The organism is Paenibacillus sp. FSL K6-2859, from assembly GCF_038008265.1.
GTDB lineage: Bacteria > Bacillota > Bacilli > Paenibacillales > Paenibacillaceae > Paenibacillus_AQ > Paenibacillus_AQ nitricinens.
In genome coordinates this window covers 6,742,681-6,851,204 of the sequence record NZ_JBBOYU010000001.1, presented here as the reverse complement: position 1 = coordinate 6,851,204, position 108,524 = coordinate 6,742,681, and the positions used below count along the sequence as shown (strand labels likewise).

The following is a 108,524-nucleotide window of genomic DNA, read 5'->3' as shown; positions in this document are numbered from 1 at the left end:
AGACTGTCACTCCTTTAAATCTTCCAAATGTGGCATCAGCCATGAAGTGGAAATGTCGAAGAAAATAGGTTGATGCTGATATTTATCCCCAGTAGGCAATATGAAGAGACAAAAAAATATGGATAAATTTGATTTGTTCACAACTTTATCCACAGCTTGTTGATAATTAAGAGAACAAACAAATCTATTCACATTCAAAAGTAATACCATCATAGCAAAACGCCCCTTATTTTTCAATGAGCAGGGCTATTTTATCCACAAATTCAAGCACTTGTGTACAATTATTAAGAACACCACTACATATTGTTGATAATTTGTTTACGGTTCGACAACTTACGCCAAAGCTTCGATAATTTTATACACAGGTTGTGCTCATCTGTGAGTAGTCGACTTTATTTTTTGATCACAGGTGGATAACTGTCATATCTTGTGGATTACTTTTTTTTCTAATGGGAGTTGTGGACAAGCAGCTTAAATTAGAGGGAGGCTCTGGAGCCAGCAGTAGGTTGACTTTTGCGCATAAAATATGTTTAAATATATAAAGGTGTTTTCTGTAAGGATATGTCTCGATAATTAATTGATGATTCATGTAGATACTGTCCCTACTATAAGGACGGCTTAGACCGTTTCTGCTTATATGACAGTAATTAAGTTCCTGTAAGGGAGGTGCAATTATGAGACCGACATTTAGACCAAATGTGAGCAAACGTAAGAAGGTTCACGGTTTCCGTAAAAGAATGAGCACGAAAAACGGCCGTAAAGTGCTGGCAGCTCGCCGCTTGAAAGGCAGAAAAGTTTTGAGTGCGTAAGTTAGGCCACTAAGGGACCACTCCGGTGGTCTTTTTTTACTGCTTTTTATTATTTTTTGCTCTGCAAACGACTAGGATCTCGCTTAATGCGCTAGCTACACTTTGCGGGGCTATTTAACGTATATACAGAATTATTTTGTGAGAAGTTGAGAATATTATTCTTTCTATAATATAGAAGGGAAATTTCAGCGTTGTAGTCGCGGTCGTTTATAGCGACATCCAAATGACTATACTATTAGAAGAAAAAAATTCGGAAGGATTCTTTTAACCGGATTTATGAAGGAGATTCCCGTGCACAAAAAGTTACGATTACGAAACCGTGCCGACTTCAGTCGTGTATACCGCCATGGGAAGTCTTTTGCGAATCATCAATTTGTAGTGTATTGGTTTAGCAAAAAAGAGGTAGAGCGTTTTAGAGTTGGGGTATCGGTCAGTAAAAAGGTTGGAAATGCGGTTGTCCGTAACCGAATGAGAAGATTGGTGAAGGAAATCGTTCGTCATCATGAACCTGAAATTGCAGGTGGGCTCGATATGGTGTTTATCGTAAGAAAAGGAGCACTTTCCATGGAATACGCAGAGCTCGAAAAAAGCGTGCTGCATGTACTGCGCAAAGCCAAGCTACTCAAGGCTTCCCGCAAATAAAGGACGCATAAGAGGCTTGTTTATTTGTATTCATAATTATGGTATGATTTACGGTGGAATGGAATGTTCAAGAGAGGGGTTTTGAAGTGTCTCTAATGAAGACTAGACGGGGAAAATGGTTTCTCCTCATCACAGTGATGGTGTTGTCGTTAGCTGTTCTGTCGGGATGCGCTCCGTCAGCTGCTGTTACGCACACTACGGAGGATTTAAAGAATGGAGGCTTCTGGCAAAGTAATGTAGTGTATTATTTCGCCATTGCCTTGGACAAGTTTGCTGATTGGTTTAACGGAGAATATGGTTTAGCCGTACTTGTGATGGTTATTATTGTCCGCACGTTGATTCTTCCGCTTACGATTAAACAGGTGAAGAGCTCGCGGGCAATGCAAGCCATTCAACCGGAACTCCAAAAGATCCAGAAAAAATATAAAGACACACCTGAAAAGGTGCAGCAAGAAACGATGCGTTTGTTCCAAGAGAATAAGGTTAATCCAATGGCGGGTTGTTTACCGCTGATCGTACAAATGCCTATCTTTATCGCTCTCTACAACTCGATCTACTATAATCCACATCTACGGGAGCACTCCTTCTTATGGCTGGAGCTAGGTAAGCCGGATCATCTGTTTATCTTACCGGTGCTAGCAGCATTAACAACATTTATACAAACCAGAATGATGACTAAAATGAACCCGATGCAACAACAAGGGCCAATGCAGTTCATGATGATGATTTATCCAGTTCTGATTTTCGTTATGTCCTACAACTTCCCAGCAGCATTGCCGCTGTACTGGGTATACAGTAACATTTACACTATTGTTCAGAACTATTTCTTATATCGCAACAATGATAAACACAAATTGGCAATCGCAAGTGCTGTGAAAAGTACAGATGACTCAAGCCCTGCTCCGAAGAGCAAAAGCGGCAATAAGTCATCGAAGGGAGCCAAAAAGTCAAAATGAGCAAAGTCGTCGCAACAGGGAAAACCATTGAAGAAGCTGTAGAACGGGGACTAACCCAGCTTGGAGTTCAAAAGGACCGGGTAACGGTCAACGTACTTGAGCAGCCATCAAGAGGATTCCTGGGATTGATCGGTGCGAAAGGTGCCAAGGTTGAGTTAACCTTGATAGCCGAAGCCGCACCGGCATCAGCGGCGAGTGCTCCGTCACTGCCTCAGCAGTCAACCAGAGAGAGCAAACAGGAGGCTAACGGCGGTGTGCCACGCCAAGATTCCGGACAACCGGTGGAGGAAGCTTACCAAGAAGCCGTTCATTTCATTGTGGATGTCGCTAAGAGCATGGGGCTCGAAGTGGAAGTAGAAATCGTCCACACCAAGGAATCCACGATTCTGCAGATATCAGGTCCAGATTTGGGACTGTTGATTGGTAGAAGAGGACAAACTCTCGATGCTCTGCAGTATTTGGCTAATATCGTAGCTAATCGTTACTCCGACAGTTTTATACGGCTTGTGCTAGATGCGGAGAACTTCCGTGAGCGGCGTAAAAAAACTCTCGAAGAGCTGGCTGATCGTTTAGCCAGTCGTGTCATTCGGACTCGTAAAGAGGTAGTACTGGAACCGATGTCACCTCAGGAGCGGAAAATTATTCACTCCAGATTACAGGATCATCGGCAAGTGAATACCCTTAGTAAGGGCGAAGAGCCAAATCGCCGCGTCGTTATAACTTTGAAGTAAAGACTATATGATGCAATGACTCCTTGACCAATGTAAGGGGTCATTGCTTTTTTAAAAATATAAGACCGTTTATAATCAAAAAATACAGGTTTTGGGGTGAAAAACAGCATGCTTAGTGACACCATTGCTGCCGTATCAACGGCATTAGGCGAGGGAGGAATTGCTATTATTCGGGTAAGTGGCCCACAGGCTATTTCCCAAGTGGCTCCTTTGTTTCGTAGCCGAGTTCCGTTAACTGAAGCGGAATCGCATACCGTTCATTATGGGCATATCGTTAGTCCGGATAACGGGGAGAAGCTGGAAGAAGTACTTGTAACCGTAATGAAGGGCCCACGTTCTTTTACTACTGAGGATGTAGTAGAGATCAGTGCTCATGGTGGTGTAATTTCTGTAAGAAGGGTGATGGATTTACTTCTTCAGCAGGAGATAAGGTTAGCCGAGCCGGGTGAGTTCACCAAGCGTGCTTTCTTGGGTGGACGTATAGATTTATCACAGGCTGAGGCGGTTATTGATCTCATTCGCTCGAAGTCGGATCGCGCGTTTTCGGTGGCTTTAAAGCAGGTCAGTGGATCCTTGTCGGATCGAATTCATGCTTTGCGTCATACACTTATTGAGATGCTGGCTCATATCGAAGTGAATATAGATTATCCAGAGCACGATGTAGAATCCATGACAGCTGAATTTATTAAAGATAAAAGCAGTGAAGTGATGGAAGGAATCACAAAGCTTCTTAAGACTTCTAATGAAGGAAAAATTCTTCGTGAGGGGATAACGACAGCTATAGTTGGTCGTCCCAATGTTGGTAAATCTTCATTATTAAACGCGTTAGCACGTGATAACAAAGCGATTGTAACAGATATTCCTGGAACAACACGTGATGTCATCGAAGAATATATAACGATAAACAACATTCCGCTTAAGTTGCTTGATACGGCGGGAATTCGTGAAACGATGGATGTAGTCGAGAAGATTGGCGTAGAACGTTCCAAGGCGGCAGTTAGTGATGCGGATCTGATTCTACTTGTGTTAAATGCTAACGAAGAGCTGCATGAGGACGAATTGGCATTGATGGAACAAATCCACGGTAGACAATGCCTAGTGATCATGAATAAAATGGACTTACCACCCAAACTGGATAAGGATAAGTTGCTCTCGTACTTTGAGGAGTCCAACATCGTACCGATGTCCGTTCTGGAAGAGGAAGGTCTAGACAAACTTGAAGATGCCATTTCGACACTCTTTTTTGGTGGAAAGCTGGAATCGGGTGACTTGACATATGTAAGTAATGTGAGACATATTGCCTTGCTCAAAAAAGCTTATAAATCGCTACAAGATGCATACGATGCGGCGGAACAGTATATACCGATTGATATGATTCAAATCGATGTACGGCTAGCATGGGAACAGCTGGGTGAAATTATTGGTGATACAGCAGCGGACTCGTTGTTAGACCAAATATTCTCGCAATTTTGTTTAGGAAAATAAGCTTTACATTTTAATATAACAATTAGGGGGAAACAGGACATGAGTTATGATGGAGGCAACTATGACGTAATCGTCATTGGCGCCGGTCATGCCGGTTGTGAAGCGGCTTTAGCATCAGCACGGATGGGCTGCAGCACATTGATGATCACAATTAACCTGGATATGGTTGCATTCATGCCCTGCAATCCGTCCATAGGCGGACCAGCCAAAGGACATGTAGTGCGTGAGATTGATGCGCTAGGCGGAGAAATGGGCCGTAATATAGATAAGACATTTATTCAGCTTCGTATGCTTAACACAGGGAAGGGACCTGCGGTGCATGCATTGCGTGCACAAGCGGATAAGTTTCTGTACCAACATGCAATGAAAGAAACCATGGAAAAAACGCCTAACCTAACGCTTCGTCAAGGCATGGTTGAGCGTCTAATCGTTGAGGATGGACGTTGTGTGGGTGTAGTTACGAAGACAGGAACGGAATACCATAGTAAGACCGTTATTTTGACCACAGGTACTTACCTGCGGGGTAAAGTGATTATGGGTGAATTGACGTATGAGAGCGGACCTAACAATCAGCAGCCATCAGTGAAGCTATCTGAGAATTTGCGGGAGCTTGGTTTTGAATTGGTGCGTTTTAAGACAGGTACACCACCACGTGTACATCGTGATACGATCGATTTCTCGAAGACAGAAATTCAACCGGGCGACGATGAGCCTAAATTCTTTTCGTTTGAGACGAAATCATCCAACAATGAACAGCTACCTTGTTGGTTGACCTATACCTCTGAGGTTACTCATCAGATTATTAATGACAACCTTCATCGTGCGCCGATGTTTACGGGTATTATTGAAGGAACAGGTCCACGTTATTGCCCATCAATTGAAGATAAAGTAGTAAGATTTAGTGATAAATCTAAGCATCAGATCTTTTTAGAGCCAGAAGGAAAAAATACATCGGAATACTATGTACAAGGTCTGTCGACTAGTCTTCCTGAGGATGTACAGCTAGCGATTCTGCGTTCCATCCCTGGTATGGAAAAGGTAGAGATGATGCGTAACGGCTATGCTATTGAATATGATGCAATGGTTCCTACACAGCTATGGCCATCTCTTGAAACTAAACGTCTACCAGGTTTGTTCACTGCTGGACAAATCAATGGTACTTCCGGTTATGAGGAAGCGGCTGGCCAAGGTGTAATGGCTGGAATTAATGCAGCGCGCAAAGTGCAAGACAAAGAACCCGTAATCTTAGATCGTTCACAGGGATACATTGGTGTACTCATTGATGATCTGGTGACTAAGGGGACTAATGAACCGTATCGTCTGCTAACCTCACGTGCGGAATATCGTTTGCTGCTCCGTCATGACAATGCAGATCTAAGACTTACGCCTATCGGTTATGATATTGGTTTGATCGCTCAAGAGCGTTTCGATAACTTTGTAGACAAGAAGGAACGGGTGGAACGTGAAATTGTCCGCCTACAAGAGAAAAAGGTTAAACCTGTTGAGGTAAATGATATTCTAGCACAATATGAATCAGCGCCTATAGTAGATGGCAGCAATTTGCTTGTTCTAATGCGTCGTCCGGAGCTTGATTATAGCTTTGTAGATCAAGTTTCACCATCACCCGAAATGCTAGACGCAGAGATGAAGGAACAAGTGGAAATTCAAATTAAATATGCCGGATATATCGAAAAACAGCTTCAACATGTGGAGCGCCTGCAAAAGATGGAAAAGAAGAAAATTCCGGATGACATTAACTATAATGAGATTCATGGATTAGCGATGGAAGCGCGGCAAAAGATGACTAAGATTCGCCCGATCTCTATCGGTCAGGCTTCTCGGATAGCAGGGGTTACACCTGCAGATATTTCTATTCTTCTCGTATATCTTGAGCATTACAACCGGGTAACCGCGGCGAAAGGATAATCTATGGATAATACGGAACTACAATTCACACAGCTTTTACAGGAACGAGGGATTACACTTACAGCGGAACAATTGAAGCAATTTGATCTCTACTATAAAGAACTCGTATCCTGGAATGAAAAAATGAATCTTACCGGAATAACAGAGCGTGAGCAGGTTTACACGAAACATTTTTATGATTCGATTTCGCTAGCTTTTTTCATTAATATCAATGAGATAAACAATTTGGCAGACATTGGATCGGGAGCTGGATTTCCAGGGATTCCGCTTAAAATTTGTTTTCCACATTTGAAGCTTACGATTGTTGATTCATTGAGTAAACGAATCTCTTTTCTGCAGCATGTCTGTACGACGTTAAAATTAACGGATGTGCAATTGATTCATGGTCGTGCGGAGGATATTGCCCGGCAATTTAAGCATCGTGATGCTTATGATTTGGTGACCGCACGTGCAGTGGCAAGATTATCCTTGTTGAATGAATTCTGCCTTCCTTTTACACGTAAGGATGGATTTTTCGCTGCCATGAAGGGGAGCGATCCATCAGAAGAATTAAGTGAGGCGAAGTACAGTTTAAAAGAGCTTCGTGCTCAACTTAGTAAAGTGGAGTCTTTCAGCTTGCCTGTGGAAGAGTCGGCGCGACATATTGTCATTATTCGTAAGACAGGTGCTACTCCTGCTAAGTACCCACGAAAAGCGGGAATTCCTGCCAAAACACCACTTATCAAATAATGTTTCACGTGAAACATTGGCATAGGTAAATATATTTAAGGTCATCCTCTATCTTAAAAGGGGATGACCTTTTTTTGTGGGGAATTGCGATAGCGATCTCTAATGAACATTAATTAAAAGATAAACTAAATTGATATGTTTATAAGGCTGTTATCATTATGAAAATGCAGGAAAAATAGGTCTTTACGGAGAATATGATTATGTAGAGAAAAGTGATAGAATAGCATAGTAGACTTTTAATTTTGTATATAACTCCTTCTCTGTACTCTTGTTCGAAAGAAGGAGAGATTATGATGCCTGATAGTAGCAGGTGATTTCATAATATCAGAATGTTTTTTATTGCTGTACGATACGCTTTCCGAAAAGAAGGTCAAGAAGATCGTACTATAACGAAATTAGGTGGTTATGAACGGAATGAAAGAACAATTTACCAAGCTATTTGGATTTAACGAGCGGAGCAGCGGAGAAGAAATCAAACAAATACCAGTTCATGAGGTCATTAGCAGTCCTTACCAACCACGGACTATATTCGATGACGAAAAAATCGATGAGTTATGCCAGACGATTAAAACTCATGGTGTCATTCAACCCATAGTTGTACGCATGCGCGATTCCGTGTACGAAATCATCGCAGGTGAACGACGCTGGCGAGCGGTTAAAAAACTTGGTTTAGAGACGATTCCAGCCATTGTTCGTGAATTCAATGATTCACAGGCCGCATCCATTGCGCTTATAGAAAACTTACAGCGTGAAGGTTTGACCTCCATTGAAGAAGCTGTAGCTTATCAAAAGTTAATTGATCTTCATCAATTGACGCAAGAAAGCTTGGCGCAACGATTAGGTAAAAGTCAGTCTACCATAGCTAATAAAATTCGCTTACTCAATTTGCCTGAAGAGGTTAAGATGGCATTGATGGAGCGCAAGATTTCCGAAAGACATGCACGTTCATTATTATCGCTAGATAGTGTGGAGATGCAGCTGAAAGTGTTAGCAGAGATCATTGCAAAAGGATTAAATGTTAAACAAACAGAAGCTCGTATTGCTTTCTACAAACAAGTCTCACAAACTAAAAAGTCAAAACGGGTTTCCTATACCAAGGATGTTCGTCTAGCTCTTAATACAATTCGTCAATCTATTGATATGGTGACAGGCTCAGGAATGGAAATCAAAACGTCAGAAAATGACCGCGGTGACCATTACGAGATTGTAATCCAAATCCCCAAAAGATAAATTGTTTCAAAAGCTGAAGGCGGCCCTGAGGTGATTGGCCGCCTTTTGTGTGGCTATAACCGGGATGTTGGCAAAACTTATAATTTAGAGTTTCAGTATTCAAAAGTTGTCTATATTCTTCATAAAGTGTGACGCTACATCAGCGTCAGGAACATTTGTACTTGCGATCTACGAGAAGATTCTTCCTAACTATTCGAGGTGAAATAAGTGTCCAAGATTATTGCCATAGCAAATCAAAAAGGCGGTGTCGGTAAAACAACAACCTCCGTGAACCTAGGTGCCGGTATGGCTACATTAGGAAAAAGAGTGCTTCTAGTTGATATCGATCCTCAAGGTAACACTACTAGCGGCGTTGGCATCAACAAGGCTGACGTGGCGAATTGTATATATGACATTCTTATAAATGAGGTAAATCCTCTAGAAACCATACTGGAAACTCAAAATGAAGGGCTGCATATCATTCCGGCGACGATTCAATTGGCAGGCGCGGAGATTGAGTTGGTATCAACGATTTCCAGAGAGCTAAAGCTAAAGAAGGCGCTAAATGCGGTTAAAAATAATTATGATTATATTATCATCGATTGTCCGCCTTCCCTGGGAATTTTGACGATCAATTCCCTTACTGCAGCGGATTCGGTAATCATCCCGATACAGTGTGAATATTATGCGCTTGAGGGCTTGAGTCAGCTATTAAACACCGTTCGTCTGGTGCAAAAAAATCTCAACCCGCATCTGAAGATAGAGGGAGTATTATTGACTATGCTTGATGCCCGTACCAATCTGGGAATTCAAGTAATAGAAGAGGTTAAGAAGTATTTCCAAGAAAAAGTATATAGAACGATTATTCCTCGGAATGTCCGGTTAAGTGAGGCGCCGTCTCATGGGCAATCCATTATTACTTATGATCCTCGCTCTAAAGGAGCAGAAGTGTATTTAGAGTTGGCAAAGGAAGTGATTTCTTATGAGTAAACGTTTAGGAAAAGGTCTGGATGCGCTAATCCCTTCTTTATCAATTAATGAAGATGATAAGGTAGTTGAGATCCCTTTAGCTCAACTCCGGGCTAATCCATATCAACCGCGCAAAGATTTTAATGAAGAGGCCATTCAAGAACTAGCAGAATCGATCAGACAACATGGCGTGATCCAGCCGATCATTGTTCGTAGCGTATTGAAGGGGTATGAGATCATTGCCGGCGAACGCAGATTCCGGGCCTCGCAATATTGTGGCAAAGCTACAATTCCAGCAGTCGTTAGAAATCTTAGTGATCAACAGGTCATGGAGATTGCATTAATCGAGAACTTACAACGTGAGAACTTAAATGCAATGGAAATTGCTGTGGCTTACCAAGGCCTAATGGATCAATTTTCACTTACGCAGGAAGAACTCTCGCTTAAGGTGGGAAAGTCCAGATCACATATCGCCAACTTCCTGAGATTGCTTTCTTTACCTGAAGAAGTAAAAGAATATGTTTCACGTGGAACAATGTCAATGGGGCATGCACGGGCGATTGTTGCTTTAAAGGATCCAGAAGTGATTAAACAACTGGCCGAACAATGCGTGGAACAACAGTGGAGCGTCAGAGAATTAGAAGAAACAGTGAAGAACTTAGACCATAAACCTGCAAATGGAGTTAAAGTGAAAGTTGTTAAACGTGATCCCTATATTGATAATGTAGAGGAAGTATTGCGTGAACGTTTTAAAACAACGGTGAAAATAAAACAGGGTAAGGAAAAAGGGAAGATTGAACTGAATTACTACAGTACTCAGGATTTAGAAAGATTGTTGGAATTATTGGGTAACTAAATGGGTATCTATGCTAAGAACATATCCTGAGATATCCTTAATCGGATAATTAGGGGTATGTTTTTTTGAATAAGTTGATTAAAAAAGGGTAATAGACGAGGAGCGAGGTTATGGAAGACTTCGTATATCTGGATCATGCCGCTACCTCATGGCCTAAACCACCAGAGGTTGCAGCTGCGATGATGAATGCTCTGCAGTCAGGAGCGAATGCTGGTAGAGGGAATTACTCGCTAGCGATAGGAAGCGGCCGAGTGTTAGTAAGAACACGGAGTGCGCTGGCTAAGTTGTTCGGTGTATCTAATGCGCAAGATATAGCTTTTACCCATAATACTACGATGAGTTTAAATATGGCGATCAGAGGGACGCTTAAAGCGGGAGATCACGTGATTTCAACCATGACAGAACACAATTCTGTGAGACGGCCGCTGGAATACTTGCGTAAGACTCTAGGGATAAAAGTGGACTATCTAAAAGTAGATCGTGAAGGACAATTGGATTTACTAGAACTCGAAAATGCTTTTCGCTTAAACACCAAACTGGTCATTTGCAATCATAGCTCCAATTTACTTGGAAGCATACTGCCTATTAACGATATTGGCGATATCGTTAAATCTCATGGCGCCGTATTTCTGGTAGATGCAGCTCAAAGCGCGGGTTCACTTGATATTGATGTTAAAAAAATGAATATAGACTTATTGGCATTTCCGGGACATAAAGGACTACTTGGACCACAAGGAACCGGCGGACTTTATATATCACCTGAATTGGATCTTGAACCCTTAATGTATGGAGGGACAGGTAGTCAATCGGAAAATAGCGAACAGCCCAATGTTCGTCCAGATCGGTATGAAGCAGGGACGCAAAATACGGTAGGGATTGCCGGTTTACTAGCAGGTGTTCAAAAGGTACAATCTTTAGGGATGAGCGTTATTCATGAGAGAGAGTGGGCGTTAACTCAAAGGCTAATGGAGGGTTTGTCTCACATCCCGAGCATTAGACTATTAGGACCCTCACTAGGCGCTCCAAGAACGGGTATTGTATCGTTTGTGGTGGATGGAGAAGAGTCAGCGAATATCGCTCACCGTCTAGATCGTGATTATAAAATAGCGGTTAGAGCAGGTATGCATTGTACCCCTTTGGCACATAAGGCAGTTGATACGCTAGAGAGTGGTGCTGTTCGGGCGAGTGTAGGTGTAGATACGACAGAGCATAATATAAGCAGAATGCTGGCTGCTATGGATGAGTTATATGGCAATGCCCGCAGCAGATGAATAAAAAGGATGGTCCATTCATGTCTGAATTAAATCAATTAATTAGTGAGCAGTTGCAGTGGTTTGTGTTTGGTTTTACAGTAATTATGTTGGTGCTGGTAATCACTGTGATCGCCCAGGGGGCTAAGCTACGTGCTATGCGGCGTAAATATGAGGCCATGATGGCTGGGAACGGTGTGGAGGATCTGGAAGGCCTTCTAATTGATCTGAAGAACCAAAGCGACATGCTGGAAGAAGAACAACGTGAGCAAAAAGCCGTATTAGAAGCAACTCAAACTAGAATGCGTGGCATGAAGTCCAATATTGCGCTGAAGCGTTATAATGCCTTTGGTGAACGTGGCAATGATCTGAGTTTCTCAGTCGCTATACTGGATGACAACAGCAGTGGCATTGTATTAACCAGTCTCCATAATCGTGAGAATTCTTACATTTACTCTAAACCTATGCAGAATGGTGAATCACAATATGTGCTATCACCAGAAGAAAAAGAAGTCGTTACTCTCGCGTTGCAGCGGACCTAGCATGAAGATTCCATTGCTTTAAGGCAGAATATAGACTTGTCGCTATAATATCAGATAATCGCATCACTAAACTTAATCGCGTGTTCTGTAATACGAAATACTCCATAAAGCCGCCGACATTAACGATTCCTGTCAAATGGATATCACCTACCGGCGGCAATTGTTTATTTACGCCAGCGCCCGGTCGTAGAGGTCCTTCAACAACTTGGATACAGCCCACGCTAGTAGAGTGACCTAAACAAGCATCTATACCGATGACAAAAGGGTTGCTATATTTTTCATTGATTAGGGTCAAAGTTTCCTCAAGATTAACGGCATGGACAGGATTTTCAAGGGTTCCATATAAATGAAACAGCGGACTATGAAAACGTGACAATGCAGTACCAACTAAAGGACCAAGAGAGTCTCCTGTGGATCGGTCTGTACCCACACAAATGACGACAATCTGTGTCTCAGGGCGTGTACGTGCAAAATGGAAAAGTAGTCGGTGTGTAATAGCAGAATAGATATCGGGATCGGTATGTGATATTTTTAAACAGGATGTTTCTTGCGCTGATGTAGCTTTGGATGGAAAATTCATACTATCTTCCTTTCTGAGGCTGATTCTATTTGATGGTATCTAGTATATGGATAGAAGAGGGGTTTTATACTACAACGGCAAGAGATAGGACGATAAACCTATGGGAGGCGTAACGTAAATGCAAGAAGAGATGTTGATCGCGTTTGACTCTACCCAGCAGGCGCTTCGTGCTGAAATGTTGCTTGAATATGCAGAAATTGAGATTGATATATTCCCGACCCCGAAAGAGATCACGGCAGGGTGCGCGATATCGATTCAGTTTTATCAAAGTGCGCTGGTAGAGGTGCAGAAGATTGTAACTGAGCAGAATATCGAGATTCGCGGTATCTACGGAAAACACAACGAGAACTACATACTGATTGAGAGGTAGGGAGGAATACACGATATGAATAGGTGGATATTGGAGGCTGCTACTCCCGGTGATGCTGTAAAAGATGCTTTACGTTTTAAAGATAAGGTGTGGAATTGGTTTACCGATGCTGATATGTGGGCTAATGTCTTATTCGCAAGTTTGCGAATTCTTATTATTTTCCTCTTAACGAGGGTTATCATTAAGATTGTTTCTAATATTATTGATCGTTCGCTTGAGCGTAAAACTGGGGGCAGAATTCTCTCTAACACGCGAAGATTTACTACGGTAGGCGAATTGATGAAAAATGTAGTAACGGTTATCTGTAATTTTGTGATGATCATGCTCGTTCTTTCAGAGTTCCACTTCGACTTAGCACCCTTGTTGGCCGGAGCGGGTGTGCTCGGTCTCGCAATAGGTTTTGGAGCACAAAGTCTGGTGAAGGATGTTATTACCGGCTTCTTTATTATTTTGGAAGACCAATTTGCAGTGGGTGATGTGATTCAGACAGGTACTTATAAAGGAACTGTTGAATTAATCGGATTACGAACAACAAGACTTCTTAGTGCTACCGGAGAAGTATTTATTATCCCTAATGGACTAATTACGAATGTGACGAACTATTCTCTTTCCAATGCATTGGCTGTAGTTGATGTTCCTGTTAAAATGGAGCGAAGCTTGGAAGCTACGTTAGGATTAATTGGCGAGGCGCTAAAAGGAATAGAAGAGCGCAACTCCAATGTGCTTGCTTACCCTAATGTGCTCGGTATACAGTCCATGAGTACCTCGGAATATGTGATTCGTATAGCAGCCAGTTGTGCTCCTAATGCAAGAGATGCAGCGGAAAGACAAATTCAAAACGACATCAAACAGGCACTAGAGAAACAGAACACACTGGAACAGGCTCAAGCGGAAGAGGAAGCACGTAAGAAAGCAGAAGCAGAGGCGAAGGCTGAAATAGATCTTGCAAAAACTGAACATGCACTAGAAGTTACAGGGTCGGCAAACACTGGATCAAGACGGCAAATCGCAGCTGCACAAGAAGGAGAAGAGGGGGAAGAATAGTGGAACGTAAAGTTTTTCAGCTTGGGGATATAGTACAAATGAAGAAGCAGCATCCTTGTGGATCTAATGAAATGGAAATTATTCGCATGGGGATGGATATCCGAATAAAATGTACAGGCTGTCAGCATAGTGTCCTGATTCCCCGTGCCAAATTCGAGAAGAATATGAAGAAGGTACTGCGTTCTTTGGAGGAAAATACAGACAATAATTAAGCTTGCAAATGGCATGTCTGCATGATACAATTATTTTTGCTGCGGAGAGGTACCCAAGAGGCCCAAGGGGGCTGACTCGAAATCAGTTAGGCGTGTCAAAGCGTGCGTGGGTTCGAATCCCACCCTCTCCGCCACTTCAGCATAATATAACCTTTAATGAATCCTTCGTTCCTGCAACGGAGGTTTTTTTGTGTCTATAATAGCCTAAAAACGAATTCTATACAACACAAAAAGAAGGCCCCTTTCGGGTCCTTCTTCAGGAGGCAGTACATCAATGATGTTTGGAATTTCTCTGTTTATAGCGACTAAAGTGAATTAGGCGTTGCTGAGGCTAATGCTTTTTTAAGGCAATAACCCACTACTCTTCCCAGCTTACAATAGATGCTGAATCAGATCTCCTGTGATTGTGTTCGTCTACGACGGCCAACGGAACCACACCTCTCTTTTGTACTGCCTGAGTATAGTATGTGTATTATCGATTTTTTTATACACATTTATTTTTCAATTAATGTACCCGTGCCTTTTCAACCTTTTTCCACTTCCGATTTTTGTTGGTGGTCTCAGGGAAGGTGTCCCCTTTTTCCATCTTGATGTGCTGTGGATTTGAAATCTCAGTATGGAAGCTTCGCGCTTCTCCTACCTCTGTATACATGCCTGGATTGGGGGCTTTGTCGCCTTCTTCATATTCCGTCTTCTCACCCATTATTATTCCTCCTTTTTAATGTAGATGAATTCGTAATTATTGTGCGCAGGTAGTGTTTTTTTCATGTAAAAAGAGGGTGATGGATTGTCCTGTATTAATATTGCTTGCACTCTGCTGTTCATTTTGGTATATTAATCAGGTGCGAGTCTATGTTTGTGCTCGTTCCTTGCTCCTGACGTGATTAGGGGCCTCAGACCATAAGGAGGTGAAAATTATGCGCAAATATGAAGTGATGTACATTATTCGTCCTGACATTGAACAAGAAGCCGTTCAAGCAGCAGTCGATAAATTCCAAGGCATCATCTCCAATGGCGGGGAAATTACAAAGCACGAAGTGCAAGGTAAACGCCGTCTTGCGTATGAGATCAAGAAATTCCGTGATGGCGTTTATGTTTTGGTTAACTTCAATGCAGAACCTGCAGTAGTTACTGAATTAGAACGTCTTATGAAGATTTCTGACGAAGTTATTCGTTATCTCATTACGAACGACGTTGCTTAAGATCTTGACAAGCTTTGTAATGAATCGCTCTAAAGGAGGGGACCAGAATTGTTGAACCGTATCATTTTGATCGGACGGTTGACCCGTGACCCGGAACTTCGTTATACTCCCGCTGGTGTTGCCGTAACGCAATTTACGCTAGCCGTAGATCGTAACTTTACGGGCCAGAACGGTGAACGTGAGGCAGACTTCATCCCGGTTGTAACCTGGAGACAGCTAGCAGAAACCTGTGCCAATTACTTGCGCAAAGGTCGTCTGACAGCAGTGGAAGGACGCATCCAAGTGCGGAATTATGAGAATAACGAAGGCAAACGTGTATACGTAACTGAAGTTATTGCTGATAATGTTCGTTTCCTGGAATCTTCACAGAGCCGTGAAGGTGGAAATACTTCAAGTGGTGCAAGTAGTATGCCTGAAGAGCCAGCATATGGTGGCGGTGGTAACGCTGGACGCGGAAATAACAACAATAATTTCTCGCGTAACAACAATACTCAAGATCCTTTTTCGGGCGATGGTAAACCGATTGATATATCGGATGATGATTTGCCATTTTAATTAGGAAGGACTGAAAAGAATATGGCTTTTAAACCAAGAGAAGGCGCCGACAACGACAAAAGACCGGCACGTCGTGGTGGACGCAACAAGCGTAAAAAAGTTTGCTTTTTCACTGTGAACAAGATTACTCACATTGATTATAAAGATACCGAACTTCTTAAGAAGTTCATCAGCGAACGTGGAAAGATTTTGCCACGTCGTGTAACAGGTACTAGTGCAAAATACCAACGCGCTCTTACCATTGCTGTAAAACGCTCGCGTCAAATCGCGTTGCTTCCTTACACAACGGAATAGGACGTTTTATAAAAGCAGTCGGGAAACCGGCTGCTTTTTTTGTATGCAGAAAAGGAAGCATTATTAGTGCGGTAAGCATGAAATTAAATCATTTGGGTGTGGAATCGTTTGACGTTGGCACTGTTATGTGTTAAATTACAGCTATCCTATAACTAAAGGGGAAATTTTGATGTCGGTGAACGTTCTTAACTAGCAATTTCATAACACTTGATTAGGAAGACTTTAGCAGGCTCGTCATGAGGCGATTACGTGCTTTATTTGCGTTCGTATTACGCAGCAGTCTGTTGTTCCTTACGGGTGGATGATTTAGTTAAGAACACACGAAGCGTCAAATGGCCTCTTTACGGCTGTTGTTCTCTTTGTAATTAACCGTGCTCTTATGCACGGTTTTTTTGTTTTTCGGCACCTGTTTTCAATTTCGGGAGCCTTAGAACCATAGGGGGCATCAGCATAAAAAGAAGGGCAAGGACTGCCATAGTGGCATTCTTTGCCCTTCTTTGCGTTAGGGAGAATTAGGTCTAAGCCAATAATAGAGATTTGAAGGAGGATTTGCTGTGAACTTACAAAGCTTAAGCACATTGGAATACGAAATTATTAAAACTGAACTTGGTCGTCATGCAGTATCTTATGTAGGGAAAAAAGCTGTAGGAGAGCTTATGCCAATGACCTCTCTGCCGACGATTCAAAGAGCAATGGAGGAAACTTCTGAAGCTAAAGAACTGCTGGAACGAGGATCGAGTGTACCCATTCCTTCATTAGAAGGCATTGAGTGGATTATGTCCTTAATGGGGACTGGATATTTGTATAGTGAGCAAGATTTCACTGCGGTTGCTACATTTCTTAAGAGCTGTAGTCAACTGCGCAAATATATGGCCTCTAAAGAACAGAGTGCTCCACGGATTGCAGCATATGCATCCTCGCTGATGGAGTTAAATGACGTGAGGGAGGCTATTGATCGCTGTATCCGTTTTGGTGCGATTGACGATGGGGCAAGTAAGGGGTTAGAGCGAGTTCGTAAACGGATTGTAGTGGCTAAAGAACGTCTTCATAAAAAAATTGACGGAATTATGTCACGCCATCAATCGATTTTACAGGAGAATATCTACAGCCAGCGGGGTGGGCGTTATGTTATCCCCGTAAAACGAGAATATCATAAGCAAATAAAAGGATCTGTTCTTGATCAATCCACAAGTGGACAGACGGTGTTTATCGAACCAGACGAGATCGCTGCCCTCCAGATAGAGCTTGATTTATTATTAGGGGAAGAGGCGCGAGAAGAAGCTGTAATCCTCAGCATGCTAACTAGCTTGGTAGAACAGGAACAGACCGCACTGCAGCTTAATATTGAGGTTACGGGCACCTATGATTTTATTTTTGCCAAAGCTAAATATGCGCGAACGCTGGGGGCATCTGCTGTTACTCTGAACGCGAGAGGATTTCTTAAGATGAACGGAGGCAGACACCCCATGCTGAAGGGGATGATTCCGATCAATTTGGAGGTGGGTAAGGGCTATAAATCCCTCATTATTACAGGTCCGAATACAGGCGGCAAAACTGTAGTCCTCAAGACACTGGGGCTACTGACGATCATGGCTCAATCAGGGCTGTTAATTCCGGTCGAGGAGGGCAGCGAATTTACTATTTTTACAGATGTGATCAGTGTAATCGGCGACGGACAAAGTTTGGCACAATCACTTAGTACATTTTCGGCGCAAATGAAGAGTATTGAGGGGATGCTGAGAGATGCATCTAAAGGTGTGCTGCTGCTCATTGACGAGCTGGCGGCTGGTACGGATCCCGGGGAAGGCATTGCGCTCTCTATCGCGATTCTGGAAGAGCTGAGCCGTAAAGGGGCAAATATTATTGTTACCACACATTTTAATGAGTTAAAAGCCTTTGCTGCTGCAACGACTGGCTTTCAAAACGCAAGAATGGAATTCGACAAAGAAACACTACAGCCGTTGTATCGATTAACGATTGGAGAAGCGGGGGAGAGTTACGCGCTGCAAATTGCAAAGAAGCTGGGGATACAGGATAACGTTATCAAGCGATCATGGGAAATCGTAGAGGCGCAGCAACAAAGGTTGCAGAAAGGCGGCGGTGAGGCTTGGGGAAGTCTTTTTAGCAAAGAGGGAGAGAAGGGGCATGTTAAGCACGCCGTAGAGGCAAATGACAACACAGAAGAGGAGGTTACTCCATCCGTCAGCAGCAAGGAGAAGCTGGTCGTCCAATTTGAAATTGGAGATGCAGTTGTGGTAACTTCACTCGGCCGGACAGGGATCGTGTATGAGAAGAGAGATCATTTAGGAATGGTTGGCGTGATGATCCAGAAGCAAAAGCTGAGAATTAACCATAAGCGGTTGAAGCCATACCTTTCAAAAGAGGAGTTATATCCGGAGGAGTATGACTTTGATGTTATTTTTGAGAGTAAAGATACTCGTAAAAAGCGCAAATTGATGCAGCGTAAACATGTTGAGGGTCTAAGGATTACGCATAGAGAGGAAGAATAAAGGAAGAATAAATGCAATGAAGATCTGTCCAAAAGACAGGTCTTTTTTTTAGATATAACGAAATATGTGAAATTCAAGCAGGAGTAAAGGCCTAGGGCTTAGAAGTTATTGTAACGCCAGAAAAACTTTGTTACAGTGAAACTATTTATATTCCATAGCTTATATGTAGATATATGTTCAACTAGAGAAGGGAAGAAACACATGAATAATAAGAAAATATGCAGGTTGTTGTTAACGCTGCTCGTGATGGCAACTTTATTGTCAGCATGTAGTAGGGCAACTTCCAGCAGTAATCCATTATCTTCGCGCCATAATTTAGTAGACGATAAGCCACAGGCTGGTGGAGTAGTTACCTACGGATTCTCCTCACCATTTACGGGTTTGTTTGAGCCTGCTTTTTATGAAGGGGAAGATGATTTTCATGTGCTGGAGTTTATTACTGAGCCGATGTTTCAGGTTAATGATGAACTAGTGACGGTTCCTAATATCGCCTCTTGGCAGGAATCTGATGATCATAAAGTATTTACCTTTAAAATTAAACCGGGCATCCGTTGGCATAATGGTGATGAATTAACGGTAGAGGATTGGAAATTCGCAATTGAAACGATTGCTAGTCCAGATTATACGGGCTCGCATTATTATAGTGTTGAAATGATTCAGGGTGCAGAAGCCTATCATGAGGGAGAAGCGAAGAGCATATCGGGATTGAAGGTCATAGATCCTTATACTTTGAAAATAACTGTAACGGCTGCACGGGTAAACACAATCGATAGTCTGTGGCCCTATCCGATGAATAAAAAATACTATACTGGAATTGCTGTTAAAGATATGCCTGAAAGTGACCAGATGCGAAAATCTCCTATAGGCATTGGTGCTTTTGAGGTTGAACATATTCAGCCTGGCCAGAGGGTAGAAATGAAACGTTTTGATCAATATTATAAGGGCAAAGCCCTATTGGATGGGATAGTGTATAAGGCATTTGACGATAAGGAAGTGACTAAACGCTTTCAAACAGGAGAAATCGATATAGAGTCAGCCCCTCGTGATGCTTATGATGATCTAAATAAACTGGAGAATGTAAACATCCTGCAAACTGCTGAGCTGGGCTATGAATATATAGGTTTTAAGTTCGGGCATTGGGATACGAAAACCGAAAAAATTGTAATGGATAACCCTAAATTTAAAGATAAAAGATTACGGCAAGCTATGTATTATGCTTTAGATCGTGAAGGAATCATTAAAGCATATTCCCACGGTCTAGCTGAGCCTATAGAGACTCCAATATCTAGCACTAGCTGGGCGAAGATTCCTGATACTGAGATTAATACTTATCTTTATAATCCTACTAAGGCTAAAGAACTGCTGGATGCTGCCGGGTTCTTGGATCTAGACGGTGATGGATTACGGGAAGACCCAAAGGGTCAGAAGCTGAAGATCCATTTTGATTCTATGCTAGGCAGTCAAACAGCAGAGCTACGTGCCAAAGCTATTTTAAGAAATTGGCGTGATGTTGGACTAGATGTACAGCTAAACGGTGGAGCATTAAAGGAATTCCACAACTTTTACGACGCAGTGGAAGCCGACGATCCGTCAATTGAACTCTTTTACGGAGTATGGGGGCTTGCGAGTGATCCCGATCCAACAGGTCTATGGAGAGAAAATGATCTATGGAACTATCCACGCTGGTCTTCAGAGCGGAATGAAGAGCTGATTCGTGAAGGCGTAAGTATGAAGGCATACGACATGGATTATCGTAAAGAAATATATTATGAGTGGCAGAAGCTGGTTAATGAAGAGGTACCTATGATCTTTTTTGCCGAACGAAAAGCCATTGTTCCAGTAAATAAGCGCCTACAGGCCGTTCGTGTGAATTCTATCAGTACGATTATAGACCCTTATAAATGGTGGATTAAGGAAGATGACGAAAAATAAAATAATAATTTTTTGTGAAAAGTGAAATCAAATTGTAGTTTCATTCGTCATATATAGTATGGAGGATGACGACGATGAAGAGACGGATAGTAGTGGGGGCAATCGCAGCTGTATTAGTCGTTGTCTTGATTGCGGTATGGAGGCCAACAGGGCTTGGTTTTAAACCGAATATTGACGCGGAATCAGCAGTGCTTCTAGATATGGATACCGGAGATATATGGGTGGATATTAATGGTGATGTACCCATGCCACCGGCCAGTGTATCTAAATTAATGACAGAAATGATTGTGCTGGATCAAATCTCCTCTGGAATGATTAGATGGGAGGATAGAGTCCCAATTAGTGCCTATGCAAGTAAAATGGGCGGCACAAGTCTCTCATTGAAGCGGGGAGAATTCTATACTATAAGGGAATTATTTGAAGGAGTCACTATATATTCTGCGAACGATGCTACTGTTGCATTGGCAGAGTATATGGCTGGTTCAGAAGTCTCTTTTGTGCTCATGATGAACGACAAGGCACGTAGTCTAGGTTTATCTACTCGCACAATATTTACTAATGCAACGGGACTATCAGGTAAGGATCTTGGTTTCACTGATCCGAATATGCATGTCAGCGGTGAGACAATGATGACAGCTCGTGATACCGCTAAACTGGCTGCCGCACTAATCTATCATCATCCGGATATTCTCAATATTTCCAGCCGTACACAAATGCATTTGAAGGATAAGGGGTTATATGTAAGTAATAGCAATTTCATGTTGCCAGCTATGGGTGGCATTTACGCTTATGAGGGTACAGATGGTTTAAAGACTGGACACAATACCCGGGCAGGATACTGCATTGCAGGCTCGGCTCAGCGGGACGGGCATAGGCTTATTGCAGTTGTTATGGGGGCAAAGACATATGAGAGCCGATTTGAAGGTGCAGCAAAATTATTTGATTACGGATTTTTTCGTGGTTTACAATCCGGAGATCGGGTTAAACATATGATGAATCCGCTCACAATTAGGAACTAAAGTCGGAGCGCCATACCAGTATTTATTACTTGGTTTGGTGCTTTTTCCCTATTCATGTCGTTATTTGTGGTTTCTTTTTATCCATTTAGTGATTACAATAGAAATATTGTTTTAGTCCTCATTATTTTAGAGCCGCCAAAAACTTTTTTTCTATAATTTTGAATGACCTGAATTTCCTGAAAGGGGGGACAATAAGATAATGGAATAAGGGACAGTTGATCGCCGTGAGAAATAAAGTCATGACTGCCTGATAAAGATTCAGGAAGCATTATATATATGGCAAGCAATTATTCTACAATAAAGAAGGAATCAAAAATGAAGCAATCAAAGATGAAAAAAATAAAGAAAAGATATATCGCCCTCATTGTTCTCGTTGTTATTATAGCGGGAGGCTTTCTGTTTCGGAATTCCCTGGCTGTATTAGCCTTCGACCTCTTTTTGTCTGATCGGGTTGAAACTAAGCTAAAGGAAGAATCTTACCAGCCACTCAAGGATGATAACAAGGTTAAGCCAGAACCGGTTGTGTACAAGAGCGATCCGTTCTCAATCATGCTCTTAGGTACCGATCAACGTGATAATGAAACGGCACGTTCAGATACCATGATGTACGCTGTTGTTCGTCCTGAGGACTATAAGATCCTGCTTATTTCTATTCCGCGTGATACGTATACGGAAATTATAGGTCATAAGGATAATAAAAAGGATAAGATTACACATGCCTATGCTTTTGGGGGGCAACAGATGGCCAAGGATTCCCTAGAAGCACTGCTTGGTCATGATATTCAATATTATGCGACAATAAATTTCCAAGGACTCAAGGATGCTGTAGATGCTATTGGAGGCGTTCCGCTGCCGATTAAGAAAGACATTGTGAACAAAGGTAAGGATCATGAAAAGTTTACAATTGAAGCTAACAAGTCGCTTTATAACGGACAAGAAGCACTGAACTATACGCGTTATCGTGAGGATAGTGACTTTAACCGTACCAAACGTCAACAGGTTTTTATTGATGTCGTAGCAAATAAAATGTTATCCATCAGTCAAATTGGCAACATTCCGAAGTTGTTGGATATTATGGGAGATAATTTCAAAACTGATATAGAGCCTTCGATGATCATCAGTCTAGCCAAAAAATTCATGGGCGGAAAAGGCATGGATATCTCAAGCTTCACAGTCATGGGCGAAGGTAAACGTATGGATGGTGTTTATTATGATATCGTTGATGAAGAGGATTTGAGTGAAGCTAAGGCGATGATCGACAACTGGATGAGTGCGGCAACACCTGTAGATCAGCTAATTGAGCCGGGAAAAGCAAGTAATGCACTGGAGCCTAAATCAACAGCAGTTACGCAATAATTCTAAAGTGGAGTTCAAACTCATATAATTAATTGCAGCAGCCATTCACATTCTTATGGCTGCTGCTTACTGTCTTCATGCTATAATGTATTGGAACTATTATTAAGCTGCCACGTATTAATAATTTTGCATGGCAGTAAAAGGAAGTTAAAGAACCGTAATTCCTTCGGAACTCTTTGAGGAGGATCAAGAGATGAATATTGCATTTTTTTTACTTCCGAAACAGGAAGTCGCTTGCGTAACGATCGATTCAACGCTACGCCAAACGTTGGAGAGGATGGAGTATCACCGTTATACTGCTGTCCCTATTCTTAACCGAAATGGAGAATATGCTGGTACGGTTACAGAGGGTGATCTGCTCTGGTATATGAAGGAATCCGAGGGCAAGGTTACTTTCGAGAACGCTTCAAAATTCTTGCTTAAAGATTTGCCGTTAAGAATGAATAACAGACCTGTCTCGATTGATGCGGATATGGAAGATCTGATTAATTTGGCTAAGGTACAGAACTTTGTTCCTGTAGTCGATGATATGAACCGGTTTATTGGCATCGTTCGCCGGAGTCAAGTCATAGAATATTGTGAGAAATTTGTATCAAAACAATCACAAGAGTCATTATAGCCCAATTTATTCGCGGTAATAGAAGCAATCGGAACAAGGCCTGTATTTCCGGCGATAACGGAAAGCAGGTCTTTTTTAAAAATGTAAGAAGTACTAGTTCATCCCTTGTTGAAGCATACTTAAGGTGCGCGGGGCGCCCTTGTGTGACACGGAATTTTTTATGCTATAATTGAGAATAAAGCTTTTTGCCGGAGGTAGAGAGACGTGTCCAATGTGCCGAAGGATCTGGATGTAGCTAAACGCGCCAAGGTGATTGAATGGTTAAAAACAGAAGTGATTGACCAAGTTTCTCGGTTATTTAAAGCGTTATGGGAAGGCAGTACTACCCGTGTGGGGGACAGCCTGGCTAGTTTGATTATGAGCTCTTATATTTTGGGCCGCAGACTAGGGATTCCTTATCGGCAATTAGATGACTTGCTACTCGAGAAGCTCAGAAAGCATAAGCAGGAAGGGCATCAACTGGAAGAATGGTATCAAGATATATCTGCTTTAGAAGAACATATGCGTAAGAGGTGAATACTGTTGAAATTTCGCTGGTCATCTGTGGCTTGGAGCGTAGCGTACTTACTTTTGCTGCTAAGTTTAACGACTCCATTGCTCATCATCACTACCCTATTTATGATTGTTCCGGCAGTAGTGTTATTCACTACGCTGAACACCAAACAATTCGTTCTACATGTATTACCGGTGTTGCTGATTGTTGGTCTGATTACACCTATTTATGTGCTGATCGCGGCGTATTTCTTAATACCTGCTCTGGTTATGGGACGTTGGTATAAAAGACATGCTTCAGCAGTATCTACCGTGATTGCAGGTACAGTTACGATTCTTGGAGAATTCCTGGTACTCTTATTACTCGGTACGGCGTTATTTAATTTTGATTTGTCTACCTATGTGAACGATGTGCTGCAGATGGTTAACTCGCCTCTGTCTGATCTGGGTACCGCTAATCCACTGTTTACGGACCTTGGTTTTACGACTGAGGATGTAAACAAGCTAAGTCATATGACGGTTCAAATGATCCCAATGACTCTAATCGTAAGCTCTTTCATGATAGCTGTCATTACGCATTCTATTGTTCGTCCGATTCTGAACAGCATGAATTATGCAGTGCCTAAGATGAAGCCTGCTCGTGAATGGAGACTTTCGAGATCGTTTATTTGGTATTATTTGATTGGTGTGGTTCTTCAGCTCTTCTTCTCAGGATCAGAGAATAATTACATCCTCATGATTTCTGCCAATCTACTGCCGTTGCTGCGAATTGGCTTTATGATTCAGGCGATTGGATTTTTCTTCTTCCTGGCGCATGAACGCAAATGGAACAAGATGGTTGCCATTTTGCTAGCAATACCGGTCATTTTGCTGCCGCCGCTACGCATTATCGGTATTATTGATCTTGCTTTCCCGCTGCGGGAGTATGTGACGAAATCGAAACGATAGGGTGAGAGTTCATGCCTAAATTTCTGCAAAGACGCTGGCACGGCTATCATACCGTATGGGCGTTCATGCTGCTGTTGGCCCTTATTATAATTGTTAGTATTTATAACTGGGCTCTTGGGGTCGTCAGCCTGTTTCTGGCAGGTACATTATGCTTCTATATGCTAAAGACGGAGATTTCGTTCCGCCGCAATCTGGTGGAATATATTAATGGATTAACTTTTCGTATTAAGCGAGTGGAGGGAGAAGCAGTGAGTATGCTGCCCCTCGGTATCATTCTGTTTAGCGAAGATCGAACGGTAGAATGGAATAACCGCTACGCGGGTGATATTTTTGCGCGCAAGTCTTTAGTGGGAGAACCGCTACTGGAATTGCTGCCGGATATGCAGTCTTTTTTTACGACAAATGTCTCGGGAAAACGGGATGTCCACAAAGAAGGCGTACTGCATGACACTCGCCTTGAGCTCACTGTGGATGAACGATTTTATCAAGCCGTCATTATTCCAAGTGAACGTATTCTTTACATGTATGACATCACTGAGCTTGTGGTGCTACGGGAACGTTATGAGGATGAGAAGCTGGCGATTGGCATAGTGATGATGGATAATCTAGATGAATCTGCTCAAGGAATGGATGATCAACAGCGCACTTCTCTGATCGCTAAGGTAGCAAGTGAGATCACCGAATGGAGTAAACAGTTTGAAGTTTACCTGCGGCGTCTGTCGTCTGAGCGGTATCTAATGCTACTTAATCATCGCAGTCTGCAAGCTCTGGAAGAAAGTCGTTTCGTTATTCTTGATGAGATTAGGGAAATGACGGCCGACCTTAAAGTGCCAATGACACTGAGTATTGGTATGGCTTTTGGAGCGGACTCTGCAAGCGAGCTAGGTGCCTTAGCACAATCCAGTTTGGACATGGCGCTCGGCCGAGGTGGAGATCAGGCTGCGGTAAAAGCAGGTCAGAGGTTGTCTTTTTACGGTGGAAAGAGTAATGCAGCGGAGAAGCGTACACGAGTGCGGGCACGAGTCATTGCGCATGCGCTGCGTGATTTAATGCAGGAGAGCGACCGTGTGCTGATCCTCGGTCACCGGACACCAGATATCGATGCTGTTGGTGCTGCGATAGGCCTTCTGAGAGCCGCACAGATGTATAATGTAGAGGCTAGCATTGTGATGGAGACGCCTAATCCTTCCATAACGAACATGATGGAGCAGATTCGGAAAGATGATGAATTGTATAAGTCATTCATCACAACGGAGCAGTCTTTACAAGTGATGACGGAGCATACACTGCTTATTGTTGTGGACACCCATAAGGCGTCTATGACAATGGAACCGCGGCTTGTGCAATATGCGAGTAGAATCGTGGTGGTGGATCATCACCGTAGAGGTGAAGAGTTCATCAACGATGCTGTACTTGTCTATTTAGAGCCTTATGCTTCATCAACCTGTGAGCTGGTGACAGAGTTGCTTCAATATATCCATGAGAAGGTAAAGATTAGTCCATTGGATGCTACAATGCTTTTAGCGGGAATTACTGTAGATACGAAGCACTTTGCACTGCATACAGGCTCACGTACATTTGAAGCTGCAGGGTTTCTGCGCCGAAATGGTGCGGATACCGTTCTTATTCAGCGTATGCTGAAGGAGGATTTACAGGAGTATATTTCAAAAGCCGAGATTATCAAACATGCGCGTATGATTTATGATCAAATCGCATTAGTCGTTACGGCACCAGGTATGAAGATTCCACAGCTACTTATCGCTCAGACTGCGGATACATTACTTGGGATGACAAACGTAGTTGCTTCATTTGTCATTAGCGAGCGACCAGACGGCCTGATAAGCATTAGTGCTCGATCACTTGGGCGTATGAACGTACAGGTCGTGATGGAAAAAATGGGTGGCGGTGGGCATCTATCGAACGCCGCCGTACAGCTAGAAGGAACATGTAAAGAAGCAGAAGCCAGACTGCTGCAGGTGCTGGCTGAAATCGAATCGAAAGAGGGTTTATTCGAATGAAGGTCATTTTCATAAAAGATGTTAAGGGTCAAGGTAAAAAAGGTCAGGTTAAAGAGGTATCCGAAGGTTATGCTTCGAACTTCCTATTACCACGTGGATTAGTTCGTCCGGCAACGGAAGGTAATGTGAAGACGCTTGAGAATCAAGCAGCTGCTGAACAACGCCGTAAAGATAACGAAAAAGAAGAAGCTCAGCAACTGGGCAAGAAGATAGATGAGCTTACCTTGACTATGAAAGCAAAAGCAGGTGAAGGCGGCCGTCTATTCGGCGCAATCACGAGCAAACAAATTGCTGAAACGCTAGCTGCCACGCAAAGCATTTCCATTGATAAGCGCAAGATTGAGCTAGGAGAGCCGATTCGTCATTTGGGAGTATTTCAAGTAAGTATAAAACTACACACTGAAGTAAAGGCTACCCTTAAGGTTCAGGTAACGGAGGAGTAACATGGGTGGAGATCTCTTTTTCGATCGGGTTCCCCCGCAGAATCTTGAGGCGGAGCAAGCGGTAATTGGTGCTGTTCTGTTGCAGGATGAAGCGCTCATTACTGCAATGGAACGGGTGAATACCGAAGACTTCTACGATAAAGCGCATCAAATGATTTTTGAGGCGATGGTGCAGCTCGGAGAAGAGAGCCAGCCGATTGATCTTGTTACGCTTACTTCTAGACTGCAGGACAAGGGAGAACTCGAAGATATTGGTGGTGTTAGCTATCTAGCTAAGCTGGCGCATGCTGTGCCTACTGCGGCTAACGTAGAATACTACGCGCAGATTATTGAAGAAAAGGCTATGCTACGGCGTTTGATTCGTACAGCGACGCAGATCGTAAGCGAGGGTTACACCGGTGGCGAAGATGTAGCCGATATGCTGAGTGATGCAGAACGGCGAATTCTTGAAATCTCAAACCGGCGTAGCGGCAGTGGATTTATCGCAATCCGCGATGTATTGATGGAGGTATTTGATAAGGTTGAACTCCTTCATCAGAATAAAGATAAGGGTGGCATGTCAGGTATTCCAACGGGATTTGTGGATTTAGACCATATGACTAATGGATTCCAGCGCAATGATTTGATCATTGTTGCAGCCCGTCCTTCTGTAGGTAAGACAGCATTCGCGCTAAATATTGCTCAGAATGTGGCCGTACGTGCCAAAGAGACGGTTGCCATATTTAGTCTGGAAATGTCTGCGCCGCAGCTAGTTCAACGGATGATTTGTGCCGAAGCTAATCTGGATGCGAATACTATGCGTACCGGTGACTTCAAGAGTGATGATGATTGGTCGAAGCTGACTATGGGCATTCAGTCCCTATCGGAGGCGGAGATTTATATCGATGATACAGCAGGGATTACTGTAACGGATATTCGTGCAAAATGCCGGAGGCTCAAGAAGGAAAAGGGCCTGGGGATGATTGTCATTGACTACTTGCAGCTCATTCAGGGCCGCGGTAAAGGCGGGGAAAACCGTCAGCAGGAAGTATCGGATATATCCCGTACACTGAAGCAGATTGCCCGCGAATTGGACGTGCCGGTTATCGCCCTGTCGCAGCTTAGCCGGGGTGTGGAGCAGCGTCAGGATAAACGACCGATGATGAGTGACTTGCGTGAATCCGGTTCTATCGAGCAGGATGCCGACATTGTTGCGTTCCTGTATCGTGACGACTATTACAATCAGGACACTGAGAAGAAAAATATTATTGAAATTATTATAGCTAAACAGCGTAATGGTCCCGTTGGGACAGTAGAGCTTGTCTTCCTCAAAAATTTCAACAAGTTCGTTAACTACGAGCGAGCACATGCAGAACCATTTGCTGGGTAACCTGTCATGTATGATATCCGAACGATTGCACATTTCTTTGTGTAATCGTTCGTTTTATTTGACTTTGAAAAAAACGGCTGTTACACTGAGTATTGTCCTTTAGTGGGTAAATCCGCTTGGAGTCCGGAGGGCTACGTACATAAGAATGACGTACAGGGCCCATATTATGAAAAATAATGGTGCTGGCTAGCACCTACGGAGGAATGAACATGTCAACGGTAGTCGTCGTGGGAACACAATGGGGAGACGAAGGTAAAGGGAAAATCACTGACTTTCTAGCGGAAAGTGCAGATGTGGTTGCCCGTTATCAAGGGGGCAATAATGCCGGTCACACGATTCTGATTGACGGTGAGAAGTTTAAGCTCAGCTTAATCCCTTCTGGTGTATTTTATAAAGAAAAGACTTGTGTGATTGGTAACGGGATGGTTATTAATCCAGCTGCCTTGATCCAAGAAATTAATTATATTCACGAGAACGGTTTTGACACTAAGAACTTAGTGATCAGCGATCGTGCTCATGTTATTATGCCTTATCACATGGTACTGGATGCTCTGGAAGAAGACCGCAAGGGTCCGAACAAGATTGGTACAACACGCAAAGGTATCGGTCCATGTTACATGGATAAGGCCGCACGTAACGGTATCCGTATTGCTGACCTGATGGACGCTGAGGAATTCGAATTGAGACTTCGTCACTTGATGGAAGAGAAGAACCAAGTGATTACTCAAGTATATGGCGCGGAAGCTCTTGACGTTGAAGAGATTCTGACTCAGTACCTGGAATATGCGGAAGTGCTACGTAATTATGTGACAGATACGTCGGTCATTCTTAATGAAGCTATTGATGCAGACCGCAAAGTATTGTTTGAAGGTGCACAAGGGGTAATGCTTGATATCGATCAAGGTACGTATCCGTTTGTTACTTCTTCTAACCCTTCTGCAGGTGGCGTATGCATAGGTTCTGGTGTTGGACCTTCTAAGATTAAACAGGTTATCGGGGTTGCTAAAGCCTACACTACTCGTGTTGGAGATGGCCCGTTCCCTACAGAACTGAATGATGCAACGGGTGATTATATCCGTGAAACAGGTCATGAATATGGCACAGTTACAGGACGTGCTCGTCGTGTAGGTTGGTTCGACAGTGTTGTTGTAAGTCACGCTCGTCGTGTAAGTGGAATCACAGGCTTGTCTCTTAACTCGCTGGATGTGCTGAGCGGACTTGAGACTGTGAAGATCTGCACAGGCTACAAATACCGTGGTGAAGTAATCACGCATTACCCAGCTAGCCTTAAGATGCTGGCAGAGTGTGAAGCGGTATATGAGGAGCTTCCAGGTTGGAGCGAAGATATTACTTCGGCAAAAACATTGGACGATCTGCCAGCAAATACACGCAGATATGTTGAACGTGTGTCTGAGCTTACAGGGATTCCGATCGCCATCTTCTCAGTAGGCCGTAACCGTGAGCAGACGAATCAAGTAACGCCAATTTATATTTAAATAAATTTAGTTATTTATAAGGGACCTCGCGAGAGGTCTCTTTTTTATGTTTACTTTTATGCGTATGTTTCCCGAAGCCGGTTCTAGTCAATACTGAAACTATAGAAAAACATGGAAAAAATATACCAGATAGACTTGGACATAGGTGAGAGGAGAGAAGAAATGAAGATCGTGAAGCGTGCACTGGGAGTATGTCTAATTGTAGTACTCGCAAGTACACTTTCAATTCTAACTACAGGCGTGGTTGTAAATGCTTATATTCAGTCGGTGCTGGCAAGCTTCGATATTAAAGTGGATAGTCCAGGCCCAGGTTTAGGCGGGATGGTCAAGAGTATGATTGGCATGGATAGCCAATCGGATACCAATAAAGTAAATAAAGAAGCGACGACAACAGGCAGCACGGTAACCAAGGATAAAGATAACAGTAAGGATACACCTGAAAAAGGGGAGCCGGTGGAGGAAAAAGCACCCGAGGATGCTTTACCGGTTATGGGCCAAGCCTCAAATGAGTCTTCTACTAACGAAAGCCAGAGCGGGAGTTTCGAGGACCAAAAATTGGTAATGACACCTGAGGCAATAGGTGACTTAAAAGATAATCTTCCTTCAGCGGAGAAGGTAAATATATTCAATATCTTGATGTCCAAGCTACCGCAGGATGAGATGCAGAAAATTTCCACAGCTATGGAGGATGGATTAACAGAGGATGAGGTTAAGGAGCTGCAACAAGTCATTGCCAAATATGTTGATCCTGATGAATACGAGAGTATAATGAAAATGCTTACACCAACTACAGGAACTCTACAGCAACCATAGTAATTGTCAATTTATAGACACAAGAAAAAGGCTAAATTTTCATATTAGCGCAAAAAACCCGCGTATTTCGTGGGTTTTTTTATGTATACAAAGTTGAAATTTTTTGCTCAGCTATGGTACATTAGACAAGGATGTCAAAGGGTTAATTTTTTGTAACCTTTTTGAGGGTCCATTAGAAGCAGGAATTTAGAACTAGGATAAGTAGAAACATTCATGGTCGTAATCTATATAATCGAGATCGTACAACTAGCTTGGCCGTTCATATCAGATGACAGAGCGGACTGAAAGGGAGAGTTTCATGAAGGGATTTAAGTTCATGCGCCGGATGGGGAAACTGCGGGATATTGACACAGCAGAATCCGGAGCAGATGTTCAGCAGAGCCACAATTTCGATCACGACTCCACACACTTTCATCAAGAAAAAGGGACTCGTAGATTCCGGCGCTCTTGGATCTTGGGAGCTGTTGGCATGGTACTTCTAACCACTGTGTTAATCGGTGCAGAGAAAAAGTATGTAGCAGCCAATACCGAAACCTACTACCAAGTATTGGTGAAGGGGAAGGAGATCGGGAAGCTTAACGATCAGGCACAGCTTAACCAGCTGTATGATAAGAAGCAACAGGAATATCAGGATAAGTATCCGGCTTCAACGATGGTGCTTCAGACAGAAGGCATTACAATTAAACAGGAGAAAGCGTACAAGCCGGAAGTTGATAGTGAAGCAACGCTTAATAAATTAGATGGTATGCTGAAGGCCTATGCTGTAGGTGTGGAATTAATGGTAGATGGCAAAGCCGTTGGCATTGTTAAGGATCAAGAGACCGCAAATGCGGTACTCGAAGGGGTCAAGAATCATTATGTTCCACAAACTGAAGTAGCAACAGCGAGTAAGCTCACAAGAACGGCTGCCTCAAGCTCAAGCGCTGCGAAAGCGAAAGCTGCTAAACAAGTGGAGTCCGTTAAGATTAGTGAAGAGGTCTCTATTGTTCCTGTGAAGACAGATCCTAACAAAGTGTTGGATGTGGAGGAAGCAGTCAAGACACTTACCGAGGGTAAAGAAGCGCCACTTCTTTATACCGTTCAAGAGGGCGATACGATTTCGGGGATTGCTAAACGGTTTGAAATTACACAAAAAGAGGTCTACAGTAACAACCCGGATGTGAAAGAGCTAACGTTGAAGATTGGAGATACACTGAAGCTGAAGGTACCACAGCCAGATGTTACAGTTGTTACTGTAGAGCAAGTGTCAGAGCAGGTGGTTACTGAGCCTGAAGTGATCGTACGGAAGAGCGACCAGTTACCAGCAGGCAAAAGTAAGGTCGTTCGTCCAGGACAAACGGGCCTTAAAGAAATGCAGTACCGGTTAACAAAGAAAAACGGAATGGTCGTACAAGAAGAGTGGTTGGGTCAGACCGTTATTAAATCTTCTCTTCCTGAAGTGGTTTATCGGGGTACAAAGGTAGTTGGTGAAGGAACAGGCATGTTCAGTTGGCCAGTAAGCGGAGCAACCCTTACTAGTAGTTTCGGTGAGCGCTGGAGCCGTGCTCATAAGGGTCTAGATATGGTATCTGGCAACCGGAACATTAAAGCCTCTGATGCCGGAACTGTAATCTTTGCTGGTGTGAAGAGTGGATATGGAAATGTGGTTATTGTGGATCACCGTAACGGATACGAAACCTATTATGGCCACTTAAACAGCATCTCCGTTTCTACGGGACAGCGTTTGGAGCAAGGCGCCAAAATTGGTGTAATGGGCAATACTGGACGCTCGACAGGAACACATCTGCATTTTGAGATTCGGAAGAATGGCACTGCAGTAAATCCAATGAAGTATTTGCGATAATTCATACATTAACCTCAACTGCTCGATTAAACTCGAGCGGTTTTATTTTTTTAAAATATAGGAATGACGATATAGCTGTTTCATTTTGCTGGGGAAGCCGATTCCTTATTTCGTAGGATGTGACGTTAAGACAGGTATGTTAAAATAAAGGAATGATCTTTAAGTAGGGATAGGAAGGTGAAGCTGAGACATGCAGATGGGAACGATTCTGGTAGTAGACGATGAACAGCCTATTGCTGATATATTGAAGTTTAATCTAGAAAAAGAAGGCTACGAGGTTATTTGTGCTTTTGATGGTAACAGTGCAGTAGAATTGGCATTGTCCAAAAAGCCTGATCTAATGCTGCTTGATCTTATGCTGCCTGGTAAGGACGGGATGGATGTTTGTCGTGAGGTTCGTTCTGCACATTTGGATATTCCTATCATTATGCTTACTGCCAAAGACGGAGAGATTGATAAGGTGCTTGGTCTAGAGCTTGGTGCGGATGACTATGTGACCAAACCTTTTAGTACACGTGAGCTACTCGCCAGAGTGAAAGCCCAAATGCGGAGACAGCACAAACCGTCACCGCCGGGAACGGCGAATGAACCTGCAGAGACTAGACAGGGTATTTACCATTTTGATCTATTTATTGATACAGATATGTATCTGGTATATAAGGGTGGGGAGCCGCTTGATTTGACCCATCGTGAATATGAGTTGCTCTACTATATGATTAAACATGCGGGTAAGGTAATGACCCGGGAGCATTTACTGCAGGCCGTGTGGGGATTCGAGTATTTCGGCGATGTGCGGACCGTTGACGTGACGATCCGTCGTTTAAGAGAGAAAATTGAGGAGAATCCCAGCAAGCCGGAATATATTTATACTCGGCGCGGACTTGGCTATTTGATGCATAGCCCTAAAAGCGGAGGATTGTGATGAAATGGTGGTCCTTTTTCCGGACAATTCAGGCCAAGCTTATTATTATTTATGTGCTGCTGATTCTGATAGCTATGCAGTTAATTGGAGTCTATTTTGTCAGTTCGATGAAGAACTCGTTAACGGATAACTTCACGAAGGATCTTAAAGCACGTGCGGAGATGCTGTCCATCCTGACTGCTGATAAATTTGGCAGTGAAGCTGGCACCGCGGACGAGGAAACGGCAGTAGAAAGTCTGCGCGGTATGGTTAATAATCTTTACATTAACGGGGCTGAAATTCAAGTGCTTGATGCCAGCGGCAAAATCATTACCACCTCCGTGCCCTCGCAAAATGACTATGTCGGACAGCGCAATACTCAGACCGTAGTCAATCGCGCCTTGCAGGGGATCAGCGATAATGAAGAATATATTATTGCCGATGATAATGTTCGAAAAAAGGTTGTGGCCAAGCCGGTACTTTCCGGTGACAAGGTAGTAGGTGCAATCTATATTGCTGCTGACATGAAGGATTTATATGCGACTATGGGCAGGATCAACAGTGTATTCATCTCTGGTTTGCTGTTAGCCTTGGGACTGACGGTTGTCCTATGTGTTATTCTTGCACACACCATTACGCAGCCGATTAAAGAAATGACTAGGCATGCAACAGCTGTTGCTGAGGGTCGGTTCAATCGAAAAATGCCCGTACTCGGCAACGATGAAATTGGACAACTCAGTCAGGCATTCAATTATATGACCGGCAGATTGCGTGAGGCGCTCTCTCAGAATGAGGAAGAGAAAGAGAAGCTTACCTCTATTTTGACGAATATGAGCGACGGTGTGGTAGCCACGGATGAGAATGGTGTAGTCATTCTTATGAACCTTCGAGCAGCACTTATGCTGGGAACAGAAGGTCCGTTGCCGGAAGGTGCCCCCCTGGATAAATTGCTAGGTCTTGATTATGAGCAGAGCGGTTCCTTGGCTAAAGGCAATGCCCAGTCTGCAATGCTGCATCTGACACATATGGGTGGAGAAGATTCTAATATCGTGAGAGTTACGTTTACTCCGATTCATCGCCGTGAAGGCGGCATTGCCGGTACGATTGCTGTACTGCAGGATGTAACTGAGCAAGAGAACCTGGAGGAATCACGCCGAGAGTTCGTTGCGAACGTTTCGCATGAGCTAAGAACGCCACTTACAACGATTAAGAGCTATGTGGAGGCACTTGATGATGGAGCGCTTGAGGATCCGCAGTTAGCGGTTCGTTTTGTTGGGGTTATTCGTAACGAAACCGAGCGTATGATTCGTCTGGTTACAGATCTACTGCATCTTTCGCGTCTGGATTCCAAGGAGGCACTTCTCAGAATTCAGCAGACGGATATTACAGAGATGCTGGAGGATGTAGCAGACCGCTTTTCTTTTCAGATTCGGCAGAAGCGGATCGACATTAGTACAAGGGTCCGTAGGGATGTCAGCACAGCATGGCTCGATCGTGATCAAATTGATCAGGTCTTGGGGAATTTGGTCTCCAATGCATTAAAATATACGCCAGAAGGCGGTACGATTGAATTGGAAGCCATGAAAAGTGAGGATGGAATGCTCTCCATTTCTGTACGTGATTCCGGGATTGGTATTCCGAAGAAAGACATCGAGCGGATCTTTGAACGGTTTTATCGGGTGGATAAGGCGCGCTCACGGAATATGGGAGGCACCGGACTTGGCCTTTCCATTGCCCGGGAAATTGTGAAAGCCCATGGAGGCTCTATTTCCCTGCAATCCGAGCTTAATGAAGGCTCTAAGGTAACCTTTACGCTACCTCTGAATGCGCAAAGGGGGAGTGAGACATGAAGGAGAGATTGAAGTCATGGATTCTAGCCTTGCTCGTGCTGGGAAGCCTTGTTGAGAGTTACTATTTGATTTACCGCTTGCCTGGTGCAGACTCTGCGGTACTCTCCGAGAATCTATATGTGAAGACAGACAATATGGGACCGGAGGAAAAGGTCGAGAACCTGCTGTACCCTGATAAAATGATCATCCATATGGGCGAAAACAAGCATACGCTTTTTTATCCAGACTCAACGTTCTATAGCTTGATTATGAATCGGCTAAAAGGGCGTGGATTTGAAAGCTTCCAGCGGCACTCGGTACAGGATTATGACTGGGATAAGATTCGCAATGAGAATCCGGGGATTGAGCTTTCGTTCGGATCCGGCATTCCGGTAACGTTACTTCAGCGGGTTATGCAGCTGTCACCTGATTCCCTATTTGAAGGAGAAAGCATCGATCGCATTTGGATCTATAACATTAAGAATGATTCCAAAGCGCATGCTATTTTCTTCAGCACGAGAGGCGACATTATATATGAAGCAGCAAAAGCGGATTTAACTGTGCAAGACGTGCAGCAGCATGTGGATTTCGGCAAGAATTGGACGCCTTACAAGTCCGTAGATGGTGATTATTATGTGCCAGACAGCAAGATTTCTCTGGTTCAGGTTGAGATGCCTTCAGGCATGTATACCATAGAACAGATGCAGAACAATCTTTTCTTCGATGTTGGAAGCACTAGATATATTCGCGAGAAAAATGGCTCGGAGATTTATACGGATAGCAAACGGAGTCTTCAGGTCGATAAGGAACGGAATTGGATGAGCTATAGCGATCCTGCCGCGCTTCCAGCCGGAGACAGTACACCTGCCAAGGATGCGCTTGAAGCTGTGGAATTTGTGAACCAACATGGTGGATGGAATGGAACCTATCGTCTTGAAGCCACAGAGGAGGGGAGACAGGAGAGAAAGGTCTCTTTTCAACAATATTATGGCTCCTATCCATATGGTTCCTATCCGATCATGAGTAATTCGCAGCTGCAGTATGGTGTTATTAATCTGGAATTGCAGCAAGGCACCGTATCCTCTTATGAACGCTCGTTAATCTATATTGATGAGAGTAAAGCAGTGAAGAAAATCGTAGAGCTATCTGGAGGCGTGGAGCTAGAAAGTCAATTGTCTGCGGTTAGCAAAACTTCGGCAGTGAAGGATTTAACGCCTGCGTATGTACCTGTAGTGAAAGAAGAAAAGCTGCAACTACTTCCAGTCTGGAAGGTTACACTTATTGACGGCAGCGTTCTTACATTAAATTAATGTACAAGTTGTTCATATAACATTTAGGAGGTAAGGGTATGGATTGGGGAAGAGCCAAAAATGTACTAATTTGCGCCTTTTTAGGTCTAAATCTGCTGCTATGTTATCAGCTGTGGATTGATTTGCGCGATCAGGTTAGTGCCAATCTCGATTTCACTTCCCTGTCCGAAGAAACCCAGGCGGTCATGGAGCAGAAAGGGATTCGTGTGTTGTGTCCCATTCCGGCTTCTACCCCGCAGCTTCCTAATATCACTTATCGATATTCTGCTGAAGAGCAGAATGAACCACCCATTAAATTAGATGTTCCTATAGATAGCAAGCTGATCTATTCTTCCTTCACCGAGCTTAGCAAGGCGCTTGAGAGTCAAATACCGGATATCGCAAATTATCGTTTTGATTCTCAAGAAAGTGAAGTTGGGAAGTTCGTGCTTCACCCGCTAGTTCAGAATCAGTGGTCGCTATTCCGAGTTAGGTTAGAGTTGATTAATAGTGATCAGAAGATTGTAGCTTTCCGCTCACCTAAGATTGAGATAGGGGCAAGCAGTAGCGATAAGGAACAGAAGGTACTGCCGGCATCGCAAGCGCTTAGCAGTTTGATTGAAAAATATTTTCCGGCAGACTCCGTAGTGAAGGAGATTGAGCTTGGTTATTATGGTGAGTTGTTCAACTCCGAAAGTCAGGTAGCGTCACCGATGTGGCGGTTCATGCTGGAGAACGGCAATGCCTATTATGTGGATGCTATAAGTGCGGACATCATCAGTCCGAAGACAACAGATTAGAAGGAGTAAGGAAAATGGGGATTTCATTTACAGTACTGTCCAGTGGTTCTACCGGAAATATAACGGTGGTACGGAACGGGGAGACAACACTTATGATTGACGCGGGACTAAGTGCCAAGCGGATCGATGAGCTGTTGGCCATGCGCGAGCTAACGGGTAATGAGATAGACGGGATTCTAGTCACACACGAGCATTCCGATCATATTAAAGGACTCGGGGCAATGGCCCGTAAATACGATCTTCCGATTTATGCGAACACCAATACCTGGGGAGCCATTGAAAAAGGCATTGGAAAAATACCCGACTATAACCGAATCATTATGGAATCGGGACAGCATAGGGATTTTGGCAGTATGCGTGTAGAATCGTTTGCAATTTCTCATGATGCGGCGGAGCCGGTGGGCTACAATTTTTATGATGGAAAAGAAAAGCTGTGTGTAGCTACAGATCTGGGGTATGTTAGCGACAAGGTAAGAGATGCGATTTCAGAGGCGGACGTATTGGTGCTGGAGGCGAATCATGATATTGAAATGCTGAGGATGGGACGTTATCCGTGGAATACGAAACGACGTATACTTGGCGACATGGGTCACCTTTCTAATGAAGCAGCCGGAGCGGCACTAAGTGAAATTCTCACAGGACGGACTAAACGTACCTATTTAGCGCATTTAAGCCGGGATCATAATATGATGGATTTGGCCAAAATGTCGGTGCGTTGCGCAATGGAGGATCGGGGCTGTTTCTTTAAAGATAGTGAGTTTAAGCTTTGCGATACCTATTATGACCAACCTACGCCATGGGATAAGTTGAGCCAGTTGTCATAAGCTGATCAAGCTCGGCAGTCTTTCGTTCTAATTCTTGGCGGGAGATCAGGCCTTTATCGATCATCAATTCGATCATTGCACTGAAGGCAAGGGTCATATGGTAATGTTCATCCTTTAAATCACCAAGCTTACCGATAAACTCGACCAGATCCATACTTGTGGAAAAAGAATTCATAATTATACCTCCTTATATAGGATAAGCAGAACTGGAGTTGTAAAAAATTCGCAGGCTTTTTACCTCAGGAAAATCACGAATTGACGGTTGCCTGTGATACAATTATAGACGTGATAAGCAAACTCTAAATTTAAGGAACCTTTCTATTAGTGTAGTCTTTTAAGTTACAAAATATTCCTAGTAGAGAAGATATATTGAAAGATTCTAAAATTCTTTCGATTAACTGAAACTATTGTGTGGTTAATGGATAAAGTGAAACTTTTTAGTGATTGTTGGAGTCTAAAGGATGCAGAGGTATATGCTTGGAACGTGATTGCTAGAGGTTCAGGTTTTAAATACTGTGAACGGTTGGCAATAGAAGGGGGAGATTTTCGGTGGGATTGTTTGATGACGATTTCTATTCAACTAAAGTATCACGGTCCAGAGGGGATGAAGCATCAAAGGGATCATTTGCTAACCGCAAGCATTCTGTGCGAAGATCGCGCAAGGGCTTAGCTACTTGGCAAATATCCGCCGTCTGCTCCTTAATCAGTGCTGTGGTGGCAGTGTTTTTATTCAGTATGCTTACTGGACAAATGAGTCACGAAACTGCCCCGAAGTCGGTAGTAACAACTGGGGAGGTTGCCCCAAGCAGTGATCCGTTTGACCGTATCATTCAAGCCGCTGCTAGAGTTCGTCCTGCAGTAGTAAGTATTATCAATCATAAAGAAGACAATAAAGAATTGAACATTCTGGATGAGTCAGCATTAGGCTCTGGAGTGATTTATAAAAAGGTAGATAATAAGGCATTTATCATTACTAATAACCATGTCATCGAAGACTCTAGCAATCTTGAAGTCGTAACAGTAGATGGCGAGACACGTAAAGCTACACTCGTTGGAACGGATAAAGTGAGTGACATTGCGGTGCTTTCAATTGACGCCAAGGGTATCAATACAATCGCGGAGCTCGGAGATTCCTCGAAGCTTCGTCTAGGTGAAACGGTCATTGCCATCGGAAATCCGTTAGGACTTGGTGACACATTGACTTCAGGTATTGTTAGCTACACTGAACGGAAGGTTCCCGTATCCTTGAATCAGGACGGCGTATATGATTGGGAGCAAGAGGTCATTCAGACCGATGCGGCAATCAATGAAGGCAATAGCGGCGGGGCGCTTGTGGATTTGGATGGTAAGGTGATCGGTATTAACACGATGAAAATCTCCGATACAGGTGTAGAAGGGCTGGGTTTTGCTATTCCAGCTAACCATGTGATAGACACCGCTAATGAACTGGCTGAGAAAGGGCGGATTGCTCGTTCCTACTTAGGCGTATATTCGGTAGATTTAAACAATCCTTACGTTCCTCTCGCAGAGGACCAACGCAAGGAACTGAACCTACCGAACAATGTTAAGGATGGGGTTGTCGTTCTGGATGCTGTTGGACCTGCACAGGAAGCGGGAATACAGTTCAATGATGTGATTACGAAATTTAATGATCAACCTATTACATCTACGCTTTCCCTTCGCAAGTATTTATATAATCAGACGAAGATTGGTGAGGATCTGAAGATTACCTATTACCGAAATGGGAAAGTCAATCAAGCCACAGTTAAACTTCTTGAAAAACCAGAGGAATAATATGCTGGAAGTCGGCATATAATGATATAGCAGTAATGACAAGTAGAGCGGACTACCCCTTCAGTTGAGAAGGTAGAGCTTCCTGAAATAGCGATACTCTGTATCGCTATCGGGGATCTGTTTCTTCTAAATTTTTGATAAATATGGCAGTTATAAGCTGATTTAATGAATTTTGGGCTGACTGGCAACCCTTACATTGGAAGGTAATACTTATTAGGGTAGAAACGGATATATACGGATGCCAGCTTGCCTTTGCTAATCAGGTGTGGTAATATGATATCAATCATACATTTAGTCCCTAATTTTCGCATTGAAAAGGGCTGTTATATTCGGTAATACAACCTTTTTCAATGTGTGAATTTTTTCTTTGTTTGAAGATAAAAAGAACATATTAATTTAAATTTGTGGAGGTAACACACATGCAAACAGGTACAGTTAAATGGTTCAACGCAGAAAAAGGATTCGGTTTTATCGAAGTTGAAGGCGGAAGCGACGTATTCGTTCACTTCAGCGCAATCACTGGCGACGGCTTCAAAACTTTGGACGAAGGCCAACGCGTTGAATTCAACGTTGTTCAAGGCAACCGTGGACCACAAGCCGAAAACGTTGTAAAACTGTAATAATAGAAGAAACCGTCCCAGCTTGTGAAAGTTGGGACGGTCTTTTTATATCTAGTTAGTCACTATTGACTTACAGGATGGGAGGAACGGCAATGAACTACCGGAAGAAACCTTTGGAAGAAATACCGGAAGAAAATACCGCGATTTGGGCGTGTACCAATGATGGATGCAACGGATGGATGAGGGATAATTTCGCATTTGAACATGCGCCTTCTTGCCGTCTATGTGACTCTCCAATGGTTCGCAGCACGAAGATGCTACCACAATTGCTTAATTCGAATGGCGATCTCAAATCGCTGAAGAAGGGTATTTCCATTACCTAACCAATGCCTTTATGAGTCAAGCTTGTTATAGAGCAGTGAACAACTTCAAGACGGTCAAACCGTCTTATTTTTTTTGCTTTTTTTAAGGCAAATTGTGATTTTTGTCACAAATCATTTGAATTTTACCGTTAAAAGCACTCCTTTGTGTGACATATATCACAAAACGACGTCTAAATTTTTGACACAATATAATTAACGAAAAGGGGAGAAGGAAGGGAAAAATATGGATACAGTAATGCTGTCGCGTATACAATTTGCGTCGACGACAATATTCCACTATTTCTTTGTACCGGTATCAATCGGACTAGCGCTCTTGATTGCGATTATGGAGACCATGTACGTTAGAAAAGGCAATGAAGAGTACAAAAGAATGGCGCAGTTCTGGGGAAAGCTGTTTCTCATCAACTTTGCAGTAGGGGTAGTTACAGGGATTTTGCAGGAATTTCAGTTCGGGATGAACTGGTCTGATTATTCACGTTTTGTGGGTGATGTCTTCGGGGCTCCGCTTGCAGTTGAAGCATTGGCAGCCTTTTTTCTGGAGTCTACTTTTATTGGAATCTGGATATTCGGCTGGGACAAAGTGTCCAAGAGAGTGCACCTATTGTCCATCTGGCTGGTAGCATTCGGAACGATGTTATCTGCTTTCTGGATCCTAGCAGCGAACTCTTTTATGCAGCATCCTGTGGGTTTTGCGATTAATAATGGACGTGCAGAAATGAATGATTTCTTCGCGCTGATTACGAACGGACAATTGCTGGTTGAATTCCCGCACACGGTTCTTGCTGCGTATGCAACAGGCGCCTTCCTCGTAACGGGGATTAGTGCGTACAAGATATTGAAGAAACAAGATGTATCTTTTTTTAAGAAATCTTTTCAAATTGCAGCGATCGTAGGGATCATTTCTTCGATTGGTGTAGCAGTGGCAGGTCATGCGCAAGCACAGTATTTGGTTGAAACTCAACCTATGAAGATGGCGGCTTCCGAAGGACTGTGGGGTAAGAGTGGTGACCCGGCACCTTGGACCGTATGGGCAAATATTGATCCTGAGAAGCAAGAAAGTACGGGTGAATTTCAAATTCCGTACATGCTGAGCTTCCTTTCATACAGTAAATTTTCCGGTGAAGTTAAAGGTATGCTTGAGCTGCAGGCTGAGTATGAGCAAACCTATGGCCCCGGTGACTATATTCCACCTGTACGTACGACATTCTGGAGTTTCCGGATCATGGTTCTAGCAGGAACGTTAATGATTGTACTGGGTATGTACGCAATGTATTTAATGTGGCGCAAAAAGATGGACCGTCCTAACACTTGGTTTATGCGGTTTATGTTATGGGGACTATTGCTTCCTCCAATCGCAAATACAGCGGGGTGGGTCATGACCGAATTCGGGCGTCAGCCATGGACGGTATTCGGACTGATGACAACGGAAGACAGTGTGTCACCTAATATTACGAGTGGTCAGGTTCTATTCTCTGTTATTTCTTTTACAGCGATTTACGCCATTCTCGGATTAGTTCTGATTGGTTTGTTTATGAAAGTGATTAAAAAAGGTCCTTATGCGATGGATAACGATCACGGGGATTCGCATGATCCATATAACGAGGAGGGCGCCCAATGATTTCTCTTAATGAATTGTGGTTTGTGCTCATTGCAGTTCTGTTTATAGGGTTCTTCTTCCTGGAGGGTTTCGATTTCGGCGTAGGGATGGAAACACAAATTCTGGCTAAAAATGATACAGAGCGCCGGATTTTGATTAACTCGATCGGACCCTTCTGGGATGGAAATGAGGTATGGCTAATTACTGCTGCGGGTGCAATGTTTGCGGCTTTCCCTGAGTGGTATGCAACATTGTTTAGTGGATTTTATATTCCCTTTGTCTTTGCTTTATTAGCTTTGATTGCACGTGGTGTTGCTTTTGAATTCAGAGGCAAACGGGATTCTGTAGCTTGGAAAAAAACTTGGGATGTGTGCATCTTTTTCGGCAGCTTCCTCCCACCGTTCCTCCTTGCTGTGGTGTTCGCCAGCTTCATCAAAGGTTTGCCGATTGATGGGGATATGCAAATGTACGCAGGTTTTACTGATATCGTAAATGTGTATACCGTAGTGGCTGGTGTGACTGTTGTTCTTCTTTGCTTGGTACATGGACTAATGTTCACTACCCTGCGTACAGTAGGTGATCTACAGGCTCGTGCTCGAAAAATGGCGCAAAGATTGCTTTTGCCACTTGGAGCTTTATTGTTTGCTTTCGTGGTAATGACTTATTATATGACTGATATTTTCGAACAACGTGGTTTAGTTCTTATGATTATAGTAGCGCTAGGAATTATCGCATTCATATTATCGGGTTATTTCATGACAAAGAAGAAGGATGGCTATGCTTTTGGCATGACAGGAGCGGTAATAGCATTGTCCGTGACTTCTATCTTTGTAGGATTGTTCCCACGTGTTATGATTAGTTCAATAGATCAAGCCTTTAATTTGACAATCACCAATGCGGCTTCCGGTCATTACTCTTTAAAGGTAATGACGATTGTGGCACTGACCATCCTTCCATTCGTATTGGGATATCAGATTTGGAGTTACTTTGTCTTTCATAAACGCGTTCACGAGAAGGAGCATCTTGAATACTGATGGATAAAAATTTGCTTGGGTATAAAGGAGTTAAGCCGGTCTTTCTGATCGTTGGTCTCCTTACCCTGGTGCAAAGCTTGTCCATACTTCTGCTGGCCAAATGGCTGGCAGAAGTTATCTCTGCGCTATTTGCGGGAGAACCTCTGAAGGAACAATGGGCTACTTCGCTATTGTTCCTTCTTGCATTTCTAGTGCGCCATGCTTGCGCCATGCTGATGAGCCGTATCTCTTACCGCTTTGCGGAAGCAACGGGCAGCAATATGCGGAGGGAAATGATGGATAAGCTCTTCCAGCTCGGACCCAGAATGGTGGGCGGGCGTGGAACCGGGGATCTTGTTACACTTGTGCTGGAAGGCGTAACAAAGTTCCGCACATATCTGGAAGCGATTATCCCTAGAATGGTAGGGATGTCAATTACACCGATTTTGGTGCTTATTTATATCTACAAGATGGATACTGCGAGTGGGATTATTCTTACAATTACCATGCCAATTATTATTGTTTTTATGATTTTGATCGGGATGACCGCTCGCAAGCAGATGGACCGTCAGCTGAAATCTTATCGCACATTGTCTAATCATTTTGTGGATTCCCTCCGTGGGCTAGAGACGCTGAAATTTCTGGGCCGCAGTCGTAGTCATAGCAAGAGTATTGCTACGGTCAGCGATCGATATCGCTCGGCGACGATGCGAACCCTGCGAGTAGCCTTTTTGTCCTCGTTTGCTCTGGACTTCTTTACAATGTTATCGGTTGCTTCCGTAGCGGTAAGTCTTGGGCTGCGGCTGGTGAACGATCAGATGACCCTTGTTACGGGCTTAACCATTCTGATCTTGGCGCCGGAATATTTCCTGCCTGTCAGACTGGTAGGTTCAGATTTCCATGCTACTTTGGATGGGAAGGAAGCCGCTGAAGCAATGAAGAGTATTATAGATCAGGATGAAGTGAAAGCTGAAGTAGTAGGTTCTAATGGTGACCAAGCATTGAAATCAGCATCGAAAACATCAGAAGAGATATTCACTTGGCATAAAAATAGCATACTTACATTAAATGATGTCAGTGTAAAATACGAGGAAGCTGGTCTTTCTTCGCTGGAAGCGGTGAATCTGAAATTTAAAGGCGCCAGCAAAATTGGGATTATCGGAGAGAGTGGAGCCGGTAAATCTACGCTAGTCGATATCTTGGGTGGGTTCTTACACCCTACTTCGGGAAATATCACCGTTAACGGTACAACGGTTAGCGCATTAACGGATGAGGCTTGGCGAAAGCAGACCTCGTATATCCCGCAGCGCCCTTATATTTTTAGCGGTACATTGGCTGATAATATTCGCTTCTATTACCCTGAAGCTTCTATGGAAGCTGTGGCTGCAGCTGTGAAAGCTACCGGATTATCGGAGCTGGTGGCAACCCTTCCGAATGGTCTGGATGAGATGATCGGCGGCGGGGGTCGTTCGTTCAGTGGTGGGCAGGAGCAGCGTGTAGCCTTAGCCAGGGCCTTACTCAGCAGTCGTCCGATTATGTTATTAGACGAGCCAACGGCACATCTGGATATTGAAACCGAATATGAGCTGAAGGAAACGATGGTGCCTCTTTTTGAAGGAAAGCTGGTCTTTCTGGCTACACATCGCCTACACTGGATGCTTGATATGGACATGATTGTAGTAATGAAACAAGGAAAAGTGGCAGAAATCGGTACCCATCAGGAGTTGCTTGCCCGCAAGGGTGCGTATTATGAGTTGATCGGGTCGCAATTGGAGGGAATCCATTGAAACGTGAAGGATGGTTTGCTCCGTATGTATCGTCGTATTTTTGGCGTTTTGTGCTTATTATCGTGCTTGGGGCGTTGACGATTTTTACAGCCTCATCATTAATGTATACTTCAGGATTTCTGATCTCAAAAGCGTCTACACCCGTCGAAAATATTCTAATGATCTATGTACCAATTGTAGGTGTGCGTACGTTCGGAACGAGTCGGGCTGTCATTCATTATGTAGAACGTTTAGTTGGGCATGACACGATTTTGCGAATTCTATCTAAGATGCGTGTGCGTCTGTACAATATTTTGGAGCCACAGGCTTTGTTCCTGTCGTCACGCTTCCGCACTGGGGATATTCTCGGGATGCTTGCCGATGACATTGAATATTTGCAAAATGTATATCTGCGCACCGTGTTTCCAAGCATCATTGCTTTGCTGATTTATGGAGCAGCTGTGATTGCACTGGGTACTTTTGATATCGCCTTTGCGCTATTGATGGCTCTGTATATATTGGTGTTAGTTGTGGTGTTGCCGTTCTTATCTCTATTGTTCACACAGAAGCGCCAACGTGAAGTGAAAGTAGAGCGTAATCGTCTCTATCAAAAGCTGACTGACGCCGTACTTGGTATGGGTGACTGGGTCATTAGTGGACGGCAAAGCCAGTTCGTAGATACTTATGAAGCAGATGAGAGAAAAGTGGCTCAAACCGATGCAGCGCTGCGCAGCTGGGCACGTATTCGTACGTTCATTGGGCAAGCGGTAATTGGGATTGGCGTGCTTTCTATGCTGTATTGGGCCGCTGGAGAATTCGCGGATGGTGCAATTGCAGGTACATTGATTGCGGCGTTCGTATTGGTTGTTTTTCCTGTTGCAGATGCCTTTCTGCCAGTGTCCGAAGCGGTGGAGAAGATCCCACAGTACCGTAACTCCTTGGAGCGGTTGTCTGGTGTAGATGGACATGGGCAGAACATCGTGTCTGAAAAAGCATCTGTATCTGTAGTCGATGCTCTACCTCAGGTCATGAAGAGTGCTCACATCAGGCTCGAAAAGGTAGGTTACCATTATGGATCAGCAGATAATTGGTCGGTTCGCGATCTCAGCTTAGACATTCCACAAGGCAAAAAGATTGCGATTATTGGCCGCAGTGGTGCAGGTAAATCCACGTTATTGAAGGCGATTCAAGGTGTTATTGAACCCTCAGCAGGCTCGGTTACGATTAATGGTCTCGCTGCTGCGGCTTATGGTGAGCATATTCCTTCTATTATAGCGGTGTTAAATCAGAGCCCCCACTTATTCGATACTACGGTAGCGAACAATATTCGTATGGGTGATCCGAAGGCTTCCGAACAAGCGATCAAGGAAGCTGGAGCATTAGCGAAAATGGATACGTTGATCTCCTCGTTGCCAGATGGATATGATACCTTTGTCCGTGAAGCGGGGCAACGTTTCTCGGGTGGGGAGCGCCAGCGGATAGCGTTAGCTCGTATTTTGCTGCAAAATACACCTGTCGTCATTCTCGACGAACCGACTGTAGGGCTGGACCCGCGGACGGAGCGTGATCTTTTGAAGACGATGTTTGAAGTTATGGAAGGTAAGTCACTGATCTGGGTAACACATCATTTGGTCGGTGCGGAGCAGATGGATGAAGTGATTTTTATGGAAAACGGCTCGGTAGAAATGCGTGGAACCCATGCGGAACTGATGAAAAAAGAACCACGTTACCGCAGATTGTATGAGCTGGATCGTCCGGTGGAGTTTATAGGGTAGGATGGAGAGTTTGGAGATAATATGATATAGAAAATAGAGAGGTATGCGTGTAGAGATTCCTTTTGCCCATTGGGGTGAGAGGAATCTTTTTTTGTAGGAGGGCAAGAATATAGACAATGGATGAACAGATCGCTGGAATCGGCAGATAGGAGTTCCTTTTTCGTGGGAAGTATGGTAGAACAATAGAAGGAGTATTAGGCCGTAGCGGCACAGAAAGGGATGCTTGGTTGAATGTATGTAGTATGTAAAGAACATGTAGAATTAGCCATCGACAAATTTGTGGACGAGTATGAGGATGCACCAGATATTGTGGACTTGAAGGAGACCGAGTTCTCGGACTGGGACCCGCCGGCCAAATGTGTGGAATGTGAGAAGAATGCGGAATATTTGGTGGTCTAAAGACCGTTAAGACTTATAAAAAACACCTTGCAGTCCCAAATGGGCTGTAAGGTGTTTTTGCGTTTAATACTGTATGGAATTAAAGGATTAATCTTAGGCATCTGCTGCGTCTGCCATGTTGGCTGGTGAACCCCCGCGGTTGCTCTTGCGGTAGAGAATGGCTGAGATGATGGCAAGCAGTGCGGCAATCGAGAGTCCCCAGTATATGTTGGAGTAGGCCGTCCAGAGCGGCAGCCCGCGCTGCCATTCCAGTGCGCTTGCGGCCATAGCTACGCTGAAGGCACCGCTAAAGAATTGCAGCAATTGGAACAGTCCCATCCCGGAGCCGATCTGCGAAGATGGCAGAATCCGAGAGATTTCATTGGAGACACTACTGGACAACGTCGTGAAGGCAAGACTCATAATCATATAGATAAGCATGACGGCAACCCAGGATCGCCCGGCAAAAAAAGCGAACAGTACAGTAGCGGTCAGCACTAGCAGTGGAGCAAAGCGTAAAATCCCTGCATTACCATAACGGTCGATGATTCTTCCGACGGAACGGGAAACGAAAATGGCCAGCAGCGAGCCCGGAAAGATCACAAGTCCAGCATGGCTTGCGCTGAAGCCAAAGCGATGAGTCAGAATCTGTGGCAGCAGGAACAGGGTGGCGAAGCTGCACAGATAGGAGGCGATTCCGACCAGCGCCAGGACGAGATAGGAGCGGTTGCGGAAAAGCGCAGGCAGCACAAAAGGGTCTGGCGTGCTGCGGATGCGGCCAACAAATAAAGCAATGGCTACAATTCCGGCGACCAAGGCCACCCACAGCCCACTGGTTAGGAACAGCAGCAGCCCAGTGGTGCCGACGCCCAAGAGCAGCCCGCCAAGGACATCGAAGGAGCCACGTGTGGGTACCTCTTTGGGCAGCAGGATAAGGAACAGCGGCACGAGAAGCAAAATAGCTGCTGTAACAGCGAACAACCAGATCCAGCCGAGATATTCGACGATGGCTCCGCCCGCTACCGGCCCAAGCCCTAGACCGAGTGAAACGGCTGACATAATCGTCGCCATCGCTTTTCCCCGACGGGCTTGTGGAATATAGCGGGTAAACAGGACAAGCGATAAGGACATGACTGCGCCCGCGCCCGACGCTTGTAGAATGCGTACGATTAGCAGAAAGACAAAGTTGGTGCTGAAAAATCCAGCAACAGCCGCAAAACCTAGCGTCAACAGCCCGATTACTAACAGGCGGCGGATCGGCAGAAAGTCAGAGAGACGACTGTACGTGATGGAGGAAATTGAGAACATAATGGAATACCCGGTAACAATCCAAGAAGCGGATGCAGCCGTAATTCCGAAGGTTTCAGTTACATCAGGCAGTGCCAGATTGAACATGGCCGTATTCATGATGACGAGAACTACAGCGATGCTGAACAGCAGAGTCAGCAAGCCTTCCCGTGGAAGAGTCGCTTCCGGAGCGGAGGCTTCATGATCCGCGTTTGCGGAAAGGTTATTTACAGAAGTCATGTGTGAAGCACTCCTTTTATTATTGTTTAATAGTTCGATTACTTACGAACAATTGAAATATAGCATGCGTTGATATAAAATGCAATTAGGAACAACAATATTTTTTTCGTATGAATTGTAGGACAAAGGGGATAATCATCCATGAAAATACTATTTCATCCGGACCGCAAGGACATTCAGCTTGCTTCCATATTGTATGCGCTCAGCGATCCGATTCGCCTTCATATCGTCTCGGATATTCACTTAAATGGAGAGCAGGCTTGCAACGGCTTCAACGTTCCGATTGCAAAGTCCACCATGTCTCACCATGCCCGTACTTTGCGTGAGTCAGGGGTAGTTTTTACGCGGGTGCAAGGAACACAGCGCATACTGTCGCTGCGGACGGAGGATCTTAACGCAAGGTTCCCAGGTTTGCTGGATTCTATATTAAGTGCTTATGAAGCTGGAGAAAAACCGGATTTTGCGATGGAGGAGCGGGAGGAAGGGAAGTAACGGATTGACCTATGAGGACAGGGAATACATGAAACACAAGATATATAAGGATTGGGCGAGAGAAGGTACTTACTAAAACTATAAGGGACGCCTAGAGCGCGTCCTTTTGCTATTTCTATAGAGGACTATAATAGGAGGTATTTATGCTTATTCAACTTATTGGCGTAGGAAAATTGAAGGAAAAGTACTTGATTAGTGGCATCGCAGAGTATGCTAAACGACTGACGCCGTACCTGAAATTTCAGGTGATTGAGGTGGCAGATGAAAAAGCGCCCGACTCTCTAAGCGAAGCAGAGGTCGGTATTGTTAAGGCGCGCGAGGGGGAACGCATCCTCGCGCACATTAAGAGCGAGGCGCATGTCATTGCGCTCGCGATCGACGGCAAGCTGTGGAGCTCGGAAGAGCTTGCCGCAGAAATTGACCGGCTCGGCACCTATGGGACGAGCCATGTCGTGTTCGTCATCGGAGGGAGCCATGGGCTCTCCGACGAGGTCATGCGCCGCGCGCAGCAGCGCATGAGCTTCGGGCGCATGACGCTGCCTCATCAGCTCATGCGCCTGGTGCTGGTGGAGCAGATTTATCGCGCGGTGAAGATAAATCGGGGGGAACCGTATCATAAATGAGGCGAAAAGGGGGTGAGCTACCCACGACTGGCGGAAAAGCCGAATTAAACGGGCTGCTGCGTGTTTCTTGGAGGTACAGATAAAGGGAAAGACCGGTTCAGTCCCTTGTCGTTTTCGAATATACAGCATGGACAGTGCCCAGAGAAGCGATCAAGTTAACGAGGCTTTACTAGAGGCTAGGGTCGCTTTTTGTTCTTTCCGCAAGCTTCGTAATCGATTCAATGTCTTGATCGGTTAATTGATCCAGAAAATACTTGCGTATTGCCATTGAGACGATGGGCAGGGCCTCATCCAAAGCTGCTTTTCCTGCAGAAGTAATGATGACCTGGACACCACGATCTGCGTCTAATGGCCCCCTTTTAACAAGGCCCCGTTTTTCCATCCGCGTCAAATGATGGGATAATCTGCTCTTATCCCAGTTCATCGAGTCGGCTAGTTCCTGTTGGCGAAGCTTGCCATCTCCGAATTGGATTAACCGATCTAGTATTCCAAAGTCTCCTTCTGATAGTCCTGTACGTTCAGAAAGCTCCTTAACAACGCGACCGAAGATTCGTTTAAAGGAGCCTTTCCACATATTCCATATTCGCATTTCATCTTCGTTTACTTTGTTGATATCCATGCAAGTATAATATCATGGTTGACACATCAACCACAAGGTGTTAGCCTATATTTAAGTTGATGTGTCAACCTCGGAGAAAACTGTCGAGTACCAAGTTGATGTATTAACCTGTATCGAACAGTAAATCCCCACTAAAGGAGTTGTTTCTTATGCAGGATAAACCCGTGGCCTTGGTCACCGGAGCCAATAAAGGAATTGGTCTTCAAATCGCCAAAGATCTCACGGCTCACGGCTTCACTGTGCTCGTCGGCTCCCGCAATCTCGAGAAAGGGGAGACGGCCGCGAAGAGTATCGGAGCGGATGCCCATGGCCTCCAACTCGACGTTACAAAGCAGGATTCTATCTCCGCCGCGGCAGAGCGCATCCGGAGTGAGCTCGGTCGTCTCGATGTGCTCGTGAACAATGCGGGCATATCGCACCAAGGTCAGCTGGGCAGGCCTCTTGAGGAGGTCGGGAAGTCGGGGCGCCCAAGCGTAGCCTCTCTAGAAGAGGTGCGAGCAGTGTTCGAGACGAACGTGTTCGGCGTCATCGCCGTCACGCAAGCGATGCTGCCGCTCCTTCGTGAAGCGCCGACAGCGCGTATCGTCAACGTATCAAGCGGTTCGGGCTCGCTGACGTTGAACGCGAATCCGACTAATTCACATCGCGAGATGTTCGGCGCCGTTTACAGCCCTTCGAAGACGGCTCTCAATGCGATTACGCTCGCCTTTGCCATTGAACTCGAGTCGACAGGCATTAAGGTCAATGCGGTATGCCCGGGCTTCACCGCGACGGATCTCAACAACTTTGAGGGCACGGGCACCGTCGAGCAAGCCGCGCGACATCCCGTGCGCCTTGCACTCCTCAACGAGGACGGTCCGACGGGCACATTCTCAAACGAAAGACGCCAACTCCCGTGGTGACGTAGTCTCGAGTGGCACTGGCTCACGGAGATATGTGTAGATAACCTGAAGGCTTGAATGCCTTCCCAATATCCTTAAGGAGTGTGCAATCAATTGGAATATGTAAAACTTGGACGCAGCGGGTTAGAGGTCTCAAGGTTAAGTCTTGGAACCATGAGCTTCGGAGTACCTGAACGCGGCAATACCCCATGGTCTCTTGATGAGGAGCAAAGCAGACCGATCATTAAGAAGGCACTCGAATCGGGCATCAACTTTTTCAGCACCGCCAACATGTATTCCGACGGAACAAGCGAAGAAATTCTCGGGCGTGCTCTAAAGGACTTTGCTCAACGTGACGAAGTCGTCATAGCAACAAAGGTATTTGTTCCGATGCGCAAAGGTCCGAATGCTGTGGGACTTTCCCGTAAAGCTATCATGACCGAAATTGATAACAGTCTAAGACGACTCGGAACAGACTATGTCGATTTGTACCAGATCCATCGGTGGGATCCTAATACGCCAATTGAGGAGACCATGGAGGCTCTTCACGATTTAGTTAAGGCGGGCAAGGTCAGATACATCGGAGCATCCTCCATGCTGGCATGGCAGTTTGCGAAAGCTCAGCATGTCGCAGAGCGCAACGGCTGGAAACGGTTCGTTTCCATGGAGAATAGATTAAACCTGCTCTATCGGGAAGAAGAACGAGAAATGCTCCCCCTTTGCAGAGACGAGGGAGTTGGCGTCACTCCTTACCTGCCTTTGGCTGCAGGCCGGTTAACTCGGGATTGGAATGAGCAGACCGCGCGATCAGAGAAGGACCAGGTAGCAAAGGCTTTGTTTAATAAAACGGAAGAGGCTGATCGCAAAGTCGCGGAAAGAGTTGTGGAAATTGCCGCTAACCGGGGAATTTCGCGCGCACAAATTGCACTTGCATGGTTGCTGCAAAAGGAAGAGGTCACAGCGCCGATTATGGGTTCGACCAAAATCAGCCATCTGGAAGATGCGGTTTTGGCGTTGTCGATTAAATTGACTTCTGAAGAAATTACCCGTTTAGAAGAACTGTATATTCCACATCCATTTGTATAAATTTGACGCAAGTAAGGTGTGCATTAGGGATGCAGCGGATAAACAACTCGTCCGTGCCACATGCATGGAATCAAAATAAAAACTCACTCTCTAATAAACTGTACCCTATGTAAAGGACATTTAAAAAAAGTCTAAGCAGATTGAAGAAGATGATCTCTGTATTGAACTGGGGTCATCTTTTTTAAATCCCATTGATACCTGTAGTGGTTATAGTAGGTCATGTAATCCTTAATCTCCTGTTTCAACTCAATCAAAGTCAAACAAGGCTTAATGGAAGCTTGATCTTTAAAATGACCAAAAAAAGATTCTTGTGGGGCATTATCCCAGCAGTTTCCCCGCCTGGACATGGATTGTTTTAATTTCATTTTCTTAAGCATTTTTTGAAAATCCGGATGTGTATAATGAGATCCCTGATCAGAGTGAATGAAGGCACCGTCAGCTCGCTTAAACCTTCGGTTTTTCTTAAGTTTCAAGAGAGTATCTGTCGCAAGATCCATTGTGATTCGATCTGAAACATGATATGCCAGGATCTCATTGGTTGAACTATCTTTGATTGTGGATAAATAGGCTTTTTTACCCGATCCGTAAAATAAATAAGTGATTTTCTCGATGGTGGTATGAATAAAGACAAATTTCTGGCTAGATGAAAGTGCTATCCTTTGTTCTGCCTCCTTTCCATGAAACGAATCTTTTTTAACAGTTCATTCTCCGCTCGTAGCAAGGCATTCTGAGCCTCCAGTTTGGCATTCTTCTCTTCGAGCGTTAGCTCCCGTTTAAGGGGTCTTCCTGAGGCGTGGCTTCCCCTTATTATTCTCTGAGATAAACAATTGCTTAAACGCATCTGTATATGTAATTGCCTTTGAAGATACGGACCTCACATACGGATTATTAGATAACTGCTTGATCTCTTTATCTGTAAATATTTTCTTGCTCATATCATTCCTCTTCCCTATCTTCTTCGTTATAAACAAAAATACCCTACCGAGAGACTTTTTAAAAGTGTCTACTCGATAGGGTACAGTTTATAAAGGGTGAGTTTTTATTTTCTGTCTAAAGAAGAATATTTCTATGCATTTTCCAGGCCGTGTTTTTCGACGATTTGATCGTTTGATTGAGGCTGGCCTATACCCTCGCTAATCAAGCTTCGCAGGCTGCCATTGATGTTTAAGCCCCAGGCGTCCGAGCAGACGGTGTAGCATTCGTACGCTGGGACGAGCCCTACGTGCGTAAAGTTAACCTCCGTTTTGTCGCCCTTCTTGACGATTTCAAAGATTACGTCAGTATCTTTCCATTCGCTATTGTCCTCTATGAAGTTGAAATAGTTGTCTACGATGTGCCAAACCACCTTTTTACCTGGAACGAGTTCAGTGATCTGGAGGGTGCAACGGTGGATATCCTGGTAGTGATGCTTAAATTGACCGAGCTCGTCGGTCTTGCCTTCAATTTCTTCTGACCACCATCCGCGGACATTATTAATGGCGCCGTATACCTCCTCAGGGCTCTGATCTACCATGAAAGAAGTCCTGTAACTATGATTCATGTGAGTGATCTCCTTCGCTCATTTGTTGAGTTGCAAACAGAGTATAGAATACGTACTTGTAAAATGCAAGTACAAATAGTATAATTGTGCTCATGAAAAAGCGAACTTCAACCGTTTGTCCCATCGTCTATGCGCTCGATATATGGGGAGACCCGTGGAGCCTGATCATCCTTCGTGACGTCCTAATCCATAACAAGCGGTATTACCGCGAGTTTCTTGCTTCAACAGAGCGCATCTCTACCAATATTTTGAGTGCGCGGCTCCAATCGCTCATTGAAGCAGGCCTGCTCATCAAAACAGAAGGCAAATCAAACCGCGCACAAACGATGTTTCGCCCAACGCAAAAGGCACTTGATCTGTTTCCAGTCGTATTTGCCATTATGCACTGGGGTCTTAAATACAATATCAATACCGATATGAGCATTCCAATCATGCAGGAGCTAACAACAAACGAAGAAGGGTTGAAGCAGCGCCTTTTGCGGAATTTCGACGATTGTACTTTCTAAAATTTTCGCCCTATTTATGATACGGAGAACCGTATCATAAATAAGGGCAAGTTTTTTGCTGACTTTTTCGTGCAGAAATTGCAAGGTATTCATTTTTTATTCCGATAAAATTACATTGAAGGGAGGGAATACGATGGATTGGTTGGACAGGATGAATAGTGCCATGGAATATATCGAAACAAATCTAGCGGACACTATTTCATTTGATGAAATAGCACAGAGAGCCTGTTGCTCTACCTATCATTTTCAAAGAATGTTTCCATTTATTACTGGCGTATCGTTGTCGGAGTACATTCGACGTCGACGATTGACATTGGCGGCATTCGAACTGCAGACAACAGACTCAAAGGTTATTGATGTAGCTATGAAATATGGATATGATTCGCCGGAGGCGTTTGCACGGGCCTTTAAGAATCTTCATGGTATTATGCCGACATCTGCGCGCGATACAGGCGTTTCTCTAAAAGCCTATCCTCGAATGTCCTTTCATATTTCAATAAAAGGGGATGTCGAAATGAATTACCGTATTGAGCAAAGAGGTTCTTTTGAGATGTTTGGAGTATATGGATTTATAAATGCAGACCAGAAAACAGCGTTCTCTGAAGTTCCTCAATTCCGTATAAAATGTGATGATGATGGCAGCGTTGATCTTATGAACGACTTACTGGGACGTTTTGGTGACACCATGTTACACGCTGCCCTTTACGATCACACTAAAGAATCTTTCAAATACATGGTCTGTTATCATTTACCTAAGGGTCTTGAAATTCCGGAGAGATTTACAAAACTTTCTGTCCCAACATTAACGTGGGCGATTTTCCCGGAGCCGCAATGTGATATGCAAAAACTATGGCAACGAATCTATTCTGAGTGGTTTCCGACATCTGAATACGAACAGGTTGAGGGCCCAAGTTTCGAAATGTATTATGGAATGGCACGGCATGGGAATGTTTCGGGAGAAATCTGGATACCGGTGAAGAAAAAATAACGCTCTTATGCGAGCGAAATATAGGCGTTAACGAAGATGACAACTGAACAAATTTAGATTAATAAAGGGTCATCCCCCAAATCCTCTGTTCGACTTAGGTATGGTTTAACTGAAAAGAGTAAGAAATAAAAAACACTAAGAATCAACTTAGTGTTTTTCGTTATACAAAGGAAAGCCTCAATTGTCCTCAAGGATCCACTTGCTTAGCTCTTTGTCAAAGATTCGAGGTTCTTCAAACATTGGGTTGTGACCACTATGCTCAAAGATCACTTTTTTGACGTGCTTATAGGTTTCATTAACAGAATTCCAAAGTGAAACAGGCGCTACCAAATAATCATACCTGCCTAAACCGATAAATACTGGTTTGTTGAAGTTATTGATTGATTGTATAAGATTCAATTCTGCGAATGCTTCTCCCCACAGATAATCGATAATTGGCATATTCGTATATACATCTTCCCACATGTAAGCTGCGTCAAATGTATAATCATAAAAGCTTTGGGCTCCCATCCGAATACACATGTGAACGAATCGCCGTTCAGGATCTTTCTGAATGTCGCTTTCTAACAAAGCAATATCCATCTCGAACTGTCTTTTTCTCTCCGGACTTGCTGTCTCATTAAAAAATGCAAAACTTTGACGCTGTCTTTCCCCGCTATTTGTAGGTGCTGAATTCAATAAGGCAACTTTTTGGACATGGTAGGGATATTTTTTAGCATATTCCAAAGCCATGAAAGCATGTCCTGAATGCCCTAATAAGATGAAATTTGTTAAGTTAAGATCTTGCCTTGCCGTCTCTATATCATCTAATACTTTCTCCAATCTATAATCTTCCGGTTGCAGAGTTCGGGGCGGCTTCACAAATCCTCTATGATCAAGGAAAATAAATTGAAATGTATCATATAAATCTTCTGAGAATAATTGAGGATAATAAACACTGCTGCCTATCACCAAAATAGGTTTTCCAGTTCCTTTTACACAATAATTCAGTTCAAATCCATCGCTATTTATAGTTTGGTATTTATTCATTGTCATCATCCTTTTTTCATTTTTATTTTACACATCACTCCTTCCCTTCACGGATTCCATTACATTCTCCATAGAACGCTCTAACATTCCGATCACCTCAAATTTTGTGGCTTATAATAAATATTATGGCAGCATACTTTTCACTGTTAATCGAAACCGTGCTCTTCGGAAAGAGAGCGGCTTGTCCCAGGAAGCCCAGCTCATTTGAGGAGCTAAGCCGGGCCTTTTAAAGGATACCGAGAGTCCATTAGTTTTCAAGTCGTAAAGGTCACTGCAACAATCAATCACTTTAAACGGACGGGCTGTTGTTGTGTGACACAATGAATCATACCGCCTTCTTTATAGAGCTCCCTTACATCAATTCCAATAACTTTGCGGTCAGGGTATAGTTTTTGGATAATATCGTTTGCTGTCTTGTCATTAGGATCATTGTAATTCGGGACTAATACAACTGTATTCCCAATGTAGTAATTAATATATGAACCCTTGTACCCCAAGTTTTCACCATTATCTAGCACTACATTGTTTTTACTAATTGGTAGATACACATACTGATAAGGCTTGTCGAAGGCATTTTTAGCGCTCATTAAGGTTTGGATATCCTTATTAGTGACACCCCATTCTGCTAAGTCATTCTTTTTCATTGTGATTATTGTAGATTTTTCATGAATTTTAACGAATCCATCAATATGAAAATCCGTAATATCAAGATCTGGCACACCATCTAACCAAATAAAATTAGTAGCCCCAAGATACTCGGTTATATATTCCTCAATATCAGCTTCTGCTAATTTGGGGTTTCTATTGTTATTAGTAACCGCACTACGTGTCGATAAAAATGTACCATTACCATCCAGTTCAAATGCTCCACCCTCAAGGACAACATCATTTAGATCAATGGTTTCCGTGCCAAGCTGTTTACTAAGTCTCTTCGAGATTAATGCATCATTTTTATATGGCGTTTTCTTACCCCATCCATTAAATCCCCAGTCCATGAGTTTAATATTGTTGTCTTTGTCGTATACAAAAATCGGTGCAGTATCTCTTGCCCATACGTCGTCAGTAGGAACAATGTAGAAGTCGATTTTATCCATATCTATACCTTCGTCATACAGAAGATCATAAATATAGTTCTTTTCGTATTTATCAAATGCAATAATATGAACATTTTCCCCATCGCTTAAGGCATCAGTCATTTCTATCCAAATAGGCTCAACCTTGTCCCTATAATCTTTACCGTAAGTGAAGTTATGGGGCCACTGCAACCATGTACCTTCATGTTTGCTGCTTTCATCAGGCATTGTGTATTTGCCTACTTGCCGACCTTCTTCTGCTTTAATTTTATTACATCCCATTAAGAAAACAGCCGATAGTATAACCCCTGAGCACAATACAACTAACTTATTCATTATGAAATCTCCTTATGTTCTGATTCGTTCTCTGGAAGTAGAATAAGCGTTGACATAGTGTCAAGGTCAAGCATCTATTGCCTGGCTTTTTTTGATCACAGGAAAACAGATCTGCGTCACGAACTCTTCTTCAGGACAGTCACATTCTGGACCTTTTAAGTAGGTTTCATAAGGTGGACCATCCTTTTTATAGCCGCCGCCATCTATCCATTCTTCAAGTGCCATATGAGCGTAACCGATATAGTCATAACTCCCAATATACAAGGTAGTAGCAACCAAAGTTGGCGGAAGTTTTTTTATTTGCCATTTCCTCGATGCATCGCCGTCATTCTTATGAAGGATTGGGATCATCAATTCAATATCGCTTTGGTCAGGGGTAAACGCCTCATCAAGAAAAATGACAGACGGAACACCAAGCAACTTAATATTACTTTTTTCCGCTTGTTCATATAAGGAATCAACATACTTGTCCATGTCAGCAATGTTAATTTGCAATCTTTGACTTAGGACCTCTTTCTCGTTTCTCATTCCGAGCGATATATCAAAAGATCTTCGTTCGCCTTGAATCAAATTCACTTTGATTTCAATCATCTCTTGCATTTCTGCAATGATTTGTCTATTTCGATTCATCTCACTGGATAACTCAAGTATTTTTGAATGCATCCATTCAGTCAGCAGTTCTCTATCTGATGTCTGAAGGATAGTTCTAATCTCGGGTAGGGAGAATCGATATTCTTTCAGTCTCTTAATAAGTAACGCTGTTTCTAGTTGGCTTTTTTCATAATATCTATAGCCGTTTGTAGCCTCTACATGCGCTGGTTTCAAAAGTTCTTCTTTATCATAGTGTCGCAACATACGTGCACTCATTTTGCAAAGCTGAGAAAATCTATTGATCGTGTACATATTTCTCTCTTTCTTAGTGTGATCGTATGGTTAGATCAATCACTCTGTAGTCATTGACTCAAGCTTCTATGCTTTAAAATTACAGTCTAATACGTTTGGTGCGACTGTGCAAAATTATTAGTCATAAAAAAGCCCGAAAAGTAGCACTTTTCGAGCATGTTTTCTTTAGGGTCATTTCGTCATATCAAGGACGATTCGGCCATTGATTTTGCCTTCTAACATAAGATCGTAGATCTCATTAATATCTTCTAGTTTACGTGTCTCAATAATGGTTTTGATTTTTCCTTCTGCAGCGAATTGTAATGCTTCTTGCAAATCTTTGCGAGTGCCGACAATCGAACCAACTACCTTTGTTCCATTTAATACGGTATCAAAAATGGGAACATCCATGGATTCAGGAGGCAGCCCAACCATGACGCAGGTACCGCCGCGGCGAATGGCACGGTAGGCTTGGTCGAATGCTTTTTTCGCAACCGCTGTACAAACGACACCGTGTACTCCGCCGATTTCTTTTTGAATCCAGTCTGCCGCATCTTCTTTTAATGCGTTTACGGTTTTGTCTGCGCCAAGTTGTTTGGCAAGCTCCATCTTTTCATCCGACGTGTCGATGGCCACTACGTTCATTCCCATCACTTTTGCATATTGTACACCAAGATGCCCTAATCCTCCGACGCCGAAAATGGCTACCCACTCACCTGGCTTTACACCCGATACTTTCAAAGCTTTATAGGTAGTAACGCCTGCGCAAAATAAAGGTGCCGCTTCGATGAAGCTTAGATTATCAGGAACCTTAACTACATAATCGGCAGCTGCCACACAATATTCTGCATATCCGCCATCTACGGAATATCCGGAATTTTGCTGATCCAGACAAAGAGTCTCTCTTCCAGTAAGACAATATTCACAATGACCGCAGGCTGAGTACAGCCATGGAATTCCTACACGGTCTCCTACCTTTAAGTGTGTAACTCCTTCACCTATTTCTTCAATAATCCCAACGCCTTCATGTCCGGGAATAAGAGGGAGTTTCGGTTTGACGGGCCAATCGCCATGAGCAGCATGCAAATCAGTATGACACACTCCGCAGGCCTGAATGTGGACAAGGATTTCTTTGTGTCCGGGTTTTGGTTTAGGTACGTCTTGTAGCTCTAACTTTTCTTTGAATTTCTTTACTACAGCGGCTTTCATTAGCATACTCCTTTAGTTTTTTGCTTTTCAAAAAGTAGTATGTTCATGAGGCTAACTTTAAATTCTTGAGACTTTTATCACTGATTAACACTCACATCACAAGTAATATGTTAGAATATCAGAACAGCTTTACTGCGTTACCGCTTTATCAACTTCATAATTCACGAGCTATGATGGCTAAGGATTACACTTTAGCTGGAGCAGCTTCTGGAGAGACTGCGGAAATTCCGCGGCGCCGAAGGGTTCACAATCTCAGGCAAAAGGACAGAAGAGTACTGAATATGTATTTGTCATGCTGATCGCTATCAGCAGGGCAAATATTATTTGATATTCTTACGATCTGGGAGATTGGATGACATCCAATCTCTCTTTTTTTTATTCTAATTTATTGTACTCACAAGGGGGAACTAGGTATGGCACAACCAGAATTAAAGAGAGAGTTGGCTAATCGGCATGTTCAACTTATTGCTATTGGCGGCACCATTGGTACAGGATTATTTTTGGGATCAGGTAAGGCGATAGAGAAGGCAGGCCCATCCATTATGATCACGTATTTAATCGTGGGTATTGCTGTGTTTTTTGTGATGAGAGCACTGGGAGAACTCCTATTATCTAAAGCGGGCTATCAATCGTTTACGGATATTGCTGAAGACTACCTTGGATCACGGGTCGCATTCATTACTGGTTGGACCTATTGGTTTTGCTGGATTATGACGGCTATGGCTGATGTCATTGCTGTTGGCGTATATGTACAGTACTGGTTTGATATCCCGCAGTGGGTTCCTGCCATCGCCTGTCTAGTCGTGTTATTAGGACTTAATCTATTAACTGTAAAGAGCTTTGGGGAACTCGAATTTTGGTTTGCTTTAATTAAGGTAATTACGATTCTCGCCTTGATTGGTCTTGGGGTCATTTTACTGATCATTGGATTTAAGACGGATGCAGGATCGGTGACGATACGAAACCTATGGGAGTATGGGGGCTTTTTTCCGAACGGCATATCAGGCTTCTTATTTTCTTTTCAAATGGTTGTATTTGCTTACGTGGGTGTAGAATTGGTCGGGGTGTCGGCAGCGGAAACAGCGGATCCGGAGAAAAATATCCCATCTGCGATTAATAAAATTCCTTTACGGATTCTATTTTTCTATGTCGGTGCGCTTTTCGTCCTGTTATGCATTAACCCTTGGACAGAGCTCAGCCCGGCAGAGAGTCCTTTTGTAAAAACCTTTACTTTAGTAGGGATTCCAATTGCCGCAGGGATTATTAATTTTGTCGTATTAACTTCAGCCGCTTCTGCTTGTAATAGTGGAATGTTCTCGACAAGCCGAATTCTCTATAATTTGAGTAGAAATAACCAGGCGTCACCTCATTTGGGCAAACTGAATAAAAACCATGTCCCAGGTAACTCGTTATTCATTTCTACAATTGTTATATCTGTGGGTGCTCTTTTGAGTAAACTTATTCCGGAGCAGGCTTTTGGAATCGTGACAACGATTAGCGCCATTTGTTTTATATGGGTGTGGGGCATTGTTCTTATCTGCCATATTAAGTATAAGAAAACCCGGCCAGACTTACAGGCGAAATCCAAATTCAAAGCACCGTTCACACCGGCTATTAATTATATTGTCTTAACCTTGTTCGCTGGAATACTGATCATCATGCTGTTCGCTGGAGAAACACGCCCGGCTTTATTGTGTACTCCGTTATGGTTTATTTTATTATTCATCTTGTATTCGATTAGAAGCAAAAAAGGGAAAAGTAATTAAGCTTGAGTGAGGGATTCACACAAAAAGCCATTCCTATACGGAATGGCTTTTCTTCATATACTGCAATTGCTAGTTACAACCAAGGTTATTCCTTGTTAACTAGGTTTGCTTTCTTTTCAATCGTGATCTTGCTTTTCATAGGCATAAATAAGGTTATAACAAAAGCGGCGACGGATAAAATCATCATAAAGTAATAGGCGTCACTTGCCCCAAGAATGGATGCAAGGGATTTAAGGATCTCAGGAGTAGTAGAGGGATTGCTCTGCATCACTGTGGCCGCATGACTTGTAGCCTGCACAGTGTAAATCGTAATTACGACAGCAGTTCCGATGGCTCCGGCAATTTGGCGAACGGTATTGTTCACTGCTGTGCCATGCGTTCCTAGTTGTTTTGGCAACGCATTTAGTCCGGCTGTATTGAGTGGCATCGTAATAAAGCTTAATCCAATTCGCAAGCCAATGGTACGAATCATTAGATACATATACGTGGTCGATTCAGATAGATCAGTTACCGCCCACATAGATGGAATAATAAATAGCAGACCAATGATGAACAGCGGTTTGGCACCGAAACGGTCGTATAATTTACCGGTGACGGGCGACATGAACGCATTTACGAGCGCCCCCGGCAACAAGAGTAGTCCTGCATCAAATGCTGTAAAACCACGGCCATTTTGCAGGTAAATAGGCAATAGAATCATATCTGCGTACATCATCATGGTGATTAATACATTAATAAGAGATGTCAGCGTAAATACTTTATTTTTGAAGACAGACAGGTTTAGCAGCGGATCATCTGACTTGATTTGTCGAATACAAAATACGGCCGTTACAGCGATTCCAATGCCTAATGTCAGGATTACTATTACGTCGTCCCAGCCTTTACTGCCTGCACTACTGAAGCCGTATAAAATCAAACCAAATCCGACGGTCGATAAAAGAACACTTACCACATCAAGCTTCGACTTAGAGGTCTCAGATACATTCACTAAATATTTGAACGCCAACGCTATAACAAGGATGACAAGTGGGATAAGGCCGATAAATAACCAGCGCCAAGAGTGATATTCGACAACAAATCCCGCGAGCGTCGGTCCAATGGCAGGAGCAAATATCATTGCGAGTCCAAGCAGTCCCATAGCACTGCCACGTTTCTCAATAGGGAAGACCGCGAGTACAACGCTCATCATGAGCGGCATTATAATGCCTGCACCAGCAGCTTGGATCATCCGTCCGACTAAGAGTAGACTAAAGCTCGGCGCTGCTGCACAAATGATTGAGCCAAGTAATAAAAATGACATGGCACTTAGAAATAATTGACGTGTTGTAAAACGTTTCATTAAATAGGCTGTAATCGGAATCAATATTCCGTTGACCAGCATAAAACCCGTTGAAATCCATTGTACAGTTGTTGCCGTGACATCAAATACATCCATCAGACTACTTAAGGCGACATTTAAAAGCGTCTGATTGAGTGTAGATAAGAAACAACCAAAAATCAGGATGGTTAGTAGGATTCCTTTATTTATTTTCTTAATATCTTCTTGCATGGTACAGGCCTCTCTTCATTGCTTTTTCGACATAGTGTCAATAAAATGAATCATATCAGGATTTAAACTGTATTCCTATTTGCAATTTTATTTAAACTGTCGACTAATCAACAGATTCGGTAAATTAGTTGATGAAATGCCATAAAAACGATAATAGAGGGATGAAATGACTGTACACAAAAAGGTTGACCCACGAGCTGTTCGCTCAAAAAAGATGCTGAAGAATGCTGTTTTTTCATTATTGGCTGACAATGTAGAGATTTCGCAATTAACCGTCCAAAAAATCGCTAACACTGCCGAGCTGAATCGTGCAACGTTTTATTTGCATTATGAGGATATTAACGATTTATTGCGGCAGATCGTACATGAAATCTTTGATGACCTGTCTATGAAGGTTGAACCGCTATTACATGTGAAGAGTAACAACGAACAGGAGCAGCTGGTCACATTTTTAAATTACTTTTATGAATACCGGAAAGTGTTTGCTGTATTAATTGAGCACAAAGGTTTTAAACAGCACTTGACCAGCCTGTTAAAAAATACGATCGAAAAACGAAGAAAAGCGAGAAACATAGATCCCACTAAAGAGGTAGTCTCCGTTGATATTATTGCGGCATCACTACTGGGGATTATTATGTGGTGGATTAAGGATGGCAGCCAATATAGCGCAGAATACATAGCAGGGCAAATTACCTTGATGTATAAAAGAAAGTATTTATAAGTGCTAGACTGCGCTACATGGAGGACATGGGTAAAACCGCTGTATGATATAGAGATACAAATTTCAAGATAACGGATATTCCCCGCACCAACCTTAGGTAAAACTATAAAAAGCGGCAGTCTATGACGATAATTCTCGTTCAAAGGCTGTCCGCTTTTTTAAAAATCATATTATTTAAAATCAACTTTAATTTGTGCTATCTCACTGTTCGTACCAATGCGTAATGGCGGTCCCCAAGTCCCTACACCAGATGTAACGATGACGTGAGGGCTGTTTGGATTCTTCTGATAGTGTCCGTAATCTACTGTGAACATAGCATTGGTGATTAGATTTGCAGGGAATACTTGTCCTTGATGCGTATGTCCACTAAGTATCAAATCGACGTCATCTCCGTATTCAATCATATTCGTGGGTTGATGATCCATTACGATAACGGGCATAGTGGTATCAATGTTACTCATCACTTCAGAAGTAACTGCTCTAGCGTTTCCTTGATCACCAATCGGGGATGAATCTCTCCTGCCAACTACAACGAATTGATTATCAATAACGACATGCTCATCATTTAGAAGTTTAATGTTACTCTTGTCTATAAAGTTCACAATTTCATCGTAGGATCGTCCTGCATCATGGTTACCTAAACAAGCATAAACCCCATAGGTGGACTGAATAGTATTTAATAACTCTATTCCTTTGGAAGGATTAGAGAGGGCATAGTAGTTTCCATTAAATATATCTCCTGACATCAACACAATATCCGGCTGCATATCATTAATGCGATCAACAACCTCTGCAAGAAATTTGACATCATTTATGTAGCCTAAGTGTAAGTCGCTGATTAGAACAATATTTAAATGCTCTAATGAGGTGCTTTTGTGTATTTGGATGGGATACGATACTTCTTTTATCTGATTGGCGTTATAAATCCCATAGGACACCAACCCTATGACTAGAATTAATACTACTGACCTTGTATGAAAAACAACACGTTTTGGCGCAGGGGAGGGGATGATTTTGATCCATTTACTAATAAGTAAGACTACATCGGAAAGGAGTAACAGCAAGAACAAATAGAAATAGATCCCCATCCAATAGTCCCCGGATTGACCAATAAAATTAACAATACTTGAATCGGTCGTCATAGCTGAAGAGGACAATAGTAGATTAATAATGATTGTTACCGCACACAAGCCGTAGATGACTCCGTATATAATCCCGTTTATATTTGGAAATACATGTTGTAACCATTTAAAAATCTTTCTCGCGATGTAATAGTTACTTGCCGCGTACATAGCGAATATAAACAAAAATGCAAATACCATATGATGCACCGTCCTATTTTTTTAGATTTCAGAGAGCAATCGTTTATAATCAATAATTATGAGCAAATCGTCAGGTACTCAGTAACAGTAACATATTTTTTCATGTTGGAAGAGGAGATTGTTGATTTTGAATAAAAAGAACAATGGATCAGATCAAATCGTACTGGCCGCAATCGAAACGATTGAGGAAGTGGATTTTCTAATTATGACGGAGTTAACGGCATGGTTTGTTCTTTCTGGTTATCTAGAAATAATGCGAAACGGTTCGGATATTTTGATTCGGACAGGCGATATTTTCGTTTTTAATAAAGGTGATATTGTTCGTGTAATTGGCAGTGAAGAGAATGCGACGCTCTCGGTAAAGTTTCTAACCAATGAGTATCAAGAAGAGTTTCCGGCATTTAAGCTTAACATTCCACTGTCGATGGTGTACAAAAAAGATGGATATGAGCTTGTGAAGAATTGTATGGCGTACTTGTACGTCGAAAGGATATATCCGGGCGCCGGTTCTGATTATATCATCGAAGGGTATTCGAAACGTTTAATCGGATTGCTGTACCGTTATCTTGGGCCAGAAGATGAAAAGAAGCAAGTGCATACAGCTTCGGATAAGGTAAAAGAAATTGTATCATTTATCAATGTTAATTATGCGGACAAACTCAGCCTGGATGAGATTGCTGAACAGTCTTATAGTAGCAAATACTACTTGGCGCATTCCTTTAAAAATCAGCTAGGGATTTCAATCGGAAATTATATCAAAGAAGTGCGATTGTTTCATAGCTTACGTATGCTGGAAAATACGAACGATAAGATTGTCACGATTGCTTTAGTCAACGGCTTCCCCAATGTACGATCATTTAACGAGGCATTTAAAATAAGGTATGAGCTTTCACCTGCTGAATTTCGTGAACAGCGTCAAATAAGAGCGGTGCAGAATCGTGCCGATGCGGAGCTGTCCCAAGATGTATTAGCTCTACTATCGCCGTATGTGCCGTTAGGTGAATTGCCGGCTGGCACGTCTATTGCCCCCGATCGCATCGAGGTGCAATTAGATTTGCATAAAACGATCGGCCAGTACTCAAAGGTCAATCATGTTCTTAAAGTAAAAGGCGAACTTATGGATAGCCGTTTGCTCGAAGTACGTCAACGCCTTAGGGTGAAGTGGGTAGCGGTCACTCGTATTTTTAAAAAAGTGGATATACGTTTAAGCGAAGGGAAGCTGTTCTGTTCATTTCGTGAGTTAGATCGAATGTTGCAGCAGATCGTGTCTGTTGGCATGTTTCCCTACCTTCAATTTCAATCTATAGATTTGGATGATTGGGAGGAGCGGGGATTTCATAACAATGAATGGTTTCAAACGATAATGACTGAATTAAATCTTCATCTGCAACAAAATTATATGACAAGTCAGGATTGGATGTACGAGTTCCGCTGCTTCTATGAAATGAAAAATAGCAGGGAATTACGTTTGCCGTTAGTGAATGCCATTTCAATCTTTAAAAACTATAAGAACGTAGTCATTCATTTTCCCATCCCGCCAGAAGATGCGATGCTGCTCGATATGACCTGCCATAATGCCGTTTATTGCATTGATGACTGGACCCGTATGCGCAAGATTCCACTTGAAACTGCGCTTAATTATCTATTTGATGAAGAATACATTCGGGTCATTGGTGAGAACACAAACATGCAAGATCAGAATCGTATTTTGGATCGAATGCTGGTTTACGATCAGGATGATTATCTACACGCCTATTCAGATCTAGCACAAGCAAATGCAAGCATTTGGCAATATATAAACCTAATGAATCAAAACGAAATTGCAGGTCACTATTTCCCCCCGTTATCACTCGATTCAGCCAAGCTGTTTGAGTATTTTCCAGATGAGCTGGCAAGTAAGCTTTCATTACTTACACCGGATGGTCGTTACAAGGACAATTGGTATGCGACAGCGTTTGTGAGTCGCTTGTTTGATGAGATTGTGTTCAAAAACAACTCATGTATCGTGACAAAACAGCAAGATAATTACCGCATTTTAACGGTTTATCCAGAAGAAGAGCAACATCTGTTTATCAATGAAAATAAGGAAAAACTAGAATTAGCTTGGCATAAGGCAAAAAGTCCCTATGTTTTTATAAAGATGGAGCTTACAAACCTTGAAGGGACATACCGATTGATCAAGCAACGATTAACTACTGAGCAAATAGATCAGCGATTAGACCTTGCTGATTTAAGAAAATGCAAAAAGTTGTCTTTCGAAGATATTGCGTATTGGAATGCAATTAATCGACCTTCGAGAAGCGTAGAACAACTGAAAATAAAGGGAAATCATACACTTGAGTTCGAAGTTCCGCTATTCGGGATTGTTATGATCGACTTAGAAAAAACCAACGATTAATGCTAAATATTGCTCACTCGATTTCTTGATCAATCGAATGAACGCAATATTTAGCTTTTTTTTCGACAAGATCCTCATAGTTAAAATGTAAGCGCTATATTATGATTGTGGAAAAGAAAGACGATACCGGAGGGGGTCGCCGTGGTGGACAATTTTAATACTAAACGCGTTAAGAAAAGTGAAATCGTGCAAAAGGTGAAGGAAGATAAAGCTAAGCTGCGAGCGCGAAAGCAAGAAATTAAAGCGCTACCGGAAGCAGAACGAACAGCAGCGATTGAACAGGACAAACAATTACGAAAAGAGCAAGAGCAACAAACAAAAATAGAGTTGAAAGCTCTAAGTCGCAAAGATCGTAGAGCGATGAAAAAAGAAGCGAAACGCTACAAGAAAATTAAAAATAGACCAAGACGTTTCACCGGCTGGTCGATCGTAGCGCTTGTTGTCATATTGTTGTTCGTACAATTCGGTGCAACCGCTTCTAGCATCATCGATGCGCTGACAGGAAAACACATTACAGCCGTAACCGATTCCCCTGAGGCACTTGCAGCACGTGAACAAGGTGGGAAAATAGCTGAAGAAATTGCGAATGAAGGCATTGTTCTATTGAAGAATGATGATAAACAGCTGCCTTTGAAAGATAAAAAGGTTAACGTCTTCGGATTAGCTGCATTAGAGCTACGTTATGGCGGCGGAGGATCGGGTGCGGGGGATACTTCCCGTGCGGTTAATTTATTTAAAGGTCTAGAAAATGCAGGTATTTTGTACAATACCGAGCTTCATGACTTGTATCAAGAGGTTGGTGCAAAAGCAGGAGTGGGCAGCAAGGCGAGTACCGGAGTCATTCAAGTTGTAAAAGGTATGTTAGGCGGAAACTCTAGCGATGAACCTAAAATCGATTATTTATCGGACGAAGCAATAGCACAAGCGAAATCCTATTCGGAAAATGCAATTATTGTCATTGCTAGTGAGAGTACAGAAGCTAGTGATGCGACCGCTGAGCAGTTGAAATTGACAGCAAATAAACGCGCTTTGATTGAAAAGGTTGCACAGTCATTTGAAAATGTCACAATCGTTGTAAATGCGGGGAATGCATTAGAGCTTGGTTTCGTAAATGAATTTAAATCTATTAAATCTGTCTTGTGGATAGGAACACCTGGGCCTTATGGAGCCAACGCATTAGGAAATATTCTTGCAGGAAATATCAATCCATCAGGCCGTATTACGGATACGTATGTTTATGACAATGCATCGGCTCCAGCAAGTGAGAACTTTGGAGACTACAAATACGATAATTTGAAGTATTCATTCCTCAATTATCAAGAAGGTATCTATGTCGGTTACCGTTTCTATGAAACCTTCTTTTTAAATGATGAAGCAGGCTATCGAGATACCGTGTTATATCCTTACGGACATGGATTAAGCTACACGGATTTCGAGTGGAAGGTCCTGAATCAGTCATTGTCGGAAGACAAGATTGAACTACAAGTCGAAGTGAAAAATGTGGGCGACAAAGCCGGAAAAGATGTTGTTCAAGTTTATTATTCAGCTCCGTATATTGCAGGCGGCATTGAAAAATCGGCCATCGAACTGGCCACTTATGCAAAGACGTCTTTGCTGGAAGCGGGTCAATCCGAGGTACTTACCCTTTCTTTTGCTACCGAAGAGATGGCTTCTTATGATATGAGCGTAGAAGAAGCGTATGTACTAGACCCAGGCACCTATTCAATTAAAGTGGCTCGCAATGTCCATGATATCGTGGCAAGCTATGACCTTCAGTTGGCTGAGAAGAAGGTTTTCAAAGAAGATAAGGATACCGGAACGCCTTACGAGAATCGCTTTGAATTAGCAAAAGGTGAAGTTACGTATTTGTCACGGAATGATTGGGAGAAGACATATCCTTCGGATGAAAATATTAGTCATAAAGCACCGCAGAATGTGCTCGACGCATTCTCAAAAGAGCAGGAAGCATCAAATTTGGAAATGCCAACGGTTGGCGCTGATAATGGCTTAGTACTGGAGGATTTGAAAGGTTTAGCCTTTGATGATCCGAAATGGAATGAATTCATGGATCAGTTTACATTGGACGAAATGATTGATTATGTAGCAAACGGCGCCTATAGAACAATGGCGGTAGAGCGTTTGGGTGTTCCTAAAACGTTGTTGATGGATGGACCTGCTGGATTTAGTTACTTCTTTAAGCCAATCGAAGCCGCGTCATATCCGTCTGAAATCGTCATTGCAGCAACATGGAACAATGATCTAGCCTATCAAATGGGAGAAGCGGTTGGTAAAGAAGCGCGTGCGTATGGCATTCAAGGCTGGTATGCACCGGGGATGAATATCCACCGTACAGCACAAGGCGGCCGTAACTTCGAATACTTCTCAGAAGATCCTGTGCTTTCAGGAAAAATAGCGGCATCTATGATAAACGGCGCAGAAGACCAAGGCATTATTGCCTTTATGAAGCACTTCGCGTTAAACGATCAAGAAACCAATGCTCGTTCAGGAAATCTGATCTGGGCCAACGAGCAAGCGATTCGCGAAATCTACTTGAAGCCGTTTGAGATTACGGTTAAAGAAAGCAGCCCTCTTGGCGCAATGTCTAGCTTTTCGATCATCGGGACAAAGTGGGCAGGAGCGAATTCCGTCTTGTTAAATGATGTTCTGCGTAAGGAATGGGGCTTTGATGGATTTGTTTCCAGTGATGCAGTCTTTGGATTTATGAAAGCGCCGGATGCGGTTGTAGCTGGTAATGATCTCATGCTCGATATTATGACACCAAGTAAAAACGCGAAATTATTAAAACAAGCATACAAGAAGGATCCTGCAGGAATCACAAACGGGGTTCGCACAAGTGTTCAGCATGTGTTGTACACGATCCTGCAAACCTACTTATTCGAAAAATAGGCGTAAGCATGCGGGGTGAAGAGATTGAAGTATAGAGCATTAATTGAAAGTATGACGGTAGAAGAAAAAGCATCTTTAATGTCTGGCGCAAACTTCTGGAATACAAAAGCAATCGACCGAGTGAAGATTCCAAGCATTATGCTGACCGATGGACCTCATGGTCTGAGGAAGCAAGGCGGAAAGGCAGACCACTTAGGCTTAAATAAAAGTCTGCCTGCCACTTGTTTTCCGACGGCGGCAACCTTGGCTAATAGCTGGGACAGACAATTAATCTATGAGGTAGGTCAAACGATTGGAAAAGAAGCAGCTAGCGAAAAAGTGAGCGTGTTGCTTGGTCCTGGATTGAATATCAAGCGGAATCCGTTATGCGGACGAAATTTTGAGTATTTTTCCGAGGATCCTTATTTAACGGGAGAATTAGCGAGCGAGATGGTCAAAGGCATTCAGGTGAACGGTATCTCTGCATGTCCTAAACACTTTGCTGTCAACAGCCAAGAGCATATGCGAATGACGATTGACGAAGTCGTGGATGAACGCTCGTTAAGAGAATTGTATTTAGAAGGATTCAGACGTGTAATTGAGATGGGTCAACCGAAAACCATCATGACCTCTTACAACAAAGTGAATGGTACCTTCGCTAATGAAAATAACGATTTGTTACAGGATATTCTGTACGGAGAATGGGATTTTAATGGCGTAGTCGTTACGGACTGGGGCGGTAATAATGACCGTGTTGCAGGGTTGAAAGCAGGAAATCAATTGGAAATGCCTTCAACCAATGGAATTACGGATCAGGAAATCGTGCAAGCAATTAGAAAGAATGAGCTGGCCGAAGAAGTGCTGGATGACGCTGTCGATCGTCTGCTGGAGTTAGTCTTTACTACCCAGCTGCATGATCAAGATACACCGCGTATCGATTATGAGGAGCACCACAATAAAGCGATAGAAGCTGCCAAACGTTCGATTGTGTTATTGAAAAATGACGATAAGATATTACCGCTTAAACACGGCAATAAAATTGCGATTATTGGTGATTTCGCCAGTAATCCTCGCTACCAGGGTGCTGGAAGCTCGCTTATTAATCCTGCCAAGCTATCCAATGCCTGTGATGTGCTCGGTCAATCTGGCTTGTCGATTGTTGGGTACGCGAAAGGCTTCAAGCGAATGGGCGGAAAAAATGATCGGTTAATAAAGGAAGCTGTTACGTTAGCTGAGAAAGTAGATACCATTCTACTGTTCTTGGGGCTGGACGAAGGCAGCGAAGCCGAAGGTGTTGACCGCGTAAACCTTAGCTTACGTGACAACCAGCTCGAACTGCTTCGCTCATTAACAGAAGTCAATTCCAATATTGTGGTGATTCTCGCGGGCGGTGGCGCCATTGAAATGCCGTTTATAAAGAATGTAAAAGCTATCGTTCATACCTATTTATCTGGACAAGGAAGCGCTGAAGCGTTAAAGAGTATTTTACTTGGAGAGTACAACCCAAGTGGTAAGCTCAGCGAGACATTTCCGATTAAATATAGTGATGTCTCTTCTGCCCCTTATTATCCAGGTAAGGAGGCAACCGCAGAACATATCGAAGGCATTTTTATCGGTTACCGTTATTTTGATACCGTGAATAAGCCTGTGTTATTTCCGTTTGGATATGGGCTGTCCTATACAACCTTTGCATATACGGATTTAACGGCTGATCAGCATCAGGTTACGTGTACTATCACCAATACAGGGGCAGTAGCAGGGGAAGAGGTTGCGCAGCTCTACATCCAGAAACAAGATTCGTCCATCTTTAGAGCGAAGCGAGAATTAAAAGGCTTTGAAAAGGTGAGCTTAGAGCCGGGTGAAAGCAAGCGTGTCACAATCATGCTGGAGGAACGTGATTTTTCCTATTATAATCCGACGATTCACGATTGGGCGGTTGAGCCTGGTGCTTATGAAATTCAAATCGGCAGTTCAATCCAATCTATTCTTTTGCAGGAACGTATTACGCTTACAGGAGATTCCGTTTCTTGTGAACATACCAAGGATCAATTCCCGCATTATTTTAGCGGACACGTTCATGAGGTAACGGCAGCGGAGTATAAGGGGCTGTTGGGATATGAACCTCCTTCTCCTTGTTGGGATCCAAAGCAGGACTTGGGGTTAAACGACACCATTGCTCAAGCTAAATATAAGAACGCACTTGGAAAAACAATCTATCATATTGTCCTTTTCTTTAACAAGTTTTTCGAAGCAGTAAATAAGCCTTTGCTAGCGAATAATGTCTACTTTGTTCTGAATATGCCATTTCGTCAAATTGACCGTTTTACTGGCGGGAAAATTAGTCGAAAGCAAATCCTGAAGGTGTTGAAATGGATAAACCGATAGACAAATAGGAAGTGAAGAAAAGGAGATACCACGGTATCTCCTTTTTCTAAGCTTCAAAGGAGAAATAGAAGAATATGAGCGAAGTAAATATCGAAAAAAATACAGGAATGATGGGTGTATGGAATAAATTTAAGGGGCTGCATCCAAATATTGCACAATTCATAGTATTTTTTATACTGAGTGCTGGGATGACGGTATTACAACTTGTTCTAATGCCTTTATTTAAACTTATATTTGCACAGACATCATTACTATCTACAAGCCTTCAAGTTTTTCAGTTGGGACATAACTTTGATGGAAGTGCCTATTATGTATTCGATTATGCTGCAGGTTCACTTGCATCAGGAGGTGGAGGAGGGCTTGGCTATTTTCTTGCCGTTCAAATTACACTCGGCATTGCACAGATCATTAACTTTTTCGCACAGCGAACCATTACATTTAAATCAAACAGTAACGTTTGGAAGGCCGCTTTCTGGTATGTACTAGCGTATATTCTTATAACCATTGGTGCTGCCGCGGCACAAGGATTTTATAAGGCTCCTATCTATAATTTATTAATTAACACATGGGGAATGGGTTCAATGGGGGAGACAATAGCGGATATTATTACAATGATTATCAATAGTACGATTTCGTTCTTGATATTCTATCCTATCTTTAAGATCATTTTCAAACAAGAGCCTAAAAAACTGGCTTAGTAAAGGAACACCTTCCCTGATTACCGGGGGAGGTATTTATACTACCAACATTTTAAAGCGCTTACTTATGTGATTATTATATGAAAATGTAATTAATAACATTTTACGACATTATTCACCTTACTTTTACATGGGAGTTATGATATGTTTTGGTTGAATATGGATAATTTTAAATATGAGAGGAAGAATGCGTATGGAAGCGCTGGTGTGGACATCCAATCATAAGCTGGAACTCTATGAACGGAAAGAACCACAGATTGCAGCCCCGGATGAAGTTAAGATCCGGATTGAGATGACAGGCATTTGCGGAACAGATCTAGCGGTCATCACCGGTAAAGAGGAAGGAGTTCCAGGAATCATTCGTGGTCATGAGGCTGTAGGGACCGTAATCGGAATTGGCAGTAATGTTGATCGTGTTAAGGTGGGGGACCGTGTAGTTATCGATCCGAATCAAAGCTGCAATGAATGTTATTTTTGCTTGAAAGAGCAGCCGCACTTATGTATAGGACCTGATGGAAATGGGATGCCGATTGCTGGTTTGAATAGAAATGGGACATTCACTTTTTTTTACACTACTGCACAAACGTTTGCACACCTTCTGCCTGATCATATGAGCTGGGAAACGGGGGTATTAATCGAGCCGCTTGCCTGTGTGCTGCACAATTTCAAAGAAGCTAATGTCACAGCTGACGATAAGGTGCTCATTCTTGGATCGGGTCCAATGGGACTGTTAAGTCAAAGGGTGAGCAAATCAAAAGCTGCGCTCACGGTAGCGACGGAAATTAATCCCTATCGGTTGGTATTTGCTAGAGAAATCTCGGATTTTGCTCTAACACCATCCCAATTAAATCAAGCTACCGTAGATGAAATCTGTGCGGGACATAAGTTTGATGTGATTATCGATACGGTGGGCACTCAGCTCGAAGTGGCGGAGAAATGGATTGAGCGTGGAGGGCGCATCATTCCTTTTGGAATTAATGCGAAGTATCGGTACACCTTTTCCCCTACCAAATTCGTACAGCAGGCAATCAAAATTATCGCAACGGGCGAATACCGCTATATGTTCGAGGAAGCTTTGCAATTTGCCGCTGAGAGGCCTGAACTAGAGAAACTGGTGACGAGAAAAGTTAAGCTCAATCAGCACGAAGCAGCAATAAACGAGTTGATCGGCTATGAATTGAACTCTTTGAAGGTGGTTGGGAGTGACACCGTAAAGACGGTTTTTGTTCCCTAAACGTAGAACTGCAATCAACGAGAGGTGGATCTGTTAATGAGCAAAGAAAGCAAATTTAGACTTGTTCAGGATTACTTGTCTATACACAAAGATAAAGACGTCGCGCCAATTTGGATACCTGCTGTGTGGAATGAGTGCAAATATGAGTGTGTTCTTTTCGAAAAAGACGAGGAAATTTGTGTGCATCCGTATGATTTTTTAACAGAGCATTTGAAGTATATAGACAAGCTTTCGTGGAGATATTCGCTTAAGGAACGCACGAATTTAGACGACAGCGCAATCTATTCTTCGTTAATTCGTTATTCGACGGCTTGGGATTACAACCATGATGGGACAATCCAATCTGGTACTTTTTTAAGATTCCTTATTCTTCTGCCGCTGTTAAAGAAAATGGGCATCAATATTCTGTATATGCTTCCAGTGAACCAGTACAGCAGGTTGAATCTGAAGGGAGATATCGGGTCACCTTACGCTGTGCAATCGTTATTCCACTTGGATCAGAACCTACACGATAGCCTGCTGGATGGTATGGAGCAGTTTACGATCCACGATGAGCTCAGCGCTTTGGTAGAAGCTTGTCATTTACTTGATATTAAGACTGTTGTTGATTTCATTCCCCGTGTAACGGCGAAAAACAGTGTGTTCATTACCGAACATCCTGAATGGGTGTATTGGATCAAAATGCAGGAATTAGAAGGTTTTGCACCGCCATCGATTCCTGAGCTTGGATTCTTTGAGGAGTGTACCCCTGACAAATTGGAAACGGTCTACCACAGCCAGGAAACCGCAGCATTTCTGCGGAAGTTCTCGCCGCCACCCAATGAACTTCATCCACTCCTTTGGCAGCGGTTAAAAGAAAGAGCTGCTAAAAATGGAGATGAGCTATTAACTCTGGTGGAGCAAGAGATGGGGATAACGACCGCTCCCGCGCATTCGGATTGGATTAACGATGTGCAGCCGATTTGGACAGACATTACGTTCTTGCGCCTTTACAAGGACGTCTCTCCGCAAGTGAGACATCTTATAAGTTCGGATCAGGCACCGTATGTTCTTTTTGATACGATTAAATGTAATGACTATCCAGGTGAGGAGCCGAATCTGAAGCTGTGGGATGTGTTGGAGGAGGCCGTACGGTTTAATCTCGAAAAGTATGGGATTGATGGTTTCCGTATCGACATCGGACATGTACTTCCTATTCCGCTGTTGACTCGAATTTTTGACACGATTAAAGAGTTGAATCCGAATGCGATCTTGATCAGCGAAGATTTGTTCAATCGTAATCACAAGAAGGCGGCGAGCACCGGCTACAACATTATGCTTGGCAGCGGATGGAATGTCATGACGCATATGAATAAGGACAATCTCGTTTCATTCTTAGAGGAGCTGCCTGAATTAAATATTCATGTGTTCGCCTGTGCAGAAACGGCAGATACGCCTCGGATCACGAGCCGTGGCGGTGTTGAGGTAGCTCGGATGATCGCGGTATTTAATCAATTTCTTCCGAATGCAATTCCATACGTGACGACTGGTTATGAAATGAATGAGGAGCAGCCCCTCAACTGTGGTCTTGGTGACAACACGAACGGAGAGGAGATTTCTCGCGCTTTTTTTAACGTCATGAAAATTAATTGGACTAATCCTGCACCGATGCTGCCACTGCTGACAGAGCTAAGTGAACTTAAGAAAGATTGGCCCCAGCTAGTGAAGCCAGAAAACTTTTTCGTGGCGCAGTCCCCGGAAGGTACAGTTCTGTACGGGTATATGCATGGCGAACAGACGCTGCTCTGCTGCTTTAACTTGAGTGCTGATGCTTCCTGCCAAGTTGATTTGAAGGCTGCGGTACCTGGGCGGTGCCCAATGACCGTGACGCTGGATAGTTCCTTAACGGGCAGTATCGTAGGTCAGACGATAGACAGTATACTGCTAGCACCAAATCAGGCTTTAGTGCTCGTAAACAACCATAGACAAGTTAGTTAAGGGGGAGAGGCAGCGATGGAAAAGAAAAACAAAGAAATCATGTTATGGCATGAGTTTGACGGTCCGGGAGATACCTCGATTGAGGTGTTGGAGGGAATTTGCAAGCTGTATACAGAGCGCTTCGGCGTAGAAATTACGCCACAAGTGATGAACATTACGGAGTTGACTGCGCGCCTGAACCAAATTAAGGACACTCATCAAGGTCCGCATCTGGCGATGGTTCCTGCGGATATGTCCTCCTATGTTGAGAATGGCCTTTACTCTGAAGTACCAGGCTGGCAATTCGAAGATGCACTGACTGAAGGGGCACTTTCAACGATGCAACTGGATGGTGTTCAGTATGGTATCCCGGTATTACAGGGCAATCATCTGGTTCTGTATTACAATCCGGAGATATACGCCAGTGCGCCGACGACATGGGACATGTTCGAAGAGGCAGCAGAGAGGTTGTCCGCTCAAGGCATCATACCGATTGGAGCAGATTTACAGCAGGGTTATTGGTTTATTCCGTTTCTTACAGCTTTCGGTGGTTGGCCTGTTCAGGATGGAAAGCCGAATATCGTTACCCCTGAAATGAGGCAGGCGCTTAAGTTCATCCGCGACAAAATGGATCAAGGTGTGATTGTTAGTCTCGACGGCTCTACAGGACTGCTAGAGCAATTCATTGAGGGTAAGATCGGCGCTATTATTTGTGGTGAGTGGATTTATAACCATTTGGATAAGCAGATGAACAACAGGCTTGCGGTTTGCCAGCTTCCGGTCATCGAAGGGCGACAATCACTATCTATGTCTTCTTCCATCGGCCTTATCTACCCTAATCATTCGTTAACGTCTGAGGAGCGGGAAAATATTTTATCCTTCACGCATTTTATGTTGAGTGACGAGTGCCAAACCATGTGGACGCTAGGCGTGCAGCGGATCCCGGCTCAGGAAGAGGTGCTGAACCGTCTAGGTGCCTCTGCTATGCCTAACAAAAAGATGATTTTATCGCTGTTGGATCACGCACGGCCGATGCCGACGTACCCCTTCATGATTCAAGTATGGGAGGCGCTAAATACGGGTCTAACCGAGCTGCCCTTAAGCAATCCTGAACAAGCATTGAAAAAAATAGAACAGGCCATCCAAGCATCCTGGGGCGTATATAAAAGCTAAAAAGAGACGGGGAGAAGAAACATGAAAACAACGATATTCAGCCAAATTTCGATTGACGGTAAGCTCACTATGGGAGCTGGTAATTCGAGTAAGGAGCTTTTTTCTTTGTTTTCCAGTAAGGATATGGAATTCATTCATCTATTCCGGGGGAATGTGCAGGGCATTATGGTCGGCAAAAATACTATTCTGACGGACAATCCCTTTCTTACTAATCGGTATGAGGAGAACAAAAATCCAATCCGGATCATTCCGACGACCACCTTGGATATTCCGCTGGATAGCAATGTGCTCTCGGATGAGGGGAGGACGATTATTGTCACAACCGAGAAAGGGCGGGATGAATATAAAATCAAGCAAATCCGGGAAAGAGGGAAGGAGTGCCTCATCTGCGGTGAGGATAAAGTCGATTTCGTGGAGCTTGAACGTCAGTTGGAAAACAACTTTGGCATTACCAGCTTGATGGTCGAGGGCGGCGGCTTTTTGAACTGGCATATCTTCAATCAAGACATCGTCGATGAAATTATTCTGATGCAGCTCCCGATCATCATTGGCGGTTCCACGAACATTACTTTAGTAGATGGAGACGGGTATCAGCAATTATGCTTTGCGAAAAAGTTCAAGGTTGTAGAAATTCAGCCAAAAGATAATTATACGCTCATGCGCTACAAAAAAGTGATATAACCTCACACAAAGTCATAGACTGCGAATGGCTATGGACGCTGTAAAATCGAGAATATGGGGGTTGTGAACGATTCATGTCAGAGAAAGAGAACTTCTACAAAAGTGTGTATAAAATCGCTGTGCCCGTTACGCTTCAAAGCTTACTGATGGCATTGCTCAATTTGACGGATCAATTGATGGTCGGGCAGCTTGGAGATGTGGCGATTGCCTCGGTGGGGATGTCCACCAAAATATATGGGATCATCGCGGTTGTCTTGGCTGGTTTATCGACGGGTGTATCCATTTATGCAGCCCAGTTTTGGGGGAACAAAGATTCCAAAAGTGTCTCCCAGGTGCTTGGCCTTGGACTGATCGTCGGCTTCGCGTTCTCGTTCTTATTCTCTGCAGCCGTCTTCATCGATTCGCCGCTTTTTCTGAGCATGTTCACGACAGATGCGAATGTAATAGATAATGGGTATATTTTCCTTCAGATCATGTCGATCGGCTTTGTACCTGTCATGCTCACGATGATGTATTCCGCGATTTTGCGTAGTACGGGGCATGCCAAATGGCCGATGTATGTAAGCTTAATTGCTGTTGTTTTGAATATTATACTGAATTACGTACTTATTTTCGGGAACTTCGGTGCTCCAGCGCTTGGTCTGAAGGGCGCGGCAATTGCTACCCTTATTTCCAGGGTGGTAGAATGTTTGTTGATTATTGGTGCCGTGTACCAATATCGTTTACCTGGCGCTGTTGGGCTAAAGAACTTGTTCATCATTCCTAAACCGCTCATCCGCAAGTTTTTTGGAACGACGTATCCGCTGCTGCTGACTGAATTGATCTGGGTATTGGGTGAAACGGCATATGCGATTATCTATAGCCGCATGGGGACGATGGAGATGACGGCGATGACCATTACCTTCCCATTGCAAGGGCTTTGCATCGGCTTATTGTCCGGTCTGGCTAGTGCGGCTGGGGTATTGGTTGGCAACCGTTTGGGTGCGAACGAAACGGACATCGCACTCGATCATGCGAAAAAATTCATTCGTCTTGGCATTATCATCTCTCTAATTGTCGGGGTTATCATTGCGGCAGGCTCGAAGCTGTATGTCTCCGCATTCAATATCTCCGAGGATGCTAAACAGATGAGCATATATATCGTTATCGTATTCGCTGGATTTCTTTGGGCCAAAGTTTCCAATATGATCATAGCAGGCGGTATTCTAAACAGTGGGGGAGACAGCAAGTTCGTGTTTAGCATGGAATCGACCGCGACATGGCTGATAGGTGTCCCCTCCGGGTTGTTGCTATCATACGTCTGGAAGCAGCCTGTCTACCTTGTATATCTCGTCATATCACTTGAGGAGGTTGTCCGTTTTGGGTTCGGTTACGCCCGGATTTACTCCCGGAAGTGGATGAGGAATTTAGTTAACGATTTGGCTGAAAAAGCGATGTAAGGTCAAAGCACATAAAAGTAAACACACATCCGGGCTGTGGATCGCTCAAGGCTTCCGTGTATTCCCGCCTAAGGGAAAGTCACGGGAGTCTTTTTGTAACTAATGATATGATTGTCGTATGGGGTGGCTTTGAACGGGCGATAATTAATTAAACGAGTCTAGTCAGAAAGGAACTGCTATGCAAGAGACTTCTAGAAACCATAGATTTAATTATTTTTTTGAAATGATTCTCTACCTCATTTGCGGAGTATCAATTGTTTATTTTGGCCTGAATGGAAATTATGATAAAACATTTCAAGCGGCCCTTATCATTCTGGTCCTGTTACTCTTTAAGGGCTTAATCACAAGGACCAACAGCGAACTGCCTCCCGTACTTCAATTTTCGGTGCTGGTCTTTATCACAATCACGATGATGCTCGCCAATTTATTCAATTTGTATGGTGTCATCCCTTACTTAGATAAGATTGAACATCTGCTGTCTGGAATTATTTTATTCTTCGTAGGACGATTCATCTTGTTCAAGTTGGCTAAGCGTAAAGAGCTGGGCGGTCTGCCTTCTAACATCATCACTTGGTTCGCGTTCCTGTTTGCTGTTGCAATGGCTGGAATGTGGGAGATTTATGAGTTTACGGTGGATCATCTCTTTGAGCTTCATTCGCAAAATGGTAGTTTGACCGATACGATGATGGATATGATTTGCGGAACATTGGGCGCTCTCGTCGCTTCCTTCTATTTATTCGTAAAAGCACGCAGAAAAACGTAGCTTTGATCAACGTTAATTTTCACGTTCACTAGGAGACTTCTTAGGAATTCTAATCTGAAAAATGGTTTCCGTCACGGCTTCGTCCAGCAATTGCACGCTGCCATGGTGCAATTCCGCGATTTCCTTGACGATCGAGAGCCCGAGGCCGAGCCCTTCGCCTTTTCTTCCACCGTCGGCGCGGTAGAAACGCTCGAAGATATGCTCGCGATCCTTCAGGGCGATACCTTTACCCCGGTTTTTGACCGTGAGAGCCACTTCCTCTTGTTCCTCCGTTAGTCCAATTCCCAGATAATGTCCCTCTTCACCGTAACGAACGGCATTGTCCAGCAAGTTGCGCAAAGCACGTTCGATTAGCGGTGCGTCGATCATGACCTCGACATCTGTATCTTGGATGTCTGCCTCCACCACGATGTTCTTATCGTCCAGGAATAAGAGGTACTCGGCTGCGATCTTTCGCATTAATTCCGACAGGTTATGCGGAGCCAGCTGAAGCCGAAGTAGATGCTCTTCTTGACGGGTAATGTCAAGTAATTGATCAAGCAGCTTATCCATGTAGCGAGAGCGCTGCAGGATGATTTTGGCCCCGGACTGAAGCTCGTTCTCATTCTTGTACGCACCGGTTCGGATCATCTCGGCATAACCCAAAATCATAGTTAATGGCGTTCGCAAATCGTGAGACAGGTCCGATAAGAGCAGTCTTCGCCGATGTTCTAACTGTTCGATGTGGGCAGACTGGCTCTGGATACGCTTTGCCATTGAATTGTAGTGCTGAGTCAGCTGAGCAATCTCGTCCCTCGACTTATCCTCCAGCACGATGATATCGCGTCGGATTCCAACTTGGTTCAGCGCGTTGTTCAGTTTTGTAATGCGACGATCGGTGGAAGAGAAAAACCATAAGGAAAGGAGATAGGGTAGCAACAACGCCAGTAACAGAGGTAAAATAAATGTTAATAAAGCCTTATACGTTCGGAGAAAAAAATATATTTGTCCAGATGTCATGTCTTCGCTGGATAAACTCAATAACATGTAATAGGATCGATGATCATGGGCAACGGAATAAGTGAGAGTGATCGGAGTATTTTCACCCCAAAGATTATTTGGCATATGGTCAACACGGTCGGCTAATTTGCGGAAGTCGTAGGAATTATTCTCGCCGGCGGAATCATACAGTGTCGACCCGTCCTCAGCCAGCCACTCTAGGCGGATCTTGGAATGCGGGCGTAGTACTTCTTCCAGAAGAGGTTGAACCTCTGGTCCCGAGTAGGCGTCTTGCCGTTCTATAGCCGCAAGTGCTTCATGTGAGATGGCGTTTAACGTCTTCAGATCATATCCTGGGGTCCAAGTCTTCCCGGTCATTAGGGTAATCGTAATAAACAAGACGATACTTCCTGCGGCACTGGATAGCATCATCAGCCATAGCTTAGTTCGTCTCTTCATCGTCCGTCACCTGAGAGGCGGTAGCCGATGCCGCGAATGGTATGAAGATTAGATTGGGACCCGGGTGCGCTTTCAAGTATTTTTCGGATGCGGCTGATGAAGACGCTGAGGTTGTTGGCGTCATAGTTTTCATGCTGCCAAACTTGCTTGTATATTTCTCCTTTTGTTAGTACGCGGTCAGGATTGAGCATGAACACTTGCAGTAGATGGCATTCGACTGGAGTCAGTCCATGTTGTTGCCCATCATTATGTAGTACATAATTGTCGATATCCAGAATAAGCTTATTCAATTGAATCACATGGGGCCGGCTAAATGTCTCGGGATGGCGCCTGCGGAAATGGGCCTGTATCCGCGCCAGCAGTTCCATTGGACTGAAAGGCTTGGTCATATAATCGTCGGCTCCCAGTCCAAGCGCATCAATTCTGTCCTCCACCTCTCTTCTCGCACTAAGCGCAATAACCAGCGTTTCCGGGCGATGTTCCCGCAAGTAGCGTAGAACTTCGAAACCGTTACCGTCGTCCATCATGATGTCCAGAACGATCAGTGAGAAAGGCTGCGTTTGTAGCTGTAGGATCGCCTGCCGCCCAGACTCCGCTTCGGAGATGTCCCATCCCGCACGTTCCAGATGTAAGCGAATAAGCTCACGAATGTCGGGTTCATCATCGACGATCAGAATCCGGTCCATGTTTTCATCACTCTCCATTCTTCGCTAAATATGTTTTCATTATTATAGCAAGATTAGATAAAATTAGGATTAGAATATCATTTGGAGATTTTGATAAGTAGAAGTCGGTTCTTAGTTAAACATATAATGGGTACATTGAAAAGGACAAAAGAGGGAGCTACATACATCGTAACTAAGGTCATAACTGAGGAGTGGTAGGCATGGCACGTGTCTTATTTATTAATGCTGGATCAGAGGGACATATCAATCCAACGATTGGTGTTGTACAGGAGCTTATTTCTCGTGGAGAAGAGGTAATGTACTTCACTATAGAAGCTTTTCGGGAGCGTATGGAGGAGACAGGTGCTATAGTACGGACATTGGACGCTCAACAATTTGTAAAGGCCTTTATTTCAGGTGGAAGGGATTATCTGCTTGAAAGAGTCAATGGGCTTTTACTTACGGCGGATATCGTTATACCAAGCGTTCTTGAACAGATCAAAGGGGAGCATTTCGATTACATCATCCATGATTCGATGTTTGGTTGTGGACGTTTACTGGCTCAAATTCTTAATCTTCCTGCAATCAACTCTTGTACTTCTTTTGCACAGACTAAGGAATCATTTGATCAAATCATGGAACGATTCTACACAGAAGCGCCTGCAGAAATAGTAAAAGCTGTAGACGATAGATTTCAAAGTCTGACCTTAAAAATAAAGGAACAATACGGTGTACAGATTCACTCTCCTTATGAAGTGTTCTGTAATCCTGCACCACTTACCATCGTGTATACGACAAGGGAGTTTCAACCTTATGGAGAAGCCTTCGACCCATCATATAAATTCGTTGGTCCTTCCATCTCTGCACGATTAACGTCAGATCATTTTGAATTTTCTGCAATCAAGGGGAAGGACCTAATTTACATTTCAATGGGTACGGTCTTCAACCAAGCAAGTGATTTCTATAAGCTTTGTTTTGAGGCATTCGGGAATACGGATCATACGATTGTTATGTCCATTGGGAACAAAGTGCAAATCTATGATTTGGGAGAAATTCCTCACAACTTCATAGTTAAAAACTATGTTCCACAGACGGATATATTACAGTACACAAAAATATTCATTACGCATGGTGGAATGAATAGTGCGCATGAGGGTCTCTACTATGGGGTTCCGCTAATTGTAATCCCACAAAGTGCGGATCAGCCGATCATTGCGGAGCAAGTCGTCAATCTTGGAGCGGGCATTAAATTACAAATGCAAGGATTAACTGCAACTGAACTGCGTGAAGCTGTAGAGCGTGTGCTCACCCTTCCGTCATTCCCAAAAGCTGTTGCAACGACTAAAGATTCTTTTCGAACATCCGGTGGAGCTCATCAAGCTGTTGATGAGATTTTCGAATGGAAGTGTCAATATCTTGGTTAGTGTGCATGGCCATCCGTTGAAGGATGGCCATATTTGTTTAACTTTCGAGACAAGCCTATCGCGTACTCTCCACATAATTTAAAATAGCGTCTCTCAACTCAAACTCATACGTCAAACCATTCACAAGTCCTACCACATGATTGCTGTCATACAGATCAAGCATGAAGCCAGCCATTTCCTTCGCGGTATGGAATTTCCGCACAGCGCCGTGATATTCGAAGTTCGTGACATCAAAAGCACGCTTCGCGAATTCTGTTTCTGTTGCGGCAGGTGCCAACACTTTAGCCTGCATAGGTGCACCTTGACTCTTTAATTCATGAGAGAGTCCTTCGGTAAATGCACTTACATAAAACTTGGTCGCGCAGTAGGTTATAGCATTGCCCACAAGGGTGTAGCCGCCACCAGATGAAACGTTGATTAATTGCGTTCCTTCAACAGTAGAATAGTCACGAACGAAAAGAGAGGAGAGTATGGTTAACGCTTCTATGTTCAGATGTAGCATTGTAGTTATTTTATTTAAGTCTTGCTCGGCTACTGAAGCGAAGTTCCCAAATCCGGCATTGTTGATCCAGGTTTCGATGGCATATCCTTGCAGGCCCTCATACAACGTATAAGCATTCTCGATAACGGATAAATCAGCCGTTTGAATGACGACCTCTACATTCGGTTGAATCCGGGCAATTTCAGACTGTAATTCCTCCAGCTGTTCCTTTCTGCGGGCCACAAGGATTAAGTTTTTTCCACGAGAAGCAAAAGCTAGGGCTGTTTCATAACCTATCCCTGAACTAGCGCCGGTAATTACAGTGTATTTCATGTGAATGCCTCCTATTTTTTCTACGAGAATGTAATTCGATCTTAAAGCGATTTGATTATATAGGTTAGAGTTTACTCTAAGGCAAATGTTTTTTATAATCAGGGTGACTTTCAAAATAAAATAGAGTAGAGGATATGCATGTACACGATTAGCGAGGTATCCAAGTTATTGGGGATAACCACATATACACTGAGATATTATGAAAAAGAAGAGATCGTTGCTCCGATACGAAATGCCAATGGGGAAAGGGTATATGATGATACTCATCTTGCTTGGCTGCGATTTGTGCTGAGGTTAAAGCAAACCCAAATGCCCATCTCACAAATCAGGCAATATGCCCAGCTATATTTAGAAGGAGAACATACAAGCCAAGCCCGCTTGAATATTCTGGAAGATCATAGAAGCTCAGTTCAGGATCAAATCAGACATTTAACAGAGACAGAGAAGATGCTGAACAACAAAATTGCTAATTACAAGGTCTTCATTCGAAAAGGGAATACACTGGATTTGTCTATGGATGACTAGTAGTACAATTACGCTTCATCCATGCAAAAGGGGAGTACCTCAGGCCTTACGGCCAACAGGTACTCCCCTTTTCCTCCTAAATATGGATCTGTTGCTGCGATAACGATTATTATTTCAAAGGAATTTTGATCTCCAGTTGTTTGTTGTAATTCTTAACTACATTGCCTTTGGCATCTACTTTATAAGCCCCGGCAGTGCCTTTTTCAAATACCGCTTGATAAGGTCTGATAATGAGATATTCTGCGGCCGGGCGAAGCGCCTCGAACAATAAATCTTCAGAAACAGTATTCTGGGTTGTTGCAACAGATTCCCGTGCAATATATTCTAATTCGTTTCCCAGATTATCATAAATATCATATCCTAAAGCCTGTGCTTGGGTAGCAACCCCTTTCACTGCTAAAGCAATGCGCACAGAAGTCTCTCCCACAGCAACATGATTGGTTTTGATTTCAAATTGGTTGTCTTTCTTTAAAGCGGGTAGCTGAATGTTACGCGCTACTCCTGCTTGCTTGAGAGAAAACTTTAGTACATACGGATCTTCGATTCCGTTAAGCTTCACATGGATGCTCAATTCAGAGGAAGCTAGGCTTGCCTTTTGCTGTTCAGTTAGCCATCCGGTCTGCAATACAACAACCGCCTTGTTGGCGTCAGCATCACTGATCCAGCGTGGTGATTGTAAATCAATCCCTCCTGGTCCAGAGATCTTGGCGTCTATCCCCACAATGGTTCCTTCTGCCAGATAAGTTTCACCTTTCTCATTCAAGGTTACTCCTGCGAGCATTCCTGAGAACACGGATCCCTCACGGTTCAGATCGATCTTAATATAATTACCGTCAAACTGTGCACTGCCCTTTAAAGTAAGCTGATCGTGTGAATCGGCGACTTTTGTTGTATTCAGGGAAGCTTCAGCGGCGGTTTGAACACTGGCTGCTTGGGTTAGCGCCGGCATTCCCAACGCTCCAAGGCATACAGCAGCACTTAAAATTACAGACAGTTTCGTAGTCATTTTCTTCATGAAATCCATCTCCTTAGTTTTTATTTAACTAGCACGTTTATTTCCAGACCGTCGATATAATGCTTCATAGGATTTCCAGCATGGTCTATTTTGAATGCGCCACTCTTACTTTTTGGGTCCTCGAACTCATAAAGATAGCCACGGATTGTGAGCATATTGGGATGTTTCTCGAACGGCTCTACAAGCAGATTCAGATCCCGCGATCTATTGGAAGACAGGAGTGCTTTTTGTGATATATTTTGCAGAACCATCCCCTGTTCGTCCATCACTTCAAAGCCAAATGTATTAAAATCTGCGTAATCGCCGCCAGTCTCTTGTTCAAGCTTAAGCAACAGACGTGTGGTTAATGGGCTATATTCCAGCTTTTGCAGCGTCAGACTCCATTCCTTTGCTTGTGCACGTACATCAGGTACGGCAATACTATTTTCTGTGACCTTCCGTGCAGGAATCTCTAGAATATATGGTGTATCTATACCGTTTAAGAGAAGGGTTACAGTCAGTACAAATTGATCAGGAAAAGGCTTGGTGATCCCCAAATTCGAAGCATCCACCAGTTCAAAAATAGCTGTATTCTGCTCCTTGCCTTCCATCCAGGATAGAAAAGGAACAGCTTCCCAACGACCATCTGAGAATTGCTCCATTGAAACCCCATCGATCAATACTTCTGCTGACATTATCGAACCTTTCCCTAGAAAAGGTTTGCCATCTGCTCCAATCGTCACCCCGGCAAGCTTACCGTCCAGCCCTTCTCCCTCACGTTTCACTGAGAATGCCAATCGGTTGCCATCAAATACTGCTTCTTCGGCAGACAAGGTGATTCCATCATGCGTATCACTGCTATTCGGTCGGGTGATCAGACCCAGACGCTGAGCGGCCTGCAATCCTATGTCATCTGCCCTTTCAAAAATCCCACCAATCAATGGAAGCTGCTTGAGCGCATTGGCCAATGTTGGCGGATAGACGGCCGTTAGCATAACACTGAGCACTATCGCTGCAGATACAGCAGCTGCGATTTTTGGATATATCCGTTTTTTCTTTTCCTTTTTCACAGGATCCTGGACAATTGTGGCGAGCGATGCATAAATGGAATCCTGCCGCGACCGCAGTAAAGGAGGAAGCTCCTGTGTATTAGCCTTTCCTAGCTCCCTGATCTGCTTCTCTAAATGGTTATTATTCATTAGCAAGACCCTCCTCCCGCACAGGATGTATCTGTTTGGACAACAATCTCCGTGCGCGATGAAGTCGTGCTCTGACCGCTCCCTCGGAGATGTCGAGCACATCTGCAATCTGCTTAATGGATAAATCGTCATAATAAAAAAGCACGATAGCAAGCCGCAGGGATTCGTCCAACTGATTAATGAAGCTTTGCAGGTCTACGTTGCCTGAATCTTCAAAATGCACATAGGAATCAACCGGTTCTTCGGGAATCTCCGCCACAGCTATAGTTCGCTCTCGCATACGAAGTAACTGATTGCATTCATTAATCAGGATGCGTATAACCCACGTTTTAAAAAACTTAGGCTGTTTAAGGTTGGTGAGCCCTTTATACACCTTCAGTGTCGTTTCCTGAAGAGCATCCGCGCAATCTTCATCTTTTAGCAGAATGGTTTTGGCTAATCTGTACAACTGGGATTCCAGTTGCCTGAAAAGACGGGTAAACGCCTCGTGGTCGCCTTTCTGCGCTTTTTTGATATCCAGTTCGTTTTCCAGCAAATGATTGTTCCTCCTTGAGGGCCCTCTGTATGATTAGATGGAGAAGGCATACAAAAAGTTATATTTGGATAAAAAAATCTAAAATCTATTTAATATCATCTATTCCAGAATAATGGAAAATGAAGATTAAAGCCTATAAAGCTTGCTTAAGCATACAAAATGTTATCTTTTCATCCGTTACTAAATATTTTAACTATTGGTATATTGATTTGTAAGTGCTTACATAAATCAGAACGCGCACATATGCATCTAAAAATTTAGAATGGAAGGTGATCAGAACGTGAGAGTTAATCAAAAGGGTATCTCTGCATTTTTAGCAGTGTTGTTGCTGCTAAGTTCATTCTCATTCAACATGAGGAGTGCTTTGGCTGCAGATTCGAACAGTTCTTTAATAGTAAATGGCGGTTTCGAGGACAATTTCTGGGAAGATGGATCATGGAGTGTCGATGCGGCAGATTGGGATCAGGTAGAAATTAAGCATTTTGCATATGCCGATGATACTTGGCTAAATCCAGCTGAAGGTGCTCATGCTTTTAAATATTGGATTAACAAAGTTGCTACTGGAAACCAGACCATCTCGCTTAAGCAGACCATAACGAACCTGCCTGCGGGAAGTTATGAGCTCTCAGTTAAGTCAATGGGCGGTACTGACAATGAAACGGGGAATGTTGAATTGTTTGCGGGTGACGAGAAGGCATCCGCTGTGGCTACCACTGGCTATAATGCTTGGGGAACACTCAACCTGAAATTTATCCTGAAGCAGGCTACTCCGAGTCTTGAGGTCGGTGCGAATATAAGCGGCGCTCCAAGCGCATATGGATTTTTGGACAGCTTTGAGTTGAAACAAGTGAGTACGGATACGACCCTGCCGGTGCCGGCAGATATTTTTGTGAAGAAGGTGGAAGGACTTCAGCCTGATTTTATTAAGGGCGTGGACATCTCCAGTATTATTTCTTTAGAGAATAGCGGAGTCAAATTTTATAATGAAGGCGGAGCTGAGCAGGATATATTTCAAACCGTACATGAAGCCGGGGTTAATTACGTTCGGGTACGGATATGGAATAATCCTTTTGATACAGCTGGAAAAGGTTATGGTGGGGGCAATAATGATCTGGCAACCGCGATTGAAATTGGTAAAAGGGCGACCGCAAACGGCATGAAGCTGCTAGTGGACTTCCATTATTCCGACTTTTGGGCCGATCCGGCCAAGCAGCATACGCCGAAGGCATGGGCCAATTTGAGTTTTGAAGATAAGAAGACTGCACTTTACGAATATACCAAAGTAAGTCTGCAAGCCCTGCTTAATGCAGGAATTGATATTGGTATGGTTCAGGTAGGCAATGAAACGAATGGACAATTCGTTGGTGAATCTAATTGGACGAAGATGAGCCAATTGTTCAATGAGGGAAGTAAAGCCATTCGGGAGATCAATCCGAATATTCTGGTTGCTCTGCATTTTACAAATCCGGAGTCGGCAGGCAGATATGCCACTATAGCGAAGAATTTGCAAGATAACAATGTAGACTATGATGTGTTTGCAAGTTCTTATTATCCATTCTGGCACGGTACATTAAGCAATTTGACAGCTGTGTTGAAGCAAGTGGCTGATACTTATGGAAAAAAAGTAATGGTAGCAGAAACCTCTTACGCGTATACCGCTGAGGATGGGGATGGACACGGAAATACAGCACCGCAAAGCTCAGGTCAAACCTTAAACTATCCTATAAGCGTTCAAGGTCAGGCCACTTCGGTTAGAGATGTAATTGCAGCGGTTGCGAATGTGGGTAAAGCGGGAATTGGCGTGTTTTATTGGGAGCCTGCATGGCTTCCGGTAGGTTCGAAAGACAATCTGGAGCAGAATAAGTTGATTTGGGAACAGTACGGTTCCGGTTGGGCATCCAGCTACGCGAAGGAATATGACCCTGATGATGCAGGGGAATGGTATGGCGGAAGTGCCGTTGATAACCAGGCTTTGTTTGATTTTAACGGACATCCGCTTGCCTCGCTGAATGTGTTCAAATATGTGAATACAGGCGCAGTGGCCCCTATTGCTGTAGATGAAATTAAGGATGTTTCGATAACGGCGATTGCTGGGGAGCCAATTCATCTGCCAACAGAGGTAAGTGTTACTTACAATGATGGAAGTTCCGGCAAGATGTCAGTCGTTTGGGATCAAGTTGCGCTTGAGCAAGCCATTAGTAAGGGCGCGGGCAGCTATGTGATCGGTGGAATGGTGGAAGGCGGTCAGGTGGTAAAGGCTTTTCTAGTTATTAAAAAAGAGAACTTTATCGTCAACGCAGGCTTTGAAAATAGTGATAGAAGCATGTGGAAAATCACCTATGCTGACGTTAATGCTCCACATACAGACTACCAAAATAAAGTTACTGATGCCAAAACAGGCAACTATTCACTACATTTCTACTCTGCAAAAGCAGTGGATTTTAGAGTAGAGCAGACTATTTCTGGTCTGAAGCCGGGATATTATAATCTTTCGATGTTTATTCAAGGGGGAGATGCTGCCAACCCCAATATGAATCTATTTGCTGTAACGGATGGTAAGGAAGTGAAAGTAAACACCGGTGTGAAAGGATGGGCACAGTGGAATAATTCTGAGATCCAGGATATTCTCGTTACCGATGGAACCCTTACAATCGGAGCTAATATCAAAGCAGATGGCGGCGCATGGGGATCGATTGATGATTTCTATCTAAGCTTTGTCAAGGGTATTGAGGAATCTGCTATTGTTGATACGAATGCAGAAGTACAAAATATCACATCTATGACAGCTACGGTTGGAGGAAACATCACTTCGGACGGTGGTGCTACGGTTACAGAGCGCGGAATGGTATATTCTACTAGTGCCAATCCGACAATTGAGGATGGTAAGGCTATAGCTGAATCAGGTGGAACAGGAGCCTTTTTAGTAAGTCTTACAGGACTTCAGTCTGGATCTACCTATCATGTACGTGCCTATGCTGTGAATGGAGTCGGAGTAAGCTACGGACAAGAGATTACGTTTACAACATTAAGTTCCAGTGCAAGCTTGAACAGCTTGAATTTGAGTGGGATAATATTGGATCAAACAGTGAGCGGAAGTGTATACGATTATACAGCGAATGTACCGTATTCCTTATCTAACTTCACAGTAACGGCAACGGCCAGTGATGCGGTTTATGGCACCTTGACAGCGAATATGTACAATAGTGCCAATACGCTTGTGGCGGGTCCGATAAGTTTGGCAAGTGGGGCTACCAGCATAGAGCTTCCTCTTGAAGTCGGTAATAATAAATTGGAGTTATTCGTAATTGCCCAAGATGGTACAGGTACGAGATATACAGCAATGATAACGAGAGCTGTGCAAGATAACGGTTCTGATGGCAATGGAAACGGTGGTAATGATGGTGGTAGTACCTCTAATCTATTACTTCCGGTTATCTCCTCCAATGGGAAACTGACGCTTCCTGCAGGTCAAGCGGGCGAAGTCAGACTGGATAATGGGCTTGTTATTTCTATTCCAGCTAATGCTTCAGGCAAGCAGTTGGTATTAACGATTGAGAAAGTGCTCCAAACAGAGAGTCTTCTCAGCAATCATGAGATTTTCGTAAGCCCGATCTATGAAGTTCTAAAAAACTTCGCGGAGAACTTTAGTAAACCAGTCACGATAACCTTTGTGTTCGACTCAGGACAAGTGAAGAGCGGTCAAACTGTAGCGATCTTTTATTATGATGAAGTGAAGAAGAGCTGGGTGAAAGTTAATGGCGGCAAAATAGATGGAAATCGTATTGCTGCAGATGTGGAGCACTTTACGAAGTTTGCTGTACTCGTAGTGGATCAAGCGACTGGATTACCAGTAACAAATGCATCTACTGAACCGACAATAGAGGCTCAATTTAGCGATATCTCGGGACATTGGGCACAGGCTAATATTAAGAAAGCGGTGAGCGAAGGGATCGTCAAGGGTTATACCGACGGAACGTTCAAACCGAATGATGCGGTGACACGCGCTGAATTTGCGGTGATGCTGATGAATGCGCTGAAGCCTACAGGAAACGGTGTGGAACTGGGCTTCACAGATACAATCCCTGCTTGGGCCGAGAAGTCCATTGCACAAGCCTTAGAGGCGAAGATTATACGCGGCTATGAGGATGTTACCTTCCGTCCGGCAGCGAGCATAACACGTGCAGAGCTTGCGGTAATGATCGCTAGAGCAGCAGGAGTAGATTTAACAACGGCGGCATCAACAGGCTTTGCTGATGATAGCCAAATTCCTGCATGGGCAAAGGATGCAGTTGCAGCCGTGAAGAAATCAGGCATTGTGAGCGGACGTAACGGCAATGTATTTGCACCAAATGAGACAGCAACAAGAGCAGAGGCAGTGACCATCATCATGAATTTATTGCAAACTAAATAGTAAGCTTACTTGAGTAAGAAAATAGACCGTCCGAGGGACGGTCTATTTTCTATGTACGCCCAAGCTAGGCATTCAAAAAGAAGAACCAGCAGAGTCTGCTGGTTCTTCTAACTTATATATATAATTTGCATGCAAGAAAAGTTCATGATATTATAAGATAATCACTGTTTATTTCGCTTTTTTGAGCATAAATGTAACATCTTATCTACACTATTATAATACCATGTAGATTAACAGTTTGTCAAATTTTAATTTTTGCTTCTTTATAACAAGACTGAAAAGGAGCGTGTTCGTGAAGATGGTAAACGTAATGGATTGGCAGCAAGAACAAGATCGGCTTGATTTGGTTACGGAAAAGCTGCGATCAAGAATCGCAGCACTAGAACCAGAAGTGACTGGGTTACGTGATCAAGTGGTGGACATTCGCAAGCGGTTTTGGGAAGAAGTCACGGTCAATACGAGCACCGACGAAGATTTCGAAGAGACCTTCTACAGTATAAAGCAGCAAGAAGCGTTGTTATCCGAGCGGGAGCGCAGCCACCGGCAACGGGTGCAGCGTTTTAAGAATATGCAACGGCTACTGCCGTCTCCCTATTTTGGACGAATGGATTTTCAAGAAGACGGTTTGAGCTTGAGTGAGAAAATTTATATCGGAGTGGCTTCTTTCGTTGATGCAGACGGTGTGGACTTTCTGGTGTATGACTGGCGAACGCCTATTGCAAGCATGTACTATGATCATTCCCCAGGGCCATCTACTTACGAAACGCCGGGAGGACAGATTACTGGTAAGATGATGCTGAAGCGACAATATCAGATCCGTTCCGGTCAGCTCCAGAATGTGTTCGATACGAGCTTAACGATAGGGGACGAATTGCTGCAGCAGGTGCTTGGTAAAGGCGCAGATTCACAAATGAAGAGCATTGTGGCGACCATCCAGAAGGAACAGAACGCCATCATCCGTAATGATAAAAGCCGTATGCTTATTGTGCAGGGAGCGGCTGGCAGCGGCAAAACGTCCGCAGCGCTGCAACGGGTAGCCTATTTATTATACAAACACCGCGATAGGCTCAAGGCGGATCAGATCGTTCTTTTTTCGCCAAATCCGATGTTTAACAGTTATGTATCGACGGTGCTTCCTGAGCTCGGCGAAGAGAATATGCAGCAAACGACCTTTCAGGAGTACCTTGCCTATTGGCTCGGATCCACGATGAATTTAGAGGGCCCCTTCGAGCAGATTGAATATGTACTGACATCACAATCTTCACAGGGGTATGAAGCACGGTTAACGGGGATGCAATATAAGGCTTCAGAGGCTTTCCTGCATGCTCTCCAAAGCTACGCATTATGGTTAGGCAAAGATGGAATGCTGTTCCACAGTATTCATTTTCAGGAACGCGAGTTGATTACTGCGGAGCAAATGAAGTCGCAATTTTATAGCTATGACAGCTCTATACGATTGGCTAATCGCGTCGCTTTACTACGTGAGTGGCTGCTGCGTGAGTTGACTAAGCTACAGCGTCAGGAAATGGAGGCACCCTGGGTTCAAGATGAGGTCGATTACCTCGACAATGATCAATATGCCGAAGCATACAGTGAGGTGCTTAAGAAGTACCGGCGAGAAGAGGCTGTCTTCGATTTTACGGAGCAGTATCTTGAAATCTATGGCGATTTTCGTACTCAGAAGGACGGGGAAGAGAATGTCTTTGATTTTAGTTCGCAGGAAGATGAGCTGCTGCGGGGCATGATCGTGAAGGAGCACTTCAAACCGCTGAGACGGGATGTCAAACGGTTAAAATTCATAGATATGATGGGATTATACGAGCAGTTATTTAGGGATGAAGCCACTTATCGGAATATGACGGGTGAGACCGAAGTACCTGATCAATGGCCAGAAATCTGTATGCAAACGAAAGAAAAGTTGAGCCATACCGAACTTTTTTATGAGGATGAGACCCCATTCCTTTATTTAAAAGAGCTTATCGAGGGTTCACGCACGAATACAATGGTGCGGCATTTATTTATTGATGAAGGACAGGATTATTCGCCGTTCCAATTCGCGTTTCTCAAGCAACTGTTTCCCCGCGCCAGCATGACAGTACTCGGTGATTTCAGTCAAGCGATATTCCCGCAAGCGACGAATTTGCAAGAGGTGGATTCTCCTTTGATCCGGCTTTATGGTGAAGAGGAAACGAACCTATTTCGTTTAATCCGAAGCTATCGTTCGACTCGTGAGATTGTGGAGTTTACGATGGCGCTGCTACCTAATGAAGAGATCGTACCTTTTGATAGGGGAGGCAAGAAGCCGCACCTATTGAAGGCTAGCAATGATGTGGAGCGGGCGGTGCGGATAAAAGAGGATCTTGCGGCGCTTATGGCTGAAGGTCTAGACTCCATCGCCATTATTACTAAGACTGCTGCGGAAAGCCGCGAAGCCTATGAAGCATTGCTTGCACAGGGGGGCGAGAATCTGCGGCTTATTACGAAGGAGACGCTCACCTTTGAGAAGGGAACGCTAATTATCCCTGCGTACCTTGCTAAGGGCGTAGAATTCGACGCCGTGCTAATTTACGATGCTTCTACGCAGACTTATCATCGGGAGAGTGAACGTAAACTCTTTTATACAGCTTGTACACGCGCGATGCATCGGCTTCTACTGTACACGACAGGCGATTGGTCGTACTTTATTCAAGCCTTGGATGCATCTTTGTATGAAGTAGTGTAATTAGACATATCAAAATCAACTTCTTCAAGAAATTCGATAACTTCCCCATTGGGGCTGTGAACGATCGCGTTCTTGATCAGAAGAGGCGGTTCACCAAGGGAAAGCGAATCTGGTTCTATAAAAGCCTTTGCTCCATGAGCAAGGGCTTTTTGGTATATCTCATCCACATTATCTACGTAAAAAGCAAAATGTAGTAACGCTCCGTGTGCTACTTCCTCTTCAGACAAGGCTTTTTTCCCTTGGGCGGCAATGACTGCATCGTTATCAAAAATCTCTAAGCAAGTTCTTTGATCAGGTGAAATAAGCATCGAAGCTTCTTTGATTTGAAAGGAGGGCAGACTCCAATGATGACCTAACTTGAACCCTAAAACGTCGATATAAAATGAAATTGTTGCTTTATAATCTTTGGCTTGAATCGCTATATGTGCAAGGCCTTTTACGCTCATCTTTAATCGCTCCTATATCTAATGTACTATTTATTATAGTTGGATTAAAATAGGAGATACATATATAAGATAAGTGTTTTATACTGACATGGTTATTGAATATAAGGTATTTTAGACGAAAGAGTTTATTTTATTAAATAACGTTAGGAGGCGCTTGATATGGAGCATCTTATGGATGATATTGATAAAAAGATTATGCAATTATTACAGTACAATGCCCGAATGCCCATTTCACAAATCAGTAAAGAGGTTTCGATGTCACAACCATCCGTTAAAGAAAGAATCATTAAGTTGGAGGAAAGGAACATCATATCGGGGTATCATACAGCTTTTAATTTGCGGGATCTGAACCGGGGTACGACTACTTTTATTCTAATTAAAACAGAACATTGTCAAGAGCTCACCGATTTTTGTAACAATGCTATGGAAGTTACCGATTTGTTCCGCATTAGTGGAGAATATAATTATCTCATTAAGGTACAGACCTCAACGATTGAGGCGCTTGCTGAATTTCAAGATCACCTTATAAAGTTCGGGCCTTCCAAATCGCATATTAGCTTGAAAAATATTTTGGAGAACAGAGTGCTACTCTAAAACAAAGTTTCCAAATACAAGATATAGTAACCGCTTTCTTTTCGTTGTAGAATGGGTCGAAATAGCAGTCGTATGGATACGTATATAAGGGAGCATGCGCATGGAGAGAAAACTGTCTAGTAAAAAGTATATTCCATTCACATACAAGATGATGATTCCGTATCTCATTCTTGTATTGCTGACAGATATGCTGGTAGGTTATATAGCCTATACAATGCTCGTAGAGTCCAGGACTGAAATGGCGGAAACGAATGTCCGGACCGCATTAAAGCAGACGAGGAACAACATCGAATACCAGACAGATGAAATCAAACGTATGACCAACTCGCTGTTTCTAAATACGAATTTTCAGAATGCCCTTCAGTTCAGGGGAGATCCTTTGGAAAATATGCTCAAAATGAGAGATGATATCGTTCCTTATATGAAAGCCCCTCTGCAATTGTATGGGAACAAGCTGAGACTTGCTCTTTTTACCGTCAATGAGACGATGCTTGAAATTACCGGGGATGATATGTCGACACCCATCGGTCGGAGTGATTATTATGTTCTTTCTGACCAGGTGATCGAGAATACGGAGTGGTTTAAGTCGATTGTTACGAATAATCAAGACAGTTTGTGGCTTCAAGCGGATACCGACCGGGAGCTGGGTAATATTTCATATTTCCGCAAGCTTGTTTCTTCCAAGGCAGCACCTGCTATTATCGGATATATTCGCGTTACGGCGAGGATTGATGAGCTATTTGGTAATTTTGATACTTTTCCGATTGAACAGGGGATTGAACTTCGTCTGTTGGATAGGGCTACAGGAATGACTTTGTATGAGCAAGGTGCTGCTGCTGAAGATACGAAACAAGATGCTTATTTAGTTATTGGTGAAGATATTCCGGTATCAAGCTATGTCATTGAGGCGCGCGTACCTCACTCTTATTTGAACAAAGATGCTAGTAGAATGCGGAAGGTGATTAGTACCGTTTGTTCCATCAGTTTTTTGGTGATGGCTATGATCGGTTTTCTAGTCGCACGTATATCTGGCAAGAAGATCAAGCGGATTGTGTATTTGGTCCGATCGTTTCAGGAGGGTAATTTTTATAAAAGAATCGGATTTCCGGGGAACGATGAATTTGTCTATATCGCTAATAGCTTCAACCAAATGGCGACCAGCATTCAGGAACTCATCCGGAACGTTTATGTGCAGGGCATTCAGAAAAAGCAAGCGGAGCTGGATGTGCTTCAAGCCCAGATCAGTCCGCATTTCCTGTACAATACGCTGTCCACCATCGGAAGTCTGGCCAATATGGGGGAAGTGGAGAAGGTTACGCAGATGGTGCAAGGCCTCTCCAAGTTTTATCGACTCACATTAAACGACGGGCATGTATATATTTCTCTTGAAAATGAGCTGGAGCAGGTGAGGATGTATCTGGAAATTCAGAGAGTGAAGTATGCGGACGCCTTTGAGGTTTATTATGATGTCGATCCGGAAATTTTACAGGTGCCTATTATTAAGCTGATTTTGCAGCCATTTGTGGAGAATATATTCAAGCACGCCTGGTTCGGGGAGACCATTGCGATCCGTATTACTGGAAAGCGGCTGGGTGACCGCATCGAACTCAAGGTCATTGATAACGGGATCGGCATGCGGCCGGAGACACTTCAAAACATGCGATCAAGCGCATATCAACCAGGCAGCTACGGTCTGAGAAATGTGGAAGAACGAATTAAACTGCGATACGGGAGCGATTTCGGCATTCAAATCGGCAGCTATTTTGGAGCGGGAACGACAGTTCAAATTATTTTACCGGTGGAAAATGCAGAAATCAGGGAAGTGATGGGGGAGTGAGGAGTATGGCAATGGAGATCAATGTTCTGCTGGTGGATGATGAAGTAATCGATTTGGAATGGCTTAGACGGCGTGTAGCCGGCAGTGATCATTTGTCTTTGCATAGCGTGAGAACGGCAACGAGCGGGTTTGCCGCTCTGAAAATGATGGAGCAGCATCCTGTTGATATCATTCTTTCTGATATCGGCATGCCGATTATGTCGGGCGTGGAATTTGCGCGGAAAGCGAAGGAGATTAACCCTGAGGTCCATATTCTTTTTATTAGCGGACACCAGGATTTCAATTATGCCAAGGAAGCGATTCAATTGAATGCATACAGTTATCTGCTTAAGCCTGTGGATGATGACGAGCTGAACGAGACGCTGACCGAACTCTGCGCCAAGATTGAGAAGGAGAGGACGCAGCGTACTTCCTTGTCGGAAACGCTGACGCTTGTTAATCAGGAGCTACTGCTGCGTTGGTTTAACGAGGCGGCACCGGGACAGGTTGAAACGCACATTCACAACGTCCTCACGCCATACTTACAAGGTGCATCGGCGGTTGCCATCATTGAGATCGACGACATGGCGCGAAAAATCCAAACCTGGACGGAAGAAGAGCGGAGTTTATGGAGCAGCACTGCCAATCAGTTTATCCGGAAGTTTGCTCAGGATCAAAATTTGGGCATGGTAATTACGACCTATGACGATCACTTTGTGATCCTTGCTGCGGTTCAGGAACAATATTTTACAGCTTTGCTGGAAGAGTTGATTCGGGCGTTCTATCAGGAGTTCTCCTGTTCGATTACGATCGGAAGAGGAATGTACACAACCGACCCGGTCAAGCTACATGATTCCTATCGGCAGGCGCAGGCCGCTTTAAGCATTAAATGGATCGTAGGGAAGAATAGGTTAATCCAAGATGCCTCGGAATGGTCTCCAAAGGAAAAGATGGCTTCGGACTTAGAGGTTATTGTGGATCGTATGCTTAAAGCTATGCTCGACTACGACCTTACCACTATTGATGATTGCTTGCTTCAACTATTTGCCGGAGACAGCCCGATCTCCCAGAAAAACGACATCTACGATATTATTATCCGGATCACCTCTAAGCTTCATGCTGATCTGCAGCAAATGAATGAGCATTTGTACGAGATTTTGAATTGGGATTCGCATCATCCTTTTGTGCTGTTTCAGTTCGAAACGGTGCATGATATCCTATCGTGGCTGAGAAGAAGATTCTTTGAACTGTCTGAGCTGCTTTATTTGAAACGCCAAAGGCAAAAACGTAAGTTAATTGATGAAATCACGGAGTATGTGAAAGAAAGATTAGATCAAAAAATAACGCTAAACGAGGTCGCCGCACATTTCGACTTTACCCCTAACTATCTGGGGCATCTGTTCAAGGTCGAAACCAATAGTCTCTTCAGCGATTTTCTAAGTGAATTACGTATGAAGCGGGTATGCGAGCTACTCGAGGATCCAACAAAAAAAGTATATGAGATTGCGGAACAAGCCGGATATAAGAACATTATTTATTTCAATAGGCAGTTCAAGCAATATATGGGCATGTCGCCCGGCGAGTACCGGAAGAAAAATAAAATCTGAATCGATTGCTTATTGAGGAGGCTCGTGTTCTATATGGAACAGGGTCTTCTTTTTTATCGAAATTGTTTAAGAATCGTTGAATTAGTATTATGTTTAGTTGTTTCGCTGAATTATCTCACCGCCGCCGTCCTTTTATAATGAGAGATATAGAGAAGAAAGGGGTGCAAAGATGAAAGGGCATACATTTTGGAGCGATTTAAAAAACTATAGGGTTCTGTTGCTGATGCTGGCTCCGGCGGTTGCTTTTTTTCTTTTGTTTGCCTATGTCCCAATGGCGGGCATTATTATTGCCTTCAAGCATTATGATTACGCGGGCGGTATTTTTGGAAGTGCCTGGAACGGGCTCGATAACTTCCGATTTTTCTTTGAATCGGGAGATGCCTGGCGGGTAACACGGAATACAGCATTGTACAATATTGCATTCATCGTTGTAAATAACGCTTTGCAAATTTTTGCAGCCATTATGTTATTTGAGGTCGGTGGCAAATGGTTCCGCAAAATTACGCAATCGGCGTTGTTCCTTCCCTATTTTATTTCATGGGTAGTTGTCGGCGCGATTGCCTATAACCTGCTCAATTATGATATTGGTACTGTGAACGCACTCCTTAGAGGACTCGGGCTAGAACCTATTGATATTTACAATACGCCTGCCTACTGGCCGTATATCCTGGTTCTCGTGTCCGCCTGGAAAGGCCTTGGATACGGAACGGTAATGTACTTGGCTGCGATTACGGGCATAGATACTGAACAGTATGAGGCGGCTGAAATCGATGGCGCCAATATTTTTCAGCGGATCCGGAAAGTGACGATTCCAAATCTTTACCCGACGATTATTATTTTGGTGCTGCTGGCGGTCGGGAATATTTTCCGCGGTGATTTCGGGATGTTCTATAACATGATCGGCAATAATGGCTTGTTGTTCTCTTCGACGGATGTTATCGATACCTTCGTCTTCCGATCGCTGATTACTTCGAATGATATCGGCATGTCGGCTGCAGCTGGCGTTTTCCAGTCCGTTCTTGGCTTCGCAACGATCATGACTGTGAACTATGCTGTTCGTAAATACGATAAAGACCGCGCCTTATTCTAACCGCATCAGAGGTACAGTTTTCATAATGGAGGTAACGATATGAAGCAGCTCGATCGTAAAATATTCTCGGGTATTGGTTATGTATCCCTAATCGTTCTCGCAATTTTATGTATATTCCCGTTTGTACTTGTCGTCTCTTCATCACTGACGGAAGAGTCAAAAATATTAACAGAGGGCTATCAATTTATACCTACGGCCTTCTCAACAGAAGCCTACAGCATTTTGTTTAAGTATCCCGACCAGATGATTCAAGCCTATATGGTGACCATAGGCGTTACTATAATAGGCACATTGCTTGGCTTGTTTCTGACTTCGATGACGGCTTATGCGCTATCCAGAAAAGATTTTAAATGGCGTAATAAATTTTCGTTCTTCTTTTTCTTTACAACTTTATTTAACGGCGGTCTGGTTCCATGGTATCTGCTTATGGTCAATTACCTCCATATCAAAGATACACTGATGGCTTTAGTGATTCCGATGATGCTCAACGTCTTTTACATTATTGTTATGAAGTCGTTTATGGGCAGCATTCCGGAAGCAATAGTAGAATCGGCTAAAATTGACGGTGCAGGCGATTTTAAGATTTACGCCCGTTTAATCCTGCCTCTCTCTAAGCCGGCGCTAGCTACTATTGGTTTGTTTCTGGCTCTTGCCTATTGGAACGACTGGTACAATGCCCTTCTATTTATTTCTGATGAGAAGCTGATGCCGCTTCAATATTATTTGTACAAAATGCTTGGTAATATGGACGGCATGCGAAAAGCCATGATGGGTGCAGGAGCAGTCGTAACCACATCGATTCCAAGCGAGAGCTTGAAGATGGCAATGACGGTTGTAGCTACAGGTCCGATTCTGCTCGCTTATCCATTCGTTCAGAGATATTTCGTTCAAGGCTTGACGATTGGCGCTGTGAAAGGATGAACCCGGGGAAATCCGGTTTATCAATATAATGAATACAAGGGGGAAGGCTTGAAATGCTGAGAAAAAATAGATTCATTATGCTCGCACTCGTTTTAACCTTCGTAATGATCTTGAGCGCATGTGGTGGTGGCAACAACAACGCCAATACACCGGCTAAGGCTACCAATAATGCCGCTGAGGTAACAAGTGAGCCTACCGAAACAGCGAGTGCAACGAATGCAGCCGAAACTTCAGATACCATAGACACCTCTAAAGAAGTAAAGCTGAAAATGATCTTCGTTGGGCCTAAACCGATAGACTATGATAGTGTTTTTGCTGAAATTAACAAGAAACTGAAAGAAAAAATTAATGCGACCCTTGAGGGAGAGTTCTTGGACTGGTCTGACTGGGCTCAAAAATATCCACTGAAGCTGGCGGCAAATGAAGATTTTGACCTCATCTATTCGGCAAACTGGGCTGGTTATAATGACCAGGCGCTGAAAGGCGGATTTCTAGAATTAACCGACGAGCTGCTTACCAAATATATGCCGCAAACTAAGGAAGCTATGTCAGATGTGAGCTGGGATCAGGCAAAAGTAAACGGTAAGCTGTATATGGTTCCGCAAAACAGAGGAGAGTCTGTTGAAAAGCTGATTCTATATCGTGAAGATTTGCGCAAGAAATACAATCTTCCTGAAATCAACAGCCCGGAAGCATATGCTACCTATTTGAAGACGATAGCTGAGAAGGAAAAAGGGATTACACCTTTCACTCCGGAAACAGGAGACTGGAAGTATCATAACTTGGACCGTGTATTACTGAAGCAGCAAAACGAATGGAATATGTTTGACCTGGATCTTCCGTTTGCCTTCAAATTGACCGATGAAACAGGCAAAGTCTTTAACGTCAATGAAACGCAAGAGTTCAAGGATCTACTCGTGTATTACAAAGATCTCGCTGATAACAATGCCTGGTCGAAAAACGTTCTGAACAGCAAAAATGATCATCAGGCGGATTTTAAAGCAGGCAAAACGGCCTCGATTACACATAATAACGGAACACTTGGAGCACTCATGGCCTTGATGCGCCAAGAAAATTCTCCTTATGAAGTGGCGTTGGCTGATATCAACCAAGGGAAGAAAAAATCAGTGGCGATTTCTACACAAAACGGTACGTCGATTCATGCGACTTCCAAAAATGTAGAACGTTCCTTGATGCTGATTGATCTGATGCAGAATGATAAAGAACTGCATGACCTGATAATGTACGGAATTAGTGGCGTGCACTATGAACCGGTTGGCGACACCAAATACAAAGCACTCGACAAAAATCCAAACTTTACTGGATTCTCTAATTGGAACTTCAACTCACCACTCAATCTTGACAATGAAGCATTCCCTCAAGAAGCTAACGATCTGGCTAAGGGATGGGAAGCTAACGTCTATCACTATGCCCTTGAAACCTTTGTATTCGACAATAGCAAAGTGAAGACGGAAATTGCCAATGTGGGCAATGTAATGCTCCGCTATGCCATTCCGCTCGAGTACGGCGTAATTAAAGATATCGACAAAGGCCTTGCAGATTTGAACAAACAGCTGAAATCAGCTGGCATTGATAAAATCCAGGCTGAGCTGCAAGCGCAAATCGATGCTTTCTTAGCGAACAAGTAATATACAGGATAAGGGAGGCCCAACAGTCATGAAATGACTGTTGGGCCTCCCTGTTGTGGGGATCGTCCGAATAGGAGGTCGCTATCGGACACAGGATTTATCTTTAAATTTACATCAAATTATCAAATTAACGGAAGTTTAGCACCCTCTTGGAAATAATCGGAGCAAATCAACAGGGGTGGAGGTTCCGATTTCCGGGCATGTTACTTAAAACATGTTTAGGAGGGGATAAGGGATGTCCAGAAGAAACAGGAAATATGCAGTGCCGGGAGTTAATCGCGGAATGCAAACATTTAAAGCCGAGGTGATGCGGCGCGAGGGTTATGATGTAGATCCGGAGCGGCCTGATGATGTGAAATATGAAGTCGCAAAAGAACTTGGTATTCCATTGGAACACGGTGAGAATGGACATTTGAGTACAGAATCAGTGGGTCAGATTGGCGGAAAAATTGGTGGATCGATGGTCCGCGAGATGATTCGGCTCGCACAGCAGCAATTGGTGGATCAGGAGAGGGAGTAGCATTTCTAAATCATAAAGTTGCAGAAAATGTAGGAGGCGGCTTTAGTCCTGAATTACCTGGGACTGAGACCGTTTTCTTTGCGTTTTCCCAAAACAACCTAATTAATGGTAGAATTTTACCGATGTTCCACGGTATAGTGAAGAAGGTTATAACACCATTCAATTCTGTATTGGGAGAGGAATCGTCGGATGAATCAGAGGTATCGTAAACGCAACACAGCTGCTTTCACAGGGGTATCGTATTTTGCATTGGCTGCAGGTCTTTTTCTATTCTGTTTGGGGGTGTACAACGACGATTGGGAATTGAACGTTAAAGGGTATTATTTGCTTTGCATGGTGTTAATTACGATTAGCTGTATCGTTGTGCAAAAGGTTGTTAGAGACAATTCAGAGGATAAGGAAATTAAGCTAGAAAATCCGAAACACAGGATGAGAAATACAGGGGCTTTCACAATTATGGCTTTTGCAGGCTTGGTTATTGGGTATGTAATGTTCTTTATTGGTCTGTACAATGCTCCATTTCAATTGAATGTAAAGGGGTATTATATAGCTGTTATTCTGTTGATTTCATATAGCGCCGTTGGCGTTCAGAAAGTGACGAGAGATAACGCGGAGGATAAAGAGATTCTCGCCGAGCAAGATGCCAGGAGGGACATTCAAGGGTAAAGAGGGACCTAGATAAGGAGCAGTGAAATGAACTTTATAAAAGAAAAACTCTTTTGGCAACATCCAATAAGCACTTCTTCTATTACAGATAACAAGATTGAAATTGTGACTGAGCCTAATACTGATTTTTGGCAACGTACCTATTATGGGTTTAGAAATGATAATGCACCTGCACTACTGATGAAGACTGATGAGAAATATTTTTCTTTTATAGTGAAGACTGATTTTGATAGTGCTCATAGATTTGATCAGTGTGGAGTAATTGTCTATCAGGACAGTGACAATTGGTTCAAGGCATCGATTGAATATGAGAATGAAGAATATCAAAGATTGGGTAGTGTGGTTACGAATCACGGATATTCGGATTGGGCTACAACAGATATCGATGCAACAATAAAAACAATGTATTACAGATTAAGTCGGCGTGAGAGTGACTTCTGTGTTGAAAATTCTCTTGATGGGATTACATTTAAGCAGATGCGTATTTTTCATTTGTTTGAAGGGAGCGAGTATATCAATTTTGGTTTATATGCTTGTAGCCCAGAAGATTCATCATTTAAAGCAACATTTACAGAAATAGAAATCACAGAATGCCAGTGGTTGGAACATAAATAAAGTTATGGAACTAAGATTAAGCTAAAGGAGCCTCGTGAGTAATGACGAGGCTCCTTTTTATTTTAAAATCTTTGTATGTTAACAAAGTTTTGAATGAACTAACCGGGCTCGCGTAGGCACTCATTTTTTAAATAAGCAGCAAAGCTCTTGATATTCATCCGTATGTGCCGATTATTACCTTCGAGCTTGCTCATCATGATACCGCCCTCCATGATGGAAAGGGAGAAGGTAGCTAGTGCCTCAATATCGAGGTCTGCTTTGAATTCACCACTTTGTACACCCTCAGAAATGATTTTCTTTTTGGATTCTAGTGTGCCTATTAGGGCTTGCTGGGCTTTTTCACGTAAGCCTGGATGACTGTCGTCGCTTTCAATAGCCGTGTTGAGGAGCGGGCACCCCCCAATAAAAGGTGGCGCTTCAACTACTTTCTCGTACACATGTAAATATGCTAACAGCTTGCCAGAGGCCGTTTCTTGCTGACTAATGGCATTAGCTAGTTGGGCCCCCACAATACTACCCGCATAGCTAAAGGCTTCATATGCAATCTCATCTTTACTGGAAAAATGGCGATAAATGCCACCTTTCTTAATGCCTGTCAAATCTGTTATATCAGATAACGAGGAGCCCGAATATCCCTTCTGGTTAAACAGTTCAGCGGCTTTAGCTATGATGTAATTGCGAGTCTTCTCCCCCTTTTCCATTATCATCCTCCGTCCTTAATTGTATATGTACACGTAGTATATCAAATGAAATTATTCTGTTGCAAAAAAAAGCATTTATGCTAATATAAAAGATACCGATCGGTATCTTTTATATTAGACAAGGGTGGAAACCATAATGGAAACGACATGGTTTAAGGAATCCAGGTATGCATGGATTGGATTAGGATCTCTCTGGGTTATTGGATTTATTGGTGCATTGACCCGCTTCAGCTTGTCTTTCTTTCAGGTGCAAATATCGACGGATTTACAGATTAGCAGGGGATTTATCTCAATGGCATGGTCCACCAATTTATTCATCGTAGCCGTATGTGCACCTTTGGGGGGCTGGCTCGTGGATCGGTATGGTACAAAGAAGATACTAATGTTAAGTGCAATTTTGAGTACTTTGGGTACTGGTATTGTCGTGTTAGGTCACCATCCTATTGTCTTTTTTATTGGATACGGTGTTATCTCTGGTTTGGCAGGTATTGGGGCGACGACGAATTATATATTGATGTTTGAATGGTTTAGGCATCATCGGGCTAAAGCAATGGCTTTGCTGGCGAGTGCTTCTTCCGTAGGATTAGCGATTGTTACTCCTATTTTCGTAACCATAGACTGGCTGACTTGGAAGAACGCTTTTATGGCTTCTTTTATCTTAGGTGTTTGTGTGACGCTTCCCGTAATTTGGTTAGGAATTAAGAGTTCACAACCGAAAAATACGGAGAGGGCTCCTTCGGATCGTTCAATAGAAGTCGATGGTCAAGATACATTATCTAGCGTAATTGCACCGTCTAAAAGATTTATCTCTTTTCCTATCTTTGTCGTGGTCGCGATTGCGTTGTTCACCTGCGGTATCAATATGGGATCCGTCGAGATGAATTTGGTAGCCATACATCAGTTGGCAGATGTATCACCAAGCATGATCGCCTTATCTATGAGCATACTTGGAATTATGGAAATCACGGGGGCGCTTATTTGCGGCTATTTTCTGGACCGATACAATAAATTAATGATGATGTCTCTATTGTATGGCATACGTATTGTAGGTTTTGCTTTCCTCTTTATGCATTTAGGAAGTTCACCAATTCTTTTTGCTATAGCGTTCGGAATTACCTACTTAAGCGCATTACCAGGTGGAATGCTTGTTATTAATGAGATTGCAAAGGGTAAAGGAAAACAAACCGGTGTTCTACTTCTCATACACCAGGGCGGCGGTATAGTAGGTGCATTAATTGGAGGCCTGTCCTTCGATTATTTTGGGGATTATCAGAACTTGATTG

The 108,524-nt window shown here is 43.5% G+C and carries 96 protein-coding genes, 1 tRNA gene, 2 pseudogenes and 1 riboswitch (1 of these 100 running past the window's edge); of the genes and pseudogenes, 78 read left to right on the top strand and 21 right to left on the bottom strand.

All coding sequences use genetic code 11. The features are described 5' to 3' along the window. The first annotated feature begins 674 nt into the window (after positions 1–674). From rpmH to MHB64_RS30475, 12 genes are all read left to right on the top strand, one after another. Positions 675–809: a 50S ribosomal protein L34 gene (gene rpmH / locus MHB64_RS30530; protein ID WP_039295761.1), complete on the top strand. Its 135-nt coding sequence runs from the start codon at positions 675–677 to the stop codon at positions 807–809. A gap of 291 nt (positions 810–1,100) precedes the next feature. Further along, on the top strand, positions 1,101–1,451 hold the full coding sequence (gene rnpA, locus MHB64_RS30525) for a ribonuclease P protein component (protein ID WP_042193070.1): 351 nt from the start codon (positions 1,101–1,103) through the stop codon (positions 1,449–1,451). Positions 1,452–1,537: 86 nt separating this feature from the next. Then, the gene (locus MHB64_RS30520) at positions 1,538–2,407 is read left to right on the top strand and encodes a YidC/Oxa1 family membrane protein insertase (RefSeq protein ID WP_094869720.1); all 870 of its coding nucleotides are present in this window, start codon (positions 1,538–1,540) and stop codon (positions 2,405–2,407) included. After that, positions 2,404–3,138, top strand: coding sequence for an RNA-binding cell elongation regulator Jag/EloR (gene jag / locus MHB64_RS30515; RefSeq protein WP_042193066.1), 735 nt, complete (start codon positions 2,404–2,406; stop codon positions 3,136–3,138). The genes MHB64_RS30520 and jag overlap by 4 nt, the downstream gene beginning before the upstream one ends. 108 nt (positions 3,139–3,246) lie before the next feature. Then, entirely contained in the window at positions 3,247–4,623 is a 1,377-nt protein-coding gene (gene mnmE, locus MHB64_RS30510) for a tRNA uridine-5-carboxymethylaminomethyl(34) synthesis GTPase MnmE (RefSeq protein ID WP_280788006.1), read from the top strand. 39 nt (positions 4,624–4,662) lie between these two features. Then, a complete protein-coding gene (gene mnmG, locus MHB64_RS30505) occupies positions 4,663–6,549 on the top strand; it encodes a tRNA uridine-5-carboxymethylaminomethyl(34) synthesis enzyme MnmG (RefSeq protein ID WP_094876547.1) in 1,887 nt (628 codons plus the stop codon). Positions 6,550–6,552: 3 nt separating this feature from the next. Beyond that, positions 6,553–7,278 (top strand): 16S rRNA (guanine(527)-N(7))-methyltransferase RsmG, encoded by a 726-nt coding sequence (gene rsmG / locus MHB64_RS30500; protein ID WP_094869723.1) that lies wholly within the window; start codon positions 6,553–6,555, stop codon positions 7,276–7,278. Between the two features lie 414 nt (positions 7,279–7,692). Further along, positions 7,693–8,508 carry a nucleoid occlusion protein gene (gene noc, locus MHB64_RS30495; protein ID WP_094869724.1) on the top strand — a complete coding sequence of 272 codons (816 nt, stop codon included), beginning with the start codon at positions 7,693–7,695 and terminating at the stop codon, positions 8,506–8,508. Between the two features lie 207 nt (positions 8,509–8,715). Continuing rightward, the gene (locus MHB64_RS30490; RefSeq protein ID WP_094869725.1) at positions 8,716–9,477 is read left to right on the top strand and encodes a ParA family protein; all 762 of its coding nucleotides are present in this window, start codon (positions 8,716–8,718) and stop codon (positions 9,475–9,477) included. After that, a complete protein-coding gene (locus MHB64_RS30485; protein WP_341136032.1) occupies positions 9,470–10,312 on the top strand; it encodes a ParB/RepB/Spo0J family partition protein in 843 nt (280 codons plus the stop codon). The genes MHB64_RS30490 and MHB64_RS30485 overlap by 8 nt, the downstream gene beginning before the upstream one ends. 110 nt (positions 10,313–10,422) lie before the next feature. Further along, on the top strand, positions 10,423–11,583 hold the full coding sequence (locus MHB64_RS30480) for an aminotransferase class V-fold PLP-dependent enzyme (protein ID WP_094869727.1): 1,161 nt from the start codon (positions 10,423–10,425) through the stop codon (positions 11,581–11,583). Between the two features lie 20 nt (positions 11,584–11,603). Continuing rightward, positions 11,604–12,104 (top strand): DUF4446 family protein, encoded by a 501-nt coding sequence (locus MHB64_RS30475; protein WP_280788009.1) that lies wholly within the window; start codon positions 11,604–11,606, stop codon positions 12,102–12,104. On the opposite strand, the gene yyaC is transcribed toward MHB64_RS30475, so the two are convergent. Beyond that, on the bottom strand, positions 12,079–12,684 hold the full coding sequence (gene yyaC, locus MHB64_RS30470; RefSeq protein WP_094869729.1) for a spore protease YyaC: 606 nt from the start codon (positions 12,682–12,684) through the stop codon (positions 12,079–12,081). The genes MHB64_RS30475 and yyaC overlap by 26 nt on opposite strands. 118 nt (positions 12,685–12,802) lie before the next feature. Between yyaC and MHB64_RS30465 the strand changes: the two genes are divergently transcribed. The 4 genes from MHB64_RS30465 (at position 12,803) to MHB64_RS30450 (ending at position 14,444) form a co-directional block, all read left to right on the top strand. Further along, positions 12,803–13,054, top strand: a complete 252-nt coding sequence (locus tag MHB64_RS30465) for a DUF3343 domain-containing protein (RefSeq protein WP_341136031.1) — start codon at positions 12,803–12,805, stop codon at positions 13,052–13,054. Positions 13,055–13,069: 15 nt separating this feature from the next. Further along, complete coding sequence (locus MHB64_RS30460; protein WP_341136030.1) at positions 13,070–14,098, top strand: mechanosensitive ion channel family protein; 1,029 nt, start codon at positions 13,070–13,072, stop codon at positions 14,096–14,098. After that, on the top strand, positions 14,098–14,310 hold the full coding sequence (locus MHB64_RS30455) for a DUF951 domain-containing protein (RefSeq protein ID WP_094869732.1): 213 nt from the start codon (positions 14,098–14,100) through the stop codon (positions 14,308–14,310). The genes MHB64_RS30460 and MHB64_RS30455 overlap by 1 nt, the downstream gene beginning before the upstream one ends. Before the next feature lie 43 nt (positions 14,311–14,353). Further along, positions 14,354–14,444: transfer RNA gene (locus MHB64_RS30450), tRNA-Ser, on the top strand. 371 nt (positions 14,445–14,815) lie between these two features. On the opposite strand, the gene MHB64_RS30445 is transcribed toward MHB64_RS30450, so the two are convergent. Next, a complete protein-coding gene (locus tag MHB64_RS30445; protein ID WP_042131720.1) occupies positions 14,816–15,013 on the bottom strand; it encodes a YjzC family protein in 198 nt (65 codons plus the stop codon). A gap of 214 nt (positions 15,014–15,227) precedes the next feature. On the opposite strand from MHB64_RS30445, the gene rpsF reads away from it, so the two are divergent. The 21 genes from rpsF to MHB64_RS30340 all read left to right on the top strand — a co-directional run bounded on the left by rpsF (position 15,228) and on the right by MHB64_RS30340 (position 38,862). Beyond that, on the top strand, positions 15,228–15,512 hold the full coding sequence (gene rpsF, locus MHB64_RS30440; protein ID WP_036677776.1) for a 30S ribosomal protein S6: 285 nt from the start codon (positions 15,228–15,230) through the stop codon (positions 15,510–15,512). A 48-nt stretch (positions 15,513–15,560) separates the two neighbouring features. Further along, positions 15,561–16,067, top strand: a complete 507-nt coding sequence (gene ssb / locus MHB64_RS30435; RefSeq protein ID WP_036677780.1) for a single-stranded DNA-binding protein — start codon at positions 15,561–15,563, stop codon at positions 16,065–16,067. A gap of 21 nt (positions 16,068–16,088) precedes the next feature. After that, on the top strand, positions 16,089–16,361 hold the full coding sequence (rpsR, locus tag MHB64_RS30430) for a 30S ribosomal protein S18 (protein ID WP_036651767.1): 273 nt from the start codon (positions 16,089–16,091) through the stop codon (positions 16,359–16,361). A 554-nt stretch (positions 16,362–16,915) separates the two neighbouring features. Continuing rightward, entirely contained in the window at positions 16,916–18,871 is a 1,956-nt protein-coding gene (locus MHB64_RS30425) for an endonuclease MutS2 (protein WP_341136029.1), read from the top strand. Between the two features lie 201 nt (positions 18,872–19,072). After that, entirely contained in the window at positions 19,073–20,803 is a 1,731-nt protein-coding gene (gene opp4A, locus MHB64_RS30420; protein WP_341136028.1) for an oligopeptide ABC transporter substrate-binding protein, read from the top strand. Between the two features lie 74 nt (positions 20,804–20,877). Next, positions 20,878–21,822, top strand: a complete 945-nt coding sequence (locus MHB64_RS30415; RefSeq protein WP_341136027.1) for a D-alanyl-D-alanine carboxypeptidase family protein — start codon at positions 20,878–20,880, stop codon at positions 21,820–21,822. Between the two features lie 315 nt (positions 21,823–22,137). Further along, complete coding sequence (locus tag MHB64_RS30410; RefSeq protein ID WP_179281570.1) at positions 22,138–23,178, top strand: LCP family protein; 1,041 nt, start codon at positions 22,138–22,140, stop codon at positions 23,176–23,178. Positions 23,179–23,371: 193 nt separating this feature from the next. After that, positions 23,372–23,797, top strand: a complete 426-nt coding sequence (locus tag MHB64_RS30405) for a CBS domain-containing protein (RefSeq protein ID WP_042193039.1) — start codon at positions 23,372–23,374, stop codon at positions 23,795–23,797. 213 nt (positions 23,798–24,010) lie between these two features. Continuing rightward, positions 24,011–24,313 carry a MazG-like family protein gene (locus MHB64_RS30400; protein ID WP_170880353.1) on the top strand — a complete coding sequence of 101 codons (303 nt, stop codon included), beginning with the start codon at positions 24,011–24,013 and terminating at the stop codon, positions 24,311–24,313. Positions 24,314–24,319: 6 nt separating this feature from the next. Beyond that, a complete protein-coding gene (locus tag MHB64_RS30395; RefSeq protein ID WP_094869736.1) occupies positions 24,320–25,237 on the top strand; it encodes a DUF2232 domain-containing protein in 918 nt (305 codons plus the stop codon). An 11-nt stretch (positions 25,238–25,248) separates the two neighbouring features. Then, entirely contained in the window at positions 25,249–27,255 is a 2,007-nt protein-coding gene (locus tag MHB64_RS30390; protein WP_094869737.1) for a DHH family phosphoesterase, read from the top strand. After that, positions 27,252–27,698, top strand: a complete 447-nt coding sequence (gene rplI, locus MHB64_RS30385; RefSeq protein WP_094869738.1) for a 50S ribosomal protein L9 — start codon at positions 27,252–27,254, stop codon at positions 27,696–27,698. Before MHB64_RS30390 ends, rplI begins: the two co-directional genes overlap by 4 nt. 1 nt (position 27,699) lies before the next feature. Further along, on the top strand, positions 27,700–29,067 hold the full coding sequence (gene dnaB, locus MHB64_RS30380) for a replicative DNA helicase (RefSeq protein WP_042131710.1): 1,368 nt from the start codon (positions 27,700–27,702) through the stop codon (positions 29,065–29,067). A gap of 209 nt (positions 29,068–29,276) precedes the next feature. Further along, positions 29,277–30,563, top strand: a complete 1,287-nt coding sequence (locus MHB64_RS30375) for an adenylosuccinate synthase (protein ID WP_060626292.1) — start codon at positions 29,277–29,279, stop codon at positions 30,561–30,563. Between the two features lie 162 nt (positions 30,564–30,725). Further along, complete coding sequence (locus MHB64_RS30370) at positions 30,726–31,376, top strand: hypothetical protein (protein ID WP_341136026.1); 651 nt, start codon at positions 30,726–30,728, stop codon at positions 31,374–31,376. A gap of 298 nt (positions 31,377–31,674) precedes the next feature. After that, a complete protein-coding gene (locus MHB64_RS30365; protein WP_094876556.1) occupies positions 31,675–33,219 on the top strand; it encodes a M23 family metallopeptidase in 1,545 nt (514 codons plus the stop codon). A 190-nt stretch (positions 33,220–33,409) separates the two neighbouring features. After that, positions 33,410–34,141, top strand: coding sequence for a response regulator YycF (yycF, locus tag MHB64_RS30360; protein ID WP_094869741.1), 732 nt, complete (start codon positions 33,410–33,412; stop codon positions 34,139–34,141). Continuing rightward, on the top strand, positions 34,141–35,970 hold the full coding sequence (gene walK / locus MHB64_RS30355) for a cell wall metabolism sensor histidine kinase WalK (protein ID WP_094869742.1): 1,830 nt from the start codon (positions 34,141–34,143) through the stop codon (positions 35,968–35,970). Before yycF ends, walK begins: the two co-directional genes overlap by 1 nt. Next, positions 35,967–37,259: a YycH family regulatory protein gene (locus tag MHB64_RS30350; RefSeq protein WP_094869743.1), complete on the top strand. Its 1,293-nt coding sequence runs from the start codon at positions 35,967–35,969 to the stop codon at positions 37,257–37,259. Before walK ends, MHB64_RS30350 begins: the two co-directional genes overlap by 4 nt. 38 nt (positions 37,260–37,297) lie before the next feature. Next, positions 37,298–38,038, top strand: a complete 741-nt coding sequence (gene yycI / locus MHB64_RS30345; RefSeq protein WP_094869744.1) for a two-component system regulatory protein YycI — start codon at positions 37,298–37,300, stop codon at positions 38,036–38,038. A 14-nt stretch (positions 38,039–38,052) separates the two neighbouring features. Continuing rightward, on the top strand, positions 38,053–38,862 hold the full coding sequence (locus MHB64_RS30340; protein WP_341136025.1) for an MBL fold metallo-hydrolase: 810 nt from the start codon (positions 38,053–38,055) through the stop codon (positions 38,860–38,862). Here the strand turns inward: MHB64_RS30340 and MHB64_RS30335 are convergent. Further along, positions 38,828–39,037 (bottom strand): hypothetical protein, encoded by a 210-nt coding sequence (locus tag MHB64_RS30335; protein ID WP_042193027.1) that lies wholly within the window; start codon positions 39,035–39,037, stop codon positions 38,828–38,830. The genes MHB64_RS30340 and MHB64_RS30335 overlap by 35 nt on opposite strands. Before the next feature lie 374 nt (positions 39,038–39,411). On the opposite strand from MHB64_RS30335, the gene MHB64_RS30330 reads away from it, so the two are divergent. The 8 genes from MHB64_RS30330 (at position 39,412) to MHB64_RS30295 (ending at position 48,149) form a co-directional block, all read left to right on the top strand. Then, positions 39,412–40,656, top strand: a complete 1,245-nt coding sequence (locus tag MHB64_RS30330; RefSeq protein ID WP_094869747.1) for a S1C family serine protease — start codon at positions 39,412–39,414, stop codon at positions 40,654–40,656. Between the two features lie 419 nt (positions 40,657–41,075). Beyond that, positions 41,076–41,276, top strand: coding sequence for a cold-shock protein (locus tag MHB64_RS30325; RefSeq protein WP_019914582.1), 201 nt, complete (start codon positions 41,076–41,078; stop codon positions 41,274–41,276). A 92-nt stretch (positions 41,277–41,368) separates the two neighbouring features. Continuing rightward, positions 41,369–41,599, top strand: a complete 231-nt coding sequence (locus MHB64_RS30320; RefSeq protein ID WP_042131698.1) for a cold-shock protein — start codon at positions 41,369–41,371, stop codon at positions 41,597–41,599. Between the two features lie 223 nt (positions 41,600–41,822). Beyond that, complete coding sequence (locus tag MHB64_RS30315) at positions 41,823–43,217, top strand: cytochrome ubiquinol oxidase subunit I (RefSeq protein ID WP_076285054.1); 1,395 nt, start codon at positions 41,823–41,825, stop codon at positions 43,215–43,217. Next, positions 43,214–44,230: a cytochrome d ubiquinol oxidase subunit II gene (gene cydB / locus MHB64_RS30310; RefSeq protein WP_341136024.1), complete on the top strand. Its 1,017-nt coding sequence runs from the start codon at positions 43,214–43,216 to the stop codon at positions 44,228–44,230. The genes MHB64_RS30315 and cydB overlap by 4 nt, the downstream gene beginning before the upstream one ends. Next, the gene (gene cydD, locus MHB64_RS30305; RefSeq protein WP_341136023.1) at positions 44,230–45,996 is read left to right on the top strand and encodes a thiol reductant ABC exporter subunit CydD; all 1,767 of its coding nucleotides are present in this window, start codon (positions 44,230–44,232) and stop codon (positions 45,994–45,996) included. The genes cydB and cydD overlap by 1 nt, the downstream gene beginning before the upstream one ends. Then, positions 45,993–47,750: a thiol reductant ABC exporter subunit CydC gene (cydC, locus tag MHB64_RS30300; protein ID WP_341136022.1), complete on the top strand. Its 1,758-nt coding sequence runs from the start codon at positions 45,993–45,995 to the stop codon at positions 47,748–47,750. The genes cydD and cydC overlap by 4 nt, the downstream gene beginning before the upstream one ends. Before the next feature lie 231 nt (positions 47,751–47,981). Further along, entirely contained in the window at positions 47,982–48,149 is a 168-nt protein-coding gene (locus MHB64_RS30295) for a CxxH/CxxC protein (RefSeq protein ID WP_076301545.1), read from the top strand. 93 nt (positions 48,150–48,242) lie between these two features. Here the strand turns inward: MHB64_RS30295 and MHB64_RS30290 are convergent, their stop codons facing one another. After that, entirely contained in the window at positions 48,243–49,655 is a 1,413-nt protein-coding gene (locus MHB64_RS30290) for an MFS transporter (protein WP_094869751.1), read from the bottom strand. Positions 49,656–49,796: 141 nt separating this feature from the next. Between MHB64_RS30290 and MHB64_RS30285 the strand changes: the two genes are divergently transcribed. Next, the gene (locus tag MHB64_RS30285) at positions 49,797–50,147 is read left to right on the top strand and encodes an ArsR/SmtB family transcription factor (protein ID WP_094869752.1); all 351 of its coding nucleotides are present in this window, start codon (positions 49,797–49,799) and stop codon (positions 50,145–50,147) included. Positions 50,148–50,290: 143 nt separating this feature from the next. Beyond that, positions 50,291–50,770 carry a 23S rRNA (pseudouridine(1915)-N(3))-methyltransferase RlmH gene (rlmH, locus tag MHB64_RS30280; RefSeq protein WP_094869753.1) on the top strand — a complete coding sequence of 160 codons (480 nt, stop codon included), beginning with the start codon at positions 50,291–50,293 and terminating at the stop codon, positions 50,768–50,770. Positions 50,771–50,939: 169 nt separating this feature from the next. On the opposite strand, the gene MHB64_RS30275 is transcribed toward rlmH, so the two are convergent. Next, a complete protein-coding gene (locus MHB64_RS30275) occupies positions 50,940–51,389 on the bottom strand; it encodes a MarR family winged helix-turn-helix transcriptional regulator (protein WP_094876562.1) in 450 nt (149 codons plus the stop codon). A 149-nt stretch (positions 51,390–51,538) separates the two neighbouring features. Between MHB64_RS30275 and MHB64_RS30270 the strand changes: the two genes are divergently transcribed. Both MHB64_RS30270 and MHB64_RS30265 read left to right on the top strand, forming a co-directional pair. Then, complete coding sequence (locus MHB64_RS30270) at positions 51,539–52,291, top strand: SDR family oxidoreductase (protein ID WP_094869780.1); 753 nt, start codon at positions 51,539–51,541, stop codon at positions 52,289–52,291. Positions 52,292–52,384: 93 nt separating this feature from the next. Continuing rightward, entirely contained in the window at positions 52,385–53,356 is a 972-nt protein-coding gene (locus MHB64_RS30265) for an aldo/keto reductase (protein WP_094869781.1), read from the top strand. Positions 53,357–53,487: 131 nt separating this feature from the next. Here the strand turns inward: MHB64_RS30265 and MHB64_RS30260 are convergent. Further along, positions 53,488–54,291: pseudogene (locus tag MHB64_RS30260) on the bottom strand (IS3 family transposase). A gap of 131 nt (positions 54,292–54,422) precedes the next feature. After that, entirely contained in the window at positions 54,423–54,896 is a 474-nt protein-coding gene (locus MHB64_RS30255; protein ID WP_094869783.1) for an SRPBCC family protein, read from the bottom strand. A 92-nt stretch (positions 54,897–54,988) separates the two neighbouring features. On the opposite strand from MHB64_RS30255, the gene MHB64_RS30250 reads away from it, so the two are divergent. Together MHB64_RS30250 and MHB64_RS30245 are read left to right on the top strand one after the other, a co-directional pair. Then, positions 54,989–55,402, top strand: coding sequence for a winged helix-turn-helix transcriptional regulator (locus MHB64_RS30250; RefSeq protein ID WP_094869784.1), 414 nt, complete (start codon positions 54,989–54,991; stop codon positions 55,400–55,402). Positions 55,403–55,535: 133 nt separating this feature from the next. Beyond that, positions 55,536–56,390 (top strand): AraC family transcriptional regulator, encoded by an 855-nt coding sequence (locus MHB64_RS30245; RefSeq protein ID WP_094869785.1) that lies wholly within the window; start codon positions 55,536–55,538, stop codon positions 56,388–56,390. 177 nt (positions 56,391–56,567) lie between these two features. Here the strand turns inward: MHB64_RS30245 and MHB64_RS30240 are convergent, their stop codons facing one another. The 4 genes from MHB64_RS30240 to adhP form a co-directional block, all read right to left on the bottom strand. Next, positions 56,568–57,419, bottom strand: a complete 852-nt coding sequence (locus tag MHB64_RS30240) for an alpha/beta hydrolase (RefSeq protein WP_341136141.1) — start codon at positions 57,417–57,419, stop codon at positions 56,568–56,570. A gap of 284 nt (positions 57,420–57,703) precedes the next feature. After that, positions 57,704–58,828 carry an agmatine deiminase family protein gene (locus MHB64_RS30235; protein ID WP_341136021.1) on the bottom strand — a complete coding sequence of 375 codons (1,125 nt, stop codon included), beginning with the start codon at positions 58,826–58,828 and terminating at the stop codon, positions 57,704–57,706. 66 nt (positions 58,829–58,894) lie between these two features. Then, the gene (locus tag MHB64_RS30230; RefSeq protein WP_341136020.1) at positions 58,895–59,731 is read right to left on the bottom strand and encodes a MerR family transcriptional regulator; all 837 of its coding nucleotides are present in this window, start codon (positions 59,729–59,731) and stop codon (positions 58,895–58,897) included. 171 nt (positions 59,732–59,902) lie between these two features. Further along, positions 59,903–60,919 carry an alcohol dehydrogenase AdhP gene (gene adhP, locus MHB64_RS30225; RefSeq protein ID WP_094876568.1) on the bottom strand — a complete coding sequence of 339 codons (1,017 nt, stop codon included), beginning with the start codon at positions 60,917–60,919 and terminating at the stop codon, positions 59,903–59,905. Positions 60,920–61,116: 197 nt separating this feature from the next. Beyond that, a riboswitch (glycine riboswitch) is annotated at positions 61,117–61,197 on the top strand. A 135-nt stretch (positions 61,198–61,332) separates the two neighbouring features. Between adhP and MHB64_RS30220 the strand changes: the two genes are divergently transcribed. Continuing rightward, positions 61,333–62,685 carry an amino acid permease gene (locus tag MHB64_RS30220; protein ID WP_094869789.1) on the top strand — a complete coding sequence of 451 codons (1,353 nt, stop codon included), beginning with the start codon at positions 61,333–61,335 and terminating at the stop codon, positions 62,683–62,685. Between the two features lie 85 nt (positions 62,686–62,770). Here the strand turns inward: MHB64_RS30220 and MHB64_RS30215 are convergent, their stop codons facing one another. Further along, positions 62,771–64,234: a DHA2 family efflux MFS transporter permease subunit gene (locus tag MHB64_RS30215; protein WP_341136019.1), complete on the bottom strand. Its 1,464-nt coding sequence runs from the start codon at positions 64,232–64,234 to the stop codon at positions 62,771–62,773. A 166-nt stretch (positions 64,235–64,400) separates the two neighbouring features. Between MHB64_RS30215 and MHB64_RS30210 the strand changes: the two genes are divergently transcribed. Next, complete coding sequence (locus MHB64_RS30210) at positions 64,401–64,955, top strand: TetR/AcrR family transcriptional regulator (RefSeq protein ID WP_280788034.1); 555 nt, start codon at positions 64,401–64,403, stop codon at positions 64,953–64,955. A 170-nt stretch (positions 64,956–65,125) separates the two neighbouring features. Here MHB64_RS30210 and MHB64_RS30205 read toward each other — a convergent pair whose 3' ends face one another. After that, the gene (locus tag MHB64_RS30205; RefSeq protein WP_341136018.1) at positions 65,126–66,277 is read right to left on the bottom strand and encodes a metallophosphoesterase; all 1,152 of its coding nucleotides are present in this window, start codon (positions 66,275–66,277) and stop codon (positions 65,126–65,128) included. A 127-nt stretch (positions 66,278–66,404) separates the two neighbouring features. Between MHB64_RS30205 and MHB64_RS30200 the strand changes: the two genes are divergently transcribed. From MHB64_RS30200 to MHB64_RS30155, 10 genes are all read left to right on the top strand, one after another. Further along, positions 66,405–68,675, top strand: a complete 2,271-nt coding sequence (locus MHB64_RS30200) for a helix-turn-helix transcriptional regulator (protein ID WP_341136017.1) — start codon at positions 66,405–66,407, stop codon at positions 68,673–68,675. A gap of 144 nt (positions 68,676–68,819) precedes the next feature. Then, complete coding sequence (locus MHB64_RS30195; protein WP_341136016.1) at positions 68,820–71,582, top strand: glycoside hydrolase family 3 N-terminal domain-containing protein; 2,763 nt, start codon at positions 68,820–68,822, stop codon at positions 71,580–71,582. A gap of 51 nt (positions 71,583–71,633) precedes the next feature. Further along, positions 71,634–73,946, top strand: a complete 2,313-nt coding sequence (locus MHB64_RS30190; RefSeq protein WP_341136015.1) for a beta-glucosidase — start codon at positions 71,634–71,636, stop codon at positions 73,944–73,946. Between the two features lie 74 nt (positions 73,947–74,020). Further along, positions 74,021–74,644 (top strand): hypothetical protein, encoded by a 624-nt coding sequence (locus MHB64_RS30185; RefSeq protein ID WP_341136014.1) that lies wholly within the window; start codon positions 74,021–74,023, stop codon positions 74,642–74,644. A 193-nt stretch (positions 74,645–74,837) separates the two neighbouring features. Then, positions 74,838–75,878 (top strand): zinc-dependent alcohol dehydrogenase, encoded by a 1,041-nt coding sequence (locus MHB64_RS30180; protein WP_341136013.1) that lies wholly within the window; start codon positions 74,838–74,840, stop codon positions 75,876–75,878. A 36-nt stretch (positions 75,879–75,914) separates the two neighbouring features. Continuing rightward, the gene (locus MHB64_RS30175; protein WP_341136012.1) at positions 75,915–77,855 is read left to right on the top strand and encodes an alpha-amylase; all 1,941 of its coding nucleotides are present in this window, start codon (positions 75,915–75,917) and stop codon (positions 77,853–77,855) included. 15 nt (positions 77,856–77,870) lie between these two features. After that, positions 77,871–79,007 (top strand): sugar ABC transporter substrate-binding protein, encoded by a 1,137-nt coding sequence (locus MHB64_RS30170; RefSeq protein WP_341136011.1) that lies wholly within the window; start codon positions 77,871–77,873, stop codon positions 79,005–79,007. A 21-nt stretch (positions 79,008–79,028) separates the two neighbouring features. Further along, the gene (locus MHB64_RS30165; protein WP_341136010.1) at positions 79,029–79,688 is read left to right on the top strand and encodes a dihydrofolate reductase family protein; all 660 of its coding nucleotides are present in this window, start codon (positions 79,029–79,031) and stop codon (positions 79,686–79,688) included. Between the two features lie 74 nt (positions 79,689–79,762). Beyond that, the gene (locus tag MHB64_RS30160) at positions 79,763–81,127 is read left to right on the top strand and encodes an MATE family efflux transporter (RefSeq protein WP_341136009.1); all 1,365 of its coding nucleotides are present in this window, start codon (positions 79,763–79,765) and stop codon (positions 81,125–81,127) included. A 223-nt stretch (positions 81,128–81,350) separates the two neighbouring features. Beyond that, a complete protein-coding gene (locus MHB64_RS30155; protein ID WP_341136008.1) occupies positions 81,351–81,890 on the top strand; it encodes a hypothetical protein in 540 nt (179 codons plus the stop codon). 12 nt (positions 81,891–81,902) lie between these two features. Here the strand turns inward: MHB64_RS30155 and MHB64_RS30150 are convergent, their stop codons facing one another. Both MHB64_RS30150 and MHB64_RS30145 read right to left on the bottom strand, forming a co-directional pair. Next, positions 81,903–83,327, bottom strand: coding sequence for a HAMP domain-containing sensor histidine kinase (locus MHB64_RS30150; protein WP_341136007.1), 1,425 nt, complete (start codon positions 83,325–83,327; stop codon positions 81,903–81,905). Further along, positions 83,324–84,013: a response regulator transcription factor gene (locus MHB64_RS30145; protein WP_179281477.1), complete on the bottom strand. Its 690-nt coding sequence runs from the start codon at positions 84,011–84,013 to the stop codon at positions 83,324–83,326. Before MHB64_RS30145 ends, MHB64_RS30150 begins: the two co-directional genes overlap by 4 nt. 200 nt (positions 84,014–84,213) lie before the next feature. On the opposite strand from MHB64_RS30145, the gene MHB64_RS30140 reads away from it, so the two are divergent. After that, the gene (locus MHB64_RS30140; RefSeq protein WP_280788041.1) at positions 84,214–85,416 is read left to right on the top strand and encodes a macrolide family glycosyltransferase; all 1,203 of its coding nucleotides are present in this window, start codon (positions 84,214–84,216) and stop codon (positions 85,414–85,416) included. Between the two features lie 55 nt (positions 85,417–85,471). Here MHB64_RS30140 and MHB64_RS30135 read toward each other — a convergent pair whose 3' ends face one another. Next, entirely contained in the window at positions 85,472–86,230 is a 759-nt protein-coding gene (locus MHB64_RS30135; protein ID WP_094875289.1) for an SDR family NAD(P)-dependent oxidoreductase, read from the bottom strand. A 138-nt stretch (positions 86,231–86,368) separates the two neighbouring features. On the opposite strand from MHB64_RS30135, the gene MHB64_RS30130 reads away from it, so the two are divergent. Further along, a complete protein-coding gene (locus MHB64_RS30130; RefSeq protein WP_341136006.1) occupies positions 86,369–86,755 on the top strand; it encodes a MerR family transcriptional regulator in 387 nt (128 codons plus the stop codon). A gap of 109 nt (positions 86,756–86,864) precedes the next feature. Here the strand turns inward: MHB64_RS30130 and MHB64_RS30125 are convergent, their stop codons facing one another. The 3 genes from MHB64_RS30125 to MHB64_RS30115 are packed head-to-tail and all read right to left on the bottom strand — an operon-like array spanning position 86,865 to position 89,483. After that, positions 86,865–87,770 (bottom strand): DUF5643 domain-containing protein, encoded by a 906-nt coding sequence (locus MHB64_RS30125; RefSeq protein ID WP_341136005.1) that lies wholly within the window; start codon positions 87,768–87,770, stop codon positions 86,865–86,867. A gap of 20 nt (positions 87,771–87,790) precedes the next feature. After that, positions 87,791–88,948, bottom strand: coding sequence for a DUF4179 domain-containing protein (locus MHB64_RS30120; RefSeq protein ID WP_341136004.1), 1,158 nt, complete (start codon positions 88,946–88,948; stop codon positions 87,791–87,793). Then, entirely contained in the window at positions 88,941–89,483 is a 543-nt protein-coding gene (locus MHB64_RS30115; RefSeq protein WP_256989671.1) for a sigma-70 family RNA polymerase sigma factor, read from the bottom strand. The genes MHB64_RS30120 and MHB64_RS30115 overlap by 8 nt, the downstream gene beginning before the upstream one ends. 352 nt (positions 89,484–89,835) lie before the next feature. Here MHB64_RS30115 and MHB64_RS30110 point away from each other — a divergent pair, with 352 nt between their 5' ends. Both MHB64_RS30110 and helD read left to right on the top strand, forming a co-directional pair. Next, on the top strand, positions 89,836–93,894 hold the full coding sequence (locus tag MHB64_RS30110) for a glycosyl hydrolase 53 family protein (RefSeq protein WP_341136140.1): 4,059 nt from the start codon (positions 89,836–89,838) through the stop codon (positions 93,892–93,894). Between the two features lie 298 nt (positions 93,895–94,192). Beyond that, a complete protein-coding gene (gene helD / locus MHB64_RS30105) occupies positions 94,193–96,616 on the top strand; it encodes an RNA polymerase recycling motor HelD (protein WP_341136139.1) in 2,424 nt (807 codons plus the stop codon). On the opposite strand, the gene MHB64_RS30100 is transcribed toward helD, so the two are convergent. Continuing rightward, positions 96,580–97,062, bottom strand: coding sequence for a VOC family protein (locus MHB64_RS30100; protein WP_094868475.1), 483 nt, complete (start codon positions 97,060–97,062; stop codon positions 96,580–96,582). The two genes, helD and MHB64_RS30100, sit on opposite strands and share 37 nt — an antisense overlap. A gap of 159 nt (positions 97,063–97,221) precedes the next feature. Between MHB64_RS30100 and MHB64_RS30095 the strand changes: the two genes are divergently transcribed. The 10 genes and pseudogenes from MHB64_RS30095 (at position 97,222) to MHB64_RS30050 (ending at position 106,540) form a co-directional block, all read left to right on the top strand. Then, positions 97,222–97,656, top strand: coding sequence for an Lrp/AsnC family transcriptional regulator (locus MHB64_RS30095; protein WP_341136003.1), 435 nt, complete (start codon positions 97,222–97,224; stop codon positions 97,654–97,656). Positions 97,657–97,756: 100 nt separating this feature from the next. Then, a complete protein-coding gene (locus MHB64_RS30090) occupies positions 97,757–99,493 on the top strand; it encodes a sensor histidine kinase (protein WP_341136002.1) in 1,737 nt (578 codons plus the stop codon). Between the two features lie 11 nt (positions 99,494–99,504). After that, positions 99,505–101,079: a response regulator gene (locus MHB64_RS30085; RefSeq protein ID WP_341136001.1), complete on the top strand. Its 1,575-nt coding sequence runs from the start codon at positions 99,505–99,507 to the stop codon at positions 101,077–101,079. A 169-nt stretch (positions 101,080–101,248) separates the two neighbouring features. Then, on the top strand, positions 101,249–102,169 hold the full coding sequence (locus tag MHB64_RS30080; RefSeq protein ID WP_094868472.1) for an ABC transporter permease: 921 nt from the start codon (positions 101,249–101,251) through the stop codon (positions 102,167–102,169). A gap of 39 nt (positions 102,170–102,208) precedes the next feature. After that, entirely contained in the window at positions 102,209–103,090 is an 882-nt protein-coding gene (locus tag MHB64_RS30075; protein WP_094875299.1) for a carbohydrate ABC transporter permease, read from the top strand. A gap of 53 nt (positions 103,091–103,143) precedes the next feature. Further along, complete coding sequence (locus MHB64_RS30070; RefSeq protein ID WP_341136000.1) at positions 103,144–104,739, top strand: ABC transporter substrate-binding protein; 1,596 nt, start codon at positions 103,144–103,146, stop codon at positions 104,737–104,739. Between the two features lie 235 nt (positions 104,740–104,974). Then, positions 104,975–105,259 carry an alpha/beta-type small acid-soluble spore protein gene (locus MHB64_RS30065; protein ID WP_076285007.1) on the top strand — a complete coding sequence of 95 codons (285 nt, stop codon included), beginning with the start codon at positions 104,975–104,977 and terminating at the stop codon, positions 105,257–105,259. A gap of 189 nt (positions 105,260–105,448) precedes the next feature. Continuing rightward, a pseudogene (locus MHB64_RS30060) lies at positions 105,449–105,631 on the top strand (YiaA/YiaB family inner membrane protein); the annotation flags it as partial. Between the two features lie 57 nt (positions 105,632–105,688). Then, a complete protein-coding gene (locus MHB64_RS30055; RefSeq protein WP_306035596.1) occupies positions 105,689–105,925 on the top strand; it encodes a YiaA/YiaB family inner membrane protein in 237 nt (78 codons plus the stop codon). A 27-nt stretch (positions 105,926–105,952) separates the two neighbouring features. Further along, positions 105,953–106,540, top strand: coding sequence for a DUF1349 domain-containing protein (locus MHB64_RS30050; protein WP_341135999.1), 588 nt, complete (start codon positions 105,953–105,955; stop codon positions 106,538–106,540). 98 nt (positions 106,541–106,638) lie between these two features. On the opposite strand, the gene MHB64_RS30045 is transcribed toward MHB64_RS30050, so the two are convergent. Continuing rightward, positions 106,639–107,241 carry a TetR/AcrR family transcriptional regulator gene (locus tag MHB64_RS30045; protein ID WP_094868469.1) on the bottom strand — a complete coding sequence of 201 codons (603 nt, stop codon included), beginning with the start codon at positions 107,239–107,241 and terminating at the stop codon, positions 106,639–106,641. Between the two features lie 136 nt (positions 107,242–107,377). Here MHB64_RS30045 and MHB64_RS30040 point away from each other — a divergent pair, with 136 nt between their 5' ends. Further along, positions 107,378–108,524: the 5' portion of an MFS transporter gene (locus tag MHB64_RS30040; protein ID WP_094868468.1), read on the top strand. Its footprint extends 104 nt past the window's final position; the window shows 1,147 of its 1,251 coding nt (coding positions 1–1,147); its start codon is at positions 107,378–107,380; its stop codon lies off the right edge, out of view.

Bases quoted from the DNA above. Each gene is read 5' to 3' on its own strand.
- MHB64_RS30220 (WP_094869789.1), top strand. From the start codon at position 61,333: ATGGCACAACCAGAATTAAAGAGAGAGTTGGCTAATCGGCATGTTCAA.
- MHB64_RS30085 (WP_341136001.1), top strand. From the start codon at position 99,505: ATGGAGATCAATGTTCTGCTGGTGGATGATGAAGTAATCGATTTGGAA.
- MHB64_RS30215 (WP_341136019.1), bottom strand. From the start codon at position 64,234: ATGCAAGAAGATATTAAGAAAATAAATAAAGGAATCCTACTAACCATC.
- MHB64_RS30125 (WP_341136005.1), bottom strand. From the start codon at position 87,770: ATGAAGAAAATGACTACGAAACTGTCTGTAATTTTAAGTGCTGCTGTA.
- yycI (WP_094869744.1), top strand. From the start codon at position 37,298: ATGGATTGGGGAAGAGCCAAAAATGTACTAATTTGCGCCTTTTTAGGT.
- MHB64_RS30350 (WP_094869743.1), top strand. From the start codon at position 35,967: ATGAAGGAGAGATTGAAGTCATGGATTCTAGCCTTGCTCGTGCTGGGA.
- MHB64_RS30270 (WP_094869780.1), top strand. From the start codon at position 51,539: ATGCAGGATAAACCCGTGGCCTTGGTCACCGGAGCCAATAAAGGAATT.
- MHB64_RS30140 (WP_280788041.1), top strand. From the start codon at position 84,214: ATGGCACGTGTCTTATTTATTAATGCTGGATCAGAGGGACATATCAAT.
- cydD (WP_341136023.1), top strand. From the start codon at position 44,230: ATGGATAAAAATTTGCTTGGGTATAAAGGAGTTAAGCCGGTCTTTCTG.
- yycF (WP_094869741.1), top strand. From the start codon at position 33,410: ATGCAGATGGGAACGATTCTGGTAGTAGACGATGAACAGCCTATTGCT.
- opp4A (WP_341136028.1), top strand. From the start codon at position 19,073: ATGAATAATAAGAAAATATGCAGGTTGTTGTTAACGCTGCTCGTGATG.
- rpmH (WP_039295761.1), top strand. From the start codon at position 675: ATGAGACCGACATTTAGACCAAATGTGAGCAAACGTAAGAAGGTTCAC.
- MHB64_RS30445 (WP_042131720.1), bottom strand. From the start codon at position 15,013: ATGGGTGAGAAGACGGAATATGAAGAAGGCGACAAAGCCCCCAATCCA.
- cydB (WP_341136024.1), top strand. From the start codon at position 43,214: ATGATTTCTCTTAATGAATTGTGGTTTGTGCTCATTGCAGTTCTGTTT.
- MHB64_RS30130 (WP_341136006.1), top strand. From the start codon at position 86,369: ATGTACACGATTAGCGAGGTATCCAAGTTATTGGGGATAACCACATAT.
- MHB64_RS30190 (WP_341136015.1), top strand. From the start codon at position 71,634: ATGACGGTAGAAGAAAAAGCATCTTTAATGTCTGGCGCAAACTTCTGG.
- MHB64_RS30365 (WP_094876556.1), top strand. From the start codon at position 31,675: ATGAAGGGATTTAAGTTCATGCGCCGGATGGGGAAACTGCGGGATATT.
- MHB64_RS30175 (WP_341136012.1), top strand. From the start codon at position 75,915: ATGAGCAAAGAAAGCAAATTTAGACTTGTTCAGGATTACTTGTCTATA.
- MHB64_RS30460 (WP_341136030.1), top strand. From the start codon at position 13,070: ATGAATAGGTGGATATTGGAGGCTGCTACTCCCGGTGATGCTGTAAAA.
- MHB64_RS30235 (WP_341136021.1), bottom strand. From the start codon at position 58,828: ATGAATAAGTTAGTTGTATTGTGCTCAGGGGTTATACTATCGGCTGTT.
- MHB64_RS30090 (WP_341136002.1), top strand. From the start codon at position 97,757: ATGGAGAGAAAACTGTCTAGTAAAAAGTATATTCCATTCACATACAAG.
- MHB64_RS30150 (WP_341136007.1), bottom strand. From the start codon at position 83,327: ATGAAGAGACGAACTAAGCTATGGCTGATGATGCTATCCAGTGCCGCA.
- mnmG (WP_094876547.1), top strand. From the start codon at position 4,663: ATGAGTTATGATGGAGGCAACTATGACGTAATCGTCATTGGCGCCGGT.
- MHB64_RS30340 (WP_341136025.1), top strand. From the start codon at position 38,053: ATGGGGATTTCATTTACAGTACTGTCCAGTGGTTCTACCGGAAATATA.
- MHB64_RS30370 (WP_341136026.1), top strand. From the start codon at position 30,726: ATGAAGATCGTGAAGCGTGCACTGGGAGTATGTCTAATTGTAGTACTC.
- MHB64_RS30475 (WP_280788009.1), top strand. From the start codon at position 11,604: ATGTCTGAATTAAATCAATTAATTAGTGAGCAGTTGCAGTGGTTTGTG.
- MHB64_RS30245 (WP_094869785.1), top strand. From the start codon at position 55,536: ATGGATTGGTTGGACAGGATGAATAGTGCCATGGAATATATCGAAACA.
- MHB64_RS30165 (WP_341136010.1), top strand. From the start codon at position 79,029: ATGAAAACAACGATATTCAGCCAAATTTCGATTGACGGTAAGCTCACT.
- MHB64_RS30415 (WP_341136027.1), top strand. From the start codon at position 20,878: ATGAAGAGACGGATAGTAGTGGGGGCAATCGCAGCTGTATTAGTCGTT.
- MHB64_RS30405 (WP_042193039.1), top strand. From the start codon at position 23,372: ATGAATATTGCATTTTTTTTACTTCCGAAACAGGAAGTCGCTTGCGTA.
- MHB64_RS30080 (WP_094868472.1), top strand. From the start codon at position 101,249: ATGAAAGGGCATACATTTTGGAGCGATTTAAAAAACTATAGGGTTCTG.
- noc (WP_094869724.1), top strand. From the start codon at position 7,693: ATGAAAGAACAATTTACCAAGCTATTTGGATTTAACGAGCGGAGCAGC.
- rplI (WP_094869738.1), top strand. From the start codon at position 27,252: ATGAAGGTCATTTTCATAAAAGATGTTAAGGGTCAAGGTAAAAAAGGT.
- rpsF (WP_036677776.1), top strand. From the start codon at position 15,228: ATGCGCAAATATGAAGTGATGTACATTATTCGTCCTGACATTGAACAA.
- yyaC (WP_094869729.1), bottom strand. From the start codon at position 12,684: ATGAATTTTCCATCCAAAGCTACATCAGCGCAAGAAACATCCTGTTTA.
- MHB64_RS30230 (WP_341136020.1), bottom strand. From the start codon at position 59,731: ATGTACACGATCAATAGATTTTCTCAGCTTTGCAAAATGAGTGCACGT.
- MHB64_RS30180 (WP_341136013.1), top strand. From the start codon at position 74,838: ATGGAAGCGCTGGTGTGGACATCCAATCATAAGCTGGAACTCTATGAA.
- rsmG (WP_094869723.1), top strand. From the start codon at position 6,553: ATGGATAATACGGAACTACAATTCACACAGCTTTTACAGGAACGAGGG.
- MHB64_RS30480 (WP_094869727.1), top strand. From the start codon at position 10,423: ATGGAAGACTTCGTATATCTGGATCATGCCGCTACCTCATGGCCTAAA.
- adhP (WP_094876568.1), bottom strand. From the start codon at position 60,919: ATGAAAGCCGCTGTAGTAAAGAAATTCAAAGAAAAGTTAGAGCTACAA.
- MHB64_RS30055 (WP_306035596.1), top strand. From the start codon at position 105,689: ATGAGAAATACAGGGGCTTTCACAATTATGGCTTTTGCAGGCTTGGTT.
- MHB64_RS30075 (WP_094875299.1), top strand. From the start codon at position 102,209: ATGAAGCAGCTCGATCGTAAAATATTCTCGGGTATTGGTTATGTATCC.
- MHB64_RS30110 (WP_341136140.1), top strand. From the start codon at position 89,836: ATGAGGAGTGCTTTGGCTGCAGATTCGAACAGTTCTTTAATAGTAAAT.
- MHB64_RS30285 (WP_094869752.1), top strand. From the start codon at position 49,797: ATGAAAATACTATTTCATCCGGACCGCAAGGACATTCAGCTTGCTTCC.
- MHB64_RS30335 (WP_042193027.1), bottom strand. From the start codon at position 39,037: ATGAATTCTTTTTCCACAAGTATGGATCTGGTCGAGTTTATCGGTAAG.
- MHB64_RS30275 (WP_094876562.1), bottom strand. From the start codon at position 51,389: ATGGATATCAACAAAGTAAACGAAGATGAAATGCGAATATGGAATATG.
- MHB64_RS30410 (WP_179281570.1), top strand. From the start codon at position 22,138: ATGAAGCAATCAAAGATGAAAAAAATAAAGAAAAGATATATCGCCCTC.
- MHB64_RS30145 (WP_179281477.1), bottom strand. From the start codon at position 84,013: ATGGACCGGATTCTGATCGTCGATGATGAACCCGACATTCGTGAGCTT.
- MHB64_RS30185 (WP_341136014.1), top strand. From the start codon at position 74,021: ATGAGCGAAGTAAATATCGAAAAAAATACAGGAATGATGGGTGTATGG.
- MHB64_RS30155 (WP_341136008.1), top strand. From the start codon at position 81,351: ATGATTCTCTACCTCATTTGCGGAGTATCAATTGTTTATTTTGGCCTG.
- MHB64_RS30320 (WP_042131698.1), top strand. From the start codon at position 41,369: ATGAACTACCGGAAGAAACCTTTGGAAGAAATACCGGAAGAAAATACC.
- MHB64_RS30170 (WP_341136011.1), top strand. From the start codon at position 77,871: ATGGAAAAGAAAAACAAAGAAATCATGTTATGGCATGAGTTTGACGGT.
- walK (WP_094869742.1), top strand. From the start codon at position 34,141: ATGAAATGGTGGTCCTTTTTCCGGACAATTCAGGCCAAGCTTATTATT.
- MHB64_RS30120 (WP_341136004.1), bottom strand. From the start codon at position 88,948: ATGAATAATAACCATTTAGAGAAGCAGATCAGGGAGCTAGGAAAGGCT.
- MHB64_RS30290 (WP_094869751.1), bottom strand. From the start codon at position 49,655: ATGACTTCTGTAAATAACCTTTCCGCAAACGCGGATCATGAAGCCTCC.
- MHB64_RS30255 (WP_094869783.1), bottom strand. From the start codon at position 54,896: ATGAATCATAGTTACAGGACTTCTTTCATGGTAGATCAGAGCCCTGAG.
- MHB64_RS30375 (WP_060626292.1), top strand. From the start codon at position 29,277: ATGTCAACGGTAGTCGTCGTGGGAACACAATGGGGAGACGAAGGTAAA.
- rpsR (WP_036651767.1), top strand. From the start codon at position 16,089: ATGGCTTTTAAACCAAGAGAAGGCGCCGACAACGACAAAAGACCGGCA.
- MHB64_RS30070 (WP_341136000.1), top strand. From the start codon at position 103,144: ATGCTGAGAAAAAATAGATTCATTATGCTCGCACTCGTTTTAACCTTC.
- MHB64_RS30160 (WP_341136009.1), top strand. From the start codon at position 79,763: ATGTCAGAGAAAGAGAACTTCTACAAAAGTGTGTATAAAATCGCTGTG.
- MHB64_RS30205 (WP_341136018.1), bottom strand. From the start codon at position 66,277: ATGGTATTTGCATTTTTGTTTATATTCGCTATGTACGCGGCAAGTAAC.
- MHB64_RS30325 (WP_019914582.1), top strand. From the start codon at position 41,076: ATGCAAACAGGTACAGTTAAATGGTTCAACGCAGAAAAAGGATTCGGT.
- MHB64_RS30135 (WP_094875289.1), bottom strand. From the start codon at position 86,230: ATGAAATACACTGTAATTACCGGCGCTAGTTCAGGGATAGGTTATGAA.
- MHB64_RS30240 (WP_341136141.1), bottom strand. From the start codon at position 57,419: ATGAATAAATACCAAACTATAAATAGCGATGGATTTGAACTGAATTAT.
- MHB64_RS30100 (WP_094868475.1), bottom strand. From the start codon at position 97,062: ATGAGCGTAAAAGGCCTTGCACATATAGCGATTCAAGCCAAAGATTAT.
- MHB64_RS30465 (WP_341136031.1), top strand. From the start codon at position 12,803: ATGCAAGAAGAGATGTTGATCGCGTTTGACTCTACCCAGCAGGCGCTT.
- mnmE (WP_280788006.1), top strand. From the start codon at position 3,247: ATGCTTAGTGACACCATTGCTGCCGTATCAACGGCATTAGGCGAGGGA.
- dnaB (WP_042131710.1), top strand. From the start codon at position 27,700: ATGGGTGGAGATCTCTTTTTCGATCGGGTTCCCCCGCAGAATCTTGAG.
- MHB64_RS30390 (WP_094869737.1), top strand. From the start codon at position 25,249: ATGCCTAAATTTCTGCAAAGACGCTGGCACGGCTATCATACCGTATGG.
- MHB64_RS30050 (WP_341135999.1), top strand. From the start codon at position 105,953: ATGAACTTTATAAAAGAAAAACTCTTTTGGCAACATCCAATAAGCACT.
- MHB64_RS30315 (WP_076285054.1), top strand. From the start codon at position 41,823: ATGGATACAGTAATGCTGTCGCGTATACAATTTGCGTCGACGACAATA.
- jag (WP_042193066.1), top strand. From the start codon at position 2,404: ATGAGCAAAGTCGTCGCAACAGGGAAAACCATTGAAGAAGCTGTAGAA.
- MHB64_RS30095 (WP_341136003.1), top strand. From the start codon at position 97,222: ATGGAGCATCTTATGGATGATATTGATAAAAAGATTATGCAATTATTA.
- helD (WP_341136139.1), top strand. From the start codon at position 94,193: ATGGTAAACGTAATGGATTGGCAGCAAGAACAAGATCGGCTTGATTTG.
- MHB64_RS30065 (WP_076285007.1), top strand. From the start codon at position 104,975: ATGTCCAGAAGAAACAGGAAATATGCAGTGCCGGGAGTTAATCGCGGA.
- rlmH (WP_094869753.1), top strand. From the start codon at position 50,291: ATGCTTATTCAACTTATTGGCGTAGGAAAATTGAAGGAAAAGTACTTG.
- MHB64_RS30210 (WP_280788034.1), top strand. From the start codon at position 64,401: ATGACTGTACACAAAAAGGTTGACCCACGAGCTGTTCGCTCAAAAAAG.
- MHB64_RS30045 (WP_094868469.1), bottom strand. From the start codon at position 107,241: ATGGAAAAGGGGGAGAAGACTCGCAATTACATCATAGCTAAAGCCGCT.
- MHB64_RS30295 (WP_076301545.1), top strand. From the start codon at position 47,982: ATGTATGTAGTATGTAAAGAACATGTAGAATTAGCCATCGACAAATTT.
- MHB64_RS30250 (WP_094869784.1), top strand. From the start codon at position 54,989: ATGAAAAAGCGAACTTCAACCGTTTGTCCCATCGTCTATGCGCTCGAT.
- MHB64_RS30485 (WP_341136032.1), top strand. From the start codon at position 9,470: ATGAGTAAACGTTTAGGAAAAGGTCTGGATGCGCTAATCCCTTCTTTA.